At 38.6% G+C, this 86,653-nt stretch carries 88 protein-coding genes and 1 riboswitch; of the genes, 52 read left to right on the top strand and 36 right to left on the bottom strand.

Annotated elements, in window-relative coordinates:
- From PTI45_RS10565 to PTI45_RS10545, 5 genes are all read left to right on the top strand, one after another.
- Nucleotides 1-247, top strand: a 247-nt coding sequence (locus tag PTI45_RS10565) for an RHS repeat-associated core domain-containing protein (RefSeq protein ID WP_139129240.1), incomplete at its 5' end; no start/stop codon positions are given.
- Nucleotides 244-513 carry a hypothetical protein gene (locus PTI45_RS10560; RefSeq protein WP_069325786.1) on the top strand — a complete coding sequence of 90 codons (270 nt, stop codon included), beginning with the start codon at nt 244-246 and terminating at the stop codon, nt 511-513. The genes PTI45_RS10565 and PTI45_RS10560, both read left to right, overlap by 4 nt.
- A gap of 134 nt (nt 514-647) precedes the next feature.
- On the top strand, nt 648-1,115 hold the full coding sequence (locus PTI45_RS10555; protein ID WP_069327538.1) for a hypothetical protein: 468 nt from the start codon (nt 648-650) through the stop codon (nt 1,113-1,115).
- A gap of 12 nt (nt 1,116-1,127) precedes the next feature.
- A complete protein-coding gene (locus PTI45_RS10550; RefSeq protein ID WP_069327537.1) occupies nt 1,128-1,655 on the top strand; it encodes a hypothetical protein in 528 nt (175 codons plus the stop codon).
- 49 nt (nt 1,656-1,704) lie between these two features.
- Complete coding sequence (locus tag PTI45_RS10545; protein WP_069327536.1) at nt 1,705-2,262, top strand: GNAT family N-acetyltransferase; 558 nt, start codon at nt 1,705-1,707, stop codon at nt 2,260-2,262.
- Nucleotides 2,263-2,276: 14 nt separating this feature from the next.
- On the opposite strand, the gene PTI45_RS10540 is transcribed toward PTI45_RS10545, so the two are convergent.
- Together PTI45_RS10540 and PTI45_RS10535 are read right to left on the bottom strand one after the other, a co-directional pair.
- Nucleotides 2,277-3,614 (bottom strand): SCP2 sterol-binding domain-containing protein, encoded by a 1,338-nt coding sequence (locus PTI45_RS10540; RefSeq protein ID WP_069327535.1) that lies wholly within the window; start codon nt 3,612-3,614, stop codon nt 2,277-2,279.
- Nucleotides 3,615-3,667: 53 nt separating this feature from the next.
- On the bottom strand, nt 3,668-4,132 hold the full coding sequence (locus PTI45_RS10535; protein WP_069327534.1) for a MarR family winged helix-turn-helix transcriptional regulator: 465 nt from the start codon (nt 4,130-4,132) through the stop codon (nt 3,668-3,670).
- A gap of 212 nt (nt 4,133-4,344) precedes the next feature.
- On the opposite strand from PTI45_RS10535, the gene PTI45_RS10530 reads away from it, so the two are divergent.
- Entirely contained in the window at nt 4,345-5,370 is a 1,026-nt protein-coding gene (locus tag PTI45_RS10530) for a LacI family DNA-binding transcriptional regulator (RefSeq protein ID WP_069327533.1), read from the top strand.
- A 102-nt stretch (nt 5,371-5,472) separates the two neighbouring features.
- Here the strand turns inward: PTI45_RS10530 and PTI45_RS10525 are convergent, their stop codons facing one another.
- Nucleotides 5,473-5,928 carry a GNAT family N-acetyltransferase gene (locus PTI45_RS10525; RefSeq protein WP_342672117.1) on the bottom strand — a complete coding sequence of 152 codons (456 nt, stop codon included), beginning with the start codon at nt 5,926-5,928 and terminating at the stop codon, nt 5,473-5,475.
- 314 nt (nt 5,929-6,242) lie between these two features.
- Here PTI45_RS10525 and PTI45_RS24545 point away from each other — a divergent pair, with 314 nt between their 5' ends.
- The 4 genes from PTI45_RS24545 to hxlB all read left to right on the top strand — a co-directional run bounded on the left by PTI45_RS24545 (nt 6,243) and on the right by hxlB (nt 10,848).
- Nucleotides 6,243-8,147, top strand: a complete 1,905-nt coding sequence (locus PTI45_RS24545; RefSeq protein ID WP_069327531.1) for a PfkB family carbohydrate kinase — start codon at nt 6,243-6,245, stop codon at nt 8,145-8,147.
- A 2-nt stretch (nt 8,148-8,149) separates the two neighbouring features.
- On the top strand, nt 8,150-9,448 hold the full coding sequence (locus tag PTI45_RS10515; RefSeq protein ID WP_069327530.1) for an MFS transporter: 1,299 nt from the start codon (nt 8,150-8,152) through the stop codon (nt 9,446-9,448).
- Nucleotides 9,449-9,562: 114 nt separating this feature from the next.
- Nucleotides 9,563-10,258 carry a 3-hexulose-6-phosphate synthase gene (gene hxlA, locus PTI45_RS10510; RefSeq protein ID WP_342672116.1) on the top strand — a complete coding sequence of 232 codons (696 nt, stop codon included), beginning with the start codon at nt 9,563-9,565 and terminating at the stop codon, nt 10,256-10,258.
- A 26-nt stretch (nt 10,259-10,284) separates the two neighbouring features.
- Entirely contained in the window at nt 10,285-10,848 is a 564-nt protein-coding gene (gene hxlB, locus PTI45_RS10505) for a 6-phospho-3-hexuloisomerase (protein ID WP_069327529.1), read from the top strand.
- Nucleotides 10,849-10,864: 16 nt separating this feature from the next.
- On the opposite strand, the gene PTI45_RS10500 is transcribed toward hxlB, so the two are convergent.
- From PTI45_RS10500 to PTI45_RS10490, 3 genes are all read right to left on the bottom strand, one after another.
- Nucleotides 10,865-11,155, bottom strand: coding sequence for a DUF5316 family protein (locus PTI45_RS10500; protein ID WP_069327528.1), 291 nt, complete (start codon nt 11,153-11,155; stop codon nt 10,865-10,867).
- 138 nt (nt 11,156-11,293) lie between these two features.
- The gene (locus PTI45_RS10495) at nt 11,294-12,022 is read right to left on the bottom strand and encodes an amino acid ABC transporter ATP-binding protein (RefSeq protein WP_069327527.1); all 729 of its coding nucleotides are present in this window, start codon (nt 12,020-12,022) and stop codon (nt 11,294-11,296) included.
- On the bottom strand, nt 12,015-13,472 hold the full coding sequence (locus tag PTI45_RS10490) for an amino acid ABC transporter substrate-binding protein/permease (RefSeq protein ID WP_069327526.1): 1,458 nt from the start codon (nt 13,470-13,472) through the stop codon (nt 12,015-12,017). The genes PTI45_RS10495 and PTI45_RS10490 overlap by 8 nt, the downstream gene beginning before the upstream one ends.
- A gap of 415 nt (nt 13,473-13,887) precedes the next feature.
- On the opposite strand from PTI45_RS10490, the gene PTI45_RS10485 reads away from it, so the two are divergent.
- The 7 genes from PTI45_RS10485 (at nt 13,888) to PTI45_RS10455 (ending at nt 21,439) form a co-directional block, all read left to right on the top strand.
- On the top strand, nt 13,888-14,811 hold the full coding sequence (locus tag PTI45_RS10485; protein ID WP_069327525.1) for a nucleoside hydrolase: 924 nt from the start codon (nt 13,888-13,890) through the stop codon (nt 14,809-14,811).
- A gap of 313 nt (nt 14,812-15,124) precedes the next feature.
- The gene (locus PTI45_RS10480; protein WP_069327524.1) at nt 15,125-15,922 is read left to right on the top strand and encodes a DeoR/GlpR family DNA-binding transcription regulator; all 798 of its coding nucleotides are present in this window, start codon (nt 15,125-15,127) and stop codon (nt 15,920-15,922) included.
- A gap of 231 nt (nt 15,923-16,153) precedes the next feature.
- The gene (ilvA, locus tag PTI45_RS10475) at nt 16,154-17,425 is read left to right on the top strand and encodes a threonine ammonia-lyase IlvA (RefSeq protein WP_069327523.1); all 1,272 of its coding nucleotides are present in this window, start codon (nt 16,154-16,156) and stop codon (nt 17,423-17,425) included.
- 94 nt (nt 17,426-17,519) lie between these two features.
- Entirely contained in the window at nt 17,520-17,819 is a 300-nt protein-coding gene (locus tag PTI45_RS10470; RefSeq protein ID WP_069327522.1) for a putative quinol monooxygenase, read from the top strand.
- Between the two features lie 185 nt (nt 17,820-18,004).
- Nucleotides 18,005-18,304, top strand: coding sequence for a putative quinol monooxygenase (locus PTI45_RS10465; RefSeq protein WP_069327521.1), 300 nt, complete (start codon nt 18,005-18,007; stop codon nt 18,302-18,304).
- 300 nt (nt 18,305-18,604) lie between these two features.
- The gene (locus PTI45_RS10460) at nt 18,605-20,761 is read left to right on the top strand and encodes a S8 family serine peptidase (protein ID WP_069327520.1); all 2,157 of its coding nucleotides are present in this window, start codon (nt 18,605-18,607) and stop codon (nt 20,759-20,761) included.
- Nucleotides 20,762-20,788: 27 nt separating this feature from the next.
- Complete coding sequence (locus PTI45_RS10455; protein ID WP_069327519.1) at nt 20,789-21,439, top strand: S-layer homology domain-containing protein; 651 nt, start codon at nt 20,789-20,791, stop codon at nt 21,437-21,439.
- 110 nt (nt 21,440-21,549) lie between these two features.
- On the opposite strand, the gene PTI45_RS10450 is transcribed toward PTI45_RS10455, so the two are convergent.
- A complete protein-coding gene (locus PTI45_RS10450) occupies nt 21,550-22,509 on the bottom strand; it encodes a polysaccharide deacetylase family protein (protein WP_069327518.1) in 960 nt (319 codons plus the stop codon).
- 328 nt (nt 22,510-22,837) lie between these two features.
- On the bottom strand, nt 22,838-23,281 hold the full coding sequence (locus tag PTI45_RS10445) for an NUDIX domain-containing protein (protein ID WP_241669436.1): 444 nt from the start codon (nt 23,279-23,281) through the stop codon (nt 22,838-22,840).
- 164 nt (nt 23,282-23,445) lie between these two features.
- On the opposite strand from PTI45_RS10445, the gene PTI45_RS10440 reads away from it, so the two are divergent.
- The 7 genes from PTI45_RS10440 (at nt 23,446) to PTI45_RS10410 (ending at nt 30,797) form a co-directional block, all read left to right on the top strand.
- The gene (locus PTI45_RS10440; protein ID WP_069327516.1) at nt 23,446-23,913 is read left to right on the top strand and encodes a nucleoside 2-deoxyribosyltransferase; all 468 of its coding nucleotides are present in this window, start codon (nt 23,446-23,448) and stop codon (nt 23,911-23,913) included.
- A complete protein-coding gene (locus tag PTI45_RS10435) occupies nt 23,903-24,904 on the top strand; it encodes a thymidylate synthase (protein ID WP_069327515.1) in 1,002 nt (333 codons plus the stop codon). The genes PTI45_RS10440 and PTI45_RS10435 overlap by 11 nt, the downstream gene beginning before the upstream one ends.
- Nucleotides 24,904-25,668, top strand: coding sequence for a class I SAM-dependent methyltransferase (locus tag PTI45_RS10430; protein ID WP_069327514.1), 765 nt, complete (start codon nt 24,904-24,906; stop codon nt 25,666-25,668). Before PTI45_RS10435 ends, PTI45_RS10430 begins: the two co-directional genes overlap by 1 nt.
- Before the next feature lie 43 nt (nt 25,669-25,711).
- The gene (bcmE, locus tag PTI45_RS10425) at nt 25,712-26,938 is read left to right on the top strand and encodes a thiamine pyridinylase (RefSeq protein ID WP_069327513.1); all 1,227 of its coding nucleotides are present in this window, start codon (nt 25,712-25,714) and stop codon (nt 26,936-26,938) included.
- 40 nt (nt 26,939-26,978) lie between these two features.
- Nucleotides 26,979-27,803 carry a bifunctional hydroxymethylpyrimidine kinase/phosphomethylpyrimidine kinase gene (thiD, locus tag PTI45_RS10420; RefSeq protein WP_069327512.1) on the top strand — a complete coding sequence of 275 codons (825 nt, stop codon included), beginning with the start codon at nt 26,979-26,981 and terminating at the stop codon, nt 27,801-27,803.
- Between the two features lie 521 nt (nt 27,804-28,324).
- A complete protein-coding gene (locus PTI45_RS10415) occupies nt 28,325-28,978 on the top strand; it encodes a type 1 glutamine amidotransferase domain-containing protein (RefSeq protein WP_069327511.1) in 654 nt (217 codons plus the stop codon).
- 262 nt (nt 28,979-29,240) lie between these two features.
- Nucleotides 29,241-30,797 carry a Ppx/GppA phosphatase family protein gene (locus tag PTI45_RS10410; RefSeq protein WP_069327510.1) on the top strand — a complete coding sequence of 519 codons (1,557 nt, stop codon included), beginning with the start codon at nt 29,241-29,243 and terminating at the stop codon, nt 30,795-30,797.
- Here PTI45_RS10410 and ppk1 read toward each other — a convergent pair.
- The 3 genes from ppk1 to PTI45_RS10395 all read right to left on the bottom strand — a co-directional run bounded on the left by ppk1 (nt 30,730) and on the right by PTI45_RS10395 (nt 34,345).
- On the bottom strand, nt 30,730-32,874 hold the full coding sequence (ppk1, locus tag PTI45_RS10405; protein WP_069327509.1) for a polyphosphate kinase 1: 2,145 nt from the start codon (nt 32,872-32,874) through the stop codon (nt 30,730-30,732). The genes PTI45_RS10410 and ppk1 overlap by 68 nt on opposite strands.
- 161 nt (nt 32,875-33,035) lie before the next feature.
- Nucleotides 33,036-33,263, bottom strand: coding sequence for a hypothetical protein (locus tag PTI45_RS10400; protein ID WP_069327508.1), 228 nt, complete (start codon nt 33,261-33,263; stop codon nt 33,036-33,038).
- A gap of 146 nt (nt 33,264-33,409) precedes the next feature.
- Nucleotides 33,410-34,345, bottom strand: coding sequence for a polysaccharide deacetylase family protein (locus PTI45_RS10395; protein ID WP_069327507.1), 936 nt, complete (start codon nt 34,343-34,345; stop codon nt 33,410-33,412).
- Between the two features lie 420 nt (nt 34,346-34,765).
- Here PTI45_RS10395 and PTI45_RS10390 point away from each other — a divergent pair, with 420 nt between their 5' ends.
- Nucleotides 34,766-35,866: a glycerol dehydrogenase gene (locus PTI45_RS10390; RefSeq protein ID WP_069327506.1), complete on the top strand. Its 1,101-nt coding sequence runs from the start codon at nt 34,766-34,768 to the stop codon at nt 35,864-35,866.
- Nucleotides 35,867-35,980: 114 nt separating this feature from the next.
- Here PTI45_RS10390 and PTI45_RS10385 read toward each other — a convergent pair whose 3' ends face one another.
- Nucleotides 35,981-37,249 carry an MFS transporter gene (locus tag PTI45_RS10385; RefSeq protein ID WP_083243461.1) on the bottom strand — a complete coding sequence of 423 codons (1,269 nt, stop codon included), beginning with the start codon at nt 37,247-37,249 and terminating at the stop codon, nt 35,981-35,983.
- A gap of 163 nt (nt 37,250-37,412) precedes the next feature.
- On the opposite strand from PTI45_RS10385, the gene PTI45_RS10380 reads away from it, so the two are divergent.
- A complete protein-coding gene (locus tag PTI45_RS10380; protein WP_069327505.1) occupies nt 37,413-37,865 on the top strand; it encodes an Lrp/AsnC family transcriptional regulator in 453 nt (150 codons plus the stop codon).
- An 84-nt stretch (nt 37,866-37,949) separates the two neighbouring features.
- Here PTI45_RS10380 and PTI45_RS10375 read toward each other — a convergent pair whose 3' ends face one another.
- The 3 genes from PTI45_RS10375 to PTI45_RS10365 form a co-directional block, all read right to left on the bottom strand.
- The gene (locus tag PTI45_RS10375; protein WP_069327504.1) at nt 37,950-38,963 is read right to left on the bottom strand and encodes a nuclear transport factor 2 family protein; all 1,014 of its coding nucleotides are present in this window, start codon (nt 38,961-38,963) and stop codon (nt 37,950-37,952) included.
- 227 nt (nt 38,964-39,190) lie between these two features.
- Nucleotides 39,191-40,204, bottom strand: coding sequence for a hypothetical protein (locus PTI45_RS10370; RefSeq protein WP_069327503.1), 1,014 nt, complete (start codon nt 40,202-40,204; stop codon nt 39,191-39,193).
- Nucleotides 40,205-40,372: 168 nt separating this feature from the next.
- Nucleotides 40,373-41,095 (bottom strand): MBL fold metallo-hydrolase, encoded by a 723-nt coding sequence (locus PTI45_RS10365; RefSeq protein ID WP_069327502.1) that lies wholly within the window; start codon nt 41,093-41,095, stop codon nt 40,373-40,375.
- Nucleotides 41,096-41,263: 168 nt separating this feature from the next.
- Between PTI45_RS10365 and PTI45_RS10360 the strand changes: the two genes are divergently transcribed.
- The 3 genes from PTI45_RS10360 to PTI45_RS10350 are packed head-to-tail and all read left to right on the top strand — an operon-like array spanning nt 41,264 to nt 45,215.
- On the top strand, nt 41,264-43,207 hold the full coding sequence (locus PTI45_RS10360; protein WP_069327501.1) for an ABC transporter substrate-binding protein: 1,944 nt from the start codon (nt 41,264-41,266) through the stop codon (nt 43,205-43,207).
- Nucleotides 43,204-44,199 (top strand): FecCD family ABC transporter permease, encoded by a 996-nt coding sequence (locus PTI45_RS10355; RefSeq protein WP_069327500.1) that lies wholly within the window; start codon nt 43,204-43,206, stop codon nt 44,197-44,199. The genes PTI45_RS10360 and PTI45_RS10355 overlap by 4 nt, the downstream gene beginning before the upstream one ends.
- A complete protein-coding gene (locus PTI45_RS10350; protein WP_069327499.1) occupies nt 44,196-45,215 on the top strand; it encodes a FecCD family ABC transporter permease in 1,020 nt (339 codons plus the stop codon). The genes PTI45_RS10355 and PTI45_RS10350 overlap by 4 nt, the downstream gene beginning before the upstream one ends.
- Nucleotides 45,216-45,287: 72 nt before the next feature.
- On the opposite strand, the gene PTI45_RS10345 is transcribed toward PTI45_RS10350, so the two are convergent.
- The 3 genes from PTI45_RS10345 to PTI45_RS10335 form a co-directional block, all read right to left on the bottom strand.
- A complete protein-coding gene (locus tag PTI45_RS10345; RefSeq protein ID WP_069327498.1) occupies nt 45,288-46,025 on the bottom strand; it encodes an MBL fold metallo-hydrolase in 738 nt (245 codons plus the stop codon).
- Nucleotides 46,026-46,258: 233 nt separating this feature from the next.
- On the bottom strand, nt 46,259-46,825 hold the full coding sequence (locus PTI45_RS10340) for a TetR/AcrR family transcriptional regulator (protein ID WP_069327497.1): 567 nt from the start codon (nt 46,823-46,825) through the stop codon (nt 46,259-46,261).
- A gap of 166 nt (nt 46,826-46,991) precedes the next feature.
- The gene (locus PTI45_RS10335; RefSeq protein WP_069327496.1) at nt 46,992-47,660 is read right to left on the bottom strand and encodes a DUF1129 family protein; all 669 of its coding nucleotides are present in this window, start codon (nt 47,658-47,660) and stop codon (nt 46,992-46,994) included.
- A 148-nt stretch (nt 47,661-47,808) separates the two neighbouring features.
- Between PTI45_RS10335 and PTI45_RS10330 the strand changes: the two genes are divergently transcribed.
- From PTI45_RS10330 to thiE, 4 genes are all read left to right on the top strand, one after another.
- Nucleotides 47,809-48,639: an alpha/beta hydrolase gene (locus PTI45_RS10330; RefSeq protein WP_069327495.1), complete on the top strand. Its 831-nt coding sequence runs from the start codon at nt 47,809-47,811 to the stop codon at nt 48,637-48,639.
- A 185-nt stretch (nt 48,640-48,824) separates the two neighbouring features.
- Nucleotides 48,825-48,927: riboswitch (TPP riboswitch) on the top strand.
- Between the two features lie 170 nt (nt 48,928-49,097).
- The gene (thiM, locus tag PTI45_RS10325) at nt 49,098-49,901 is read left to right on the top strand and encodes a hydroxyethylthiazole kinase (protein ID WP_069327494.1); all 804 of its coding nucleotides are present in this window, start codon (nt 49,098-49,100) and stop codon (nt 49,899-49,901) included.
- Nucleotides 49,902-50,035: 134 nt separating this feature from the next.
- Entirely contained in the window at nt 50,036-50,851 is an 816-nt protein-coding gene (gene thiD, locus PTI45_RS10320) for a bifunctional hydroxymethylpyrimidine kinase/phosphomethylpyrimidine kinase (protein ID WP_069327493.1), read from the top strand.
- Nucleotides 50,844-51,521 (top strand): thiamine phosphate synthase, encoded by a 678-nt coding sequence (gene thiE, locus PTI45_RS10315; RefSeq protein ID WP_069327492.1) that lies wholly within the window; start codon nt 50,844-50,846, stop codon nt 51,519-51,521. The genes thiD (PTI45_RS10320) and thiE overlap by 8 nt, the downstream gene beginning before the upstream one ends.
- A 230-nt stretch (nt 51,522-51,751) precedes the next feature.
- Here thiE and PTI45_RS10310 read toward each other — a convergent pair whose 3' ends face one another.
- Nucleotides 51,752-52,279 (bottom strand): DoxX family protein, encoded by a 528-nt coding sequence (locus tag PTI45_RS10310; RefSeq protein ID WP_069327542.1) that lies wholly within the window; start codon nt 52,277-52,279, stop codon nt 51,752-51,754.
- Nucleotides 52,280-52,707: 428 nt separating this feature from the next.
- Here PTI45_RS10310 and PTI45_RS10305 point away from each other — a divergent pair, with 428 nt between their 5' ends.
- The 10 genes from PTI45_RS10305 to PTI45_RS10260 all read left to right on the top strand — a co-directional run bounded on the left by PTI45_RS10305 (nt 52,708) and on the right by PTI45_RS10260 (nt 62,785).
- The gene (locus PTI45_RS10305; protein ID WP_069327491.1) at nt 52,708-53,946 is read left to right on the top strand and encodes a DUF3048 domain-containing protein; all 1,239 of its coding nucleotides are present in this window, start codon (nt 52,708-52,710) and stop codon (nt 53,944-53,946) included.
- A 193-nt stretch (nt 53,947-54,139) separates the two neighbouring features.
- Nucleotides 54,140-54,754 (top strand): DUF47 domain-containing protein, encoded by a 615-nt coding sequence (locus PTI45_RS10300; RefSeq protein WP_069327490.1) that lies wholly within the window; start codon nt 54,140-54,142, stop codon nt 54,752-54,754.
- A 154-nt stretch (nt 54,755-54,908) separates the two neighbouring features.
- A complete protein-coding gene (locus PTI45_RS10295) occupies nt 54,909-55,910 on the top strand; it encodes an inorganic phosphate transporter (RefSeq protein ID WP_069327541.1) in 1,002 nt (333 codons plus the stop codon).
- Between the two features lie 147 nt (nt 55,911-56,057).
- Entirely contained in the window at nt 56,058-57,023 is a 966-nt protein-coding gene (gene corA, locus PTI45_RS10290) for a magnesium/cobalt transporter CorA (RefSeq protein ID WP_069327489.1), read from the top strand.
- Between the two features lie 118 nt (nt 57,024-57,141).
- Nucleotides 57,142-57,432, top strand: a complete 291-nt coding sequence (locus PTI45_RS10285) for a YerC/YecD family TrpR-related protein (protein ID WP_069327488.1) — start codon at nt 57,142-57,144, stop codon at nt 57,430-57,432.
- Between the two features lie 5 nt (nt 57,433-57,437).
- Nucleotides 57,438-58,205 (top strand): sirohydrochlorin chelatase, encoded by a 768-nt coding sequence (locus tag PTI45_RS10280; protein ID WP_069327487.1) that lies wholly within the window; start codon nt 57,438-57,440, stop codon nt 58,203-58,205.
- Between the two features lie 23 nt (nt 58,206-58,228).
- Entirely contained in the window at nt 58,229-59,122 is an 894-nt protein-coding gene (locus tag PTI45_RS10275) for a diacylglycerol kinase (protein WP_069327486.1), read from the top strand.
- Between the two features lie 283 nt (nt 59,123-59,405).
- Nucleotides 59,406-60,950, top strand: coding sequence for a 23S rRNA (uracil(1939)-C(5))-methyltransferase RlmD (gene rlmD / locus PTI45_RS10270; protein ID WP_425415576.1), 1,545 nt, complete (start codon nt 59,406-59,408; stop codon nt 60,948-60,950).
- 341 nt (nt 60,951-61,291) lie between these two features.
- Nucleotides 61,292-62,347, top strand: a complete 1,056-nt coding sequence (locus PTI45_RS10265) for an AAA family ATPase (RefSeq protein ID WP_083243459.1) — start codon at nt 61,292-61,294, stop codon at nt 62,345-62,347.
- A gap of 3 nt (nt 62,348-62,350) precedes the next feature.
- The gene (locus PTI45_RS10260) at nt 62,351-62,785 is read left to right on the top strand and encodes a hypothetical protein (protein ID WP_069327484.1); all 435 of its coding nucleotides are present in this window, start codon (nt 62,351-62,353) and stop codon (nt 62,783-62,785) included.
- Nucleotides 62,786-62,990: 205 nt separating this feature from the next.
- On the opposite strand, the gene PTI45_RS10255 is transcribed toward PTI45_RS10260, so the two are convergent.
- From PTI45_RS10255 to PTI45_RS10195, 14 genes are all read right to left on the bottom strand, one after another.
- Complete coding sequence (locus PTI45_RS10255; protein ID WP_083243458.1) at nt 62,991-63,722, bottom strand: site-specific integrase; 732 nt, start codon at nt 63,720-63,722, stop codon at nt 62,991-62,993.
- A complete protein-coding gene (locus PTI45_RS24620; RefSeq protein ID WP_175425165.1) occupies nt 63,620-63,949 on the bottom strand; it encodes a tyrosine-type recombinase/integrase in 330 nt (109 codons plus the stop codon). Before PTI45_RS24620 ends, PTI45_RS10255 begins: the two co-directional genes overlap by 103 nt.
- A 164-nt stretch (nt 63,950-64,113) precedes the next feature.
- Nucleotides 64,114-64,362, bottom strand: coding sequence for a helix-turn-helix domain-containing protein (locus PTI45_RS10245; RefSeq protein WP_069327481.1), 249 nt, complete (start codon nt 64,360-64,362; stop codon nt 64,114-64,116).
- A complete protein-coding gene (locus tag PTI45_RS10240; RefSeq protein ID WP_069327480.1) occupies nt 64,349-66,187 on the bottom strand; it encodes a DNA primase family protein in 1,839 nt (612 codons plus the stop codon). Before PTI45_RS10240 ends, PTI45_RS10245 begins: the two co-directional genes overlap by 14 nt.
- Nucleotides 66,168-66,773, bottom strand: coding sequence for a hypothetical protein (locus PTI45_RS10235; protein ID WP_069327479.1), 606 nt, complete (start codon nt 66,771-66,773; stop codon nt 66,168-66,170). The genes PTI45_RS10240 and PTI45_RS10235 overlap by 20 nt, the downstream gene beginning before the upstream one ends.
- 225 nt (nt 66,774-66,998) lie before the next feature.
- The gene (locus tag PTI45_RS10230) at nt 66,999-68,318 is read right to left on the bottom strand and encodes a hypothetical protein (protein ID WP_069327478.1); all 1,320 of its coding nucleotides are present in this window, start codon (nt 68,316-68,318) and stop codon (nt 66,999-67,001) included.
- 209 nt (nt 68,319-68,527) lie between these two features.
- Complete coding sequence (locus PTI45_RS24130; RefSeq protein ID WP_175425164.1) at nt 68,528-68,665, bottom strand: hypothetical protein; 138 nt, start codon at nt 68,663-68,665, stop codon at nt 68,528-68,530.
- Nucleotides 68,666-68,857: a hypothetical protein gene (locus tag PTI45_RS10225; RefSeq protein WP_069327477.1), complete on the bottom strand. Its 192-nt coding sequence runs from the start codon at nt 68,855-68,857 to the stop codon at nt 68,666-68,668.
- Between the two features lie 139 nt (nt 68,858-68,996).
- Nucleotides 68,997-69,545 (bottom strand): hypothetical protein, encoded by a 549-nt coding sequence (locus PTI45_RS10220; protein ID WP_069327476.1) that lies wholly within the window; start codon nt 69,543-69,545, stop codon nt 68,997-68,999.
- A 36-nt stretch (nt 69,546-69,581) separates the two neighbouring features.
- Nucleotides 69,582-70,082: a hypothetical protein gene (locus PTI45_RS10215; RefSeq protein WP_069327475.1), complete on the bottom strand. Its 501-nt coding sequence runs from the start codon at nt 70,080-70,082 to the stop codon at nt 69,582-69,584.
- Between the two features lie 69 nt (nt 70,083-70,151).
- Nucleotides 70,152-70,529, bottom strand: coding sequence for a helix-turn-helix domain-containing protein (locus PTI45_RS10210; RefSeq protein ID WP_069327474.1), 378 nt, complete (start codon nt 70,527-70,529; stop codon nt 70,152-70,154).
- A gap of 177 nt (nt 70,530-70,706) precedes the next feature.
- Complete coding sequence (gene radC, locus PTI45_RS10205) at nt 70,707-71,315, bottom strand: RadC family protein (RefSeq protein WP_069327473.1); 609 nt, start codon at nt 71,313-71,315, stop codon at nt 70,707-70,709.
- Between the two features lie 86 nt (nt 71,316-71,401).
- Nucleotides 71,402-71,863, bottom strand: a complete 462-nt coding sequence (locus tag PTI45_RS10200) for a hypothetical protein (protein WP_069327472.1) — start codon at nt 71,861-71,863, stop codon at nt 71,402-71,404.
- A gap of 117 nt (nt 71,864-71,980) precedes the next feature.
- On the bottom strand, nt 71,981-72,448 hold the full coding sequence (locus PTI45_RS10195; RefSeq protein ID WP_069327471.1) for a hypothetical protein: 468 nt from the start codon (nt 72,446-72,448) through the stop codon (nt 71,981-71,983).
- Nucleotides 72,449-74,315: 1,867 nt separating this feature from the next.
- On the opposite strand from PTI45_RS10195, the gene PTI45_RS10190 reads away from it, so the two are divergent.
- The 6 genes from PTI45_RS10190 (at nt 74,316) to PTI45_RS10165 (ending at nt 82,216) form a co-directional block, all read left to right on the top strand.
- Nucleotides 74,316-75,962, top strand: a complete 1,647-nt coding sequence (locus PTI45_RS10190) for an N-6 DNA methylase family protein (protein WP_069327470.1) — start codon at nt 74,316-74,318, stop codon at nt 75,960-75,962.
- Nucleotides 75,955-76,998, top strand: coding sequence for a DNA adenine methylase (locus PTI45_RS10185; protein WP_069327469.1), 1,044 nt, complete (start codon nt 75,955-75,957; stop codon nt 76,996-76,998). Before PTI45_RS10190 ends, PTI45_RS10185 begins: the two co-directional genes overlap by 8 nt.
- 11 nt (nt 76,999-77,009) lie before the next feature.
- Nucleotides 77,010-78,596 carry an McrB family protein gene (locus PTI45_RS10180; RefSeq protein ID WP_069327468.1) on the top strand — a complete coding sequence of 529 codons (1,587 nt, stop codon included), beginning with the start codon at nt 77,010-77,012 and terminating at the stop codon, nt 78,594-78,596.
- Nucleotides 78,597-78,623: 27 nt separating this feature from the next.
- Entirely contained in the window at nt 78,624-79,877 is a 1,254-nt protein-coding gene (locus PTI45_RS10175; protein WP_069327467.1) for an LlaJI family restriction endonuclease, read from the top strand.
- Nucleotides 79,878-80,503: 626 nt separating this feature from the next.
- Nucleotides 80,504-81,496, top strand: a complete 993-nt coding sequence (locus tag PTI45_RS10170; RefSeq protein WP_069327466.1) for a tRNA dihydrouridine synthase — start codon at nt 80,504-80,506, stop codon at nt 81,494-81,496.
- Nucleotides 81,497-81,655: 159 nt separating this feature from the next.
- The gene (locus PTI45_RS10165) at nt 81,656-82,216 is read left to right on the top strand and encodes an SF0329 family protein (RefSeq protein ID WP_069327465.1); all 561 of its coding nucleotides are present in this window, start codon (nt 81,656-81,658) and stop codon (nt 82,214-82,216) included.
- Between the two features lie 166 nt (nt 82,217-82,382).
- Here the strand turns inward: PTI45_RS10165 and PTI45_RS10160 are convergent, their stop codons facing one another.
- Complete coding sequence (locus tag PTI45_RS10160; protein WP_069327464.1) at nt 82,383-83,306, bottom strand: GNAT family N-acetyltransferase; 924 nt, start codon at nt 83,304-83,306, stop codon at nt 82,383-82,385.
- A 299-nt stretch (nt 83,307-83,605) separates the two neighbouring features.
- On the opposite strand from PTI45_RS10160, the gene PTI45_RS10155 reads away from it, so the two are divergent.
- From PTI45_RS10155 to PTI45_RS10150, 3 genes are all read left to right on the top strand, one after another.
- Nucleotides 83,606-84,586 (top strand): YiiG family protein, encoded by a 981-nt coding sequence (locus PTI45_RS10155; RefSeq protein ID WP_069327463.1) that lies wholly within the window; start codon nt 83,606-83,608, stop codon nt 84,584-84,586.
- Between the two features lie 125 nt (nt 84,587-84,711).
- Nucleotides 84,712-84,888, top strand: coding sequence for a hypothetical protein (locus tag PTI45_RS24125; RefSeq protein ID WP_175425163.1), 177 nt, complete (start codon nt 84,712-84,714; stop codon nt 84,886-84,888).
- Between the two features lie 27 nt (nt 84,889-84,915).
- Entirely contained in the window at nt 84,916-85,554 is a 639-nt protein-coding gene (locus tag PTI45_RS10150; RefSeq protein WP_069327462.1) for a hypothetical protein, read from the top strand.
- A 105-nt stretch (nt 85,555-85,659) separates the two neighbouring features.
- Here the strand turns inward: PTI45_RS10150 and PTI45_RS10145 are convergent, their stop codons facing one another.
- Together PTI45_RS10145 and PTI45_RS24120 are read right to left on the bottom strand one after the other, a co-directional pair.
- Complete coding sequence (locus tag PTI45_RS10145; protein ID WP_069327461.1) at nt 85,660-86,175, bottom strand: pyridoxamine 5'-phosphate oxidase family protein; 516 nt, start codon at nt 86,173-86,175, stop codon at nt 85,660-85,662.
- A 148-nt stretch (nt 86,176-86,323) separates the two neighbouring features.
- Nucleotides 86,324-86,653 (bottom strand): hypothetical protein (locus PTI45_RS24120; protein ID WP_175425162.1); only part of this gene is annotated, 330 nt, incomplete at its 5' end.

The following is an 86,653-nucleotide window of genomic DNA, read 5'->3' as shown; positions in this document are numbered from 1 at the left end:
GTACTACAATCCAGAGATCAAACGTTTCGTGAACCTAGATGTTCTGAGTGGAAGTATTGATGATGGATTGACCATGAACCGGTATGCGTATGTGAATGGGAATCCGATTTCGTATATTGATCCATTTGGATTGAGTGCGGATAGTGACGAGATGTTTAAAACGGTTGGCAGTTTCTTAGCGGATGCTGTTCCTATTTTGGGAACGGTAAAGGTGTACAGGAAGTCTTTACAGGAACAGATTAAGTGACAGGTCAAGAACTTTCTGTAGGAGACCGATTGGCTAAAGGAGATTTTACAAAGATGGTTCATATAAATAAAAGTGAAGGTGATAATATGGAACTTAGATCATATAAATATTTATGGGAGACTAATGAATATTTTCTAGAAAAAATGAGCGAAGGTTATTTGATTATTCATAAAAAGAATAATACTGTGCTCCTTATAGAAGATGATGGCTTATACGATAAAATCATAGAGCAGATGTTTAAAGCTAAATGTGAAATTAGAGATTGATTCATAAGCGACTATTGATTTAGATCGCCAGTGACGACTTAAAAATAAGAAATATTAGTAATCTCAATCAAAAGTAATTCTTTGTTCTAAGCCTTTCAAGGTTACACATAGAATCATAAAAAGGAGTGAACTCATTGAACAATAATGATTTGAAAAAATCTACATTTATACTTAGACTCGACCACAAGTATTTCAGAAATGAGAACATTTGTTTAGGAGGACAACTTGTTGAAATAATCAATTGTATTAAAGAGGAAACTTCGGATCTTGTTTGGTTTACATTCGATGTAGTTGGTAGTAGCAATCAAGTCGTTAAAGAATTATTTCCGGATGAATATTCGGAATTTCTAAGTACAGAAGAATTGATCCAAAAAGCAAATGAGATCATTCAGTTCTATTCAGGAGTGTTCATAGGCATTAAGAAGGGCAAACATGTAGAATGGAACTCTGATCGTTTACCAGACACAGAAGAAGATGAAGGCTTACAGCACCTCGAAGCAGAAATCGAAATTCGCCCATTTGATACTTCCTATTTTGAAGTCTATGGTATGGATCGTAGTATCGAATATAAAATAAAATCTTGTTTGATGCTATCCAATTAATAATATGCTTTAATGAAAACTAAAGAAAAGAACACTTTAGATCAAGGAGCACATAAAGTGAAGAATCAGCCGGAGTATGCAGAAAATATCATAGTTTTAGTTCAATACATGAAGTCGTACAAATGGTTTGTTACAGATAAGGAAATATGGTTTTTAGATTTCAAAAAATTAATTTCTGCTTATCTTGAGAATGGTTTTGATATTCCTAATCCCAATGACTTTTCGGAAAGATTTAATATTCCTGTAGTTAACGAAGAGACAGCTGAAGAATTTTTAGAGAAAATTATAGATAGTGAAGTTAAAGTAAAAGAACTCAAAAATATATTGAAACAAGACACACATGTAGATATGTTAGACATGTCCCCTTCTTTATACATTAATTTCGATCAGAAAGAATTGATATCTTACTATCCTGAACCTGCTTCTTATGAATTATATGTACCCGATGGATGGATTGGAAGTTATAAAGATTTTATTAAAGATGTTCCTGAAATCTATTGTTATTGGATAATAGATGGGAATAATTTATTTTACAAATAGGGTAAATAAGATCTGCATTTGAGCCTATACTAAGATGGAGGAATACCTTATGCACTTAGAAACACAGCGACTTGTTATTCGAGAAATACAAGATACCGATTGGAAAGCGATACATACTTATACTCAATTACCTGAAGTCACACAGCACACAGCATGGGGGCCTAACACTGAAGCAGATACTCAAGCGTATGTGAAAGAAGTAATCGCTCAACAACAGCAATCGTCTCGTCAAGATTATGAATTCGCCATTTGCCTCCAGCATGAAGGGACGTTAATCGGCGGGATTGGTATTCATGTTCACCAGACGAATGCTGAGATTGGTTATGTACTGAACCCTGATCATCAGGGCAGAGGTTATGTGACAGAAGCGGCTCAAGCTATACTCACTTATGGATTTGAGATATTGGATGTACATCGAATCTATGCGACTTGTCGTCCGGCTAATAGAGCTTCTGAGAAAGTTATGCAAAAGATCGGAATGACACGTGAAGGCATGATGCGTGAGCACTGGTATTATAAAGGCGAATTTCATGATTCCTATCTGTACTCTATATTGGCAAAAGAATATCGAAAACACTCCAACGAATCAAACAAAAAGAAACTTTGAATAAGATACGTTCATTAAGCAAAGCATTTCTCAAATTTGATTAACAATTTGGGATTGCCTTTGAATCTGAGTTTGCCTGTTAGTAATGCTACGCCTACATTTTTTTCTTTCGCCACAATTTTAAGCCATGTTTTGCTATCTACTGTAATCTGAATATCGGGTTTGCCATGAAGACCGTCGGTAACCTGAAGCTTTTTATTACGAATATCGAATGTGGTTTGTCTCGTTTCATTGCCTGTGAATGTGAAATGATACGTACAGTTTACATCGGTGGCTTGATTAGGTTGAAATACATGAGGCATCAGGGTGACCAAAAGACTGATCGAATTCGGTATAAGTCCATTACCAACACGTTTGACTGTTTTATGGGGAAAACGTTTTTGGACATGTGCTTCTGCATCTGAGCCAGGGATAACATATATCGTCTCTTCTTTGGCTTGCAATGGCTTCAGGATATCATTCATAAACCCTTTACGATCTTGCAGAAATGGTCCGATGACATCATCGCCGGCAGGACAAACGGATAAGCAATAAGCGGCTTTGTAGTTAGCGCCAAAACTCAAACTTTGCCACCATGAAGCGGATTCTGTTGCAGGAACTTCATTCCGAAATTCTTTCGTGTTCTTGCTATCCACAATCGTTTCTACAAAATCGCTAAAACCGCCCATAAACTCACGATAATTGTGTGTAGCGCATGATGAAAAGTTAAATTGTCCATCTGCACCGATCGCACCCACAGGGCAGGCAGCCACACAAAGCTTGCATTCCAGACATGGATTGTAATCAATCGGTCGATCTTCTTTGTTGACTTTAGCATCTAGCATAATAGCACCAAGAAGAATAAAATTTCCGAACTTCGGATGAATCACATTACGATGAATGCCCATCTTACCTAATCCTGCGGCAACGGCAACAGGTTTGAGTGAAACAACCCATGCTTTACCAGGAAACTTATCCATTTCCATCGGGAAACCCATAGCTGCATTTAAAGCTCGTACTCCTCGTGCTTCTAAGGCAGATACGATGTTATGGGATGTGTCGGCTACCTTATCTCCAGTGTGATGAAATTCAATATTAGCAAGAGAGCGTGCAGGGGTACGGATCGGTTCTCGATTCATTCTGGAAACGAAACTGATCATCGTTTTGGCATGTGGAAATACAGATAGAATATCCTCACGCTGATCATCCAATTCGGAGCGTTCGATAGAGATCACTCCCACATCATCTGCTCCAGCTTCAAGACATAATTCGCGTATCCAATCATAATCAAGTATTTCATTGTCAAAATTTGCAGATTGTGCAACAGATTCATAGTAACGCAGAACGGTAGGATGTTTTTTCATATCAGCCATGTTTATCTGCTCCTTTTAATTAGGTGTATATACACCTTTTTGATTAAAAAAAATTAAATTTCTCTATTTAGCTTAACAATATTAGACAATTGACCAAGTAAACCTGTATAACGCGTCTCACCCATATAGTCTTGAACACGGGTCTGTGCCTGTTCCCATAATGGAAGTGCACGGTCGAGAAGTTCTTTACCTTCAGGTGTTAAAGCAATAAAACGTTTTCGACGATCCTTTCCCTCTGTAATAGATACCCAGCCGTTTCTCTCAAGAGGCTTTAGATCGCGTGGTAAAGTAGTACGATCCATAAGAAGTACTTCGGCTAGAGAAGTAATAGTAACAGAGCCAGTCTGTTCAAGTGCCATTAGCAAAGATAACTGTGTAGCTCTGATCCCGACAGGTCTTAAATATTCATCGTATAAACTCGTAATAAATCGCGAAGCTTTTCTAAAATTCAAGCAAGCACACATTGTGGTATAATCGATTTTCTCTGGAAAATCGGAAGTTGAATGTTGTTTTGTCATAAATATGAGTATATACACATATTTGTTGATGTCAATATGATGATGATCTTTACTTGTATATCCTATCTATAAATCAGGGTGATCTTATTCTTAAAATGTAGATGGTTGTGCTACAATAAATCCTTACGCTATGATAATATTCAATCACAGATTAACCCTATCCGTATGTGCATCTTTAACTACACTCGGATCATAGAGAAAGGGCAGTAACTATGGCGAAAATGACAATGGCAGATGTGGCTCGTGAAGCAGGAGTATCCAAAAGTACAGTCTCCCAGTATCTAAACGGGCGTTATGAATATATGAGCAGTACAACCAAAGACAAAATAGCTGCGGCGATTCAAGCATTGGATTATCGTCCCAATGTGCTAGCACGTAGTTTGAAACAAAAACGTACATTTACTATTGGTGTGATCGTGGCGAATATGTTGCATCAATTTTCATTAGAAGTTTGTCGGGGGATCGAGAGTTATTGTCGAGAACAAGGCATTAGTGTGATCCTTTGCAATACGGATGAAGATGAAGCAAGAGAACGAGAAGATTTGGAATTACTGCGTTCCAAACAAGTCGATGGTGTGATTGCTTTTCCATCGGGTCAGTTAAAACCGTTGTACCAGAAGTTAGTTCAAGAAGGATTCCCATTGGTATTTGTAGATCGGAAGCTTGAAGGCGTACAGGTCAATCGTGTAGTGGTCGATAATGAACAAGCCGCCTATACAGCAACAGAGCACTTGATTACTAGCGGGCACCAACAGATTGCGATGCTAACGGCACCTTTAACAATTTCGACTCGGGTAGAACGGGTTCAAGGATATACAAGGGCGATGCAGGAAAAGTTACCACAGATCACACCGATGATAATCTCGGATGAAGTCGGGCAACTACGACACCAATTAAGTGCATGGACAGATCAGCACCAATTACCAACTGCGATTATTGCTGGAAATGATCTAGTCTTGTTAGAAGTACTGGCTTTTCTCAAAGAACATCAGTTACAGATTCCGCAAGATATGGCTTTGATTGTGTTTGATAATATTCCATTTGCAGAGTTATTGACCCCTACATTATCTACGATTATTCAGCCTTCTCATGATATGGGCAGACAAGCCGCAGAAATGCTGATCGCTTCGATCTCCGCAGAGAGTACTGGGCAAGTACCACCAGCGATACAAGAAAAGCAATTTACCTGTACATTGATGATTCGAGAGTCTTCTGCCCAAGTCATTAATATACAATAAAATGAATAGTACGCTTTTAGTTTTTTAAATATATATATTGTAATGATATAAAAGAGACTGCTTCAGATCACAGTTACAGATCTTGAGCAGTCTCTTTTTGCGTTACACGATCATATAATCGACCCAATCGATTCGTGTACATCCCATTTGATCGAAAAAGCGATGAGCACGCGTATTATGTGGAGCCGCTACCCAGCTCATATGAGCAAATCCATGATCTTGAGTGTATTTGTGACAGTGCTTGAACAATTGAACTTCAACTTCCGTATCTCGTAAATGTTCTTGCAGATACAGATCGTTCATAATGGTCACTTTTTCTGCTTTGATTGAGCTAAATGAGAAGTACAATGTTGCAAATCCTACAGTCTGATTATTTTGCTCGACTACAAATTGAACCCCTAATTGCAATTCCAATAACGTATGGATCAGATGGTGAAGCTTTTCTACAGCAGGCTTCGGCTTTTGATAAAAGTCTCCGATGTATTCATTCATAATAGTGGTCAATGCGTCTACATCTGTACTTGTTGCTTGACGGATAACAGTAGGTATAGATTCCAATACAATCATCTCCTTTATGTATAAAAGATTAATATACACTATTATGTATAAATATACAATTCAATATGTAATAACTCATCTGGGATAGCACGATTAGTTCAAAAGTACCTTTTACCATATAAATACAGATAACGTTTACAAAAAGGCTTGTATTTCTAAAATGATTAGATTATACTCACTTCATAAACCGATTTACTAAACCGATTTATTAAAATTCTTTTACAAGTGAAATGGATGAATATCTTACAGATGAATAGTGAAATAACAGACATCTTTATTATACGAATGCGAAAAGCTGAAAGGAGTACACATCGATGACCACTACCATTATCCCCACATCTGTATTTGCAGATGTTGTTCATAGCAAAGTACCTCAAGCACAAGTGGCGACACGTATTGCTGAGATTGGAGCGGAGGGTATAGAGATTCGGCGTGAATGGTTTGTAGAGTCTGATCTGTTATTGCCTTTAGATCAATGCAGACAAGCGATTGAGCAAGCAAATCTTGCATATACTGTTTATTCGGTACCTGCATCGTTATGGCAAGATAATCATTTGCTAGATCAAGACATTCTCTATCGTTCTTTGAGAGAAGCACAGCAATTAGGAGCAGACGCAGTCAAATTGTCACTCGGTCATTATGAAGTTACACAGTCGTCTATAGAAGGACTTCTTGCAAGTATTGATCAGTTTTTTGCTAATCAGGATTCAACCTCTAGTTTGCAATTATGGATCGAAAATGATCAGACGCTAGAGGGTGGTGATCCTGCACGGTTGCTTTGCTTTTTTGAACAATTAGCTATTTTGCAAGCGCATTCGCCACTGTATTCGATCGGGATGACTTTTGATATTGGCAACTGGTTATATACAGGACATGATGCACTTCAAGCTGCCCGGCAGTTAGCACCTTACGTGACGTATATTCATGCTAAGCATTCGGTTCAGCAAGAGAATAGATATCTAACGCTTCCTTTACCGACAGAGGAACAAGCATTGTGGCGTCAAGTCATCGAAATTCTTCCGAATCAAGCATGGCGGGCGATAGAATTTACATTATTAGATGATACACAGATTGAGTATTACAATCATGTACTACGCACAGCAGGAAGGAGCAATCATACGATGGATACTACGACAGATACCGCTAAAGTAGATAAAAATGAGCTTTTAACATCATCGACCTTACCTACCAAAAGTGATAATACATCACTGGATATCGTTACTTTTGGCGAAGCGATGACGATGTTTGTAGCTGAAGAAGTAGGTGATCTGCACAATGTGTCTTTATTTAGTAAACGACTAGCTGGAGCAGAAGCCAATGCAGCGATCGGATTTGCTCGTCTAGGTCTTCGCTCGGGTTGGGCAAGTCAGGTAGGAGCTGATGCTTTTGGTACATTTGTACAACAACAATTGGCAAATGAGCATGTCAATTTGGATCATGTACGTGTAGATTCAGAACACCCTACAGGATTTCAGCTCAAATCCAAAGTGATCAGCGGTGACCCGCAAGTACAATATTTTCGTCGTGGATCAGCAGCAAGTCAGATGAGTATCCAGAATCTCGATCTTTCTTATTTTAGTTCAGCTCGGCATTTGCATATGACAGGGATTCCTTTAGCATTATCAGATACTAATCGTGAATTTGCTCAGCATGTTATTCAACATATGCGTGATAACGATAGAAGCATCTCATTTGATCCTAACTTGCGTCTAACCTTGTGGAATAGTGAAGCGGAGATGATCCAGACGATTAATCAGTTTGCTATTCAAGCAGACATCGTGTTACCGGGTATTGAAGAAGGGCAGATATTAACAGGATCAGTAGTACCGGAAGAAATTGCAGATTTTTACCTGAAGCAAGGGGTGAAAATGGTTGTCGTCAAATTAGGTCCATCTGGTGCTTATTATCGCAGTCAGGAGCAAGAAGGTATTGTACCCGGATTTATGGTAGACCATGTAATAGATACAGTTGGTGCAGGCGATGGATTTGCTGTTGGAACGGTTAGCGGTTGGTTAGCTGGACTTACCATCGAACAAGCGATTACCAGAGGGTGTGCGATCGGTGCATTAGCAGTCCAATCCATCGGCGATCATGAAGGATATCCTACTGAACATGAATTGCAGCACTTTATCGAGCATCAGCCAAGATATGTATCACCAGCAGATGGAATAGTTGAGCATACTTCAAGTCAAGACCCATCTTTGGAAGGAGTGAAATAAACATGCAAGAAAAGACAGCCTTACCTGCTTCTCGTTGGTTACGATTAATTCCGGTTATTTTTATTACGTATAGTCTGGCTTATCTGGATCGTGCGAATTATAGCTTTGGTGCGGCATCAGGAATGGCACATGATCTGAATATTTCAGCAGCGATGTCGTCGTTACTGGGAGCCCTTTTCTTTCTAGGTTATTTCTTTTTCCAAATTCCGGGCGCTCATTATGCGGAGAAAAAAAGTGCGAAAAAGCTTATTTTCTGGTCGTTGATTCTGTGGGGTGCACTGGCATCTGCAACAGGGATGATTACCAATGTCAATCTATTGATCGTGATCCGATTTGCACTTGGTGTCGTTGAAAGCGCGGTCATGCCAGCCATGCTTGTTTTTAATGCACACTGGTTTACGAATAAAGAACGCTCACGTGCGAATACCTTTCTGATTCTAGGTAATCCTGCAACGGTATTGTGGATGTCGATTATTTCAGGGTATCTTGTGACTGCTGTAGGTTGGCGGTGGATGTTTATTATAGAAGGAATGCCAGCTATTATCTGGGCATTTGTCTGGTGGAAAGTGGTACAAGATAAGCCTTCTCAAGCCAAATGGTTAACCGATGCGGAGAAGCAAGCTTTAGAAGATGAATTGGAACGTGAACAAGCAGGTATGAAGCAAGTGAAGAATTACCGTGAAGCTTTCCGTTCACCCACTGTTATCAAATTAAGTCTGCAATACTTTTTCTGGAGTATTGGGGTGTACGGATTTGTGATGTGGTTACCTTCGATTATTGCCAAAGCACCAAATATGACGATGGTATCGACAGGTTGGCTAGCGGCTGTTCCCTATGTGCTCGCTGTCATTCTGATGTTAGTGACTTCATTCTTTTCTGATAAAATGCAAAGCCGTAAAAACTTTGTCTGGCCCTTCTTATTAATTGGAGCACTTGCCTTTTACGGATCGTATCTCATTGGCCCGAATCACTTCTGGATTTCATTTGTATTACTGGTGATTGCAGGTGGAGCGATGTATGCCCCGTATGGTCCATTTTTTGCTATCGTACCGGAAGTATTACCACGTAATGTAGCAGGTGGAGCCATGGCGCTGATTAACAGTATGGGGGCGTTAGGTTCATTTGCAGGTTCTTATATTGTAGGTTATCTGAACGATATCACAGGTGGGTTCGATGCATCGTATATGTTTATGGCGGGCTCGTTACTTTTATCTGCGATCTTAACTATGATGGTACGCAAACCACAGACTCAGAAACCTCAAGCTTCTCCAGAATGGAAAACAAAAGTCAGTGCCACTTAAATAAAAGAATAGTGAAAGTGTAAAATAACGTCACACAACAATAGAATAGTGTATTTCTTTTATATCTAAATGATGTAAAAAATAATTTATATTTAGTGAAGGAGCAGAATAAATATGACTGAACAACAGCCAGTGCGTATACAGCTCGCACTAGATCGAATGACGATTCAAGAAGCTATTCATATGGCACAACAAGTCGAACCGTATGTAGATTGGATCGAAGTCGGTACATCGCTTATTAAAGAGTTCGGTATCGAAAGTGTACGTCAGATCAAGCAAGCTTTTCCTGATAAAATCATCGTGGCGGATATCAAAACGTTCGATAATGCAAAATATGAATTTGAACTTTGTTTTGAAGCTGGAGCAGATGTAGCGACAGTTATGGGTGCGGCGCCTGATGCTACATTAGAATTATGTATGCAGACTGCTCGCAAATATCAGAGACAGACGATGATCGATTTGCTAAATGTATCTCAAGAAAAAAGGCATCACCTTAAGCAATATACAGATGCTATATTATGCGATCATGTGAGTAAAGATGAACAGGAGCACCACGGACAAGTAGCAGGATCATCTTCTATTCAACAGACTACGACTGATACCATTGCCAATAACAGTACACCGAAGATTGCTGTAGCAGGTGGAATTACGTTAGAGACGTTGCCGACGATATTACAACAATCGCCTACTGTTGTCATTGTAGGTTCTGCAATTACCCAAGCGCATGATCCTGCTGAATCTGCCCAACAGATTCGAGAGCTAATCCATACATTCTTTTCACAGTCTACAAATACAACAGCTTCAATATAATATATTTTACAAATGGAGTGATATCTATGAATAACATTCAATCGACAACAGCAGAGCAGATTATTGCTGAGATTAGCCAAGTGATTGCCCATGTACCACAAGAGTCAATCAGTAAGCTAGCCACGTTGCTTGTTAACAGTCAGCGTATTTTTGTAACCGGTGAAGGACGATCTGGATTTATGGCCAAATCATTTGCTATGCGCTTAATGCATCTAGGTGCAGATTCTCATGTGATTGGAGAAACGGTGACGCCTGCACTTGCTAGCGGTGATCTACTGATCGCTGTATCTGGATCAGGTACAACCAAATCCGCTATATGGACAACAGACAAAGCTAAAGAGTTAGGATGCTCTATTGTGGCGGTGACTACCGACGAATCATCACCACTGGGTATACTAGCAGATACGATTTTGCATATTCCAGCAGCGACCAAGTATAGACGTGAAGGCGAGGCAGCAAGTATTCAACCTTTGGGATCATTATTTGATCAATGTACACATGTCTTACTGGATGCAGTGTGCTTAGCCTATGGACAACTTCAACAAGTCCAACATGATGACTTATTTGCTAAACATAGCAATGTAGAATAAAGAATAGTATTTCTTTTTAACCCCACAAATATAAGATTATCAATACCATATAAACAGGTAGACTAAACAAAATAATGCTCCATGAATTAACCATACCTCGGTCTCTGGAAGTAGGGTCGATCGCTTGATTCGCTCGCATCCGATCTCCACTGACTAACGTACCTGAAAGAGCCAGTGTAATAACAATTAATATTACGGCAACCACTTGAAGTATATGTTCAAATTCATATGGTAATACAAATTGAACAAAATACAGTACAACTAGAAAAAGAGCACCTGAGCCTAAAAGCAAACCTGTTTTTTTCATAAGAGTATTCACCTTTCTACTATGTAATAGGAACAGCTATGTATCTACAATCTATTAGAATAAAACAAAAGACTGTCGAATGTATATTCGCAGTCTTTTGTGTATTATATCATTTATGATGTTATTACTTTGGAATAACTAGAGTACTTTTTCTAAAAAGCTAATCGTACGTTCGTGTTGAGGATTACCAAATACTTCTTCAGGTGTACCTTCTTCTACCACATAACCGCCATCCATAAAGATCACACGATCGGCCACTTCACGAGCAAAGCCCATTTCATGAGTTACGATCATCATGGTCATGCCTTCTTTGGCAAGAGAGTTCATAACACCTAGTACTTCACCGACCATTTCAGGATCAAGTGCAGAAGTCGGTTCATCGAATAACATAACGTCCGGATTCATAGCCAGTGCGCGTGCAATCGCTACACGTTGCTTTTGACCACCTGATAATTGGTTAGGTAGTGCATCGGCTTTATCTGCTAATCCAACACGATCTAGCAATTTGAGAGCGATATTACGAGCTTCTGCTGGAGACGATTTTTTGAGTTCGGTTGGAGCTAACATAATATTTTTGATTACGCTCATATGCGGGAAAAGATTAAAGTGCTGGAACACCATTCCGATATTTTCGCGTACTTTGTTGATATCGGTTTGTTTATCGTTGATGTTGTAATCATCGACAATGACTGTACCTGCTGTAATCTCTTCCAGACGGTTAATACAACGAAGGAAGGTACTTTTACCCGAACCAGATGGACCAATGACACAAACCACTTCGCCTTCTTTAACTTCCAGATCAATACCTTTCAGTACATGATTGGAGCCAAAGCTTTTTTTCAGACCGGTTACTTTAATTTTATCCATTGCTGACCTTCCTTTCGATGTGGTTAGAGATTTTGGTAAGGATTGTAATAACAATTAGATACATAATAGCAACGACTAACCAGATATCAAACGATTGGAAAGTACGAGCAATAACGATTTTACCGGATTGTGTCAATTCGACTAGACCGATAACAGACATAATCGATGTATCTTTCAAAGTGATCACTAGCTGATTAATAAATGAAGGGATCATTAATTTTACAGCTTGTGGAATAATAATTTTGATCATCGCTGTACGGTAAGGTAGACCGAGTGAGCGAGCAGCTTCCATTTGTCCACGATCAATCGATTGAATACCACCACGAATAATCTCAGTGACATAAGCTCCTGCGTTCAGACTCAAAGCCAGAACGGAAGCGACAAACAGTGGCATTGTAAATCCAAAGGCTCCTGGAAGACCAAAGTAGATAAAGAACGCTAGTACAAGTAACGGTATACCACGGAATACATCAACGAAAATAGTTGCGATAATACGTAGGATGCGGTTATGACTCACTTTCATAAATCCAAAGATTAAACCTAAAATAAATGCGAAGAATAGTGAAACGATCGTATAAACAACAGTATTCAATAATCCTTTAAGCAAGTAAGGGAAAGACTGTTGAATCAATTCGAATCTACCTAACTTTGCAGCAGGCACACCATTTCCGGATTCACCTAAATATTCTTTTAGAATTTTATCGTATTCACCGTTGCTACGAATATTAGCCAAACCTGCATTGAATTTTTGTAGCAATTCTGCATTTTTGCCTTTATTGACAGCAAATCCATAAGAACCTTTAGCTTCTTGTTCAGTTGGAGCTAATTGCAGTCCATTTCCTTGTTGAATACCATAAGCCAGTACCGGATAATCATCAAAACCAGCAACTGAATTTCCTGTTTTGATATCATCATAGACCTGTGCAGAATCTTCAAAAGGAACTAGGCTAAAACCATATTTATCTTTGATAGATTCAGCAAATGTATATCCTTGTGTTCCAATTTTGACAGCAACATTTTTACCACGTAAATCTTCATACGATTTAACATCAGCGTTACCTTGCTTAACTGCCATAGCTACGCCAGCTTCAAAATAAGACTTTGAAAAATCAAATGTTTGCTTACGTTCATCGGTAATACTCATTCCAGCAATCATACCGTCAACTTGATCAGTCTGTAATGCTTGAAGAGCTGCATTAAATCCTAACGGCTTAACTTCATAGCTAAAGTTCTGGTCTTTAGCAATTGCCGCTAATATATCCATATCGATTCCTACAAATTCTTGTTTAGCATCTTGAAATTCGAAAGGAGCAAATGTAACATCTGTACCGATTTGATAAGTTTTGCCTTCCTGTGCTTGTGCAGTTGCAGTCGTGGCAAAGCTTCCTGTAGATACTCCAAAGAAAAGAAGGAGAGCCATTACTAACCACATTACCCTAGATTTCTTCATAAAATCCTCCATTTCATTGACTTCTTCATGTCTATTAGCAAGTATTGTCATGCCTATACTTGAATCGAGCGAGAAACAACCTGCTCACGATTCATATTGCTTACAATAGATATCTCAAATTGATATCTTACATCACATGTCTTCCCATTCTACAAAAAAAACAAGCTATTGACTATAGGTCATTATACTTTTCAGTTAATTATGTATCACGTAAACGGTATCATTCTAATACTGATGTTAGGTATTGCACAAATTATAAGTAATCTCATGCTAAAAACCCAAATATAGTCAATTCACATCATTACTATATTCTTATATGGTTGTGTATCGAAGATAGTATTTAACACCCTGTTACTTTACACCTCCACTACATATGATAAAATGCAATGAACATATTAAGAAGGGAACGGGATATATGAAATTGGTTATTTTAGATGTAGATACAGGGATTGATGATTCGTTAGCACTGGCATATGCAGCTCATTCACCAGAATTGGATATTTTGGGAGTGACGACGGTATTCGGTAATATTACAGTCGAAGAAGCAACGCGTAATACGCTGGTCGTATTAGATAAATTAGAGCGTGAAGAAATTCCAGTCTATGCAGGAGAAAGTAAGCCGATGAGCCGTGAATATACGAAGCCTTTTGCCCGTCATATTCATGGAGAAGATGGAATTGGTAATCAGTATCGGGAACCTTCCGAACGTCAAGCGCAGCATATGAGTGCAGCTGACTTTATCGTTCAGCAAATTCAAGCATCTCCAGGCAAAGTCACTGTAGTGGCAGTAGGGCCGTTGACCAATATTGCCAAAGCTATTCAGACAGACCCTACTATTGTGAATACGATTGAACGATTAGTGGTGATGGGTGGGGCGGTTACTGTACCGGGTAATGTTACACCTTATGCGGAAGCTAATATTTACTCTGATCCTGACGCAGCTGCTTTTGTCCTTACATCAGGAATGCCGATCACATTGGTAGGACTGGATGTCACGATGAAAACATTGCTCACCGGTGTTCATTTGGACGAATGGAGACGGGAAAATAGTGCGTTATCTGTCTTTTTAGCTGATATGACGGAGTTCTATATGGGTGCTTATAATGAGATTGTAACAGGTGGCAAAGGTTGTGCTTTACATGATCCATTAGCTGTAGGCGTAGCGATTGATCCTACAATAGTACGCACGACTTCGTATGCTATTCATGTGGAATGTACCGATCCAGACGCATTAGGCAAAACGACAGGCAAACACGATACAGCTGTGGCACATATTGATGTTGCATTAGATGTAGATTCTTCTCGCTTTTTGAAACACTTTTTAAGTCGAATCGTCTAATCTTTTCTATTATAAGTAATCATTATTCAGAGCCGATCTGTTCAATGTAAGATGAGTGTAGTCTTGCATAACGGGTGGGCTTTAGATGATGAGATCTTATTAATATACATAAAATGTTACAAATACCGATTAAAGTAGACATTCTCTTTCATTTTTTATTGTTACTGTAAGGTAAATACGGTATCATTGAAATATGTAGCTAAAAGCTATTGATAAACGCTTACACGAATCGTTTCGACACGAATGAGCATTGTACTAGATGCTGATCTATATACGTTTGACAATATACAATAGTAAGGCCAGGTGTAATTCCATGAGCAGCAAGAATCCAAAGCGACAAGATACTACATCCGCAGCACAACGCAAGCTGGAGACGTTGCGAATTTTGGAAGCGGAAGGAACCGTACGGGTATCCGGACTAAGCCGCCGTTTTCAAGTGACTGAAGAGACGATAAGACGTGATTTGGAACGTTTGGAAAATGAAGGTGCTGTGGTACGTACGCATGGTGGAGCCGTATTTAACCGGAATCGGGAACAATATGAATCGCCTGCGGTACAACGTGAAACACAGAATCTAGAAGAGAAAAAAGCGATTGTTGAATACGCATTATCTTTAATTGAACCTGGCGATGTGATCGCATTAGATGCCAGTACAACCTGTTTACATTTGGTCAAGCAATTACCGAATCGTTCACTAACTGTACTGACGTATTCACTAGCGATTGCAAATGAACTGGTGCAAAAAACCGAGATCAATGTCATTTTGATCGGTGGGTATCTAGATCGAGATTCTATGGCAAACACAGGGATTCATGCAGAGAAAATGGTCGAAAGTTATCATGTGGATAAATTTCTATTTTCCTGTCATGGATTTGATCTGACACGCGGATTAACAGAACCTTCTGAAGCACATGTACAATTGAAGAAGAAGATTATTGAGATCTCCGATGAACTCATTTTGTTAACCGATAGTACGAAGTTTCGTCGTAAATCTTTGGTGCGCCTAATGGGTATGGAAGATTTGAATCGTTTTGTAACCGATGATCAGTTACCGCAAGAAGCGATTCAAGATTTGCAAGATATGGGCGTTGATGTGATCGTTGTCGAGTAGCCATCATATTCGCTTATAGTAGTCAATTAAGCCTTTTCCGTTATGGAAAAGGTTTTTTTGTACCCTTTGAAAAAGTAAGTCTTTTGCTGTTTTTAGATTAATTTTCAACAAATTCATCGGTTAAGCTTGAAAATAGGGTACGTTAGGAGTACTTTAGATAAATGAGAAAACGTTGAGAACCGTATAGAGATGGTTGAGATCAATGAGGCGTTTGGAGTGAGGAGAGAATCAATGACAGCAACTGGTGAATATAATCCGCAAATCGTAGGCATGGAAGATATTGTACGTGCCCATCATGTATTACGCGAAGTAATCGTACGTACCCCTTTACAACGAGATAATACATTATCTGAAAGATACGAATGTAATATCTTTTTGAAACGTGAAGATATGCAAGTCGTTCGTTCTTTCAAAATCCGCGGGTCGTATAACCGTATTCGTAGTCTTTCCCAAGCAGAATTAGACAAAGGGATTGTATGTGCTAGTGCAGGTAATCATGCGCAAGGTGTAGCTTTTTCTTGTGATGCTCTGAATATTCATGGCAAAATCTATATGCCAAGTACCACACCGAATCAAAAAGTAGAAATGGTGAAAAAGTTCGGTGGCAAAAATGTAGAAGTGATTCTGGTTGGCGATACATTTGATGACGCTTATGAAGAAGCAATGAAAACGTGTGAAGAACAAGGAATGGCATTTATTCATCCATTTGATGATCCGAAGATTATTGCAGGTAATGGTACAATCGGTATGGAAATTATGGAAAGTCTAGACGTACCTGCTGATTATATTTTCCTTACGATTGGTGGCGGTGGTCTAGCTGCTGGTGTTGGTCAATACATGCATACAATGAGTCCATCCACACAATTGATTGGTGTGGAACCTGCCGGTGCGGCTTCGATGAGTGAAGCTATTGCTCGTAATGAAGTAGTCACACTTGGTGAAATTGATAAGTTTATTGATGGTGCAGCAGTAAAACGTGTCGGTCAGCTTACTTTTGATATTTGCCGTGATGTATTAAATGATGTGGTGAAAGTGCCTGAAGGTAAAGTATGTTCGGCTATTCTGGATCTGTATAATGAAAATGCGATTGTAGCTGAACCAGCAGGCGCATTACCTATTGCGGCGCTTGATATGTATCGCGAGCAGATTAAAGGCAAAACAGTAGTCTGTATTATTAGCGGCGGCAATAACGATATTGATCGGATGCAAGAGATTAAAGAACGTTCATTGATCTATGAAGGATTGAAGCATTACTTTATGATCAACTTCCCTCAACGTGCGGGAGCTTTGCGTGAATTTTTGGAAAAAGTATTAGGGCCGAATGATGATATTGCTCGCTTTGAATATACCAAAAAACACAATAAAGAAAATGGCCCAGCACTTGTAGGTATTGAACTGAGTACACCAGAAGATTACGGTGCATTGGTGGAACGAATGGAAGCACATGGTATTAAATACACCGAGCTTAATCGTGATCTGAATTTGTTTAATTTGCTGATCTGATGAGTATTCTTAGAGTTATAGTTGGGTTTTGAGCGGAATTACTATATAATTAATAAGTCGTGCCAGTTTATTATTTATAGGAGGCTTTACCCCAATGTTAGTAATTCATGCCGAAATATTGATCCAACCCGAACACGTAGAAACTTTTCTACAACTTGCTGATCCTTTTGTAAATGCTTCACAAGCAGAAGAAGGCAATATTCGTTATACATTGATGGTGGATTTACATCAATCCAACCTATTCACGATGGTCGAAGAATGGGAAAGCCAAGAAGCGCTTACAGCTCACGAACAAAGTGCTCATTTTCTCAAGCATATCAATGATACAAAAGATATGGCAGCTGCACCTTTAAAAGTCAAAGTATATAAAGTTATGCAATTGCCTGTTGTTTAATAGGTAAAATAAGCTTGTCCAACACAAAAGCTACTTCTTTCGAGAGGTAGCTTTTTGTACGATGATATTGTAGGTTTGCAATATCATTTGGGTTTTGTCATCATATAGGTTATAATTAGTAAGTGAGATTTTTAGAACATTAAAAAAATCATATTACATTATATACTTATAGGAGGTTTACTTATATGTTTGTTATTCATGCTAATATCACGATTAAACCTGACAGAGTAGAAGAATTTTTAGTAGAAGCAGAAGGTTTGGTTAGCGCTTCTCAAGCAGAAGCAGGTTGTATCCGTTATACATTGATGCGCGATCTTCACCAACCTAACTTCTTCACAATGGTAGAAGAATGGAAAGATGAGCAAGCTGTACAAGAACACAACCAAAGTGCTCATTTCCAAAAATTCGTTAAAGATATGAAAGAATTTGCAGGTGCCCCTTTGGATGCGAAACTGTTCAACGCAACAGAAGTACCAAGAGGTTAATTCCATATATATCAATTTACGTAAGCCCCAGCCCTTTCCATTGGAGAGGGCTTTTTTTTTATAATTAGTATACATAATTCTGTAAAGTCGTCCGATAAATCTTATAAGATAAATGTCGAAATTACTCGAAAGACTAATGTAGACAGAATCTGATCAGTACCAAAAAAGAATATTTACTGTCTTAAATTATATTTTTCGCTATTTAATTTTACGTAATCTTAATCAAAAGAATCTACGTATTATAGATAGCAAGTGGTAGGTAAGGCATTACTTTATAAGAGAAAAAGGAGAATCAGTTGAATGAAAAAATATATAGCTATCGTAGTCTCGTCACTGCTTACATTATCTTTGGTTCATACCGGATTAGTATATGGAGAAGAATCTCCTGCTTCTATCACAGGAGCAGATCAAGAAGTCGTTATTGTGTATAAAAATCAAGCAGGTAAAGAAGCTGCTATCGAGCAAAGTGTAGAAGTACAACATGAATTCAAAACATTACCTGCGGTATCCGCAACCGTCAGTGCAGGTGAATTGCAAGATTTGGTGCAAGATCCCAATATTGCGTATATCGAGCGTAATGTTCCGTTTCAAGTTACCGATTCTTCTGATTTTCAAGTATTAGGATCTACTGTCAATGCAACAGAGCAATCGCAATGGAATTATCAAGCAGTACAACCTAATCAAATGTGGGATAAAGGATACAACGGATCAGGTATCAAAGTAGCTGTTATCGATTCAGGAGTAGCGGCTCATAGTGAACTTACGATTGCTGGTGGTGTATCCACAGTCGATTATACAACTTCATACGCAGATGATAATGGGCATGGAACACATGTAAGTGGCATTATTGCTGCTCATAGTGGCGATGGCGCTGTAACAGGAACGGCTCCTGGCGTGCAGTTATATGGTGTCAAAGCATTAGGTGCAGATGGCAAAGGAAATCTGCAAGATGTGCTAGAAGGAATCGATTGGGCGATCCAAAATCGTATGGATATTATCAATATGTCGTTAGGAACTGAATATGATTCACAAGCATTACACGATATGGTCGATAAAGCGTATAACAATGGTATTTTAGTAGTCTGTTCTGCGGGAAATAGTGGAGCAGGAACAGACACAGTTAATTATCCCGCACAATACAGTAGCGTGATTGCTGTAGCCGCAGTCGACAAAAATTTGAATCGGGGCGACTTTTCTTCTACAGGTCCTAAAGTGGAAGTCTCTGCACCTGGTATTGATATTGTGTCTACGTATTTAAATGGTAAATATGCTGTAGCTAGCGGAACTTCTCAAGCGGCTCCTCATATTGCAGGTATACTAGCAATTTTAAAACAAGAACATCCTTCGGAATCGATTGCGAATTTACGTACGGATTTGGAAGATTATATTGTCGATCTAGGAGCATCAGGAAGAGACAATTTATATGGATATGGATTCGTTACTTTCGCTCCTAAAGTAGATAAAACAGCCCCAGCAGAAGTAAATGGATTAACAGTCAGTCAAGCAACAACGAACTCTTTAACATTGAACTGGCAGAACCCGGTAGACAAAGATTTTGCAAAAGTAAATGTCTATAACGATACAGGCAAATTAGTAACTTCTGTAACCAAAAATGTATATCAAGCGGAAGGGTTGTCTCCATCGACAACATACTCATTTACACTAAAAACGGTAGATACAACAGGCAACGAATCCACTGGGAAATCCATCTCAGGTCAGACATTATCACCGTCTACTGAAGCTACACCTGTAGTGGAAAGTAAACCAGTTATTCCAACACCAACACCTGTATTCGCGCCAACACCAGCTGTAACTGTACCTGTGGTTACCACACCAGCACCAACTAATCTAGTCGCTGCTGTTCCATCTGGTGGTGGGGGCGGAGGCGGTGGTGGTGGTGGCGGCGGTATTCCACGCCAACCATCAACACCAAGTACAACCGTTACAGCACCAGCTGTTGCTCCAACACCAACACCGACTCAAAAAGCAACACAACAACTCAATACAGCCAAAACATCAGGTAAAGCAGCAGACTGGCTTAAAGCTAAATTTGATGGCAAAAATGTAAGTGATGCTAATTTCCAAAAGCAATTATCACAGATTAAGCAAACGATGGGAATCAAAGACTTGCCAAGTAAAGCGCAATTATCTCCTTCGATTCCGGTAAGTATCAGCTTGCAAGTTGCACTCAAAAATAAACAATACAAATATATCGATTCCTCTTCTATGACACCGGATCATGTCACAGTGCTTAACAGTAATGGAGAAGTAGTAACTAATGTAAATGTCTCGATGAAATGGAATCGTATCTTTATCACACCAACAGCAAGTGGATTTGCCAAAAACGAAACGTACAATATCATTATCGAAAAAGGCATCAAAGCGAAGCCAACAGCGAAAAGTGATCAACAAGTTTCATCCACGACGCCACTAATCTTACAATTTACAACACGTTAAAAATATAGATAAGAAAGGTGCATACCAATGAAAATTAAATCATGGCTTCAAATAGGGCTTACCCTATGTCTGGCATTCTCTTTATGGAGCACAATGTCTTCTACCAAAGCGCAAGCCGCCGATGGGCTTCCTTTTTCAGATATTTCGAATAGTTACTGGGCAAAAGATACGATTCAATGGGGATATGAAGCAGGCTTAGTCAATGGATACAAAGACGGTCAGTTCAAACCAAACAAAACAGTTAGCGAAGCTGAATTTTTAGCGATGTTGATTCGCACATTTGAACCAGAAGTGACGAGTAGTAAAACAGGGAACTGGGCAAATCCTTATTATGCTCGTGCCAAAGCTTTGAATTATCCAGTGAGTAGTTATACCAATACAACTACTCGTAATCAGATTCTTACTCGTACTGGGGTTGCACAATTGATCTCTTCTGCCGAAGGTGTGAATTATACGGGCAATGATGCGATTCAATATATGTTAGCTCTAGGTCTAGCTAACGGCAGTGATGCTTCTCAAGTGTCGATCGCTTCTTTTAAAGGAAGCAAAGCATTAACTCGTGCAGAAGCCCTTCAATTTATCAAAAACTTTGCAGATTATGGTGTAGGCGGATTGCTTGATCGTCCTACAGAAGCTTCGAATCCAGCAGATCTGCCTGCTTTGCCAACAGCGAATTAAACAAACGTACGAATGATGATCACAAAAAAGCTACTTCTGTTTATAGGTTGATGACCTATAGAGAAGTAGCTTTTTTTGTGATCTATTCTATGGTGGTGTGAATATCTACATTAAGGAGCAACAGGTGAAGTACCATCCGGATCATGGTTCATATGAAGCAACTCATCAATATTCGTATTTGATACAACCGTTAATCGCTTGAGAGTCAGTGGATCATCTCCAGGTCGGACAAATCCTTGGTGTACTGTAAATGCCATACGATATCCAGACTCTTTCAGTGCATAGACCATTTGCATACGGAAATCCCCGAATGGATAAGCAAAGTAAGGAGTATTGATCCCTGCTTCAGAACGCATAATTTTATCATCAGCGATAAAGCTTGCTTCATTCATACCAGCAGCATAATCATCGCCACAGTGAAGTAATGTTTTGTAATGTAGATTATACGTATGACTGTTGTATTCAAATACATCTTTAGAAGCTTCCATTTCTTCTTTGGATACATAGCTTGTTTTGTGGGGATCAAATGCTGTCGTTTTGTCTTGAATCCGTGAACCAATCACGAATAATGTTGCATGGAATCCATATTTTTTGAGAATCGGATACGCATAGATAATATTGTTTTGATACCCATCATCAAATGAGATCACGACTGTTTTGTCAGGTAACGAAATTTCTTCATCCACATATTGTTCTAACTGTTGTAGGGTTGCCGTATGGTAACCGTTATCGTGTAAGTATTTCATATCTGCTTCAAATGATTCTAAATTTACAATCGAATTATTAGTAGGCTCGGTATTATCCTTTTTAGGGGTAATATAATGATACATCAGTACAGGGATCTTATCGGCTGTACCTTCAGGAGCAACATAATCTGCGGCTAATGCAACATTACGTTGATTAAGTGCATCACGATGTTCATAATAAAAGACTTCATTCTGAGCAGCGACCCATGAGCTACATATTTTATGTGCAAGGATAGAAGATTTGGGGAAATTCACCCCGAGAACATAGACAACCAGTAATACTGCCATGAGGGCAAGTGCATATTTTTTCCAATGCTTTTTCATTCGTGTTTAAGTACTCCTTTATAGCCAGGTGGTAAAATCTTATTATCGGACAAATACTACTTTTTTTAAATGGACACAACATAGAATAGACAGTCAGACAACATAAAATGTAACATCTGAACTTTATTTTAAACGAAATGAATATATAAAAAGTTACATCGTCTTCTTGAAATAGTAACAATATTTTTGCTTATAGTTGGTAAAAAAAGGGTGGTAAGGAAATCTGAATAAAGGCTTCATTTCTTAAGTAAAATAATGAGTAAGCAAAAAGAAGGCAACCTTAATAAAGGTCTGCCTTCTTTTTGCTTACTGACCGATATGAGAAGATTTATCGAATAAAAGCTTGAGGTCGTTGCTCTAGCGCATCGGCTAACCATCTAGGATGCATACGAAGTAGATTGGCGGGTAACTGATCAGTAGGGAAAAATTGATAATCAAGTGATTCTTTAGGATCAACGATAAGCTCTCCACCGATAATAATTGCTTCAAAACAATTGGTAATAAAATGAACATTTTTTCCATTAGGATATTCAAAAATCTGGCTATCTGGATCAGAATAGACCCCAATTAAGCGTGTGACTTCTACATCTAATCCTGTTTCTTCTTTCAGCTCTCGTACAACTGCTTGCGTGACTGTTTCTCCTTTTTCTACATGTCCTGAAGGTATGCCCCATTGTCCGACATCAAGCCGCTGTTGCAAAAAGACATGACCCTCGGCATTAAAAATAATGACAGCAATCCCTGCATAAAGTTCATCAATAACGACAGACAAAGTATTTCCTCCTAAACGAAATAGAATCATTGAATTTTGAGTCTATTATACACTTTCCTTAGATCAGAAAACATTTTTGGGATAATACCCTTTATTTACTAAAATAACATTAAATGATATTATTTAGTATATATTGTAAATAAAATATCATTGGAGGGTAGAATATGAATAAAAAATTATTTTTGGCAGCTCCTTTTAAAAATCTAATGAATATGGAAACAGCTACCTTGGAAAAAGGGACGCAGAATTTCTTAATAAGATTGATCGATTTTTTTGAAAGTCGAGGTTATGAGGTACATAATGCGCACAAAAGAGAACAATGGGGACAGAAATTTATGCCTCCAGAACAATGCACCAAAATTGATTTTGACGAGATTGAAAAATGTGATTTATTTGTGGCTTTGCCCGGTATCCCAGCATCCCCAGGAACTCATATCGAAATAGGTTGGGCATCTGCTATGCAGAAAAATATGATTTTACTATTAGATCATGATCTTGAACAGTACGCTTATCTGGTGAGAGGCTTACACACGGTATGTCCTGTTGATTATGTAACGTATCATACGGAAGAAGATTGTATTCAGCAGTTGGAACAGGTATTGCAAGAAAGGCTTATTGCTTATGATCTTTAATCATTTTCATGATGCTTATCTGTATACGCTTGCCGAGGTATATCATAAGCCGCAATTCTATAATCAGCCACGTGGCAATCGAAGCCGGGAAGTTCTGAATTATACGTATGGAATTGAATCTCCTATTGAACGCATCTGTTATGTACCCGAGCGGAAGACCAATATTATTTTTAATTTTGCAGAAGCTTTATGGTATCTATCAGGTAGTAATAATCTGGACTTTATCCATTATTATGCCAGCAATATGAGCAAATATTCAGCAGACGGTCGCACATTAACAGGAACAGCTTATGGACCCAAATTATTTGCATATGGGGATAAGCGATTGAATCAATGGGAGCGTATTAAAGAAGTGCTTCGTGAAGATCCTGATTCCAAACGTGCATTTCTATCTATTTTTGATGCCAGTGAAGTACTTCAACTAGAAAATATTGATGTGTCTTGTACTATCGGATTGCAGTTTTTTATCCGTGAAGGTCAACTGTATATGAGTAGTTATATGCGTGCAAATGATGCTTACCGTGGCATGCTGAGTGATGTATTTTCGTTTACTTTTCTACAAGAACTTATGGCTACCGAGTTAGGAATAGAGGTGGGGAAATACTATCATAATGTAGCTTCTGTCCACATTTACGAGACAGATTATGTACAGACGAAGACAGTACTCTCCAAAGCTAAACAGATCGGAACTGTACCAGCCTATCCTTTTCCTCCTATGCCTCTAAAAGATAATCGATCAGATCTGCAAGTTGTTTTTGAGTATGAACAGCAACTTAGACAAGGAACAATAACTTTAAAGCCAGTGGATATTGATCGTTTGGATATAGATGATTACTGGAAACAGGTGATTTTGCTATTCGCTGTGTATCAATCGATTCAACAGAAGAAAGTAATAGACCATACGCTTTACCAAAAATTGATTCCCCTTTATCAGATGCTTGTTCAGCAGAAGTGGGAATCTTACTTTTCGATCATAATGGAGGAGATGTAATGCATACTTCTTGGAAAGAAAATACTGTATCCACTCAATTCAATGCATATAACGATATGTTAGAAGATATCTTAGGGTTCCGTTATTTGTTTGCTGTGTTGGATTCAGATCCTACTATTCATACGATCCTTGATTATGGCTGTGGCCCTGGGAAAGTGGCTGAACGCATAGCAAATCAACACCAGCGTTATCAAGTCATTGCTGTAGATGAGTCAGAGAATATGTTGAAAATAGCAACAGATCAACGAGCACATCCGCAGATCAATTATCAATTGATTCACAATAATCAATTAGACTTTTTAGAATCGGATTCGATAGATTGCGCTGTGAACTGTTTTGTGATTATTAATAATTCTAGTGTAGATCATATTCGTCATATGCTTACAGAAATCTACCGAGTACTGAAGCCGGGCAAGCCGTTATTAGTATTGGATTCGAATCCAGATGCAACCGGATATGAGTTCACTACATTTCGCAATGGAGAAAAAGGAAAGAAATATACAGACGGAGACCGCAAACAACAGTTTCTCAAGATTCCTGAAAGTTCAGATTTAATCTTAAATGATTTTTATTGGTCCAAGCATTTTTATGAAGAGATGTTAGAACAAGCAGGTTTTGATTCTATTCAGATCATGGAACCATGTATTGATGATATTTCGGTCAGCAAGTTACGTCAGTATGAGGAGCAATATGATCACTCGAAATGGGGTGATGAGCAGTATCAAGCCCCTTTTGTTATCTATAAAGCTATAAAATCGGCGTAAGCATGTGATAGACCAATCGATATAAAGAGATGGGGTAATAATAATGAGGAATAGTACTGTTCGCCAAAAAGGATTTTTGGTTGTTATTTCGTTTCTAATGATGTTTGGTATCCTGCCCAATGCTAGTTACAGTTATGCAGCGGCTACAGATCAACCAACAGTCATCAATGTAGCATTATACGATTATGTTCCTGATCCAGAGCGTTTTCAGCAAGCCGTAGTGAAAAATTGGGCAGAAGTTGAGCCTAATGTACGCTTGAATTTTGTCAAATGGGATGGATATGAAGCTGATCCAGATGCGAATGTAGATGTGTTCGTATTTGATGCGATCTTTTTATCTCATTTTGTAGACAAAGGATACTTGAAAGCGATACCACAAAATAAAATTCAAGATCGCCAAGATATTATTGATTTTGCTATGGAAGGATGTACAGTAAATGGAGCAGCCTACTGTATTCCGCAAATTGTGTGTACGAATTTATTATTTTATCGGGAAGATGATACAGCCCTTGCCTCTGTCCGTAGTGTACCCGACTTATATCGCATTTTAGGTGAACGACAATCGACAGGCGTTATTCCTGAAAATAATGAAGGGTTGCTGATTGATATGTCTAGCGGTACTACCAAAGCAGCTATGTACCTCGATGCGTTGTTAGATACTCGTCAAGAATATAGCGATTATACCGTTTTACCTGACCCTAATACATTAAATTCAAAAGCATTTAAAAGTCTAAAACAATTACAAAAAATGGGTGGTAAAGATCAAATTGAGTACTGGCCTGACAACAACGATGCTTATATTCGAGCAGATTGGTTCCGTAGCGGTATAGGTCGTGCATTTATTGGATATACAGAAGCAATGTCTAGTATGGGTGATTATGCAGATGATGTGAATTTTAAAACGATCTCCATGTCCAATAAGACAGATATTCCTGTGTTTTATGGAGATATGGTTGGTGTGAATTCGGCTATTACAGATCCTGCCAAGCAAGACATTGCTATCAAATTAGCAAATGTGATTACAGCTAGTCAAACGATGGTAGATGCTATTTCTCCAAATGAAGCTAAAGTGTATCCTCAATATTTGTTACCTGCAAGACATAGTGTATATCAAAAAATGCAACAGCAATTCCCGATTTATAGCCAATTGATCCCGATTGCTACTCATCCCGATAACAAAATATTCAAAATGGGACCAGATGCAAGAAATTGGATCGAACAAGCCAAAGTCACTATTACAGATCGCTTAGCAACAGTGGCTGTGCAGTAACCAAAGCTACTTCTATTCTATTGAGATTAGGAGACGGATGATGAAAAAATTACTAACGATTGCAGGCTCTGATTGTAGCGGAGGCGCTGGCATACAGGCAGATCTCAAAACATTTTCAGCGTATGGTGTATTCGGTATGAGTGTGATTGTATCTGTAGTGGCTGAGAATACAGCTCGTGTGATCAGTATTCAGAATATCACGCCAGAAATAATCAGCGATCAGATTGATGCAATCTATGAAGATATCGGCACAGATGCTGTTAAGATTGGTATGTTATCGGATCGTGATTGTATGGAAGCTGTTGCTTATAAGCTTAAGCAGTATCGTCCTGAACATATTGTGATCGATCCTGTCATGTATGCCAAAAATGGAAGCCCATTAATGAAACAAGAGGCAGTAGGTACATTGATTCGAGACATTTTACCACTTGCCGATATCCTGACACCTAATATTCCAGAAGCAGAGCGGATTACAGGGATAACAATTGAATCGATACAGGATATGGAAGAAGCTGCTAAGCGAATAGCCGATCAAGGCGTGCGTCATGTACTTATCAAAGGTGGGCACTCACTTGGCGATGAAGCTACAGATATATTATATGATGGTCAGCAAATGTATTATTTTACAGAAAAACGAATTCATACTTTGAATACGCATGGTACAGGATGCACGTATTCTTCTGCTATTGCAGCAGGGCTTGCATTAAGTGGTAATTTACAAGAAGCGGTTAAGCAGGCCAAAGCTTATGTAACCACAGCGATTCGTCATTCGTTGAATCTGGGTTCAGGTCCCGGTCCTACGCACCATTTTTATGATTTGTATCAACATGGATTGCGTCAGAGTGATTCAACCAAGCTCATTTAATAAGGTGAAGCTATCCAGTGAAGGATAATGAAAATATCGAACAGATTAGAGGGATGTCCTTTAATCTGTTCATTTTTTGCTACTCTATTGGCATTTTAAATAGACAGGCATACAAAGCGAATAAGGGGACAAAGAAGTATGCAACGAAAACCAAAGCGGTCTAAACGAAACAAAGAGAAAAAGCTAGAATCTTTTTTGCACACTGTATTAGATATTTTCTTCTGGTAGAGATAGGACGAATTATAGCAACCAAGGTAAAATAACAAGCAAAGAAAGTAATCATTTTTATGTATATCGTTTGACAGCTTTGATTTAAGGTTAAAGTAATAGAGAGCGACGATACTAAAGTAGTGTACTTTATTGTTTCATACTCAAAATTTTTTTGCTAAAAATTTGATTGTGCACAAAAAAGTTGTATACTATGTATTGAGTGGAGTATATAACTAACGATTGCATTCGTTTCATATACGTAATACATCTTAATCTTTTAAAAATATAAAACTTCGAAGGAGTCGATTAATATGACTAAAAAAGTATTGTTAGTAGCGACAAGTGCTACAGAAATGAACGGACACCCAACAGGACTATGGTTAGAAGAATTGGCTGCACCTTATCATGTATTTCAAGATGCAGGCGTAGAACCTACGATCGTATCGGTTAAAGGCGGTAAAGTAACACTGGATAAAAACTCTATTCCAGACGGTATTCCTGCTGAATTTCAATCGGTAGCAGATATGCTTGAAGATACTAAAGCTCTTGCAGACGTAAATGTAAGCGACTTTGCAGGTGTATTATTTGCAGGTGGACACGGTCCTATGGTCGATTTCGCAAGCAACCCTGTGATCGCTCAATTGATTCATGATACAGAATCACATGATGGTGTTGTTGGCGCTGTATGTCATGGCGTTGGTGCATTAGTAGATGTGAAAAAAGCAGACGGTACTTACTATGTACAAGGCAAAAACATTACAGGTTTCACAGATGAAGAAGAAGATATGGTGAAATTGACTAAATATGTTCCTTTCCTATTAGAAAGCAAATTGCGTGAGCAAGGTGCAGCATTTGTAGCCGCTTCAGCTTTTGCAGACCATGTTATCGTTGATGGTAAATTAGTAACAGGTCAAAACCCTGCTTCTAGTGAAAGCACAGCGAAAGCGATGCTTGAATTGCTATAATTGTTAACTTCTCCTTTATATCTATAGATATATTTAAAAAAGCATCAAGCCTCTGGATTTCCTCAGAGGCTTTTTGTTTTTCAGATTTCTTTTTACCGATCACATCAATGATATCCCAAAGATTATATAAGTAAATATATACGTATGAAGATAGATAAACGATTGTGACAATGATGCAAATAAGATAGACTGACTTTAACTGTAATCAAGATACGATGCATATTTTGTAAATAGAAGCTTGTACAGGTCAGGAGGAGCTACGATGAGAGAGCAGGAAGAACGTCGCCGTGTAGGGATTATGGATATAGGATCGAACTCGATTCGTCTGGTTATTTATGAGACAGGGGATGGAGGCGGATATCAGGTTCTCAAAGAATGTCGAGAATCTGCTCGTCTAAGTGCAATAGTTACACCTGAAGGAGATATGCCACTTGAAGTGGTCAGTGTGATCGTGCCTGTTCTAAAGCAGTTTGCTGAAGTAAGTGTAGCGTATGAAGTAGAAGAGATTCGTGCTGTGGCTACAGCGGCTATTCGTAATGCGAGTAATGGCGAAGAAGTCATCGACTACTTGAACCGTGAAACTGGACTCACGATAGAACTGTTACCGGGTGAAATGGAAGGGCATTACGGCTTTATTGGCGTAGTTAACCGAATTGATATCGAAGACGGTTATATTATTGATATTGGAGGCGGAAGTACAGAGATTACTTTATTCCGTGATCGTGCTCGCGTTTCCAGTGTGTCTTTTCCTTTCGGAGCTGTCAATATGAATGTGCGATTCGGCAATGAAACGACCGGGCGTTGGGAAGAGTCTTCGGTTGAAGAACTTCGACAACTGGTGCTAGATGCCGCGCAAAAGCATGAATGGATTAGTGAGCACCCTGATCTTCCTATGGTCGGTCTAGGTGGAACGATTCGTGCTGTAGGTAAAATGCATCAACGTAAATTAAAATATTCTCTGGAGCAGATTCATCATTATACGCTAGAAGCAGAAGATACTGACTATTATTATCAACAGCTTCCAGCTATGAGTAATGATCAGCGCAAACGCATTGCCGGTCTATCCAAAACCCGTAGTGATATTATTGTGCCCGGGGTTATTATTTTGAATACGTTATTCCGTTATATGCATTGTTCTCATTATGTGATTAGTGGAACAGGTCTACGTGATGGATTGTTCTTCGAATGGGAACGTGGCAAAGACAATGCGATTGTCGAAGATGTGTTGGAATATGAGATCGGTGCAGCTTTACACGGAGAGCCCTTGCCCCGTCAACGACATTTACGCTGGGTGCAACAGTTATCTTCTGAACTATACGAAGCACTTGGAGAAGGTCAAGGAGACGTCTCTAATCGCAAAATCCTGCGTACCGCTTCTTTAATGTATCGGGTAGGTATGAAAATTGGCTATCATGACTTTGAAGAGCATACTCGTTATCTATTAACGACTCGTGCTGTAGCTGGACTTAATCATCGGGAAACGGTGCTAGTCGCATTTATCGCTATTTTCGGCAGTAAAGGCAAAATCAAAAAAAGAAGGATCTCTACCGAGTACGCCGATATTCTTCATCCTAAAGACGAAGAACGTATTCGCCGCTTAGGCGCTGTTCTTCAATTGGCTGCTGCTATGGATGTGAGCGAAACGCAACCTGTTGATCGCTTAGTCGCTGTACGCAAAGGAAGAGACTTCGAGCTGACAGTTCACTGTCATACCGAAGCCTCTATGGAAACACATGAAATTACGGAAGCGGTTAGAGATTTGGAGAAGGAGTGGGACGTAAGAGTGAGACTGGTGGTACATATGGTTTCCAAGAATTAATTTCCCACGCTTTAAATTGACTGCGTAACGGAGGCTTACCGTTATCAAATCGCTCATAACTGCCACTAGGTAGTAGCAATCTAGCTTTGATATTATCCTCAAGGATAAGAGCTAGAATGCGCTGCATAGTGGCTTTTGTGTTTTTATCAAACAATGGACACATCAGCTCTACACGGCGGGTTAGATTACGAGTCATCCAGTCTGCACTGGATAGCCAGATTTCAAGATCGCCACCATTTTCAAAAGAATAGATCCGTGAATGTTCCAGATATCGATCTACTACACTGCGAACGGTAATGCGTTCACTCAAGCCAACGACACCCGGACGTAAACAGCACACTCCACGTATAATCAGATCGATATTCACGCCTGCTTGAGAAGCGATATATAACTCGTCGATAATTTGTTGATTGGATAACGAGTTCATTTTGGCAATAATGCGTGCAGGTCTACCTTTGCGTGCATGTTCAGCTTCCCGTTGAATCAATTCGATAAATTTATTCATCATCGTATCCGGAGCAACCGCGACAGCTTGCCATTCATGACTTTCAGTATAGCCTGTAATATGGTTAAACACTTCTGATGCATCTTCACCAATATGAGGATTTACCGTTAACAGACCAATATCGGTATATGATTTAGCAGTAGACGCATTATAGTTCCCTGTACCGATATGAATATAACGTTTGAGACCATCGGCTTCACGGCGTACCACAAGAATTAATTTGGCATGTGTTTTGAGTCCAACTAGACCATAGACCACATGACAACCTGCTTTTTCCAGAGTACGTGCCCATGCAATATTACGTTCTTCATCAAATCTAGCTTTAAGTTCAACAACAACCGTTACCTGTTTACCCGATTCAGCAGCTTTGGCGAGCGCTTGAATAATCGAAGAACGTCCGCTTACACGATACAACGTCATCTTGATTGCCATGACATCATCATCTTCAGCCGCTTGTTCAATAAAATCACTGATTACATCAAATGATTCATACGGATGATACAGCAATACATCACGCTCTTTAATGACGCTGAAAAAGTCGGTATCACTGCCTTCTGGAAATTCAGGGGCATACCGTGGAATCTCTGGTGGATAGCGTAACGATTCATGATTTTGTATAGAGTCCGAGAATGGTAGCAAAAATCCAAGATCCAAAGGTCCATCGATTTCATACACGGCTTCAGACACATCGAATTCTTCCTGTAACATACGAAGTGCAAAAGGATGGAAATCTTTTTCAACTTCCAGACGTACAGGTGCACCACGACGACGTTTGCGTAGTTTATTTTCAATTTCTTCTAGCAAATCTTCCGCTTCTTCTTCGTTAATATCCAGATCGGTATTCCGAGTCAAACGGAAAGCATTTACCCCTACAGGTTGATAGCCTCCAAACAACGTATGAATATGATGACAGATCAATTCTTCAAGCATAATATACTGTTGTTTTTTGCTGTTTTGACGGTGAGGTAAAGAAACCAATCTTGGAAGATTAGAAGGAATCTGTACGATAGCAAAGTAGAACGCATCATGTTCATTCTCAGTAATGGGTTCACGACCGCCATGCTCTAGCACGACAGAAAGGTATACATTCAATCCATGTACCAGTGGGAATGGACGACTCTGATCGACTGCCATCGGTGTCAATACAGGGAAAATGACATCTTCATAATAAGTATCTGCTGCTTTGCGCTGAGCGATACTAAGATCGGTATAACGATTCACCGTAATGCCCTGTTTACCAAGTAGACGCATCAGTTCACGGTATGTACGATATTGAGTATGAACCATTTTTTCTACTTTTTTGGTCAGACGTTTGAATAGACCAGACGGAGTATAGCCGGTAAAGTCTTTTTTGAGATAACCTTCTTTAATTTGATTGCGAATACCAGCAACACGTACACTCATAAATTCGTCTAGATTACGGGATACAATGCCCAAAAATTTGATACGTTCTAACAGGGGAGCGTCTGGATCTTGAGCTTCTTCCAGTACCCGGCTGTTGAATTCGATCCAGCTTAGATCACGGTTAATATAGCTTGAGTGAGTAGGATGGTTCACTTGTTTATTTTCCATAATGCCTCCGCTTAATCTTTGTTATCCAACTATATTCTTTATCTAGTGTAACTTGCAGTATGTGTAATTCCAAATCATACGAATACCTTTGTCATAAAGTGTCAAAACGACTCATATAGAGTCATTATAACGTGCAATTGTTAACGCTGTGTAAAGGCTGATTACCATTCGTTCCATAAATTAGGGCCATTCACTTTGCCAATCGCTTTCTTCTGGGTGCGTCCAAAGTTAAAACCATGGGTACGCAGTTCATAACCTTCTTCATTCAGTATGTCTGGAGAAATCGTTTTTTGCAATTCAGCAACTGAACGGGTGAGATAACCGGGCTTGTGCATATTAACAAGTAATAGATCATGATGTAAATGACTCAAACATTCGGCTAATGTCATCAAGTATGTGCTCCTTCAGATAATTACATCGCTTATTTTTAATATATTACCCTTGTCGCTTGTTTTTGATAATAGGCTAATGATGAAAAAAATACCCGATCACTTCATATGCAGATGATTCAAGCATAGAGGCAATCAGGTATTGGTTATTCTTTTAAATTCAGAATATGTTTGAGTTCGGTATGAGAATTCACATTCAGACGCGGTAAATGCATCAGATCATCACCAGGATGAACAAATCCAGGTCTGACAGTAAACGCCATGCGATATCCATTTTCACGTAACGTATAGATCATTTGATCCTGATATTCTCCATATGGATACGCAAAATAAGGGGTATCAATCTTTGTTTTGGTTTTCATTAATTCAATATCATTTTTGAGACGATCATTTTCTAGACCCACCGCAGCGGTATCTCCACATTGAATCGTATTTTTGTAATGAAGATTGTACGTATGGCTATTGTATTCAAATACATCTTTGGTCGCTTTCATTTCTTTGCGCGAAATGGTTGTTTTTTCTTTAGGTAGAAATTTTTGCGTTTTGCTTTTGAGCTTCGTACCTACGATAAAGATAGACGCATGGAATCCGTATTTCTTCAATACAGGATAGGCATAGACCACATTGTTCTGATAACCATCATCAAATGTAATAACCACTGTTTTTTGAGGTAACTGGATCTCCCCATTCACATATTGCTCCAATTCAGACAAGGTTGCTGTTTTGTATCCTTGATCGTGCAGATATTTCATTCCTTTGCTAAATGACTCTAGGCTCATCCGAGCATTATTTTTCTTTTCTACATTATATTTCTCAGGCACTACATAATGGTACATCAGTACAGGAATCCGTGCAGCTTTGCCTTCAGGAGCTGTCTTAATCGATTCAGAAGCAGATGCTACATTATCTTCGCCTGCATGGAGCAAGTTAGCAAATAGGTCATTCTTGGTATCGTAGGAAGCTTTGCAAGTCTTATAAGAAAAAGCTGAAGCATGTGGATACTTTAAGCTAAGTATGTAAAACGTAATCACAAATGCAATAGAAATATAGAGCATGATTACAAATAAATATCGAGCTCGCATCACTATTTCTCCTTTCTAAGCGCTTGGCAGTATAAGCGCGACTAAGTTCAATACAGCAATGATTTTTATATTATAAAATATCTTACATTAGCGCTTGGCAGTATAAGCGCTGAGATCATTCTATATCTAATATCGGCTTCGTCAAACTAAAATTTTATGGTGCTGTGGTTCTATGTTCTATCCCGGTATTAAAGGAAATTTCTTCTGCAAACGCTTTACCATAGCGCATTTTCAAAAGTTTGTCAGTGACATAATTCACTTGGTTTGGAGAGATGAAGGAGTATAGTTGTCTGTAGTGATAAGTATCACATGGCAAAATATCACGTCAAAGGCTTATTGTTGAACCTATCAAGCAAGGTCTCTCTGTCGGTCAGGAATATAGAATCGTAGACTGTAATTATCCAAAAGGATGTGTGAATCATGGCAGATTTCGTCAGATCAGTAACTTCACCTAGAAAATTTATTACAGGTCAGCACTTATTATCCAAACTCAATGATTATACTCGTGGTTATGGTGATCATGCTTATGTCATTTGTGATGAATTTATATTAGAACGTGCGCAAACAGAAGCAGCACCTACATTTACAGCTGCTAATCATAAAGTACATTTTGAGAAATTCGAATATGAATGTACCAAAGAAGAAGTGATGCGTCACCGTGAATTAGTACAGCAATCCGGTGCGAACGTTATTATAGGTATTGGTGGCGGTAAAACGTTAGATACAGCGAAAGCGACTGCTTATTATGAGCAACTTCCTGTAGTCATTTTCCCAACGATTGCGTCTACAGATGCGCCTTGTACCGCACTTGCTGTGATTTATAAAAAAGATGGTTCTTTCGATGAGTACTTATTCTTACCAAATAATCCAGATACCGTACTTGCAGATATGGGTATTCTTGCAGGCGCACCTGTTCGTTTCTTCGCTGCGGGTGTGGGCGATGCTCTAGCCACTTATTTTGAAGCTCGTGCGTGTTATGCTTCTAATGGAGATAATCTTGCTCTGATGAAACCAACAGCAACCGGACTTGGATTGGCTAAATTATGTTATGAAATGTTGCTTGATAATGCAGTGAGCGCAACCAAAGCCGTCCAACAAAAAGTTGTGACTAAAGCGGTTGAAAATACCATCGAAGCAACGATTTACTTGAGTGGAGTAGGTGCTGAATCCGGTGGACTTGCCGCGGCACATGCGATTCATAACGGGATGACTGCTGTTCCTTCGATCCACCGCGCTCAACATGGTGAGAAAGTCACATTCGGATTGTTAGCTCAATTGGTATTGGAAAACTCTCCGAAAGAAGAGTTCGAAACCGTAGTTAATTTGATCAAAGCAGTCGGTCTACCATTAACACTTGAAGATTTAGGTATGACTGAATTTGTAGAAGCAGAATGGCGCCAAGTGGCTGAATCTGCATGTGCACCGGACGATACGATGGGTCATATGCCTTTCCCAGTAACCGCAGACGATGTCTACAATGCGATTGTAGCTGCTAATGCAATCGCTCAAACGTACAAATAAAGAGTACTTTTAACAATACATGCAACACGTATATCTAAATAAAAAGAAGCCTTACCTCAATACACAGGTAAAGGCTTCTTTTTTGATACGAATAAATAAGTGACTATCATTAGATTAAGTATCATGAACTGAAGAATTCGGAACAAAGCTGTAACGACTAGCAGTCCATGAAATGACGAAAGCCACGAGAGCCAGTAGCATTAATACCCAAGGAAGGGCTAGACTTCCTACCGATAAAAGTAGAAGTCCACCGAGTGCTGCACCACCGCTTATCGCAAGATTCCAAGAGGTGACAAGCATAGATTGTGCAACATCGGCTTGTTCACCGGTAGCTTCAGCTAAAGCCGTCTGTAACAAGGTTGCCGCTCCTCCAAAAGTAACACCCCATAATACGACACCCACCATAATAAGGATCGCAGAATGACTGCCTATGCCCAAAATAAAAGCAGCTAAGGTGAAAATAGCAATACTTATAAGCACTAATTTACGTAACCAACGATCAATTAAAGCTCCCGTAATCCAGATTCCAATAATAGAAGTGCCACCAAATACAAACAAAACAACATCTGTACGTTGAGCTAGACTGGTAAAACTTAAATAAGGAGCGATATAGGTATACAATATATTATGTGCTAATACCCAGATAAACACGACACTTAAAATAGGACGTACACCTGGTAGGCAAAAAATAGTAGATAACGAATAACGCTGAGAAGTCGTTTGCCCTTTTACATTAGGTAATTTCCAGTAAATCCAAAATATCAATAGAAAAGAAAGTATAGACATCATGCCAAATACCCATCGCCAACCTACAAAATTACCTAGAAATGTACCCAGCGGAACACCCAGAGCAAGCGCAATAGGCGTGCCTGACATTGCGATAGCCATCGCTCGTCCTTTTAATCGATCCGAGACCAGTCTTCTTGCATAACCTGCAACCATTCCCCATAGAACTCCAGCAGCAACCCCTGCACCAAATCGAGCAATGACTGTGATCAAATAACTAGCCGATACCGCTGTAATCGTATTGAAAAGCAGAAATGCTACAATACAGACAAGTAGCAATGATCGCCTAGGCCAGTTACGCGTCAACGCAGTCAGCGGAATAGCTGCCAATAGTGATCCTAGAGCATACCATGTAACTAATTGTCCGGCAGAAGCTTCTGAAATCCCTAAGCCGAAGCTAATCTGAGGTAACAAACCCGCAGGAAGTGTTTCGGTAAGAATACCAATAAAACAGGTCATCGCTAGAACAAGCAAGCCTGCCCATGGCAATCGATCTAACGGTACAGGCTGTTCTAAAGCATCAGTAGATTTGGTGGTAGAGTGAACCAAAGATTTTACTATTGGTGTATCTTTTGAAATGTTTTGCTTTTGCTCCATTATCGTTCCCCCTTTAATGTAAACCTTGCTACTTCATAGGTATATATTTAGTATAATGAATAAGAAAATGTGGTTACATATCAAAAACAAGTTATTTAATTGTAGTTACTAATGAATTACAAGTAATTGATATCTAAAAATTTAATTGTATAGGAGAACGTATATGGATCACACAGATCAGCAGATTCTTGCTATTTTGGAACAGGATGCAAGAGTATCGATGACTCAATTAGGCAAATATGTAGGATTAACTCAACCCGCAGTGACGGAAAGAGTCAAACGTTTAGAAGAAAAAGGGGTTATTAAAGAATTTCGAGCGATTATTTCTCCTGAGAAAATCGGAAAAAGTGCAACAGCATATATCTTATTTAAAACAGAAAAATGTACACCTTTTTTAGAGTTTTGCCGTTCTGCTCCAGAAGTGATTGAATGCTATCGGATTAGTGGTGAATACAATTACATGCTCAAAGTAGTCAGTGATTCGACTGCATCTATCGAAGAATTTGGTAATCAATGCGATTTATGGGGACATTATATGATTTTGCTAGTGATGTCTGCTCCGATTGAGTTCAGTGGATTGATTTCTTCTCTACAAACAGAAAATCTTTTAGTATAAATAGGTAGTGTATGTATGAATATAATAAAGTAACAGAAATAACCCCTCTTCTAGTATGCAGAAGAGGGGTGTTTATTGTTGTTTTTAAAACATACCATTTTCATTTACTGTTTTGGCAGGGACATCTTGTGAAAGCATCCACATTTCAGCAATCTCATTGTTTTCAACACGGAAGATTTGGACAACAGATTGACCTGCATCGTCAGCATTCTTTTTCATCTGACTTTGGATCAATACCATATCGCCTTCTGCAACCATATTGACGACTGTTGCTGTGCTATCTGGATTGGCACGGAATTGAGCAAGGTAGTTGTTCACCAATGGCTCAATGCCATCTTTCATTTTCACATTATGCTGCACCAAAGATTCACTCACAACACCTGAAGCTGCATCTGTATTATGCTCTACAAAAAAGCTGTTAAAGAAGTTACTTACAAATTGAGCATTCGAAGCAACGATCGCTTTATCTGTTGCAGCTACATCTGCGGTTGTGGATGCACTTGGTAATAAGTTTTGGATCATACTAGAAGCGCCTGTTACCGATTGAACAGTGTTCCAGTGCTCTACAATCTTACCATCGGTTACACGGAAAATATCAACAGCTGCTTGACCAGGATCATCCGGATTAGCCATCGGATAATTCATCACAGCCACTAGATCATTTTGACCGATCATACCTTTGACATTTACTTTGTAGTCAGGATTAGCTTTGATAAATGAAGCGATATATGTTTTGAACGCTTCTTTACCTGTAGCGATCATCGGATCATGTTCTTTGTAATCATCTGCAAGATACATATCTATTTTATCGGCCTGATGTCCATTGAGTACATCTTGATACATACTAGCCACAACTTTTTTGTTAGCTACAATTTTGGCATTTTGAGCAGAAGCCGATTCTGTGCTAGCCGGATCCGTTGAAGTAGCACCTTCTGTTGGTGTAGTCGCTTCAGGGTTCGTTGCTGCCGGATTGCCTGTACCTGTATTTTCAGTAGTAGGTGTAGTGGCTGGTTGTTCTGTCGTACTGGAATTGCTTGTACATGCTGCCAGAGCAGACATTAACAAAATGCTGGTTAGGATCAAACTGATTTTTTTCATCATAAAACTCCTTTGTTATAAATAGTGAAAAAACGTCTGCGAAGCAAACTTCACTTTTGGATTGGGCTTGAAGTGTATCCTTTTTCTATTACCCATAGTTCACTATCATATCCCTAAAATGACAAAATCGACAACTTTCACGAATGATCAAGTACAGTCAAAAACCGTCTCCCTATACTAGCAAAGACGGTCATATGGAATATTAAGTTGCACATTCTAGGCAAGTTTTACGATTCGAGCGGAGCCACTTGTTGCCGATAAGCTTCTAATTTAGCAGTCATTTTATCATTCGATTGTGCTGCCAAATCCATTAATCCATGTAGATCGCTAAGAAGAGTACTAGATGGATAATCTTCTGCGGTATCTTCATCATTAAGTACAGCTAGGTACTGTTTTTTAGCGTCAGGATCGATCTTTTTACTAAGACTGTCGAACAGTTGAGTATTATCTGCACCATAAAATACGCTATACACAGCATACTGATAATTTTGCTTCATATCAGCTATACGATGAGATGTTGGATATTTCATTATAAATTGCTCCAAATCCAAAGTACGTTCTAATAGATCATCCCAACCGATCACAAGCCCTGCATCTATCATTGCCGGCTGATCGGATTCTTCCGCCATAATATCAATATAGGCATCTATATCTTTGGTGACATAATCGTCATACGCATCGTACTGATCGTAATCAATAATCGGCATATAATAGCCTTCGATATTCACAATGCGATAACCGCTTTTTTGGGTATTAGACAATAATTTTTTGAGCGCAGGCTCTTGAGCACGCTTGATCATATCGTCCATATCTTCATCACCATAGACTTCAGCTGATGTATACATGTTCATTAGTTTTTTTTGAATCGATTCTGTATATTTATTGGTCCACGCATCCATATATTTGTTCTGTGCATTTTCTAATGCTAGAACCAACGAAGTACCTGTTTGCGGAGATACTTTTTTGATATTCGTTTTGAGATAAGCTGTTGCTTGAGGAAGCTTTTCACTGCTGGTTAACATTTTTTTGAAACGGGCAACTATAGTTGCAGATGGGGATGTTGTTGTGGACGCCGATGCTAAAACGATGTTATTGCTTGTGCTTGTTACAGGAATAGTACTACTGTCAGATGCAGAAGTTATCGTAGTTAGTGTAGGCGCACTTTGCTGACTACATCCGATTGTTTGCAATACTAGTAGACCAGTCACCGTACACAGACCGACTTGTTTGAATAATTTCATAAGTTATCATTCCCCCTCTATTGAAATCACGCTATATAAAGCCTTATTCCTATCCCTACCCTTGCGAATCTGCACTGAATCTAAAGTAAAAACAATGTCATTTCTAGTGTGTGTTCTCTACATCATTAGTCAGATGGTCTGAAAGCATCGTTATGTACAATAAACGTATCAATTGGACAACGTAAAGCTATATTTCACAGTCATGGCTTCGATTGCCGCACGCATAGGAGCTTCAGGTTGACGAAGGAAAGAACCATGACCGACTGCAAGCAGAGACGGCTGGTAATGTAGTAATTTGCGAGCACTTGCCCATGCAGTGTGTTTATCCCATGTAGCGAATGCAGGAAAAGGAAATGCCCACCGCATATGACCAGCGACAGCCAGTCCACCTTTGATCTGAAAAGCATCGCCTACGATTAAATGACGATTCCGTGTATCCAAATAAGCCATTGATCCCGGCGTATGACCTGACACAGCAATAGACAATAATGAACCAATCTGATCACCGTTATCGACTAACACATCAGGAGAAGTGGTGATTCGCTTAGGAATAGAGCCACGAATCGGACGCTGTGCTTCATGAGAATCAAGTGTCCTATCCCCACTGATGATACGAGCATCCCGTCTGGGGATATAGACTTTGGCTTCAGGATAATACTGTTTTAATCGATCTAATGCACCCATATGATCGGTATGAACATGGGTAAGCACGATACGAGTGAGTGGCTTTTCCAGACTATGGATCGTCTGTACAATCCCTTTATAACTGCTAGACAAACCGGTATCTATTAATGTTAGTGTTTCATTTTCTTCTACAAGATAACAGTTCACCGGAAAAAGATGAGCGAACCATGTCATTTGATGTAATGTGCTCTCGCGTTGTACACGCATGTGTGTAATCACCTCTAATCTTCATTTTACCATTGATGGATCAGTGATAGGGGGAAGTTATAATAATATGTAAAAAAATGAAAACGATTGTAATTGAGAATGAATATCATTAAAATAGAAAGGGGATCATTTACTTCAATACAGTACGTTTGTTAAAAGGGGTTAGCGATGAATATAGATCAATATATAAAACTGTGGAATCAAGCTTCGATCCACGTGTTGGATGTTCAGCATCACTTCATTCCATACGAACAGTATGTGTCACCTTATCCTTTACCTGAAAATGGATTTCTATATACAGTGCGTGGACATGCGCTTATTCATGTCGATCATACCGCTTATCCTACAGAGCGATTTCATATGATACATAGCGGTAAAGGAAGTATTCTTCAGATTGAAGTCTTGGATGAATTATTAGAATACTATCTGGTGCTATACCGACCACAATTGTTGCTTTCCAATTCTAATGTCTATGCGTTAACAGATCATCATTATGTATTAGACACTTCCTATGCACTCAAACCACATCATCCCGTAATCGTACACGATAAAATCAAACAATTACAGCAAGCATGGACGCATATCCATCTATTACAAGAATTTCAAGTACGATCATCCTTTATGCAAATAGTGTACGACATATTGGAACAATTGCAGACAGATCAAGCTCAGAACACAACAACAGACCTTGTGACTCAAGCGATTCGTTATATTCATGAGCATTACGAACTTCCGCTAACGATCGATTCACTTGCAGCTACATTAGAATGCAGTCCACGTCATTTAGCTCGATTGTTTCGTAACAGTGATATTGGGCAGAGTCCGTCTGATTATCTGATTCGTTTTCGTATACAAAAAGCGAGTGAACTGCTTATTCATACAGAGCTAACGTTGCAAGATATTGCGATGAATGTAGGTTATCAAGATGGGTATTATTTCAGTCGTATGTTCAAAAAGTATAAAGGATTATCGCCTATTCGTTATCGTCAGGAACGTCGTCAACAGCTATGGAGTCCCAATATGACATCCACGATGTCCGATTTCTCTATTGTTGGCTTAGATGTACACCGCTATAGTGATAATGATTCTCAAAATCACACTTTAAGCGGAGGTACTTTTATGATGCATAATCCAATCAGACGTTCAGCAGTGTTAATGCTGCTTCTTAGTTTTACATTATTGTTAGGGGCTTGTTCTACCCCTACATCTTCAACGACTCCGATAAGTGAAGGCAATTCAAATAAGCAAAGTGCAAGCGGAGACAATGCTACTCAAGGATCTACACGTACGATCACTCATGATCTAGGCAGTACTGAAGTGCCTGCTGAGCCAAAACGTATTATTGTGTTAGAGCAAGGATTCACCCAGACTGTTGCTGAATTGGATGTCAAACCTGTCGGTGTAGCTGATGATGATAAGCCTGAACGTTTTCCACAAGATACACTGGCTTATATAGAAGGATATACATCCGTTGGAGCACGTTCAGAACCCAATCTAGAAGTGATGCGTACGCTCAAGCCAGATTTGATTATTGCGGATACGAGTCGTCATAGCAATGTATATGAAGAATTATCAGCTATTGCGCCTACGATTGTTTTCAAAAATGATACTGCTAATTATGAAGATATTATGGCTTCTACACGAGCGATCGGTGAAGCGTTAGGCAAGTCGGAAGAAACAACAGCTATGCTGGAGAACCATCAACAACAATTGGCAAAGCTAAAGCAATCGATTAACAGGAATCAATCCGTGCTGATTATTGCGGCTGATGAAGAAGCAAGCCAATCGTTTCAAGTACGCACAGATCAAGCATTCCATTCATCATTCCTGCAAGCGGTAGGGCTAAATTACGCATTAAGTGATACAGAAGAAGTCAGTCAACTGATGACGACAGAGCAATTGTTAGCGATAGATCCAGATCAACTGCTGATCTTAATCAATGAAGACGATCCATCTGTATTAGCAGGGCAAAAAGATAATCTACTCTGGAATCAACTAAAAGCCGTACAAACAGGCAAAGCGCATGAAGTTGAATTGGCTAAATGGTCAAGACAACGTAGTATCCCGGCACTTACCCATATCATGAGTGAAGCGACTACTTACTTTCAATGATCCCAAAATGGATCTTAGCCGTAACTAGCCTAGCGATCTTGCTGATTCTATTTGTTAGCTCGCTTATGATAGGTTCGTCTTGGATATCGTTAGCCACCGTCATCGATTATCTTCTGCACTATTCCACTACAGTGAAAGAACATATTATTTTGCATATTTTGCGGATGCCACGGGCGATAGCGATGATGCTGATTGGCGCTAATCTCAGTATTGCAGGCTGTATTATGCAAGCTTTGACTCGTAATCCGTTAGCTTCTCCAAGTATATTTGGAATCAATGCAGGCGCTTCTTTTATGATCGTACTCTGTACTATTATTTTGCCAACAGTAAATGGATTGGTTCTTGCAGGAGCAGGCTTTGCCGGTGGTCTTATCACAGTATTGATTGTGCTGATAATGAGCCTAGCGATTCGCGGGGGCAAAGTAGAAGTACGTATGGCATTAATCGGTGTAGTGATTCAAGCGCTGCTATCCTCTTTTACACAGGGATTATTGATCTTTAATGAAGAATCGGCTAGTAAAATCATATTCTGGCTCGCTGGATCAGCAGCAGGAGTCAAATGGGAGGAAATCCAATTACTGCTTCTATTTAGCATCATCGGATTTGTTATGGCTGTCAGTCTTAGTCGATCCTTATCATTAATAAACTTAGGCGAAGATATTGCGCGTGGACTCGGTCAGAAAATATGGACAGTGCGCATTGTAGGCAGTGTGATCGTTATTGTGCTAGCAGGGATATCCGTTTCTATTGTTGGGCCGATTGGTTTTGTAGGGTTAATCGTACCGCATATGACACGCTATCTGGTAGGAACCGATTACCGTCTTGTGATTCCTTTTGCCGGAGTATTCGGAGCGATATTGTTAACACTAGCAGATATCGGTTCACGCTTTGTGAATTTTCCAGCAGAGACACCTGTAGGGATTATAACAGCTCTTATCGGTGCACCTTATTTTGTCTATTTAGCTAGACGGCAGAGCAGGAGTTCATCATGAATAACCTTATCGGTCAAAAGCGTAATCTAATCATCATCTTGATTCTTAGCGTACTAACCTGCTTATTGATGATGATCAGTATTCAAGTTGGAGCAGTACGTATCAGCTGGTTAGAGATCGGCAAAGCATTTATTCAGCGTGGAGATGCTGATCTTACCTATATTATTCTTCATTATCGATTGCCTCGAATTATACTGGCGATATTAGTAGGAAGTGGGCTTGCGGTGTCGGGTCTGGTGGCGCAACAAATCTTGCGTAATCCGTTGGCGGCACCGGATACATTAGGGATTTCCGCAGGAGCTGCACTAGGAGCAGTCTCTACAGTACTACTTTTACCTGTAGAGATGCAGAGTACATGGCTTACATCATTGACTGCTTTTGTCGGCGGAGCGATCGGAGCTTCTTGTGTATATGGGTTATCGTACCGCAATGGAGTCGATCCTATTCGACTGGCATTAGTCGGCATAGCGGTAAGCGCTTGTGGAAGCACATTAGTCCAGTTACTTATCATACAATCATCTACGAATACCAATACCGTTCTGCTCTGGTTAAATGGTTCGCTCTGGGGACGTCATTGGGAGCAGGTTATGCAATTAGCACCGATTATTATCATTGTTGTGCCTATCATCTGGCTTTTAGCCAAATCGTTAGATATTTTTGGACTGAGTGAAGAATCTTCTAAAGGGCTAGGATTACGTATCGAGTGGATGCGGGCGATTTTGCTTCTGATGACTGTTATATTAGCTAGCGGTTCAGTAGCTGTTGTAGGTATGGTCGGTTTTGTAGGTCTGGTGAGTCCGCATATTGCTCGGCGCTTAGTATCTGGCGGGCATCGGTATTCTGTTCCTGTAGCAGCATTGGTAGGGGCTATCATGATGTTACTGGCAGATGTGATTGGACGGATACTGGCTCCACCTTTAGAATTTCCAGTAGGATTGGTAACGTCTGTGATTGGAGCACCTTATTTTCTATTTCTATTATGGCGTGAATATAAAAGTAAAAACCGTGCAGGTTAATGCTTGATCTGCATGGTTTTTTGCTGTTTATTTACAGGTGGAGAGATAGTAGCAGGAAGATATAGATGTTGATTATAGAGACTGTTTGATCGATAAAGAAGACTTTTTCAATTGTGATTCTGCTTGTTGAATAGCGGTATGCATAGCTTCATAAGGATGATCGATCATATGACCGTGTCCTACAGCAAGTAGACTGGGTTGTAAAGCTAGCAGTCGCTTAGCGCTTTGTAAAGAAAGCTCTTTGCTCCATGTAGCTAATGCAGGGAACGGGAAGAACAATCGTACAGAACCAGCGACAGCAACACCGCCTCTTGTCTGAAAAGAATCTCCAGCGATAAGCGACCGATCTCTAGTATCAAGCAGCGCTATAGAGCCAGGTGTGTGACCGGGAGTAGCAATCACTTGCAAAGAGCCGATCAGATCACCTTCATGAAGCAAAACAGAAGGACGAGTTTGTAGTTTTTTGGGAACACTGCCTTTAATTTTGGTCTGCGGTTCATGCGAGTCTAACGTCATATCACCGATCATCAAGCGTGCATCTCGCTCCGAAACGTACACAGGAACATCTGGATAACGTTGATGTAATGTATCTAACGATCCTACATGATCATCATGAATATGGGTCAAAATAATAGCACCTAATGGCTTCCCAATCTGAGCAATCGCTTGTTGAATTCCTTTGTAACTATTAGGTAATCCTGCATCAATTAACGTCAGACTGGACTCTTCTTCGACTATATAACAATTTACCGGAAAAACACCGGGTAAAAAAATAAGTTGATATAATTTATTTTTACTAACTATTTTCATATTAATCACCTCTTAATTACACTATAAACTAATAGTATTAGTTTAATCAATAACTATATTCATTATTTTAAATAAATATATATCTTCTTTAGCTTAAAAGTTGTTTTTTTCTACTCATGAGTACACGATAATTTAGACATAACCATAAAAAAATACACCATTCTAAAGATAGATTGGTGTACACAAAGGTACCGAATCTCAATAGAAATGGTGTATGTATAGATTTATGATTGTTATTGCGAAGTATGCAAACCTTGTAAAAAGGTATCAATAATCAGTTCAAAGCTTTGATTCACATCTACCTTCAGACCAAATCCACCTGTTCTTTCTAAAGAACTAAATCCATGAAGAACACTACGTAGTCCACGTATCGCATGAATAAGAGCATCGTCATTTAGATCAAACCCTGCGAGCACTTGAGTAAATAACTCTAATACTTGATTCTTCATTGTATCCAATTCTTTATCATCCGTATCAGAAATATAAAGCGTCGCTTCATATAGTCCGGGATGAGCACGGGTAAATTCAAGATAAGCACGCGACATCTCACGAATCGCTTTATCTTCCGATCTGCCTACAGTAGCGTACATCAGTACATTTTTGAGCTGATCCAATCCAGTTAATGCCATTTCACGACGTAATCCCGGTAGTCCATTCACATGATTATAAAGAGAAGGCGAACGAATACCTAGCTTTTTAGCTAGTATGGTTAGTGTCACTTCATGTAGCCCGTGTTCATCTGCTAAGACTGTGGCTGCTTTTACAATAGATTGGAGATTAAGACCGGCACGAGGTGGCAATGTATAAACCTCCTTCAATTATAACTATACCTATTCGTCATTAATGAATAGGATTCGTTTATCAGCTATGCATATTCATCAATTCTTCGTTATTGTAATTTATAATCATAGAATTAGCAAAATAGAACATTAATCTACTCATCTTATCTACTAGAGATCAGCGATGTTATTTGCGCATAAAAATAAATTTCTGTCCAACTACTCCGATCACAAATAACAGTAAACTCACCCACGGTACAATCGTAATCACAGGCATCACTTGACGTAAAAAGATACCTACACCAAAAATCAAAATCAAAATTACTAAGTACGTCAAAATAGCGCGAGCATTGATTTGCATACCCGGTTTGGTAGTGTCACTTTTTTCAACAGGTTGATCGGTAAATCGAGTTAGCATTTCGACTAAAGCAATCGAACCGACAGCGACAATAATCAGTGTGGCTACATTAATCTGCCCGACAATTCCTGAATCGCTAATACTGATTCGAAATAGACCCATGAGTGCTTGAATAAGAAAAACCCATGTGAGCGCTATCCAAGGAATCATCAAGTAATACATCGGCTTGCTCAATTGACGCTTTTCGGGTAAATTACGAATTAACATATTGCCATATTCCATCGAATCTTTAGCAAATAACTGTTTGGCGGTTTTTCCTTTTTTCTGTGCATCTAATAAATGATGACCCATTTCTAAAAGTAATTCTTCACCAGCTTCACGATCAATACGTGCATCCCGTACATGGACAATCACATCATCATAGTAATCTAAATTTTCGGGTTTTAACTGATCTCGTACAACATTAATATCCTTAACCATCTGGCGTATTGTGCTCATTATTTATTCCTCCATTCTCATTGTTCGAATCTATTATTTTGCCATACTTTCCTTGCGTTGACAATGATCTAGCGTTAATGATAATATGATTTCAAGATTAAAGCTCATTAAACTTATCGGAATTGTTTATTTAAAAGGAGGAATCATCATGGAACGCAATATCGTCATTCGACATCACGACTTGGATCTGACAGCTAGTATTCATTATCCAGAACAGGAACCGCAATTAGCCGGACGGGGCAAAAGCCGTACACCGCTGATTGTGATCTGCCATGGTTTTGTAGGCAGCCGCATTGGAGTGGATCGCCTATTTGTTAGTACAGCCCGTGAATTGGCGGCTGACGGTTATATGGTGGTTCGTTTTGATTATGCAGGTTGCGGTGAAAGCAGCGGCGAATATGGCAATGAAGGCTTAGAATCAATGGTTGCTCAGACTCGTACTGTACTTGATTATGCGATGACTTGCAGTGATATTGATCCGACACGGGTCACTTTAATTGGTCATAGCTTGGGCGGAGCTGTAGCGATTCTGACATCGGTACGCGATCAACGTGTCAAAAGTCTGGTGCTCTGGTCAGCAGTAGGGCATCCATTTAACGATATCGTCAAATTAACAGGACGTGACAAATACGATCAAGCAGTGATCGAAGGCAAAGCCGACCATCTAGGGTATTCATTTACGCCAATATACTTTGATTCACTTGGCAATTATCAACCGTTTCAAGAAGCCAAGCAGTTTAATGGCGATGTGCTCGTTATTCATGGAACAGGCGACGATGTGATCCCTGTCGATTATGCCTTTCTATATCAGAAAGTATTCTGGACACGTTCAGAAGGACGCTGTGATAAAGAGATCATTTTTCAAGCAGATCATACGTATTCTAACGGTACACACCGACGTGAATTGCTGGACAAAACCCGTCAATGGCTTACAGGACGTGAAGTGGCTCAGACCGATTGGCAACACTGGATGATATAAGCGTTTGGCAATATAAACACTTATATCGTAAGATATTTTGCTATCGCAAAAATCATGTTCGATTGGACTAGAAGAAGTAGCACTTATACTGCCAAGCGCTTGTATAGTAAGATATTAACCAATTTCTCACTCTTTACCAGATCATTCACCAGTGGTATGGTAAGAAAGAACAATTGAATAGTTACTGATTTCACTAGGGGAGCCTGTTGGCTGAGACGAAAATGGATTTTCGGACCCTTGGAACCTGATCTGGATTATACTAGCGGAGGGAAGTGGAGGCTGAATTTTCACTCAAGTTATATCTACCTGAATGAATGTTTGACCCATTTGTCTCTTTAGAGATGGATGGGTCTTTATTGCGTTCAGCCCTTATAGGATAAAGCCTAACCTTTTCTACATATAATCCAAATAGAATAGGGTAATCGCAAAATATCTATTTATTACAGGAGGCTAATCAAATGAGCTTTTTAGCAAAAGTACAAGCACAAAATCCACTTGTTCATAATATTACGAATATGGTCGTGACTAATTTTACAGCCAATGGATTGCTGGCTTTGGGCGCTTCTCCTTTTATGGCATATGCCCATGAAGAAGTAACAGATGTGGCTGCAATGGCAAGTGCTGTGGTGCTCAATATCGGTACGCTTGATCCTTATACAGTTGAAGCTATTCTCCAAGCAGGACGCTCAGCTAATCAAGCAGGTGTACCTGTTGTATTTGATCCGGTAGGAGCAGGAGCGACACCTTATCGTACCGAGTCGGCAATACAGATTACTGAGCATGTCCAGATTGATGTGTTACGTGGCAATGTGGCTGAAGTCGCTAATGTCATCGGCGAACAATGGCATATCAAAGGCGTGGATGCAGGAGCAGGCGAAGGAAATATGGTCGAGATTGCTAAACAAGCGGCTCGCCAATTGAAATGTATCGTAGCGATCACAGGCGAAAAAGATGTGGTCACTGATGGCAATACCACCTATACCATTGCAAATAGTCACAGCATCTTAACACGGGTCACAGGCGGAGGTTGTCTGCTCAGTGCTGTTGTGGGTGCATTTATCGCAGTGGCTGATCCTATAGAGTCACAAGAACGCTTAAACGCTGTAGTTGAAGCACTAGCGTTTTACGGCATCGCAGCAGAGATTGCTTACCAACAGACCGCAGGACAAGGTACAGGTAGCTTTCAGATCGAATTTATCAATCAACTCTCTCTAGTCACACCCGATATCGTATCCACCCATTCAAAAATCGCAAAAGTCTAGCGCTTGGCAAGATAAGCGCGACATCTTCTAATTAAATAAAATGTGATTTTTGTGTAACAAAATATCTTACGATTAGCGCTTGGCAAGATAAGCGCGACATCTTCTAATCCAATCTATCCAAAGGAGTGAAAAAAATGAACGTATATCAAGCCTTAACGATTGCTGGTTCAGATAGTGGAGGAGGTGCAGGGATTCAAGCCGATCTCAAAACATTTCAAGAACTCGGAGTCTATGGTATGTCTGTTCTTACCGCTGTTACGGCTCAAAATACAAAAGGGGTACAAGGAGTCTATCCGGTAGAAATTGAAGGTATTATTCAGCAATTGGATTCAATCGGTACAGATCTACAACCGCATGCTGTCAAAACAGGGATGTTATTTAGCGCTGAGATTATTCGTCATGTCGCTCAAAAAGTAAAACAGTACCAGTGGCAACATCTAGTGATTGATCCAGTGATGGTAGCCAAAGGCGGATCTGTGCTTTTGCAACAAGAAGCATTACAAGCGCTCGTCTCAGATCTGATCCCGTTAGCAGAGATCATCACTCCGAATTTACCAGAAGCAGAGCTACTCACAGGGATATCGATCACCAACATGCAACAGCGTGAACAAGCCGCCACACAGTTAATTGATATGGGTGCAACGTATGTAGTGATTAAAGGTGGACATGATGCATCGACTTCAACCGTTGTGGATTTGTTGTATGATGGACAACATTTTGAATATTTTGAAAGCAAGCGTATCGATACAATGCATACGCATGGGACAGGCTGTACTTTTTCAGCGGCATTAACGGCAACATTAGCTCAAGGTAAATCGATCCATGAAGCTGTAGATACCGCCAAGCAATTTATTCAAGCCGCGATTGAAGATGGACTGGGAATTGGTTCCGATCATGGGCCTACTAATCATTTTGCGTATCAACAAAGGAGCCGGGTCTATAATGTCTAAGCCAGATCAACACCAATTGCGCCAGTATTTACGCCTTTATCTAGTGATGGGTAGTGTCAATTGTACACAACCACCAGAAGAAGTATTAACATCTGCCATCACAGGAGGGATTACTCTTTTTCAATTTCGTGAAAAAGGAGTCGGGGCACTCACAGGGCAAGCGTACTACCAACTGGCTGAATCTCTTCAACAGATCTGTAGAGAGCATAAGATTCCGTTTATAGTGAATGATGATATTGAATTAGCGATTGCACTGGACGCCGATGGGATTCATGTAGGGCAAGAAGATATACCTGCCGATCAGATTCGTGCACGTCTTGGGCAAAATAAGATGATTGGCGTATCTGCTCATTCGGTTGCTGAAGCCAGACAAGCTATTCAAGATGGAGCTGATTACTTAGGCATAGGACCGATCTATCCAACCACTTCCAAAGCTGATGCCGAAGCCGTACAAGGAACACGTACGATTACAGCTCTTAAGAACCATCAGATACATATTCCATTAGTGGGTATTGGCGGTATTCATGCAGATAATGCAGAGCCGATCTTAACCGCAGGAGCCGATGGAATAGCAGTGATATCTGCCATTGCAGGACAAAACAATGTCGAGCAAGCTACGGAGCGATTGAATACACTCACCAAGCACTTTATTGCCAATCAAAAGCAGTAATAGACGGCTTGAAGTTGATTCGAATAGAAATTAATCAAAATAAAATACAAAAAAGTCATTCTGTATACCGTAGCTTAAAGTACGGTGTAGCGAATGACTTTTCAAGTGGATTTCTATTTTTTTATCTATTGTACAGTAGGTTCTTTCTGTTCTCCTTGTGATGATCTATATGTTACTGCGAATAACATCGATCATTCTATAGAAGCCAATTGATTCGGTTATTTATATCGTTAAGCGATTTTATGCTGATTAGGCAAGGTATCTTGTTGTTTGTTACGACGGTTGAAGAAGCGAGTGCGTAAGTAAGGAACGATCCAGCGATCTAGACCAATTTTACCAGCATTTGCACCAGCAACGATAATGAAGATTTCAGCAAGTAACAAGTAAGGGTTAGTGCTTACAGTGCCCGAGAACAAGAATGCGAAGTTCATTACCATTCCCATTAGTGCTGCAAGTGTAGTACATGCACCTAAGATTAATCCAAGTCCGACAAGGAATTCACCGATAGGAACAAGAACATTGAATAGTGCTACATTTGGTAAAGCGAAATGTTGTAAAAATGCGCCCCAGCCTGCTTGTACACTTGGATGTTCTCCGCCTGTATTGGCGATAGCACCTGTTAAGAATCCAGTAGCATCGAATCCGCCACCACTTAATTTTTCCCATCCACCAGCGATCCATTTAAAACCGATATATACCCGTAGTATAGTTAATAACCACATTGCCACACTGTTTTCTCTTAGCCATCTGTTCATGATTGCCACTCCCCTGAATAATGTTTTATTTTTGTAAGTCTGTGCTAACTTGTTGAGTTGGTGATGATCATCTCTTCCATGTCTTTATTTTAAATCACAACTAAATTTTAAAATGTGATAAAAATCACAATCTTAGATAAATTTTTAATATTTTATTATTGAACTGTTAAAATATGGTATATATAAATGAAGTAGATGTTTGGATGATGCTATTAGTTAATTACCTCATATGTATTCTATATAGAAGAAGCTTATGTTTTAATAAGAAGTAGACCGTGTTTTACATCTTCTGATTATACATAACTAGCCGATTTTTAATTCATTTGAAGTTCATATGTGTGTTCTATAGTAGGAATGTATCCTACTATGCAGATGACAACGATCTGCTACATTGCATAATGATGCTAATCACTGAGGGGGATACTATTGTAATGAATCAATCTGGATTATGGAAAGTAAGCAAATGGACGATTCCACTTGTACTCACTGCTAGTCTGATCGGTTGCGGGTCTGCTGAAGTGGCTACACCTGCACCACAGCAACAACCTGAACCTGCCAAAGTAACTGAACCGATCGCACCAGAAAAGCCAGCAGAAGTGGCCTATACCGCTCCACTTACCGGATTACCTGTAAAGCAACCTTCTCTAGCTAGACCGATTGCGGTCATGATTAACAATGCACCTGCGGCACGTCCACAATCAGGATTAGCCCAAGCAGATATGGTCTATGAAGTGCTAGCCGAAGGAGGAATCACTCGCCTGATTGCTGTATATCAGAGTTATCATGGGGATGTGACGATCGGCCCTGTGCGGAGTATTCGTCCGTATTTAATCGGCATCGGGGAAAGTGTAGGCGCATTGCTTGTTCATGCCGGAGGTAGCCCGGAAGCGTACAGTATATTGCAACAAGGAAAGAAAGAGCATTTAGATGAGATCACCAATGCAAGTGCTCCATTCTGGCGAGATTCCAGCCGTAAAGCGCCTCATAATTTATATACGAATGAAGAGAAATTACGTAAAGGTGCACTCCAAAAAAATTACAAACAAGAGATCACGATTCCAACCTATCCTTTTCTACCTTCTACAACTGCTAAATCTTCAACAAGTACAACAACCGATTCACTAAATACAGAACATTCTTCACTTCCAACCGATACTAATTCACTCAAAGTAGATACCGTTTCTGCCGATAATAAAGATAGTATTAGTGCTAATGATTCAAGCTCAACATCCTCTGCCACAACAGCAACCAAAGCGTCATTGATTGAACTTCAATTTTTGCTAGAAAGTTATAAAGTCGCGTATAAATATAATTCCACCACCGGACTTTACACACGTAGTATGAATAATGAACCGCATATTGATCTGAATAGTGGAAAGCCTTTAACTGCTTCGAATGTTATGGTGTTGGGCGGAGATTACAAAGTATTAGACGATATTGGCAGATTAAGCTTAAATCTTAATGCCGGTGGAGAAGCGATGTTATTTCAACAAGGTCAGCAGATCAAAGGTCAATGGAGCAAGAAAAGTGGAGATGTGATTCGCTTTAGCAGTAATGGTCAAGAAGTGCCTCTTGTACCCGGTGTAACGTATTACAATATTGTTCCTAACAGCCCATCATTCGAAAATCATTTGACAATAGATGGTAAAAAGTTGAACGAAAATGGATGAAAAAGGTAAAAAATGCTGTAATGATCGAATTAAAGTCGATTTTTGTATGATTTTTGTATGATAAATGTAAACAGAATCTTTACAAACCTATGTACAGATTGATAAGATAACAAAGGTTGTTATGAAATCATTTTGTTTTCATAATTCTAATTTACGACATTTTTCGGCAAAATTTCGAAAAGGGGTTATAGAAATGCGTGTTAAGAAAAAGGATATCTTTTTTCAAACGCTGGAGAACATGGCAGATGCAATTGTGCAAGCTGCAGATTACTTTGCGGAACAAGTACCTAACTTGAAGGATATTCCAGAGTTTACGAAGCAAATGAAGATTTACGAGAATCAATGTGATGATTACACGCACACCATTATTACCGAACTGAACAAAACATTTATCACACCCATTGAGCGTGATGATATTATGGATTTGACGACAACGATGGATGATGTATTAGACGGTCTAGAAGCATGTGCTTCTCGTTTTGATATGTATCATATGACTGAGCCAGATAATTATATTGTTCAATTTGCTGAAATTTTGCGTGAATCTGCTTATGAAATTCAAAAAGCTATTCATTTGTTGTCTCATAAAAAGCTGTTGGCTATTCGTGAACATACGATTCGTCTGAACGATCTGGAAAACCAGGGTGATGATGTATTACGTAACTGTATCAAAGATTTGTTTGCCACAGTGAAAGACCCGATTGAACTAATTAAGAAAAAAGAAATATATGAGCGTTTGGAAACAACGACTGATGCTTGCGAAGATGTAGCGAATAGACTCGAATCTATTATTATGCGCAATTCCTAAGATTGCTTACAAGATAAGCATATGATCCATTTTGCTGAGTATAGATGGATGTAATATGCAGAGATGCAATAATCTGTAACAGATAACTAAGGAGGTAGGGTTGCGCAGATTCTCTTGATTGGAGTGCAAGAGATCCATCTGGGCGATGAATGATATGGTAGAAACCTCAATATGGATACTGGCTATCGTCGTGTTTTTGGCTTTGGCGTTCGATTTTATCAATGGATTCCATGATACAGCAAATGCTATTGCTACATCGGTTTCTACTCGAGCGTTACCGCCACGTACAGCGATTCTGATGGCGGCAGTAATGAACTTTCTGGGAGCGATCACGTTCACAGGCGTAGCCAAAACGATCGGCGGTAGTGTTGCTGATCCGGCGACTTTGGATAACGGTATAGAAATCGTTATTGCAACACTAATAGCTGCAATTATCTGGAACTTAGCAACATGGTGGTTCGGTATTCCTTCTTCTTCTTCACATGCTTTGATCGGTGCCCTAGCAGGAGCTGTATTTGTTGGAGCAGGTTCAAGTTCTGTGAACTGGAGTGGGTTTATCAAAATTGTTGAAGGATTAATCTTGTCACCGTTGATTGCTTTTGCAATCGGTTATATCGTCATGACGATTCTGAAATGGATTTTTGCTAAACGTAGCCCGCATAGCGTCAATAAAGGGTTCCGCACAATGCAAATTTTGACAGCAGCGATTCAATCATTTACACATGGTACGAATGATGCGCAAAAAGCGATGGGTATTATTACATTTGCTCTAGTCGCAGCTGGTGTTCAGGATAATCTAGATGTACCGCTTTGGGTTAAAATCTCAGCAGCAACAGCGATGGCACTGGGAACATCTGTGGGTGGTTGGAAAATCATCAAAACAATGGGAACCAAAATTTTCAAAATCGAGCCTATTAACGGTTTTGCAGCTGATATCTCAGCAGCATCGGTTATTTTTACAGCAACACTGACTCACTTGCCTGTAAGTACAACGCATGCGATTACATCAGCTATTCTAGGTGTAGGTTCTGCCAAGCGCTTCCGTGAAGTGAAATGGGGACTTGCTGGACGGATCGTGATTGCATGGATCGTTACGATTCCGATTGCAGCGATCTTATCTGGACTTATTTTCAAAGTACTATTCGATTTGTTCTAAAATAAAATCGGATCATTATAGATCACTACCGCCGTTTCTTGCGAACGGCGGTTTTTTGTGCGATTCTAAGTGGAACAGAGATGCTTATGAAAATAACGACAGACGCTAATCCGTCTATATTTGATATAAAGGAAGTGAACTCGCTTCATGATTCGCATTCTTGGCGTGACGCAAGAACATGAGATTATTCAGGATATTCAATTAGAAGAGATAGAGTCGGGTAACTACTTATGGTATTGGGTCGATTTCAATCAGCCAACCGCTGAAGAATCCAAGAAGTTAAGTACCTTTTTTCATTTTCATCCATTAGCGGTAGAAGATTGTCTACATGTGCTTCAACGCCCGAAGATCGATTATTATGGTGAGGTGCAGTTTCTAGTTCTTCATGCCATGCACCCAGAGACGTTATTGGTCGAAGAAGTCGATTTATTTGTCAGCGATAAATTTTTGGTTTCCTTTCATCATGGGGAACTGCGAGAGATTGAGACGGCATGGCAACGTATTATTAGCTATGGTCAACAGGGAACACGTCCCACTTGGGCAAATGGGCCAATAGCCGCCGCTTATATCATTACTGACAAAATTGTAGATGAATATTTCCCTTGTGTGTACGAGATTGAAGATGAATTGAATGAACTTGAAAATACAGGACCAGATGAACCGGTGGATGATCTGTTAGCGCAAGTATTTGTACTGCGTTCTCGTCTACTGAAACTACGGAGAACAATTATTCCAATGCGTGACTTGATGTACCGGGTTATTAACTCACAACATATTCAGAAGGTCGATCAGCATCATTCATACTTTGGCGATATCTATGATCATTTACTGAAGTTGTCGGATATGATTGAGTCGAATCGTGAAATGACTTCAGATCTGCGGGATAGTTATATTTCGCTTAATTCCAATCGAATGAATACGATTATGAAAACATTGACGGTGATCACGACTATTTTTATGCCGCTGACGCTGATCGCAGGTATCTACGGCATGAACTTTGAAAATATGCCAGAACTGAAATGGAAGTATGGCTATTTTGGCGTGCTATTGCTGATGTTTGCTTTGGGAGCAGGGATGATGACTGCTTTTACAAGACGTGGATGGTTTAAATAATTGTTCTGCTCAAACAAAATCTGGTACTCTGTAATGCTGTACATCGTTAATGCTTGAAAAAATACCCAGTAATATATACAATGTAGGTACAGTAACCGTAGTAGGGGATGATCACATCGTGCAACTTAAAAAACTTGATGATAAAAGTGTTGATCAATTATTCGAAGCGATTTTGACACTAAAAAATTTAGAAGAATGTTACGTCTTTTTTGACGATCTATGCACTGTGAATGAGATTCAGTCTTTATCACAGCGTCTTGAAGTGGCTCGTATGTTAGGCAAAGGTTCAACCTATAACCAGATTGAAGCAGAAACGGGTGCAAGTACAGCTACCATTTCCCGTGTGAAACGTTGCCTGAATTATGGTAATGATGGTTATAAAATGACATTGGAACGTCTAGGGAGGTAATCTCTATGAAGCCCGGTGTATTAATAATTAGTCATGGCTCGCCGGAACCATCTTGGATGGAGCAGATCGATGAAGCAGTATCTCATATCCATCTGCCAAGCGATCTACCTGTCAATGCAGTCTTCCTGGACAATGTTCCGGGAAGATTTATTCAGGATGGAATCAATGAACTGGAAGCGCAAGGAGTTACAGATCTATTAGTCGTTCCGCTATTTGTGTCCTCTGGTAGTACACATATGGACGAGATCGCTTATGCTTTGGGTGTCAAAGAAACGCCTGATCGCGAGACCGATCTGGAACCTTTTACGATTCAAGCGAAAGTTCACTTTGGTTATCCAGCCGATGATGATGAAGATATCGCTCGTATGGTCTGGGATCAAGTGAAAGATTTATCGGTTGCCCCTGAGAATGAAGTGGTGTTGGTTGTGGGTCACGGCAGTATTCATGACGGATTCAGACAACGCTGGGAGAAAGGGATTTCTTCTCTAGCTCAGCGAGTAGGACAGGTGAGTGAAGTGGCACATACCGATTATGCACTGCTCAATCCAGATAGTCTGCGTGCCAAAACAGAAGAATGGACAGCACGCGGGTACAAAGTGCTGATTGCTCCTCTGTTTCTAAGTAAAGGGATATTCCTGAATCAAGTGATTCCCGGGCGTGTAGAAGGGTTAAGCTATGAATATGCAGGTACAGCATTATTGCCACATCCACTGTTATCTCATTGGATGGAGCGTCAGATTCAGTCACTGTTGAACCAACTGATGACAACATAATTCATATTAGGTGGCATGATGGAATGAAAAAAGCGAGACTGATATATAATCCTTCTTCAGGTCGGGAGGAAATGAAGCGCCGATTGCCGGATATTTTGGATCGGTTAGACAAAGGTGGAATCGAAGCGAGTTGTCATGCGACAACAGGTGAAGGCGATGCAACCCTGTCTGCTTCCAAAGCGATCGAAGATGGATATGATCTGATTATTGCTGCTGGTGGCGATGGCACGATTTACGAAGTGATTAATGGCATGGCAGAATATGATAACCCACCACCATTGGGCGTATTTCCACTGGGAACAACCAACGATCTGTCGCGTGCATTAGGCGTGCCCAAGAATTGGGAAGACTATTGTGATCTGGTGATTCGTCAAAATGCGAGACCGATTGATGTGGGTCGCTTTAATGATCGGTATTTTATCAATATAGCAGGTGGAGGATCACTCACTGAGCTGACATACGAAGTACCCAGTCGACTCAAAACGATGATCGGACAGATGGCGTATTATATGAAAGGCATCGAGAAAGTCGTCAACTTAACGCCTACCGAGCTTAAGATTACAGCGAATGGTCAAGAACCACTGCATGAGGAGTTTATGATTTTCCTTGTTGCGAATACCAATTCAGTAGGTGGTTTTGAAAAGCTAGCGCCTGGCGCACGAATAGACGATGGGCTGTTAGATTTTATCGGTGTCAAAAAGTGTAATATCGCTGAATTTATCCGCCTGATTTCTATTGCAGCTCGCGGTGAACATCTCAACGATCCGAAGATTATTTATTTCCAGACCGATCGCTTAGAGATTGAAGCGCCTAGCAATAATGTACAAATTAATTTAGACGGTGAACTCGGTGGATCATTACCGGGGATTTTTGAGATTTTGCCACAGAAATTGCAAGTGTTCTCGGATCTCAAGTAGATCAATAGTGATAGGTTGTAAGATATACAGTTGAAAAAGTTACTCTAAAGATGTTGTTCTAAAAGTTGTTGTATTATTCCATATTTTCATTAGCGTGCAGTATGCCTGATGTCAGTAAGGGATGGTTATACCACATTTAGAACAATGTCTTTTTGATATGTGTAATAATATATGGAAAAGATAACGATAGTTATTGTAAGTATAGGTATTTTTCTATACAATCTTTAGAGGAATTGTTCTTCGGAATGTCCATTCATAGTGGACAATGTGTTTGTGAAGTGAGATGTTAGATAAACTTGAGCAATTAATGAAATGCAGTCATGTGTATAAAGAAATGGAGCCAAATGAGATGAGTAAAGACCGCAGAGGCGGCAGAAAATATAGCAATAATCGGCAACAATCGAGTCAAGCGACAGCCCTTGCGCTGGCGAACTTACCCGTTGCTAAAAATGACGAGTTGGAATTAGAAATTATAGGTATGAATCACGATGGAGAAGGCGTAGGTCGAGCAGAAGGATATACACTGTTTGTTCAAGGCGCTTTACCCGGTGAGAAGATTCAAGCCAAAGTACTCAAAACGAAAAAACAATACGGTTATGCCAAAATGACTGCTATCCTAGAATCCAGTCCAGATCGCGTAGAAGCCCCTTGCCCGATCTACAATCAATGTGGTGGCTGTCAGGTACAACATATGAGTTATGACGCTCAATTGGAATGGAAACGTCAGCATGTGATAGATAATTTACAACGGATCGGTAAGCTGAATGTAGGAGTAGATCAACAAGCAACAACAGGTATTAAGGTACTCCCAACATTAGGTATGGCTGAGCCTTGGCGTTATCGGAACAAAGCACAGGTTCCAATCAGTGAAATCAATGGTCAATTGGTTGCGGGCTTCTACGCGCGTGGCAGTCACCGTATTATTGATATGGATACTTGTCTCATTCAAGATACACGCAACGATGAACTGATCGCTAAAGTAAAACAGATAGGCAAAGAGCTAGGTGTATCTGCATACAATGAAGAATCAGGTACAGGTCTACTGCGTCATGTGGTCGTCAAAGTCGGCTTCCGTACCGGTGAGATGATGGTCGTCCTCGTCACCAATGGAGAACGTCTACCACGCCCGAGCGAATGGATCGACCGTATCCGTCTCGAAATGCCACAAGTGGTCAGTATTTGCCAGAATGTAAATACCAAGACGACGAATGTCATCTTCGGCGATACCACCAAAGTACTATGGGGACGCGAAGTGATCCACGATTATATCGGTGATGTGAAGTTTGCCATATCGGCTCGTTCTTTTTATCAGGTGAATCCGGTGCAGACGGATGTGTTATATAGTAAGACCGTGGAATATGCTGGACTGACTGGTAAAGAAACAGTCATTGATGCGTACTGCGGCATAGGCACGATTTCACTCTTTTTGGCGCAACATGCGAAGCAAGTGTATGGCGTGGAGATTGTGAAAGAAGCGATCGAAGATGCACGTTCTAATGCGGTATTGAATGGCATGACGAATGTAGAATTTGAAGTGGGTGCATCGGAAGATGTCATTCCACGTTGGAAAGAGAATGGGATTACACCGGACGTGATCGTTGTCGATCCACCGAGAAAAGGATGCGATCCGAGATTGTTGGAGACGATTCTAGCGATGCAACCGGAGCGTGTGGTGTATGTGTCCTGTAATCCAGCGACACTGGCGAGAGACTTGCGTGTGTTGGAAGATGGTGGGTATGTGACGGTGGAAGTTCAGCCAGTGGATATGTTTCCGCATACGGTGCATGTGGAGGATGTGGCATTGTTGGTATGGCAAGGGTTGGAGTAAGCGAATAGGTGAGTTGGGGACAAAATGGGGACGCGAGCTTGCTCGCGTCCTCATTTTGTCTCATTTTTTTGAATGAGGGGTTTCGTTCGATTAATGAATTATTTAAAAGAGATCTCTCGATGAGGATTATATCAGTACATACTTCTATTCTAATCGATGTTCCTTACTACATAACTTAGGTGATATAAATAAATGAATTAATACATTAACTATAATATTCCTGCTGATTCTTTTCGTCTTACTTGAATATTAAAGAACACGAATAAGATTTTTTGTTATTTGTTTACACTGTACACAAAATCGGTTAAGCTCGTTTATAGAATAAACAAGGAGAAAATTTTATGATTGATTTGGTCGGCATAGCAGAAATCGCAAAAATGTTTGACGTAAGTTCAGCCGCTGTTACAAATTGGAGAAAACGATCAGATAATTTCCCTAAGCCTGTTGCAATATTGAAGTCTGGTCCAGTTTTTCAAGCTGAACAAATAGAAAAATGGTATGGGAGGAAAAATAAGATGGCAGCAATAATTGTTTCTTCAATTAATCTTAAAGGTGGTGTAGCTAAAACCACTACAACAGTCGGGTTAGCTCAAACGCTCTCTGGAGCCTTTAATAAACGTGTGCTAGTCATTGACTTAGATCCGCAAACAAATGCCACTACAATGCTTATAGGAGAAGAAAAATGGTTTTCTCTTAATCAAGCTGGGCACACTATTTCTACATTGTTTGAAGATGCGATAGATGATTGTAACAATTTTGATCTCTCAAAAACTCTCCAAAAATCTGTAGGTAACATCAGCGAAGTAAAGTCAGTAGATTTGCTACCTTCTAGTTTGAATTTAATTAACTTGCAAGATCGCTTGATAACAATGCCTGCTGGCAAATATCAAACACGCAATCCGGTTAATATTCTGCGTCGTGGTATTAAAGAAATAACTAACGATTATGATTATGTATTGATTGACTGCCCACCTAATCTTGGATACATTACTCTGAATGGTCTTCGTATCTCTGACGGATATATTATTCCGACAATACCAGATGTTCTGTCAACATACGGTATTCCACAAATTGTCACTCGAATAGCGGAGTTTTCAGATGAAATTGAAGATAATATTCTTCCAATTGGAATAGTCGCTACAAAAGTACGAGGTCAAGCTAGTATTCATACAAGGACTTTAAATAAAATGCGTAAAGATGCGGGTAAGTTGATGGGAGAGTCAAAGTTACGTTATCCTTTAGTATTTAACACCATCTTTTCAGAGAGTGCTCGAGTGGCAGAAGCAGCAGAATACGAGGAGTATAAAACACTTAGACAGAAATGGGGCTACCAAGGTCAATATGACTCTTTAGCAGAGTTTGCAGGAGAATTCATACAAATTACTAAGGAAGTGTAGCATATGAACAGAAAGGATGTTCTTGCGCTTTGGAAAAAAGCCAGTGCTTGTATAGCAGATGAGATCACTAATAATGAAGAGTTTGCAAAGAAGATAGGTTCAATATTCGAAGCAAGTTCAGTTGCAGCTGTCTCCTCCAATAATGAAACTTCTAATAGCAGTGCAAGAAAAGGTAAACGAAGAAAGCCGGCTAAAGTTAATCCATTTTTTTTGCTTGAGCAAGGTGTGGAGTCTTTAAAGGAAGGGCTTGAAGATTTGGATACTGAAGAATTGAAAGATATAATTTCGGAGAATGGTATGGATTCGGCAAGACTAGCCATGAAGTGGAAAGATCCAAACAGGCTCATTAATCATATTATTGAGGCTACCCAGCGAAGGTCTTCACGAGGAGAAGCCTTTTGGAATACTGGTTCAGAGAAGTCTAATCATTCCAAATAAATACAATAGTTAAAGCGAAGCATACTATGCTAGATCCATAGTATGCTTCGCTTGTTTGTTATATTATAGGTCTGTCTTTTTTTAGAGTGCCAGAATTGAATTTGAGTTTAAACCTATCTTTATAGAAGAAGCATATTGCCTTAGAAATATCTCCATTTCGTCTTACATTTAATCATAGTCGTTTGCCTCTTAGCTATTAAGGAGGTTAAATCTCGTCAGTAATATGTTGAATTGCATCTGACTTAAGTTCCAGAACTGATTCGAATTTATCTGCAGCCGATTGATCTGCCGTCCGTAAAACATGGCCGTACACGTTCATAGTGGTTCCTATATTGCCGTGTCCTAACCTTTCAGAAATAACCTTAGCATATATGCCTTGATTGATCAGTAGCGTAGCTGAGGTATGTCGGAGATCGTGAAATCGAATGTAGCGAAGACCATTTTTCTTCAAGAACTCGCGAAACCAAAGGTAAGGTCTTTCTTGGTGAAAAGCTTTGCCATCCGGATGGCAGAAAACAACATATCGTCCGTTACCTTGCCAGCGATCACCAATTTTCTCGAACTCATCCGCTTTGTGTGCACGGTACACTTGTAGTTCTCTGAGCATCGCTGAAGGTATGGCTACTTTACGCCTAGACCCCTTAGTCTTGGGCTCTTTAACATGTGCATCACCGCCGGGAGATAGGGAGACACTTTGCTCTACTGAAATAACACCGGTTTCCCAGTCGATATAATGCCACTCTAGCCCAAGTAACTCGCCTCTACGCAATCCCGTTATGAGGGCTAGGGTAATAATCATAACCCTCCAATGAATTGGAGCCTTCTGCAGAGCAATCAGAAGCTGTTTAATTTCTTGATCATCATAGGGTTGAATTTCTTTATGTTTGACTCGAGTTTTTTTACAGCGGCTACTGGGTTGTCCTTGAGTAGCTTCCACTCTACTGCGCGTGTAAACACATTTTTTAATACTCTATGGCTTACTTCTACAGTACCGGAAGATAGTTTTCCTTTGCGGAAGCCCATCCGAATACCCTTGTGAGATAAGGCTTCCAAAAACTCTAGAATATGAAGGGTCTTGATTTGGTCTAACCGCATGTGACCAAAGTGGGGAAGGATTCGGTTCTTAAGGTGTGACTCGTAAAGAATTAAGGTTTTTTCGGCCAAGTGAAGTTCAGCATACTTCAAAAGTGAGTCTTTTGTTCAAGAAATTATTGATCCAAGTCAAGTGGAATACTCCGTCCTGAGAAGTGGCTGATTATTAATCCCGAGTAAAGTTTGTGTAAGCTCGTCGTCTGCGCTGCTTGTGAGTCGTAGCTTGAATGCGATGGCTATCGCTTCAAACTATTGATCTCGCGATCTTTAAACCAAGAGTCTAGGGTTGTTCTTCTAAAAAGAATTTTACTTCCTACTCTTAAATGAGGAATTTTGCCCATACGTACCTCGCTATAAAGTTTGTCTTTCGAAATCTTCCCCTGAAAATAATGCTTTTGCACTTCATTAATCGTCAACACCTCGTGAGAAGGATCAGACGATACTGAAGAATCAGTGCCAGCGATTTGGGGGTTATAGGTCTCCATATTGTTCCTCCTTCAATGTAAGTTGAATGCCATCATATCCGTTTCCATTAGATCCTTCTTTTCGGAACTTATGGTGCCTTAACCCTGCAACGTCTTGCATAGATTTATGAAAAGTCTTCGTGCTTTTGACAACAAGATTTTCCTTCTCACAAAATCCTTCGTAAGCTTCGTATAAAACAGAATTGTATTCTTTATAACCTGCTCTTAAGATACAACATCTATCAAGAAAGCTTTGGACTGAGTTATCAGTAATTTTGTAATCTTGGATTATTAATTCTACAGTTTCCGATTTAGTAAACTGGTGGTTGTTTTCGATCCACCTTTGTAAACCTTGAAGAGCCCACCATGCTATATAGCTTTTTTCATCACGAATCTTTTTGAATAAATATATGTCTTGTTTATCTTTTGGGACTTGAAATTCAAATGAGAAGACTTCTAACCGTTCAATAAATGCGTTAGAGCGATCCATACCTTTAATAACAGGTAGAAAGTTACCGGCGAACAGTAACGCAGCCTGATTTACAAATTTTATGGGTTTACCATATAGATACCTGGCAGTTAGAGGATCACCGCCGGAAAGCTTCTTAAGGGTATCTAGCCGTTTGACGGGGATTTCGGATATTTCTCCGAAGGTGTTTAGTTTTTTTGCAAAAAGCTGACATAGGTAATCGGATTGGTTCATTTGCTCAAGGCTCAAGCTGCTACAATGCTGTTCGCCAACCATGTGTGAGAGTAATTTTAAAACAATCGACTTGCAGGAATCCTTTGGGCCGATCAAAAAAGGTAGGACTTTTACGTCTCTTATTTCGGACAATACATATCCAAAGAGTTCCTGCAACCTCCAGTATTCCGATTTCGAACCACCTGTTACTTGATCCATAAATGATTCGAATGTTTCTCCCCTAAGAACACCTGCAGAAGGATAATGTGCATTTATTACAGAGGTAAAATAGAAGCTAGGCGAATGCTCATGGCGAGAGAGATCGTTAATAGAGACAACACCGTTTTTAAAGGGAATATAGTTTTTACGTTGAACTAGGGAGTCATTTGAGGTAGTTATCCTTTTATCGGAAATGAGCCATTTGACTATTTCTTCTACACTTCTTGCGGTTATAAGGTTTTTTAAGTTGTTAGGAATATTTTTCCGTATAAACATATCTGATTTTTCGCCTACAAGGCCGATGAAGTGCCCAAGGGCAGGTTCCCAATAGTGTAAATTCTGATTAATGACAGCGAACTTATGGTTGATTGCTAAGAGCTCAGCTATTTCATGATTGGATAGCTTAATATACTTCTCTTTTTTGAAAAGCGAGACTGGTTTACCTACAGTCTTAGCCTTAATAAAGTAGTTTTTTTTCATTTTTTCGGTTGTCTTATGTGGTAAAAGAGCGATCAAAGAGCCAGAAATATTTTTATTTGACAAAGGCAGACTCGGTTGTATCGGATTATTGATGGTTGTGAAATATTGATCATTTGAAATCAAATCTCTTTCTGTATCGCTTATATCTGTTATAAGGGTACTGTAAGACGAATTACTTAAATTATTTATATAACTTTCGGTTGCTTTCCTAGCAGTTTCTTTAGGCATAGAGGAGTTGTTACGTTTTAACAGAACAAAGATAGTGTTTTTCAAAATAGGAACGATCACTTTTTTTGATGAAAAATGAGAAGGAATAACTCCCTCAATAAGCTGAGTGAGCATTCTAAGTGTTTCATTAGTTACGATGCCTTGCCGAAAACCCGAAAATTCTTGAGATGAGAGCGGGCTTTTTGAAGAATTCAGGGACAGAGTTTTTTTGTTGTTATCAAATAATAGATCCTTCATTTTTAAATTCCTCCTTAATAACAGAAGGATTAAGTACTTCCATCTGTTTCTTAGAATAAATATGCGAATAAAACTCAATTTTTTGCATTATGTTGGCTTTGAGGAACTTCCTTGAGCCATCGTCTGGTGAACCAACTAGAGACCTGATCATTTCTTCTCTAATTGCGTCATATTGGCAAATAACGAGACCGGCACCTAATTCGGATTCCCAGAATAATGACAGATAGTCATCTAATCTTTCCTCAGAACGTGGTCCGAACTTGTATGTTTTTTCGTTCATCGATAAATAAAATTTTTGGTTGGATGGAGTACGACAATCCACAGCAATAATCACTTTTGAACTGAAGAGCGCTGAAGGTTGAGTGAATGAGTGCGAATATTGTTCATCTACCCATCCAGTCAGCAAGAATGCGTTATTCAATTTGAGGAGAAGGACAGCAGAAGGAACAGTGAGAGGGGCTTGGGAAAAGCCTATCAATTTCACTTCTTCTCCGATTACAATACTGAAACAGTCTGCTGAATGATTAGTACTTCGTTGAAGGACTTCTTCAAATTGCTTTTGTTCTTTTGCCATTTTGTCTTTCATAGTTATCACTCCTTTTAAGTGGATATCAGAACTTACTGACAAAATTTATCTTAAGGAAATACGAAGATTAAAAAAATAGGAACTATTCAATCTGAAATTTACCAAGAATTATTTGTTATATATGTATGATAAAAAGACGCTCTATAAATATAGGCGTCTTTTATGAATTAACGAATTATATGCGAACCGCTGCTAAATCGGCTAGCACAAACGTTGAGTATCTAACTAAAAAGGGATATCGATAGCTTCCATAAGTTCTGGTAGTACTGCTTCTATACTTGGTTCTAAATAAGTAATCTTACGTTCTTCATAATAAGGAGAAAATGGTCCAACAGATCTTGTACGAGGTTGTTTATGAAATTGATTTTTGAAATTTTCAGAATTAACTTTCTTATCTATATCATATCTTGTTTTTTTTAATAAATTATATTCTTCGAGGTTATAGTCCTCACTAGTATGCACCGGAAATAGTTCTGACATTTTTACGCATTTATTTGGCTCGGAAAATTGAATGTTGAAATTTTTAGGTGTAAGCAAACTATAAAAATAGTTGTGTAACAGCTCTAAGTAGGGAATATAGAATAAGGCTAATTGAAGTATTATTAAAGGAGCTTGTATGAACCATTTAGCTTCATCCATTCTACGAGAATAAATAGTTCTCTCATGCTCTTGCTCATAAGTACCATTAAGCATCGCATAGCTGACAGTTCCGAAATTCGGATGAAGATTTGGATGCGAGATAATTTCCTTATATTTTATAAGTAAATCTGTCAAAAAAATTCTTCCTTTAATGTTAGGAAGTAGCTCCAACAAGCATAGGATTTTTTTAGCGTTTATATGATCTATGAAAATATTATTGTCGATGCTTAAGAGTTTATTTGTTAAATTTGTGCTGTATTCTCTTTCGAAAAGGTAACTATTCAGTTCCTTATCTGAATCTGACATGTCACTTATCAGAGTGGAAAATATCTCTTGATATTCTTTTATTTCTTGTAATTGAGATTTTGTATTTATCTTATTTCCGAAAAATTTGTGTTGGGAGTTATGGTAAGCAATGAACCCAATGAAAAAAGCCAAACTTTTTGGTGTGTCATACTTCTTTTGACTTCTTTTGCGATTGCCTTCGTATTCGAGAAGGGGAATTCTCAAGTATGGCATTGTTTTCTTAGTAATATGGCGAAAGAAATTATGTGTATCTTCAATGGTTTGGGAGTTGTGAAAAACTTTTAACCTAGTTTGAAGTTCCCTGAAGTAAGAGGTATGGCTTTTCAGACTTTGAGTAGTGATTTCATGTGAGATAGAAGTAGTGAATATTAAATGTTGTAACATATCTTTCTTGAAAATTTCGGACCATTTACTGTTGTATTCAAAAAGGGCTTTTAGCTCTTGAGGCAATAGGGATTGAGAACGGTCAAAGACATAGCTGGCGAGTGAGGTGCTATCGACTACTTCATGCTGTGAAGGTGACCATTCGCAATAAAAAGATAGTTCTTTTTGAATATGCAGAAATTCTTCTTTTGTAGCTTGGTAAGAAAAGTACTTCATATAGAGGTCAACTCCTAATTTTTAATGTTCCGCCTGTTCTTGCTCTTTTTCTACTCTATAACAAAAGTAATTCTTTTTGAATTTCATATAAATAGGTATGTAAAGTAGTAACAATTGTACGTATACATTGAAAAGAACACAAGGAACATGAAGAACACAAAGAACAAAAGACAAATTAAAGGGGCTGCCTCAACAGCCCCTAAATCTTCTTAAAGTGATTTTTTATTTCTAAATGTATATTCTTCATTTAATTCTTTTGCTACCTTCAAATAATCTCCTTTGCTACTTAAAGTTTTTGTAACTGCATCATAGGCAGCATTCAAACATATGCTCAGCAGGTTTAGCATTTAATTCTCTCCTTCTTTTCGCATACTGTAGACACCACATTTGATTCCGATCATATATCCAACGGCTGTTCCTCGTTCAGGGATGGCCAGTGTCCCCACTGCAGCACCTATGGCGGCATAATTCAAAAGTTTAATATTACCTTGTGTTTTACCACGAATTTTCTGGAAATCAATATTTAAAATCTCTTTCACCTCCTTTCAGTTGGACTTTGTAAAATAGATAGTGCTCAATAAATTTGTGCTAAGTAAATAAAGCCTCGCGGCTCTTATTTAGAAGAGTACGGTGCTTACAGAATAGAAATCATAAGAATTGAGTAATGTGTTTGTTAATTCATGCTTTTTTGTGCTTAAAATTATTGTACGTTTCAATGCTCTTTTTTATGACCGGGTAAGCGACACAGGAATAAGCGTATTCGATAAAACCTAGATTGTAACGTGTAAGAAAGAATGCTTTTTTTCGCAGTTTTGATATGATCGAGTAAGTTTGTTTTTCTCTATCTAACCAGATTACGTGTACCGTCTTATTTTTAAAATGTACTCGAACTTTCTTGAAATGCTTTTCAACTTTAAAGTCATCAGGATGAAGAGAGCTAGAAAGAGCATCATATAGTTGTTCAGGTGTCATATCGGTAGGTAGAGGGTTGTTTTTTAAATTAATTTTGATTAACTTGGGCGAGACCATAACATTCGTAAATACATTGCCAAATACCCAACCAATTAAAATACCAAGTAAAGTGGCGAGCCCAGGTCCTCCTATCATAGAAAACAAAACAGCCCCTGCAATGATAAGCAGCCAAGACCATTTTCTATATTTCTTTCCGAGTTCCTTTACCAAGAGTTTAGGTTGATCATCTGATATCTTTTCGGGTATTCCGTTCATATTTTTTCTCCTAAATCGCTTTTTGAAATACAATAATCACTGGTTCTCCTCTGAAGGAATATCTACGATGTTATGAGCTTCTGACAAATCATTTAAGGCATTATTGAACGCTCTATCTCCTCGGCGTGCTTCCTCTAATTTCTCGTTAGCTTCACTTACTAGGTTCATATCTTGATTATTAATAGCTGCCTGGAGCTGCACCATAGCATTGTATTGCTTGTTAGCAGTTGCTATGTACAGTTCATGTAGATATCTAACTTCTGTTGTGTCTGGACGGATAGCTTCGATTCTTCCAATAAGGTCCTTATAAACGGGAATAATCTCTTTGAGAGTATCGTGAAGTTCTGCATCTGCAATACTAGGATCATCAAGTTGAGTATTGAATTGTTGAACTAAGGTAGACTCTTCGGTTTGGAGAGGAATAAGTTGTTCGTTGATGTAATTCAAAAGATTGTCTTGAATAGGATCTTTACCAGTTACCTTAGATAGTGCATTTTCAGCAGCTTCAGTTCCAGAACATCCGGATAAGATAAGCAATACAAGTAAGGCAACAGGCTATACTTTAAAACTGATTTTAAATTTACTTGCTTGTGTTTAAATTTAGCGTCATTGCTTTTTATTATTATTATTTTCCCCTTCGTTTGCGATCTTAAAATCTTTTTTTTGCGAAATTAAATTAGTATTTTCAATTAGAACCTCAAGCAAGCATTGTTTAATTAGTTTCGAAAAAATCAGGTCGAATATATCAGTATTTGAACCATACTTCAAAACCGGATCATACATAGTAAGAAGATCGACAACTGTAGTTTTAAGCGCGTAAGCGATCTTTTCTAATGTTTTGATAGTTGGGTTCTTTTCTCCACGTTCGATTTGTCCTACATAAGATGTATTGATTCCAGAAATCAAAGCAAGTTGCTCTTGGCTAAGACCGTTTTGCTGCCTTAAAAATCGGACACTTTCTCCAATCGTTTGAATGCTATCCATTACGCCTCCTCCCACTCCAAACGATAGATTTTTTTCCAAAAAGCCTCAACGGACTATAGTGAAGTAATGCATTGATATAGTCGCAAAGTGATACAGTTGGCAGTAAGAACATGGATAAAGATGTAGAATTCGATATCTGCTAGTTGAACTTTAAGAATTGGATTTCCATTTTGGCTGTTAAATATGTCCGTGTTCTTTGAGGCTATAAAATTGATGGTCGCCAATGATGATATGATCCAGTACCTCTATACCGATGATTTTACCGGCATCGACAAGGCGCTTGGTCATCTTCACATCTTCAAAAGAAGGTTCCGGATCTCCGCTAGGGTGGTTGTGTGCACAGATCAGCGAAGCGCTGCAGCGTTTGATTGCCGCTTGAAATACTTCACGAGGATGTACGATTGCTGAATTTAAATTGCATATAGAGACCACTTCTTTGAAGATCAGTCGATTTTTTGTGTTCAAGAAAAGGCAGATGAAGTTTTCTTTGGTAGCATGCTTGTATTCAGAGGAGAGAAGATCAAATACATCTTGAGGACTTCGAATCGCGGTTGGATTATGAGTTGGAGCTGCCAGGACGGTAGCTAATTTCAACATGGCAGTGATTTGACGGGCTTTTCCTGCACCGATGCCTTTGATCGTAACCAGCTGTTGTTCTTTAGCACTCAGAAGCTCCGTCTTTGTAGGGAACTGATCGAAGAGCTGTTGAATCGTATAACTGTCCTCTTTCTCTCTAAGAGATTGAGCAATCAAGTGTCTAAGATCATCATTTAAGTGATATTTCATTTTGTTCTCCTCCAGGGGATAGAATAGGCCAAACAAAAACACCAAGCACATAGAGTGCTTGGTGTTCAGGGGGTAGTAGATTGTATTTAATTTGTGACTTGGATTAAAAGCGACTTCATCTCATACTCGCTCTGTTTGATACCATCAATAGTCATAGCATATGGAACATAATCTTCGTAATCAGTATCCAGCTCGACATGGAACTGAAACTTCAATTTGTGCTGAGTATCTGGATCATCTTCATATGTCATAAGACCGGTATACTGAACAATGTTTAAAGCTTGCATGTGATCGTAGGGACTAGCAACTTGAAAGTAAATCCATTTTCCTTTTGAGAAGTATTGGTTGAAAGCGGCGTACAGATTAGGCTTTCGATCCAGGTAGTTGCTATACCTTAGAAAATTGATGTAACGGCTGGCGCGCTGTTCCTTATGAGTATAGGCTTTGGTTTTGGCTTCAGCTCGCTCGGGTGAACCGCCATAGCTTCCTCCAATGGCAATGATCAACACCAGAGCAACTCTAAAAACGAAAAGAAATGTTGTCTTCAAGTTTGTTTTCCCCTCACTTTTTAATCATACAATTTTCGAGCTATCTTCTCCTTGATTCATTTTAGTTTGTAAAGCTGTATCAATAGCAGATTTGATGATGGGATACATTGTATAGCCCTAAGAGTATTCTTTAATGCTTGGATTGTGGCGGTCTTTGAAAATGCGATTCGTTTGAGACCTTGAGAGTGTATGGTACGTTTTCTCTTCATCATCTAGCCAAATAAAGTGATTGGACTTGTTGCGAAAAGACACATTGATACAGTGTTTTTTATTTTCCACTTTCAAGTCAGGGTGCTGCAAGAAGACACTTAGCTTTTGATAAAGTTCTTCTTGTGAAATGGAGATTGGGAGGGGATGCTTTGCGCGGTTAAGCTTCATAATCTTGAAAGCGGCATTCCAGTTGAAGATGAGGTAGCCTATAGCTCCTCCGAATAAGAGAAGTATAGGTGCGAAGCCGAAGAAGCCGGAAAAACCGACAGCTCCTAAACCGATGAGAAATAGATGCTGTTTTCTGTACTTTTTCATTGGGTGCTGCATTTGAATTGGCTGATTTTTTGAAATGGATGTTTGTTCAGAGGTATTCAATTTGATAGTCTCCTTTTCTTTTTATAGAAAGATATTGAGTACTTCTTGCTTTAACAAACAATAAGCAGTACGGTTAGGGTCTTCAACGTGCAATAGTGAGGATTTACGTGCTTATATCTACAAAGATAATATGGAGCTTCTCCTTTCTTTGAAGTGCTCTATACATACTGTATAGGTATCCAGATGAATAATATGTATTTGAAAGGGCAATAGATACAGTTTTAATCCATGATGAATTATGGGCTGAATTTGTTCTTTATAATTCCGGTATGGCTATGAAGCTTCTTTTTACAACATAATAGCTTTGTATTCCTACATTTTATATTTATGGACTTAAGCTCTAGAGGATTTGATCAGCAATTTACATTAAATGTATAACCATAGGAGGAATGGCTTAGAATTTAACATGTAGTTGTCATTTGAGAGTGGTGGAACCAATGAAAAAGGCTTTAGCTTTGATTTCTAAAAAGAAAGCTGTTATTATAAAAAAAGAACATACGTTCTTTTTTTCGGGCGAAAAAATAGAGTAATCTAAATGCTTAATGCTTATCGTTATTCATCTTTCCCCGATGTAAGGTAAGTGAAATTTCCTTGGAAATTTGGTTATGTATATTTTGCGACGTTATCTTCAGTTAAAGAATCGAATTCTGTCAACGGACTGGCCCTCACTAATGCGTAGATTTATTTAAACCAAGCCCAAATGTATTAGCAATTCTTCCACTGTCTTTCCGCTAACTCAATGGGGATTTCACAAGAATTTATTACTATTCTATATAACAAACAACTACAAAAGCATGATAGCGACTGTGACAGTCAGCAAATAAGGCTGTCATGCCTGAGCATAAGTAGTGAAGAAAAAAGAACGCTTGCTTGTAGGTGGTCACAACAATTAGAGGAGTAGTTCATCTCCCAGTCTCTGAATATCAACGATTTATTGAAAGATCGTCAACTTGTTTATTCTCTGTAGCAAGTTTTTTGTTCAAACTGATGTACAAAGCGGAGCAGTATGGGAAAGTAAAGTACTTATCCACCAGATGTCGGTTCTCCCTAGTCTAATTTGCTCATCCTGCGGGCATCGTATTCGAAAGAAATTCTTGTACATTCGAGAATAGAACTTTCTAAGTTACGATTTTCACATCATTTAGCCGAAAGGCTAAGGCAAGTACTTCTGCCTTCTTGTTCATAAAGAAAGACTGAATCGCAGGGGTTATAAAGATTACTTAGTTTATAAACCTAATATCTACTAAAGAGGCAAGTCCTTCGGAGTAAGTCTGAGTTGTTTTCAAGAAGCTCCGAATTCAGCCACTAGGTAGGTTAGGGAGTACAGTAGTAAACTTGATTTTATAACCCACTATAAAGATACAAATATCAAGCTATTCTAAGCTACAAGAATTAAAGGGTGGTGCTCATATATCTCAAGAATATTAAAGTGTTTTTATTGCTAAATACGCATATGTGATATAATAAGTAGTCGATACTGACGCTAGTAATTTAGGGCGAGTCTGCAAACTGATCAGCTATGTTTGACGGAAGCTAAATTTTATTTTGTTAGGTTCTACTGATTAACTTCAATACGAGTCCGTCCTAAAAATTGATCGCCTCATAGATTGCATATGCTTCACAACATAAATAAAAAGTGACCTAGCCTAAAGGGAAAAGATATATAATTGAGCTTAATTAAGGCTACCATGGAAAACGGATAAAAATAATTATTCTAATGCATAAACTTGAGTATGCAAGGAAGTTTAAAGCATAAGGAATAGAAAAATAAAAAATCTACGGTGGTTAAAGCTTGTTAAGTAATAAAATGATTTTTGTTAATAAAACAATAATCCTTTTACTTAATTTTTGTAGGGGGTTCAAGAGGATGGTTGTAAACAAAAAATATGGCGTGGTTTATACACCATATAGGTTAGCTGATTTTATAGCAGTATTGATAAAAAATGAGGCTGCTAAAGAAAGTTATCAAATACAAACTGTTATAGATCCAGCTTGTGGTGAAGGTGCTCTATTAGAAGCTATGAAGTTAATTGAAAATGATAATATAAAGTATTACGGGATTGATGTTGACAACGAGGCAATCTCTAATTTGTCACAACGAATAGATAAAAGGACTGAACTCTTTTATGAAGATGCAATAATTCCTTCAAATGAGTGCCAGTCTTCAGATTTTTGGAAAAGAAAAATCCCTACAATATCAACTGTTATTGCAAATCCTCCTTGGAGTTCAGAAAAAATATATAATAAACAACAACTAGCCTCTGCAGGATTTAAATTCAACTCTGGTCAATATGATAGCTATGTGTTGTTTATAGAATTAGCCTACGAAATTTTAGAATACGGAGGGTATTTTGGTTTTATAATACCGGACTCGATTTTTGAAAGTCAAAATAAGAATTTACGGCGCTTTCTCGCAGAAAAGACTCAAATTAAGGTTATTGCAAGATTGGGTGAAAAGATATTTGAAGAAGTTAATAGGGCAACGACAGTAATCATATGTAGAAAAATAAAGCCAACAAAAGATGATCTAACGATGTGCTTTCGTCTAAATACAGAACATAGAAAGCAATTTCTTTCTTCAAATATTCCTCTTTATGATTTTTATGAAAGAGAAAAGCATTCCGTTAAGCAGGCTCGTTTTCTTATGAATGCAAATTGTAATTTTGATATAGACACTCGAATTGATGAAGAAGAATTACTGAAAAAAATTAAAATAAATTGCATTAATTTGGATGATTATTTTGTTTTTGGGCGTGGAGTAGAAATATCTAAAAAAGGGGATATTGCTATATGTCCTTTCTGTGGGAATGGTCAGGGCTATACAAAAAAACAGCTTAACGCTGGAAAGAAAAAATGTGTTAATTGTAGTGAAGAATTTGTTTTGAGTGATGCTACACTAAAATGCATTATCAAGAATACTTCATCGAAAGGATATAAGAGGATAATTGTAGGTGAGCACGTTAAACGGTATTTTGTAATGGGAGAAAGTTATATCGCTTTAGATATTCCAGGGATAAATTATAAAAATGATAGCTTATACACTTCGCCAAAATTGCTAATCAGAAAGACAGGTTTAGGTATTTATGCTGGTGTAGATTATAGTAGCGGATTGACAAATCAGACAGTGTATATTCTGAAATATAAACAAGCTAAAAGTGTAGCACCTCTTGAATATTTTTTAGCTTTGCTCAATTCAAGAGTTATATACTATTATTATCTAAAGTTATATGGAGAAAACGAATGGAAATCACATCCCTATTTAACTAAGGATATTATATTTACGTTGCCTTTGAAAATTTATACAGGAGATGAAATAGATAAAGGAATTATAAACTTAGCAAAAGAAATTTCTATAGAATATTCATATCAAAAAGACTTAATGTTAGAAGGGCTCATTATGAAGCGTTACAATATTACAGCTTTAGAGCGCCAAATGATCATAGAAGAAATGAAACGCTTGCCTGATTTAGGTGCGATTAATGGAATGAAATTTGAAGGGGATATAAATGTATAGATATATAGGGAATAAAACGAAGTTATTACCTTTTATTATGGATAAAGTAAAAGAATTGATTGGCGATAGTGGTGTAGTAGCTGATATTATGGCTGGCACTGGATCAGTATCATTAGAACTTCGTAGACAAGGATACTCTGTAGTTGCATCAGACGTAATGACATATTCTTATCATCATTTAGTAGTTAACTTACTTCTGAAAGAGTCACCTGGGTTTTCTAAGATTATAAAAAAAATGCATAGTAATTCGAATTCTTATGAAGCGGTTTTAGACTATCTCAATAATTTAACCCCTAAAAAAGGCTATTTTTTTAATGAATTTTCACCTGAAGGGACACCTGAAAATGGATTGGATGCTCGTAAATATTTCACTTCTGAAAATGCAGCAAAGATTGATGCAATAAGGGAAGAAATCAATAATTGGACTAACCTTGGTTATATTACAAAGAATGAGGAATCACTATTAAAACACACATTGATAATGGCGGTTAATAGAGTTGCCAATATTTCGGGCACGTATGGATATTTCTTATCGAAATTTAACAAAAGTTCATTAGAGCCACTTCGACTCACTTCCATTCAATTTGATGATACAGAAAATGTAAACCATACTATTTTACAAGGATTTGCAGAAGAACTCTCAGAAAATATCACGGCAGATTTGTGCTACATTGACCCACCATATATGAAAAGGCAGTATGCTGCTAATTATCATATTTTAGAAACTGTTGCGAGAGGAGATTTCCCTACGGCAGTTGGAAAGAGTGGGTTACGCAACTGGTGGGATCAGCACTCTAAGTTTTGCACCAAGACTAAGGGACTTGATTCCTTTGCAAGTGTAATAAGCAAAATGAATTGTAATTTGTTTTTAATTAGTTATAGTGAAGATGGTTTATTCTCGTTAGAACAACTCGTAGAATGCTTCAGTAATTTAGGTAGTGTAGAAGTTCAACTTATTGAATATGACCGTTTTCGTAGTAATAATAGCTTGCTACCTAAGCAGTTAAAAGAATATCTAATTATTTTAAGGAAATAGGAGGTTTCGATGTGGAATATATAGATAGCATATTTTACAGGAAAATAAATCCATCTGATTTTAAGAAGCTTTATGATATTGATAAACCTGCAACAGGTGGAGGTCAAACTTACCTTGAAGCTGCAGGAATAGATAGTGAAGATTTAGAAAACTTTCTTTCGCTAGGAGAAAAATCAGTTAGTCCGCTTCCAAATGAAACACGCTGTATTTATACAATTAATGCGTATGTTTTAGGCCAGCGTACAAACGTTTCTACTAAATTAGAATTTGCTCCACGTGGAGGGCGAAACAATTACCGTATCAGCCGTCAAACTAAGCGCTTAAAGCATCCTGCTTGGGGGACGGATAATGGTTTTCCAAAGCCGAATATAGGTGTTGACAATGAATATACATCTGAAGGTGGTTTTGAGGGAATTATAGACAACCTGATTATCTTCATTCTTAGAACAAGTTATAATAAATATTACGCTGGTTTTATTAATACAGAGAGTCTCCCTGATAATTGGTCGCAAGGAATAGGGTTGAATAACATTTTTTCAGATGAACGTCGTGGAGTGCTTAGGCTAATTGATTATAACATTCTTTTCAAGGATATAAGTGATAATCCATTTGGCAACCTTGTAACTACATCAAATCATAGTGAAGATGCAATAGTGGAACTTAGAAAAGCTGGTGGATCTAACACTTTACTTTACGGTGTCCCCGGATCAGGTAAAAGTCATACTATAAAAACAGAATATTGCAATGAACCAGAAAAAATGGAACGTGTTGTTTTTCATCCTGATTATACCTATTCTGATTTCGTGGGTCAGATTTTACCAAAAGTCAATGAAGAGCGTATTACTTATGAATTCACTCCTGGGCCGTTTACAAAATTGTTAGAAAAAGCTTATAACGATCCTCGTAGAGACTATTATTTAATTATTGAAGAAATTAATCGCGGCAATGCACCTGCTATCTTTGGAGAAGTGTTTCAATTACTAGATCGGGATGATGAGGGTACAAGTGAATACGGTATTTCTAATTCAGAGGTAGCGGAAATTGTATATGATAATAATTCTAGTCTTGTTACACTGCCATCAAATTTTTCACTTCTTGCAACAATGAATACATCTGATCAAAATGTTTTTACTCTTGATACTGCTTTCCAACGGCGCTGGAATATGCGGATGATTGAAAATGATGTTGAGAGTGCAGAACATGCTAATGAAACCATACTTGATACTACTATTACATGGAAGAATTTTAATCGCGTAATAAATCATCAGATATTAGAAAAAAATATAGGAATTTCATCCGCAGAAGACAAGCGTTTAGGAGCGTATTTTATCGGTCCAATGGATTTGGTATTCGATCCTAAGCAAGATGATGAAGGTCTAGATGATAGTATTCGTAGACAAGCAGTTATAAACAATAATCGTTTTTCAGAAAAAGTATTAAAATACTTATGGGATGATGTGTTTAAGTTTTCTCGTTCTTCGATTTTTGTTGAACATTACCTTAGTCTTGAACAGCTAATAAAAGAGTTTAATAATAGTCGAGGAGAGGAACGGTTTTCTATTTTTAAATCTGAAATTTCAGTTCAATTTACTACTTAATAACGATAACAATAAAGGAGTAGGTCGATGGAAGAAAGTGAGGAGTTTAATTTAGCTCAGGTTTGCCACATCAGCACTAATTTTGAAGGAGATACTTTTGTTGGTGTTAAATCGGAGGAAACAGGAATATCAGTTTGCTTTCCAATTGGATATCGGTTACCGAAAAGTGATAAAGAACTTCGAAAACATATAGTAAGGCTTATAGAAGTTCTTGTGAAATACGTAAAACAACAAGAGCAAAGGCTTCCTGTTAATCGATTGCAATCAAAAGAATCTGTAGATTTCCCAATTCAAGCTTATATGTCGATTATTAATGATTACATGCAAAATGATTATTATAATGAAAATGAAGTGTGTTATAAAGAAAGCTATAGAGGCAAGATTAACTGGACAAAAACCATTAAATCTCAGAAACCATTTCTTCAAAATGATTCATTTGTTTATTTAAATTATATAGTAAGAGAAAGTACCTCTAATGATGAAAGTCTGATTTCTCTCGTACATGAGTACTGTGTTTATGAAAGTTTTCAAAAAATGGGCTGGCTTTATACAACAGCTATGCCCAGGAAGCCTCGTTTACGAAAGTTGGATAAACAGATGTTTACTAACATAGTGTATGAGAAACTTGGACAAACCTTTAATGAGAAACATAAAGAACTATTTAACAATATGATTGCAATGATAAATTACCTTGGAGAACAAGGTGGTCCGCAACAACTACATTTTGGAACAGAACGTTTTGAATATGTATGGGAAAAACTTATTAACGATACATTTGGAGTTAAGGACAAAAAAAGGTTTTTCCCAAAAACCAGTTGGCATCTTAGAACTGGTTCTAGCCGCAAAAATGCTGCTTTGGAGCCAGATACTATTATGATTGTTGATAACAAAATTTATATACTTGATGCAAAATACTACAAGTATGGAGTAACAGGAATACCTAGACACTTACCTGAATCTACTTCGATTAATAAGCAAATTACTTATGGCGAGTACATTGCTACGAGTCAAAGTTTTAAAAATGAATTTGGGAATAACTTGAAGGTTTTTAATGCTTTTCTTATGCCTTATGATTGTACAAAAAATGAGTTCTATAACGATTCTCCAATGAGTAATGTTGCTGAGGCAACAGGTGATTGGAAAAGTAATAACAAAGAATATGAACGTGTTCAAGGCATTTTAGTAGACTCAAGATTTTTAATGCATAATATTGCTATGCCAAATGTACAAGAAATTATAAGACTTAGTACAGAGATTGAAAGAGGATTCGACGTTAATTAGATTTATAAACCAATACTGAAAGATAGATTTAACGTGTATTCAAATTCGTCGTTCCTTCTCAACAAATGAATCCATCATTCATTTTAGTTTTTAGAATATAAGTGTATTCTTAAAAGGTTGAAGAGAATTCGATTCGTGATTTGTATATACATTGTAGCAAGAGCTTTATTTCTTCTCTAAAGGGGACGGAATCGAAAAAACTCCATTCAAAAGGAGCCAAAAAGACCCAAACACCAAATCTAAAATCCTCATAAACACTAGCATTACCGTACAATTTCAAACCATAACCAACCCGCCTATGTTCCCGCAGACGGTGCATGTGGAGAGTGTAGCGGTGTTGGTATGGAGGGATTTGGAATAGATGAATTACGGACGAAATGTAGACGCGACTTTGCTTGCGTCTTTTTATATTAATTAAAGATATATTGCGAAAATAGTAAAAAGAGAAATAACCTCTTTTTTTGCTTAATCTAGTATAATAACTTTTAGATTAACAAATTTTCTCTATAAACTTATTTCATATCGTACCTATTTATATTTAACTATCACATGAAATTTTGAGGTGGAATTCCTAATCAAATATAGGATAAAGCTGATTCTTCATATAGAACGAAAGGATTTTTAAAATGACAGACAATTTTTGGCGAGATTTACCGAAGCCGTTTTTTATACTGGCTCCTATGGAGGATGTGACGGATGTGGTGTTTCGTCATGTGGTGAGTGAGGCGGCTAGACCGGATGTGTTTTTTACCGAGTTTGCGAATTCGGAGAGTTATTGTCATCCTGAAGGGCATCATAGTGTGCGTGGGCGGTTGATGTTTACCGAGGATGAACAGCCGATCGTAGCTCATATTTGGGGAGACAAGCCTGAGTTTTTCCGGCAAATGAGTATCGGGATGGCAGAGCAAGGCTTCAAAGGGATCGATATCAACATGGGTTGTCCTGTACCAAATGTAGCTGAGAATGGCAAAGGGAGCGGGCTGATCTGTCGTCCTGAACTGGCAGGGGAGATTATTCAAGCAGCCAAAGCAGGCGGTCTGCCTGTCAGTGTCAAAACACGTCTTGGCTTTGCAGAAGTGGACGAGTGGCGAGATTGGCTTACTCATATTTTCAAGCAAGATATTGTGAATCTGTCGATTCATTTGCGTACTAGAGATGAAATGAGCAAAGTGCCTGCACATTGGGAATTGATTCCAGAGATCAAAAAGCTTCGTGATGAAATTGCACCGAATACACTACTTACGATCAACGGCGATATTGCTGATCGGGAAGCTGGTTTGAAGTTAGTGGAGCAGTACGGTGTAGACGGTGTGATGATCGGACGCGGGATTTTCAGTAACCCGTTTGCGTTTGAACAAGAGTCCAGAGAGCATAGCAGTACAGAACTACTGGATCTTTTAAGAATACACATGGACTTGCATGACAAATATTCTGAAATCGAACCTCGTTCGTTCAAGCCACTTCCGCGCTTTTTCAAGATTTACGTTCGTGGATTCCGTGGAGCCAGTGAGCTAAGAAATGAACTGATGAGTGCCAAGAATACCAATGAAGTGCGAGCGTTGCTTGATGAGTTCGCATCGAAGCAAGTAGATAGTGTGGAAAGTACGGTCGAAATGTAATGATACAAGCTATTTTCAGAGCTACGATCTATACTAATGAGTGATATGTTTGCTCAAAATGTATAGGTATACTCTGGTAGATCAATTATATAAGGATTTACAAATACAGCCTGACAGCCATTCAACTGGTCGTCAGGCTTTCACAACATAGGAGGAAGTATGTCCTGGAGTAAATTGAAGCAAAATTTAGAAGGTTTTCTCGCTCCTGCACTACAAGGAAAAGTGGAATATAGGGCAACCAGTTATAGCTATCTGACTGGCAAATCGGGTAACTGTTATATCACAGTAGATAAGAAGAACATCTTCAATATGAATGACAAAACCAGTCCGATCACTTGGTACCAGAGTGAAATAGAAATTAAAAACGATCCGAATCTGCGCATTCCGATCAGCATGGACGAGATCGAAGCGCTTCGCAAAGAAACCAATGGAGCGGTTCCTGAAGATCGTTTGAAAGTAATGGCACGTAATCGCAAAATGAATGGGCTTGCCAAAGAACTGTTATCTGCGCAGACGGCACTTAGCAAATCGAACTTTACAGCGACCGCTACCAAATTTTTAGCCACACCTATTGATGAAAGTCTAGAAGGGCAGGATATCTTACTGAACATCTTAGCTTTGATGGATCGAAGAGTAGGGAAAAAGCGGATTTTGAGCATGTCAGACAGTGTGAAATTAAAGCATCCTATTGTGCAATATTTCCATGGATTACGCCTTTAGAAATGACGATATTCTTTTTTTGATATTACCTGAAAATAAACGACATTAAAAAGCCACTTTACGCATTTATCGTAGAGTGGCTCTTTTATATACATATTCGAATCGTTCCGCTTGAGATGGATAAAAAAATATCATACAAAGCAAGAAAGCAGAGAGAGAAGATGTATTAATCAAGTGGTACAAAATATCTGACTTCTTCTCCATCTGTATCAAATCCCACCGACTCATACAAAGTTAACGCCGATTGATTGGTCGTTAAAACAGTAAGATCCACAAAAGGAAGTTGATGATCTTGAAGATAGCTCAAAGCTTTGGTCAGTAAAAATCTGGCGATTCCTTTTTTGCGCCAGGGTTCACGTACAAATACATCTTCGATCACACCATGATCTTTTTCTTGCCATACCATCAATCCACCAACGATGGTTGACGATTGTCTGACAATCATAGATGTCCATAAAGCGTTACTTTTATGTTCAGATAGAGATGCTAATCCTAATGGAGCGTCAGGCCAAATTTCAGTATCTATTTCAAGATACTCTTTTTCTTCATTGGATGTGTTCATGCTCCAATAGGAGAATTCAAATTCTTCAGATAACGTTAATTCAGGTATGGGTTGAGTCAAATCTCTTGTCATATGATACAAGCTGTTTAGGGGACGATATCCTTTTTGAATAAAAAATTGATTGTTCGCTGTTTCTTTGGAATCGTTACCTACACAAAGGATCGTTTTATACTCTGGAGGTAATGTTGATTTTAATTCTATCGCTCTTTTGAAAAGAGGGTTGTATAGCTCATCTAACAAAATACAATCTTGTTGTCGCTCTGATAAGGTTTTAAGATTTATGTAAATACAATGCTTATTTTTTTCTGTACAGCCTGTAGAGATCACGCTGATAATACTTACTTGCCCTTTGGCAACTATTTTTCCATCTTCAAATGCACAATAAACGTTACTCCAATTATCTTCATCTCCCACCCACCAAAACGTTGAACCTTCTATCGTTTGCACCGATTCATATAATTCTCCGAGCAATGGCAGGTCTTCCTGCTGAAAATGACGTATAACGCGTTCAGATGATTGGCTCAACATAATACCCCTTTCAATCATAAAGAACTTTGGATTTTATAAAGCTAATGATGTGAATACTGTTAATGTCTATACTTGTAGTGACTTTTAAATCACTGTTAGCCCTCCTTCGCTTATAATAATTTAACTTAACATTAAATATATAAAATGTAAAAATATATATTATTCCTATAGATGTATATAAATTACCCTACTCCAGACTCAAGACCTGATCACCAAAGCATTCTAATATAGAGTAGACCATCATTATACGTATAGACAAACATAAATAGGTCAAATAATCCGTCGGGGGAATCATTATTTTGAGAAAATTATCTTTTGTTATGGTCAGTATCCTGCTTATTACGGTATTGTCTGCTTGTTCGAGTATGAATCAGGCAGGTATAGGCATGAAAACAGGTGAAAGCCAAAAAATCGAGAAATACAATTCGTATGTCATGCTCAACAACTTGATGACAGGCAGAATCAATGAGGTATTACTTCATTACTTCGAGAAGTTTGGAACGGAGAAGAAGCCTGTTATTGAGAAGAACCTCAGCTTTATCATGCTTGATGTCCCAGCATCGCAGCGGGAAGTCATCGATCAAGCACAAGGGTATACAACAAGTAAGCCTACTTTTGCGAGTGCTGACTCTGCGGTAACCCAACTGACACCAGTGATCAAGGATTTGTTAACTGTCCTCGATGAAATGAAAGTCTATTATGATAGTAAAGGTTATGTCGATGATGATTTTGCCAAAGGTAAACAGCTACACACTAAGCTGATAAATACTAATCTTGCTTACGAGAAAGCAGCTAAAGCTTACTTCAAAGCTCTACAAAAAATGGATGCGGAGCAACGTCTAGTTGATTTGCAAAATTTCAAAGATTCTGACCAACAGATCCGTTACAATGCTTTGAAATTCATGATTGATGCTGAAGCTACAGCCATCGAAATGAGTGAGCAAGGGATCAATGCCAGTAATGTGTTGGAACTCGATATGAAGAAATTTAAAGCTAAATACGATCTTATGACTGCGGATTTGAATGCACTTGTAACACTTTCCAAAGATCAGAAACAGATAGAAAAAGAAGGCATGAACAGCTTCAGTATTGAAAACTACGTTCATTCGGCTACAGAAGCCAAAGCAGCCGCTTCAAAAATTATTGAACGTATCAATAAAAAAGAACCTGTATCCGATTCCGATCTAAGCGGTCAGTTTTTGGATACAACCGATGGGACGCCAGAGAATTTCAATTCTCTGCTTAGTACAGCCATTGAGCGATACAATGAAATAAATTAATGATCTCTAGCGAATAGCAGAACACTGGCTTATACAGATTAACATATCAAAATCTCTCTTTAGAAGTAGACCATAAACGGTGTAGCTTTTGAAGAGAGATTACATACTCAAAAAGTAGGTGTAACATGAATAAATTTCAATGTCCTTGTTGTGGTTATCCTACACTAGAAGCGAGACGATTTGGAACAATCGACAAAGAATTAGTGTTACCTATTGTCTATGCTGGATTGAAAGATGAAAGTGCAATTGTAAAAGGGCATGCTGATTCTGCTTTAGATGATATTCAAATGTTTACTCTTTAACCCAAAGTAAATCAAAAAGGAGATTTTATGCCCCATTTGGATGGCAACAAAAAGAAAATTCGTGGATGGAAACGTAGAATTAAACATATTGAAGATTGGAAACAACGTTATATTCATTTGGATATCGAACAATTAGAACGATATGATAGAGACTATGTAAAGTTATGGATCAATCCTTTTTATCGATTAACCAAACGTAATCCACCAGTCTGGTATGCTAGATTAATCTTTGGAGCCATGATCGAGGTATATGAATCTTGGTATGAGCAGTTGAAGTTATTAAATGAGCCTTTTGATTTGAAAATGTGGGTGTATGATCCTAACTTTATTTATTCGCAAATCGTTGTTGCTTTTCGAGATCAGCTACACTTTTATGATCATACCTTTGAACCAAGTCCTATTGAAAAAGGTTTTCCTGTACACCTATATGGAAAAAGATTAGATATCGAAAAGTTTGAATGGAAACTTGCCATAGAAGCAGACTATTATTTATTATCTGAACTGAATGAAGATATTGTTCTAGGATTTAGAACAGAGAAAGAGGTTAAAAACATTCAAAATAAAGCATATAAACAAGTAACTATCCAATCCAATAGTAGTGAAAATCTATTGTATAGCGTTCAAATGGGAGATGTTTGGATCGGAGAGTATAAACCAAGTACATAAATAAATGATCAAATACTTGCTGACGTATATGATAAAAATATAGATTGAACGCAGTAAAAAAAGCCCCTTCGCATATTTTTTGCAAAGTGGCTCTTTTTTTATTCCTTAACTCTTCGGAGCATGACTCAAATCTACTTTCTCATTCAATCCGGGTTCGGATTTTGGATCAGAAGTTTTGCCGACAGCTTTTTTGAGCAAATGAGTGACCATTTTGATAGCACTTCCGCTTTCCCAGTACTCGGCTGTTTCGGTATGGATTTTGATCAATAACAAGTTAGGATCGTCTGGAGATGTATCTAGGATTTTTTCGATGATTTTATTGAGCATTTCTTTTTTACGAGCAGGATCATCGACAAATTCAGCGGTTCCGCTAATCGACACATAGGATTTGCCTGCATAAGATACATTGACCCGAGGATCTTGTAAGATATCTTCGTATTTGGACGTATCTTTTTTCGTTAGGAACCATAGGTCGCCATCGAATTCGATTTCTTGTGTTTTCATTGGACGGGATACTAGACGTTCTCCCGAAATCGTTGTAAGCATAGCTGTATCAATATCTTTAATCAGTTCTCTGACCGTTTCAATCGCTTCTGGATCTGTAGTTAAATGTTCAGACATATCATTTCCCACCTTTCCTAATCGTTGAAATGTGTATAAACAACGTTGCTAACCATTACACATAAGTAGGAGTAGATAAACGGTAGAGTTACAATATGATTAGAAAATATTAGTGAAGTATCATTGATATTTTAATAGTTTTAGACATTTATAATTTAATAAATTCACTTATCTTATTTGAATTTAACATCTCTTTTCTTATTTGTTCTAATAATTCTATAGTAAACTTAATAGATTCTGAGTCAGTATTATTTATTAAATAGTCTTTATTTTTTTCTAGAATACTTCTCATTTCTTTCAGAGAATTATTATATTTATTTTTTTGACAATATATATATAATTCGGAAAAATCAATTTTTATTTTAGAAATTGAAATAGAAGGATTAACTTGATTAATAGATTTTAAATCTTGAATTATAAACGGAATCGAATAATATATATTTTTTATTTTAAAAGCAAATTCTTTAGTTCTTTTCTC

The organism is Paenibacillus nuruki, from assembly GCF_001721045.1.
Classification (GTDB): domain Bacteria; phylum Bacillota; class Bacilli; order Paenibacillales; family Paenibacillaceae; genus Saccharibacillus; species Saccharibacillus nuruki.
The sequence above is the reverse complement of the archived record's forward strand: the minus strand, read 5'-3'. Positions and strand labels throughout refer to the sequence as shown.

What these genes read in the sequence shown, in the direction of transcription:
- PTI45_RS10550 (WP_069327537.1), top strand. Translation starts at nt 1,128, where the DNA reads ATGAAAACTAAAGAAAAGAACACTTTAGATCAAGGAGCACATAAAGTG.
- PTI45_RS10545 (WP_069327536.1), top strand. Translation starts at nt 1,705, where the DNA reads ATGCACTTAGAAACACAGCGACTTGTTATTCGAGAAATACAAGATACC.
- PTI45_RS10540 (WP_069327535.1), bottom strand. Translation starts at nt 3,614, where the DNA reads ATGGCTGATATGAAAAAACATCCTACCGTTCTGCGTTACTATGAATCT.
- PTI45_RS10535 (WP_069327534.1), bottom strand. Translation starts at nt 4,132, where the DNA reads ATGACAAAACAACATTCAACTTCCGATTTTCCAGAGAAAATCGATTAT.
- PTI45_RS10530 (WP_069327533.1), top strand. Translation starts at nt 4,345, where the DNA reads ATGGCGAAAATGACAATGGCAGATGTGGCTCGTGAAGCAGGAGTATCC.
- PTI45_RS24545 (WP_069327531.1), top strand. Translation starts at nt 6,243, where the DNA reads ATGACCACTACCATTATCCCCACATCTGTATTTGCAGATGTTGTTCAT.
- PTI45_RS10515 (WP_069327530.1), top strand. Translation starts at nt 8,150, where the DNA reads ATGCAAGAAAAGACAGCCTTACCTGCTTCTCGTTGGTTACGATTAATT.
- hxlA (WP_342672116.1), top strand. Translation starts at nt 9,563, where the DNA reads ATGACTGAACAACAGCCAGTGCGTATACAGCTCGCACTAGATCGAATG.
- hxlB (WP_069327529.1), top strand. Translation starts at nt 10,285, where the DNA reads ATGAATAACATTCAATCGACAACAGCAGAGCAGATTATTGCTGAGATT.
- PTI45_RS10500 (WP_069327528.1), bottom strand. Translation starts at nt 11,155, where the DNA reads ATGAAAAAAACAGGTTTGCTTTTAGGCTCAGGTGCTCTTTTTCTAGTT.
- PTI45_RS10495 (WP_069327527.1), bottom strand. Translation starts at nt 12,022, where the DNA reads ATGGATAAAATTAAAGTAACCGGTCTGAAAAAAAGCTTTGGCTCCAAT.
- PTI45_RS10490 (WP_069327526.1), bottom strand. Translation starts at nt 13,472, where the DNA reads ATGAAGAAATCTAGGGTAATGTGGTTAGTAATGGCTCTCCTTCTTTTC.
- PTI45_RS10485 (WP_069327525.1), top strand. Translation starts at nt 13,888, where the DNA reads ATGAAATTGGTTATTTTAGATGTAGATACAGGGATTGATGATTCGTTA.
- PTI45_RS10480 (WP_069327524.1), top strand. Translation starts at nt 15,125, where the DNA reads ATGAGCAGCAAGAATCCAAAGCGACAAGATACTACATCCGCAGCACAA.
- ilvA (WP_069327523.1), top strand. Translation starts at nt 16,154, where the DNA reads ATGACAGCAACTGGTGAATATAATCCGCAAATCGTAGGCATGGAAGAT.
- PTI45_RS10470 (WP_069327522.1), top strand. Translation starts at nt 17,520, where the DNA reads ATGTTAGTAATTCATGCCGAAATATTGATCCAACCCGAACACGTAGAA.
- PTI45_RS10465 (WP_069327521.1), top strand. Translation starts at nt 18,005, where the DNA reads ATGTTTGTTATTCATGCTAATATCACGATTAAACCTGACAGAGTAGAA.
- PTI45_RS10460 (WP_069327520.1), top strand. Translation starts at nt 18,605, where the DNA reads ATGAAAAAATATATAGCTATCGTAGTCTCGTCACTGCTTACATTATCT.
- PTI45_RS10455 (WP_069327519.1), top strand. Translation starts at nt 20,789, where the DNA reads ATGAAAATTAAATCATGGCTTCAAATAGGGCTTACCCTATGTCTGGCA.
- PTI45_RS10450 (WP_069327518.1), bottom strand. Translation starts at nt 22,509, where the DNA reads ATGAAAAAGCATTGGAAAAAATATGCACTTGCCCTCATGGCAGTATTA.
- PTI45_RS10440 (WP_069327516.1), top strand. Translation starts at nt 23,446, where the DNA reads ATGAATAAAAAATTATTTTTGGCAGCTCCTTTTAAAAATCTAATGAAT.
- PTI45_RS10435 (WP_069327515.1), top strand. Translation starts at nt 23,903, where the DNA reads ATGATCTTTAATCATTTTCATGATGCTTATCTGTATACGCTTGCCGAG.
- PTI45_RS10430 (WP_069327514.1), top strand. Translation starts at nt 24,904, where the DNA reads ATGCATACTTCTTGGAAAGAAAATACTGTATCCACTCAATTCAATGCA.
- bcmE (WP_069327513.1), top strand. Translation starts at nt 25,712, where the DNA reads ATGAGGAATAGTACTGTTCGCCAAAAAGGATTTTTGGTTGTTATTTCG.
- thiD (WP_069327512.1), top strand. Translation starts at nt 26,979, where the DNA reads ATGAAAAAATTACTAACGATTGCAGGCTCTGATTGTAGCGGAGGCGCT.
- PTI45_RS10415 (WP_069327511.1), top strand. Translation starts at nt 28,325, where the DNA reads ATGACTAAAAAAGTATTGTTAGTAGCGACAAGTGCTACAGAAATGAAC.
- PTI45_RS10410 (WP_069327510.1), top strand. Translation starts at nt 29,241, where the DNA reads ATGAGAGAGCAGGAAGAACGTCGCCGTGTAGGGATTATGGATATAGGA.
- ppk1 (WP_069327509.1), bottom strand. Translation starts at nt 32,874, where the DNA reads ATGGAAAATAAACAAGTGAACCATCCTACTCACTCAAGCTATATTAAC.
- PTI45_RS10400 (WP_069327508.1), bottom strand. Translation starts at nt 33,263, where the DNA reads ATGACATTAGCCGAATGTTTGAGTCATTTACATCATGATCTATTACTT.
- PTI45_RS10395 (WP_069327507.1), bottom strand. Translation starts at nt 34,345, where the DNA reads ATGCGAGCTCGATATTTATTTGTAATCATGCTCTATATTTCTATTGCA.
- PTI45_RS10390 (WP_069327506.1), top strand. Translation starts at nt 34,766, where the DNA reads ATGGCAGATTTCGTCAGATCAGTAACTTCACCTAGAAAATTTATTACA.
- PTI45_RS10385 (WP_083243461.1), bottom strand. Translation starts at nt 37,249, where the DNA reads ATGGAGCAAAAGCAAAACATTTCAAAAGATACACCAATAGTAAAATCT.
- PTI45_RS10380 (WP_069327505.1), top strand. Translation starts at nt 37,413, where the DNA reads ATGGATCACACAGATCAGCAGATTCTTGCTATTTTGGAACAGGATGCA.
- PTI45_RS10375 (WP_069327504.1), bottom strand. Translation starts at nt 38,963, where the DNA reads ATGAAAAAAATCAGTTTGATCCTAACCAGCATTTTGTTAATGTCTGCT.
- PTI45_RS10370 (WP_069327503.1), bottom strand. Translation starts at nt 40,204, where the DNA reads ATGAAATTATTCAAACAAGTCGGTCTGTGTACGGTGACTGGTCTACTA.
- PTI45_RS10365 (WP_069327502.1), bottom strand. Translation starts at nt 41,095, where the DNA reads ATGCGTGTACAACGCGAGAGCACATTACATCAAATGACATGGTTCGCT.
- PTI45_RS10360 (WP_069327501.1), top strand. Translation starts at nt 41,264, where the DNA reads ATGAATATAGATCAATATATAAAACTGTGGAATCAAGCTTCGATCCAC.
- PTI45_RS10355 (WP_069327500.1), top strand. Translation starts at nt 43,204, where the DNA reads ATGATCCCAAAATGGATCTTAGCCGTAACTAGCCTAGCGATCTTGCTG.
- PTI45_RS10350 (WP_069327499.1), top strand. Translation starts at nt 44,196, where the DNA reads ATGAATAACCTTATCGGTCAAAAGCGTAATCTAATCATCATCTTGATT.
- PTI45_RS10345 (WP_069327498.1), bottom strand. Translation starts at nt 46,025, where the DNA reads ATGAAAATAGTTAGTAAAAATAAATTATATCAACTTATTTTTTTACCC.
- PTI45_RS10335 (WP_069327496.1), bottom strand. Translation starts at nt 47,660, where the DNA reads ATGAGCACAATACGCCAGATGGTTAAGGATATTAATGTTGTACGAGAT.
- PTI45_RS10330 (WP_069327495.1), top strand. Translation starts at nt 47,809, where the DNA reads ATGGAACGCAATATCGTCATTCGACATCACGACTTGGATCTGACAGCT.
- thiM (WP_069327494.1), top strand. Translation starts at nt 49,098, where the DNA reads ATGAGCTTTTTAGCAAAAGTACAAGCACAAAATCCACTTGTTCATAAT.
- thiD (WP_069327493.1), top strand. Translation starts at nt 50,036, where the DNA reads ATGAACGTATATCAAGCCTTAACGATTGCTGGTTCAGATAGTGGAGGA.
- thiE (WP_069327492.1), top strand. Translation starts at nt 50,844, where the DNA reads ATGTCTAAGCCAGATCAACACCAATTGCGCCAGTATTTACGCCTTTAT.
- PTI45_RS10305 (WP_069327491.1), top strand. Translation starts at nt 52,708, where the DNA reads ATGAATCAATCTGGATTATGGAAAGTAAGCAAATGGACGATTCCACTT.
- PTI45_RS10300 (WP_069327490.1), top strand. Translation starts at nt 54,140, where the DNA reads ATGCGTGTTAAGAAAAAGGATATCTTTTTTCAAACGCTGGAGAACATG.
- PTI45_RS10295 (WP_069327541.1), top strand. Translation starts at nt 54,909, where the DNA reads ATGGTAGAAACCTCAATATGGATACTGGCTATCGTCGTGTTTTTGGCT.
- corA (WP_069327489.1), top strand. Translation starts at nt 56,058, where the DNA reads ATGATTCGCATTCTTGGCGTGACGCAAGAACATGAGATTATTCAGGAT.
- PTI45_RS10280 (WP_069327487.1), top strand. Translation starts at nt 57,438, where the DNA reads ATGAAGCCCGGTGTATTAATAATTAGTCATGGCTCGCCGGAACCATCT.
- PTI45_RS10275 (WP_069327486.1), top strand. Translation starts at nt 58,229, where the DNA reads ATGAAAAAAGCGAGACTGATATATAATCCTTCTTCAGGTCGGGAGGAA.
- rlmD (WP_425415576.1), top strand. Translation starts at nt 59,406, where the DNA reads ATGTTAGATAAACTTGAGCAATTAATGAAATGCAGTCATGTGTATAAA.
- PTI45_RS10265 (WP_083243459.1), top strand. Translation starts at nt 61,292, where the DNA reads ATGATTGATTTGGTCGGCATAGCAGAAATCGCAAAAATGTTTGACGTA.
- PTI45_RS10260 (WP_069327484.1), top strand. Translation starts at nt 62,351, where the DNA reads ATGAACAGAAAGGATGTTCTTGCGCTTTGGAAAAAAGCCAGTGCTTGT.
- PTI45_RS10245 (WP_069327481.1), bottom strand. Translation starts at nt 64,362, where the DNA reads ATGGAGACCTATAACCCCCAAATCGCTGGCACTGATTCTTCAGTATCG.
- PTI45_RS10240 (WP_069327480.1), bottom strand. Translation starts at nt 66,187, where the DNA reads ATGAAGGATCTATTATTTGATAACAACAAAAAAACTCTGTCCCTGAAT.
- PTI45_RS10235 (WP_069327479.1), bottom strand. Translation starts at nt 66,773, where the DNA reads ATGAAAGACAAAATGGCAAAAGAACAAAAGCAATTTGAAGAAGTCCTT.
- PTI45_RS10230 (WP_069327478.1), bottom strand. Translation starts at nt 68,318, where the DNA reads ATGAAGTACTTTTCTTACCAAGCTACAAAAGAAGAATTTCTGCATATT.
- PTI45_RS24130 (WP_175425164.1), bottom strand. Translation starts at nt 68,665, where the DNA reads ATGCTAAACCTGCTGAGCATATGTTTGAATGCTGCCTATGATGCAGTT.
- PTI45_RS10220 (WP_069327476.1), bottom strand. Translation starts at nt 69,545, where the DNA reads ATGAACGGAATACCCGAAAAGATATCAGATGATCAACCTAAACTCTTG.
- PTI45_RS10210 (WP_069327474.1), bottom strand. Translation starts at nt 70,529, where the DNA reads ATGGATAGCATTCAAACGATTGGAGAAAGTGTCCGATTTTTAAGGCAG.
- radC (WP_069327473.1), bottom strand. Translation starts at nt 71,315, where the DNA reads ATGAAATATCACTTAAATGATGATCTTAGACACTTGATTGCTCAATCT.
- PTI45_RS10190 (WP_069327470.1), top strand. Translation starts at nt 74,316, where the DNA reads ATGGTTGTAAACAAAAAATATGGCGTGGTTTATACACCATATAGGTTA.
- PTI45_RS10185 (WP_069327469.1), top strand. Translation starts at nt 75,955, where the DNA reads ATGTATAGATATATAGGGAATAAAACGAAGTTATTACCTTTTATTATG.
- PTI45_RS10175 (WP_069327467.1), top strand. Translation starts at nt 78,624, where the DNA reads ATGGAAGAAAGTGAGGAGTTTAATTTAGCTCAGGTTTGCCACATCAGC.
- PTI45_RS10170 (WP_069327466.1), top strand. Translation starts at nt 80,504, where the DNA reads ATGACAGACAATTTTTGGCGAGATTTACCGAAGCCGTTTTTTATACTG.
- PTI45_RS10165 (WP_069327465.1), top strand. Translation starts at nt 81,656, where the DNA reads ATGTCCTGGAGTAAATTGAAGCAAAATTTAGAAGGTTTTCTCGCTCCT.
- PTI45_RS10160 (WP_069327464.1), bottom strand. Translation starts at nt 83,306, where the DNA reads ATGTTGAGCCAATCATCTGAACGCGTTATACGTCATTTTCAGCAGGAA.
- PTI45_RS24125 (WP_175425163.1), top strand. Translation starts at nt 84,712, where the DNA reads ATGAATAAATTTCAATGTCCTTGTTGTGGTTATCCTACACTAGAAGCG.
- PTI45_RS10150 (WP_069327462.1), top strand. Translation starts at nt 84,916, where the DNA reads ATGCCCCATTTGGATGGCAACAAAAAGAAAATTCGTGGATGGAAACGT.
- PTI45_RS10145 (WP_069327461.1), bottom strand. Translation starts at nt 86,175, where the DNA reads ATGTCTGAACATTTAACTACAGATCCAGAAGCGATTGAAACGGTCAGA.